Annotated in this window: 115 protein-coding genes, 1 tRNA gene, 1 other RNA gene and 3 pseudogenes (1 of these 120 running past the window's edge); 43 read left to right on the top strand and 77 right to left on the bottom strand. The window is 29.8% G+C overall.

The window, feature by feature from the left end; genetic code table 11:
• From CSPT_RS00595 to CSPT_RS00525, 15 genes are all read left to right on the top strand, one after another.
• On the top strand, positions 1 to 327 hold the end of the coding sequence (locus CSPT_RS00595) for a sulfite exporter TauE/SafE family protein (protein ID WP_089181825.1). Its footprint begins 345 nt before the window's first position; 327 of the gene's 672 nt are visible here — the last part of the coding sequence; its start codon lies beyond the left edge, outside the window; it ends in the stop codon at positions 325 to 327.
• Entirely contained in the window at positions 320 to 1,537 is a 1,218-nt protein-coding gene (locus CSPT_RS00590) for a PAS domain-containing sensor histidine kinase (protein ID WP_089181824.1), read from the top strand. The genes CSPT_RS00595 and CSPT_RS00590 overlap by 8 nt, the downstream gene beginning before the upstream one ends.
• A complete protein-coding gene (locus CSPT_RS00585; protein WP_089181823.1) occupies positions 1,534 to 2,214 on the top strand; it encodes a response regulator transcription factor in 681 nt (226 codons plus the stop codon). Before CSPT_RS00590 ends, CSPT_RS00585 begins: the two co-directional genes overlap by 4 nt.
• A 127-nt stretch (positions 2,215 to 2,341) precedes the next feature.
• The gene (ccoN, locus tag CSPT_RS00580; protein WP_089181822.1) at positions 2,342 to 3,808 is read left to right on the top strand and encodes a cytochrome-c oxidase, cbb3-type subunit I; all 1,467 of its coding nucleotides are present in this window, start codon (positions 2,342 to 2,344) and stop codon (positions 3,806 to 3,808) included.
• A gap of 10 nt (positions 3,809 to 3,818) precedes the next feature.
• A complete protein-coding gene (gene ccoO, locus CSPT_RS00575) occupies positions 3,819 to 4,484 on the top strand; it encodes a cytochrome-c oxidase, cbb3-type subunit II (protein WP_089181821.1) in 666 nt (221 codons plus the stop codon).
• A 9-nt stretch (positions 4,485 to 4,493) separates the two neighbouring features.
• Positions 4,494 to 4,718 carry a cytochrome c oxidase, cbb3-type, CcoQ subunit gene (locus tag CSPT_RS00570; RefSeq protein WP_089181820.1) on the top strand — a complete coding sequence of 75 codons (225 nt, stop codon included), beginning with the start codon at positions 4,494 to 4,496 and terminating at the stop codon, positions 4,716 to 4,718.
• A 2-nt stretch (positions 4,719 to 4,720) separates the two neighbouring features.
• Positions 4,721 to 5,581, top strand: coding sequence for a c-type cytochrome (locus CSPT_RS00565; RefSeq protein WP_089181819.1), 861 nt, complete (start codon positions 4,721 to 4,723; stop codon positions 5,579 to 5,581).
• A gap of 11 nt (positions 5,582 to 5,592) precedes the next feature.
• Complete coding sequence (locus tag CSPT_RS00560; protein WP_089181818.1) at positions 5,593 to 5,802, top strand: DUF4006 family protein; 210 nt, start codon at positions 5,593 to 5,595, stop codon at positions 5,800 to 5,802.
• 114 nt (positions 5,803 to 5,916) lie between these two features.
• Positions 5,917 to 6,528 (top strand): hypothetical protein, encoded by a 612-nt coding sequence (locus CSPT_RS00555; RefSeq protein WP_089181816.1) that lies wholly within the window; start codon positions 5,917 to 5,919, stop codon positions 6,526 to 6,528.
• Complete coding sequence (locus tag CSPT_RS00550) at positions 6,518 to 7,051, top strand: hypothetical protein (RefSeq protein ID WP_089181815.1); 534 nt, start codon at positions 6,518 to 6,520, stop codon at positions 7,049 to 7,051. Before CSPT_RS00555 ends, CSPT_RS00550 begins: the two co-directional genes overlap by 11 nt.
• Positions 7,041 to 9,371 carry a PD-(D/E)XK nuclease family protein gene (locus tag CSPT_RS00545; RefSeq protein ID WP_089181814.1) on the top strand — a complete coding sequence of 777 codons (2,331 nt, stop codon included), beginning with the start codon at positions 7,041 to 7,043 and terminating at the stop codon, positions 9,369 to 9,371. Before CSPT_RS00550 ends, CSPT_RS00545 begins: the two co-directional genes overlap by 11 nt.
• Entirely contained in the window at positions 9,368 to 12,100 is a 2,733-nt protein-coding gene (locus tag CSPT_RS00540; RefSeq protein WP_089181813.1) for a RecB-like helicase, read from the top strand. The genes CSPT_RS00545 and CSPT_RS00540 overlap by 4 nt, the downstream gene beginning before the upstream one ends.
• An 86-nt stretch (positions 12,101 to 12,186) precedes the next feature.
• Positions 12,187 to 12,612 (top strand): 50S ribosomal protein L13, encoded by a 426-nt coding sequence (gene rplM / locus CSPT_RS00535; protein ID WP_089181812.1) that lies wholly within the window; start codon positions 12,187 to 12,189, stop codon positions 12,610 to 12,612.
• 1 nt (position 12,613) lies between these two features.
• The gene (gene rpsI / locus CSPT_RS00530; RefSeq protein WP_089181811.1) at positions 12,614 to 13,003 is read left to right on the top strand and encodes a 30S ribosomal protein S9; all 390 of its coding nucleotides are present in this window, start codon (positions 12,614 to 12,616) and stop codon (positions 13,001 to 13,003) included.
• Between the two features lie 169 nt (positions 13,004 to 13,172).
• Positions 13,173 to 13,808: a superoxide dismutase gene (locus tag CSPT_RS00525; RefSeq protein WP_089181810.1), complete on the top strand. Its 636-nt coding sequence runs from the start codon at positions 13,173 to 13,175 to the stop codon at positions 13,806 to 13,808.
• Here the strand turns inward: CSPT_RS00525 and CSPT_RS00520 are convergent.
• The gene (locus tag CSPT_RS00520; protein WP_089181809.1) at positions 13,805 to 15,733 is read right to left on the bottom strand and encodes a tetratricopeptide repeat protein; all 1,929 of its coding nucleotides are present in this window, start codon (positions 15,731 to 15,733) and stop codon (positions 13,805 to 13,807) included. The genes CSPT_RS00525 and CSPT_RS00520 overlap by 4 nt on opposite strands.
• An 83-nt stretch (positions 15,734 to 15,816) precedes the next feature.
• On the opposite strand from CSPT_RS00520, the gene CSPT_RS00515 reads away from it, so the two are divergent.
• Positions 15,817 to 16,362, top strand: coding sequence for a gamma carbonic anhydrase family protein (locus CSPT_RS00515; RefSeq protein WP_089181808.1), 546 nt, complete (start codon positions 15,817 to 15,819; stop codon positions 16,360 to 16,362).
• Here the strand turns inward: CSPT_RS00515 and coaE are convergent.
• Complete coding sequence (gene coaE / locus CSPT_RS00510) at positions 16,344 to 16,946, bottom strand: dephospho-CoA kinase (RefSeq protein ID WP_089181807.1); 603 nt, start codon at positions 16,944 to 16,946, stop codon at positions 16,344 to 16,346. The two genes, CSPT_RS00515 and coaE, sit on opposite strands and share 19 nt — an antisense overlap.
• Positions 16,947 to 17,014: 68 nt before the next feature.
• Between coaE and purM the strand changes: the two genes are divergently transcribed.
• Positions 17,015 to 18,001 (top strand): phosphoribosylformylglycinamidine cyclo-ligase, encoded by a 987-nt coding sequence (gene purM, locus CSPT_RS00505; RefSeq protein ID WP_089181806.1) that lies wholly within the window; start codon positions 17,015 to 17,017, stop codon positions 17,999 to 18,001.
• A gap of 25 nt (positions 18,002 to 18,026) precedes the next feature.
• Here the strand turns inward: purM and CSPT_RS00500 are convergent, their stop codons facing one another.
• Positions 18,027 to 18,656 carry a TetR/AcrR family transcriptional regulator gene (locus CSPT_RS00500; protein ID WP_089181805.1) on the bottom strand — a complete coding sequence of 210 codons (630 nt, stop codon included), beginning with the start codon at positions 18,654 to 18,656 and terminating at the stop codon, positions 18,027 to 18,029.
• A 3-nt stretch (positions 18,657 to 18,659) separates the two neighbouring features.
• Positions 18,660 to 20,015 carry a cytochrome c oxidase accessory protein CcoG gene (gene ccoG, locus CSPT_RS00495; protein ID WP_089181804.1) on the bottom strand — a complete coding sequence of 452 codons (1,356 nt, stop codon included), beginning with the start codon at positions 20,013 to 20,015 and terminating at the stop codon, positions 18,660 to 18,662.
• A gap of 197 nt (positions 20,016 to 20,212) precedes the next feature.
• Between ccoG and CSPT_RS00490 the strand changes: the two genes are divergently transcribed.
• The 3 genes from CSPT_RS00490 to proB all read left to right on the top strand — a co-directional run bounded on the left by CSPT_RS00490 (position 20,213) and on the right by proB (position 23,647).
• Positions 20,213 to 21,718 (top strand): flagellin B, encoded by a 1,506-nt coding sequence (locus tag CSPT_RS00490; RefSeq protein ID WP_089181803.1) that lies wholly within the window; start codon positions 20,213 to 20,215, stop codon positions 21,716 to 21,718.
• 97 nt (positions 21,719 to 21,815) lie between these two features.
• Positions 21,816 to 22,847, top strand: coding sequence for a GTPase ObgE (gene obgE / locus CSPT_RS00485; RefSeq protein ID WP_089181802.1), 1,032 nt, complete (start codon positions 21,816 to 21,818; stop codon positions 22,845 to 22,847).
• Between the two features lie 32 nt (positions 22,848 to 22,879).
• A complete protein-coding gene (gene proB / locus CSPT_RS00480; protein ID WP_089181801.1) occupies positions 22,880 to 23,647 on the top strand; it encodes a glutamate 5-kinase in 768 nt (255 codons plus the stop codon).
• Between the two features lie 2 nt (positions 23,648 to 23,649).
• On the opposite strand, the gene ybaK is transcribed toward proB, so the two are convergent.
• From ybaK to CSPT_RS00435, 9 genes are read right to left on the bottom strand one after another with little or no spacing between them, the layout of a single operon-like run.
• Positions 23,650 to 24,117 carry a Cys-tRNA(Pro) deacylase gene (ybaK, locus tag CSPT_RS00475; RefSeq protein ID WP_089181800.1) on the bottom strand — a complete coding sequence of 156 codons (468 nt, stop codon included), beginning with the start codon at positions 24,115 to 24,117 and terminating at the stop codon, positions 23,650 to 23,652.
• Between the two features lie 10 nt (positions 24,118 to 24,127).
• Positions 24,128 to 24,814, bottom strand: a complete 687-nt coding sequence (locus CSPT_RS00470; protein ID WP_089181799.1) for a metallophosphoesterase family protein — start codon at positions 24,812 to 24,814, stop codon at positions 24,128 to 24,130.
• Positions 24,811 to 25,674 carry a restriction endonuclease gene (locus tag CSPT_RS00465; RefSeq protein ID WP_089181798.1) on the bottom strand — a complete coding sequence of 288 codons (864 nt, stop codon included), beginning with the start codon at positions 25,672 to 25,674 and terminating at the stop codon, positions 24,811 to 24,813. Before CSPT_RS00465 ends, CSPT_RS00470 begins: the two co-directional genes overlap by 4 nt.
• A 9-nt stretch (positions 25,675 to 25,683) precedes the next feature.
• Positions 25,684 to 26,454 carry a pseudouridine synthase gene (locus CSPT_RS00460; RefSeq protein WP_089181797.1) on the bottom strand — a complete coding sequence of 257 codons (771 nt, stop codon included), beginning with the start codon at positions 26,452 to 26,454 and terminating at the stop codon, positions 25,684 to 25,686.
• A gap of 2 nt (positions 26,455 to 26,456) precedes the next feature.
• Positions 26,457 to 27,419: a KpsF/GutQ family sugar-phosphate isomerase gene (locus tag CSPT_RS00455; RefSeq protein ID WP_089181796.1), complete on the bottom strand. Its 963-nt coding sequence runs from the start codon at positions 27,417 to 27,419 to the stop codon at positions 26,457 to 26,459.
• Positions 27,420 to 27,428: 9 nt separating this feature from the next.
• On the bottom strand, positions 27,429 to 29,420 hold the full coding sequence (locus CSPT_RS00450; protein WP_089181795.1) for a ribonuclease J: 1,992 nt from the start codon (positions 29,418 to 29,420) through the stop codon (positions 27,429 to 27,431).
• Positions 29,395 to 30,192, bottom strand: a complete 798-nt coding sequence (gene rsmA / locus CSPT_RS00445) for a 16S rRNA (adenine(1518)-N(6)/adenine(1519)-N(6))-dimethyltransferase RsmA (RefSeq protein ID WP_089183274.1) — start codon at positions 30,190 to 30,192, stop codon at positions 29,395 to 29,397. Before rsmA ends, CSPT_RS00450 begins: the two co-directional genes overlap by 26 nt.
• A 43-nt stretch (positions 30,193 to 30,235) precedes the next feature.
• A complete protein-coding gene (locus CSPT_RS00440) occupies positions 30,236 to 30,655 on the bottom strand; it encodes a GNAT family N-acetyltransferase (RefSeq protein WP_089181794.1) in 420 nt (139 codons plus the stop codon).
• The gene (locus CSPT_RS00435; RefSeq protein ID WP_089181793.1) at positions 30,652 to 31,641 is read right to left on the bottom strand and encodes a DUF2156 domain-containing protein; all 990 of its coding nucleotides are present in this window, start codon (positions 31,639 to 31,641) and stop codon (positions 30,652 to 30,654) included. The genes CSPT_RS00440 and CSPT_RS00435 overlap by 4 nt, the downstream gene beginning before the upstream one ends.
• Positions 31,642 to 31,775: 134 nt before the next feature.
• Between CSPT_RS00435 and yedF the strand changes: the two genes are divergently transcribed.
• Positions 31,776 to 32,369 (top strand): sulfurtransferase-like selenium metabolism protein YedF, encoded by a 594-nt coding sequence (gene yedF / locus CSPT_RS00430; RefSeq protein ID WP_089181792.1) that lies wholly within the window; start codon positions 31,776 to 31,778, stop codon positions 32,367 to 32,369.
• The gene (gene selD, locus CSPT_RS00425) at positions 32,366 to 33,394 is read left to right on the top strand and encodes a selenide, water dikinase SelD (RefSeq protein WP_089181791.1); all 1,029 of its coding nucleotides are present in this window, start codon (positions 32,366 to 32,368) and stop codon (positions 33,392 to 33,394) included. The genes yedF and selD overlap by 4 nt, the downstream gene beginning before the upstream one ends.
• 53 nt (positions 33,395 to 33,447) lie before the next feature.
• On the opposite strand, the gene CSPT_RS00420 is transcribed toward selD, so the two are convergent.
• The 16 genes from CSPT_RS00420 to der form a co-directional block, all read right to left on the bottom strand.
• Positions 33,448 to 34,119, bottom strand: a complete 672-nt coding sequence (locus tag CSPT_RS00420) for a DUF799 domain-containing protein (protein WP_089181790.1) — start codon at positions 34,117 to 34,119, stop codon at positions 33,448 to 33,450.
• Entirely contained in the window at positions 34,116 to 34,496 is a 381-nt protein-coding gene (locus tag CSPT_RS00415; protein ID WP_089181789.1) for a DUF4810 domain-containing protein, read from the bottom strand. Before CSPT_RS00415 ends, CSPT_RS00420 begins: the two co-directional genes overlap by 4 nt.
• Positions 34,493 to 35,149 (bottom strand): CsgG/HfaB family protein, encoded by a 657-nt coding sequence (locus CSPT_RS00410; protein ID WP_089181788.1) that lies wholly within the window; start codon positions 35,147 to 35,149, stop codon positions 34,493 to 34,495. The genes CSPT_RS00415 and CSPT_RS00410 overlap by 4 nt, the downstream gene beginning before the upstream one ends.
• 65 nt (positions 35,150 to 35,214) lie before the next feature.
• The gene (locus CSPT_RS00405; protein WP_089181787.1) at positions 35,215 to 35,973 is read right to left on the bottom strand and encodes an ABC transporter ATP-binding protein; all 759 of its coding nucleotides are present in this window, start codon (positions 35,971 to 35,973) and stop codon (positions 35,215 to 35,217) included.
• On the bottom strand, positions 35,974 to 36,726 hold the full coding sequence (locus CSPT_RS00400) for an ATP-binding cassette domain-containing protein (protein WP_089181786.1): 753 nt from the start codon (positions 36,724 to 36,726) through the stop codon (positions 35,974 to 35,976).
• A complete protein-coding gene (locus CSPT_RS00395) occupies positions 36,723 to 37,520 on the bottom strand; it encodes an ABC transporter permease (protein WP_089181785.1) in 798 nt (265 codons plus the stop codon). Before CSPT_RS00395 ends, CSPT_RS00400 begins: the two co-directional genes overlap by 4 nt.
• Entirely contained in the window at positions 37,517 to 38,467 is a 951-nt protein-coding gene (locus CSPT_RS00390) for an ABC transporter permease (RefSeq protein ID WP_089181784.1), read from the bottom strand. Before CSPT_RS00390 ends, CSPT_RS00395 begins: the two co-directional genes overlap by 4 nt.
• A gap of 8 nt (positions 38,468 to 38,475) precedes the next feature.
• A complete protein-coding gene (locus CSPT_RS00385) occupies positions 38,476 to 39,981 on the bottom strand; it encodes an ABC transporter substrate-binding protein (RefSeq protein WP_089183273.1) in 1,506 nt (501 codons plus the stop codon).
• Positions 39,982 to 40,260: 279 nt separating this feature from the next.
• Positions 40,261 to 40,890 carry a cytochrome c3 family protein gene (locus tag CSPT_RS00380; RefSeq protein ID WP_089181783.1) on the bottom strand — a complete coding sequence of 210 codons (630 nt, stop codon included), beginning with the start codon at positions 40,888 to 40,890 and terminating at the stop codon, positions 40,261 to 40,263.
• On the bottom strand, positions 40,869 to 41,300 hold the full coding sequence (locus CSPT_RS00375) for a cytochrome c3 family protein (RefSeq protein WP_374188427.1): 432 nt from the start codon (positions 41,298 to 41,300) through the stop codon (positions 40,869 to 40,871). Before CSPT_RS00375 ends, CSPT_RS00380 begins: the two co-directional genes overlap by 22 nt.
• Before the next feature lie 54 nt (positions 41,301 to 41,354).
• Positions 41,355 to 42,896, bottom strand: coding sequence for a flavocytochrome c (locus tag CSPT_RS00370; protein ID WP_089181781.1), 1,542 nt, complete (start codon positions 42,894 to 42,896; stop codon positions 41,355 to 41,357).
• Between the two features lie 179 nt (positions 42,897 to 43,075).
• Complete coding sequence (locus CSPT_RS00365) at positions 43,076 to 44,617, bottom strand: flavocytochrome c (RefSeq protein ID WP_089181780.1); 1,542 nt, start codon at positions 44,615 to 44,617, stop codon at positions 43,076 to 43,078.
• Positions 44,618 to 45,052: 435 nt separating this feature from the next.
• A tRNA-Ala gene (locus tag CSPT_RS00360) sits at positions 45,053 to 45,128 on the bottom strand.
• A gap of 69 nt (positions 45,129 to 45,197) precedes the next feature.
• Positions 45,198 to 46,169, bottom strand: coding sequence for a tryptophan--tRNA ligase (gene trpS, locus CSPT_RS00355; RefSeq protein WP_089181779.1), 972 nt, complete (start codon positions 46,167 to 46,169; stop codon positions 45,198 to 45,200).
• Entirely contained in the window at positions 46,166 to 46,690 is a 525-nt protein-coding gene (locus CSPT_RS00350; RefSeq protein ID WP_089181778.1) for a shikimate kinase, read from the bottom strand. Before CSPT_RS00350 ends, trpS begins: the two co-directional genes overlap by 4 nt.
• A complete protein-coding gene (gene der / locus CSPT_RS00345) occupies positions 46,674 to 48,062 on the bottom strand; it encodes a ribosome biogenesis GTPase Der (RefSeq protein ID WP_089181777.1) in 1,389 nt (462 codons plus the stop codon). Before der ends, CSPT_RS00350 begins: the two co-directional genes overlap by 17 nt.
• Positions 48,063 to 48,164: 102 nt before the next feature.
• On the opposite strand from der, the gene CSPT_RS00340 reads away from it, so the two are divergent.
• From CSPT_RS00340 to pyrF, 7 genes are read left to right on the top strand one after another with little or no spacing between them, the layout of a single operon-like run.
• A complete protein-coding gene (locus CSPT_RS00340; RefSeq protein ID WP_089181776.1) occupies positions 48,165 to 49,058 on the top strand; it encodes a DMT family transporter in 894 nt (297 codons plus the stop codon).
• A gap of 8 nt (positions 49,059 to 49,066) precedes the next feature.
• Entirely contained in the window at positions 49,067 to 49,864 is a 798-nt protein-coding gene (gene kdsA / locus CSPT_RS00335) for a 3-deoxy-8-phosphooctulonate synthase (RefSeq protein ID WP_089181775.1), read from the top strand.
• Entirely contained in the window at positions 49,861 to 50,184 is a 324-nt protein-coding gene (locus CSPT_RS00330; RefSeq protein ID WP_235610070.1) for a DMT family transporter, read from the top strand. The genes kdsA and CSPT_RS00330 overlap by 4 nt, the downstream gene beginning before the upstream one ends.
• Before the next feature lie 10 nt (positions 50,185 to 50,194).
• On the top strand, positions 50,195 to 50,509 hold the full coding sequence (locus CSPT_RS00325) for a DMT family transporter (protein WP_089183271.1): 315 nt from the start codon (positions 50,195 to 50,197) through the stop codon (positions 50,507 to 50,509).
• 9 nt (positions 50,510 to 50,518) lie between these two features.
• Positions 50,519 to 50,989: a 6,7-dimethyl-8-ribityllumazine synthase gene (gene ribH, locus CSPT_RS00320; protein WP_089181774.1), complete on the top strand. Its 471-nt coding sequence runs from the start codon at positions 50,519 to 50,521 to the stop codon at positions 50,987 to 50,989.
• 1 nt (position 50,990) lies between these two features.
• Positions 50,991 to 51,380 carry a transcription antitermination factor NusB gene (gene nusB, locus CSPT_RS00315; RefSeq protein ID WP_089181773.1) on the top strand — a complete coding sequence of 130 codons (390 nt, stop codon included), beginning with the start codon at positions 50,991 to 50,993 and terminating at the stop codon, positions 51,378 to 51,380.
• Positions 51,377 to 52,057 (top strand): orotidine-5'-phosphate decarboxylase, encoded by a 681-nt coding sequence (gene pyrF, locus CSPT_RS00310; RefSeq protein WP_089181772.1) that lies wholly within the window; start codon positions 51,377 to 51,379, stop codon positions 52,055 to 52,057. Before nusB ends, pyrF begins: the two co-directional genes overlap by 4 nt.
• On the opposite strand, the gene CSPT_RS00305 is transcribed toward pyrF, so the two are convergent.
• The 4 genes from CSPT_RS00305 to sdhA all read right to left on the bottom strand — a co-directional run bounded on the left by CSPT_RS00305 (position 52,058) and on the right by sdhA (position 56,581).
• Complete coding sequence (locus tag CSPT_RS00305) at positions 52,058 to 52,852, bottom strand: hypothetical protein (protein ID WP_089181771.1); 795 nt, start codon at positions 52,850 to 52,852, stop codon at positions 52,058 to 52,060.
• A gap of 82 nt (positions 52,853 to 52,934) precedes the next feature.
• Positions 52,935 to 53,783, bottom strand: a complete 849-nt coding sequence (gene sdhE, locus CSPT_RS00300) for an 8-methylmenaquinol:fumarate reductase membrane anchor subunit (RefSeq protein WP_089181770.1) — start codon at positions 53,781 to 53,783, stop codon at positions 52,935 to 52,937.
• A gap of 3 nt (positions 53,784 to 53,786) precedes the next feature.
• Positions 53,787 to 54,746: an 8-methylmenaquinol:fumarate reductase iron-sulfur subunit gene (gene sdhB / locus CSPT_RS00295; RefSeq protein ID WP_089181769.1), complete on the bottom strand. Its 960-nt coding sequence runs from the start codon at positions 54,744 to 54,746 to the stop codon at positions 53,787 to 53,789.
• A 2-nt stretch (positions 54,747 to 54,748) separates the two neighbouring features.
• A complete protein-coding gene (gene sdhA, locus CSPT_RS00290; protein ID WP_089181768.1) occupies positions 54,749 to 56,581 on the bottom strand; it encodes an 8-methylmenaquinol:fumarate reductase flavoprotein subunit in 1,833 nt (610 codons plus the stop codon).
• A gap of 452 nt (positions 56,582 to 57,033) precedes the next feature.
• Here sdhA and CSPT_RS00285 point away from each other — a divergent pair, with 452 nt between their 5' ends.
• Positions 57,034 to 57,459 (top strand): ATP-binding protein, encoded by a 426-nt coding sequence (locus CSPT_RS00285; protein WP_089181767.1) that lies wholly within the window; start codon positions 57,034 to 57,036, stop codon positions 57,457 to 57,459.
• Here the strand turns inward: CSPT_RS00285 and CSPT_RS00280 are convergent.
• From CSPT_RS00280 to CSPT_RS00195, 18 genes and pseudogenes are all read right to left on the bottom strand, one after another.
• Complete coding sequence (locus tag CSPT_RS00280) at positions 57,415 to 58,095, bottom strand: response regulator (RefSeq protein ID WP_089181766.1); 681 nt, start codon at positions 58,093 to 58,095, stop codon at positions 57,415 to 57,417. The two genes, CSPT_RS00285 and CSPT_RS00280, sit on opposite strands and share 45 nt — an antisense overlap.
• Positions 58,092 to 59,723, bottom strand: a complete 1,632-nt coding sequence (locus CSPT_RS00275; protein WP_089181765.1) for an ATP-binding protein — start codon at positions 59,721 to 59,723, stop codon at positions 58,092 to 58,094. The genes CSPT_RS00280 and CSPT_RS00275 overlap by 4 nt, the downstream gene beginning before the upstream one ends.
• A gap of 183 nt (positions 59,724 to 59,906) precedes the next feature.
• Positions 59,907 to 61,760, bottom strand: a complete 1,854-nt coding sequence (locus tag CSPT_RS00270) for an aryl-sulfate sulfotransferase (RefSeq protein WP_089181764.1) — start codon at positions 61,758 to 61,760, stop codon at positions 59,907 to 59,909.
• 208 nt (positions 61,761 to 61,968) lie between these two features.
• Positions 61,969 to 63,798, bottom strand: a complete 1,830-nt coding sequence (locus CSPT_RS00265) for an aryl-sulfate sulfotransferase (protein WP_089181763.1) — start codon at positions 63,796 to 63,798, stop codon at positions 61,969 to 61,971.
• Positions 63,799 to 63,973: 175 nt separating this feature from the next.
• Positions 63,974 to 65,820, bottom strand: a pseudogene (locus CSPT_RS00260) (aryl-sulfate sulfotransferase).
• 21 nt (positions 65,821 to 65,841) lie between these two features.
• A complete protein-coding gene (locus tag CSPT_RS00255; protein WP_089181762.1) occupies positions 65,842 to 67,158 on the bottom strand; it encodes an OprD family outer membrane porin in 1,317 nt (438 codons plus the stop codon).
• Positions 67,159 to 67,390: 232 nt separating this feature from the next.
• Positions 67,391 to 67,921 (bottom strand): annotated as a pseudogene (locus tag CSPT_RS09435) (methyl-accepting chemotaxis protein); the annotation flags it as partial.
• Between the two features lie 1,500 nt (positions 67,922 to 69,421).
• On the bottom strand, positions 69,422 to 69,778 hold the full coding sequence (gene rplQ, locus CSPT_RS00245) for a 50S ribosomal protein L17 (RefSeq protein WP_089181761.1): 357 nt from the start codon (positions 69,776 to 69,778) through the stop codon (positions 69,422 to 69,424).
• A gap of 3 nt (positions 69,779 to 69,781) precedes the next feature.
• Entirely contained in the window at positions 69,782 to 70,789 is a 1,008-nt protein-coding gene (locus CSPT_RS00240) for a DNA-directed RNA polymerase subunit alpha (RefSeq protein WP_089181760.1), read from the bottom strand.
• Between the two features lie 15 nt (positions 70,790 to 70,804).
• Positions 70,805 to 71,431, bottom strand: a complete 627-nt coding sequence (rpsD, locus tag CSPT_RS00235; RefSeq protein ID WP_089181759.1) for a 30S ribosomal protein S4 — start codon at positions 71,429 to 71,431, stop codon at positions 70,805 to 70,807.
• Positions 71,432 to 71,453: 22 nt separating this feature from the next.
• Positions 71,454 to 71,846 carry a 30S ribosomal protein S11 gene (gene rpsK / locus CSPT_RS00230; protein WP_089181758.1) on the bottom strand — a complete coding sequence of 131 codons (393 nt, stop codon included), beginning with the start codon at positions 71,844 to 71,846 and terminating at the stop codon, positions 71,454 to 71,456.
• A 10-nt stretch (positions 71,847 to 71,856) separates the two neighbouring features.
• Positions 71,857 to 72,225, bottom strand: a complete 369-nt coding sequence (gene rpsM, locus CSPT_RS00225) for a 30S ribosomal protein S13 (protein ID WP_089181757.1) — start codon at positions 72,223 to 72,225, stop codon at positions 71,857 to 71,859.
• A 3-nt stretch (positions 72,226 to 72,228) separates the two neighbouring features.
• Positions 72,229 to 72,342, bottom strand: a complete 114-nt coding sequence (gene rpmJ, locus CSPT_RS00220; RefSeq protein WP_033917120.1) for a 50S ribosomal protein L36 — start codon at positions 72,340 to 72,342, stop codon at positions 72,229 to 72,231.
• A gap of 172 nt (positions 72,343 to 72,514) precedes the next feature.
• On the bottom strand, positions 72,515 to 72,733 hold the full coding sequence (gene infA / locus CSPT_RS00215) for a translation initiation factor IF-1 (protein ID WP_033917121.1): 219 nt from the start codon (positions 72,731 to 72,733) through the stop codon (positions 72,515 to 72,517).
• Positions 72,734 to 73,096: 363 nt separating this feature from the next.
• Positions 73,097 to 75,613, bottom strand: coding sequence for a molybdopterin guanine dinucleotide-containing S/N-oxide reductase (locus CSPT_RS00210; RefSeq protein WP_089181756.1), 2,517 nt, complete (start codon positions 75,611 to 75,613; stop codon positions 73,097 to 73,099).
• 9 nt (positions 75,614 to 75,622) lie between these two features.
• Positions 75,623 to 76,189, bottom strand: a complete 567-nt coding sequence (locus tag CSPT_RS00205) for a cytochrome C (protein ID WP_089181755.1) — start codon at positions 76,187 to 76,189, stop codon at positions 75,623 to 75,625.
• 90 nt (positions 76,190 to 76,279) lie between these two features.
• Positions 76,280 to 76,834, bottom strand: a complete 555-nt coding sequence (locus CSPT_RS00200; RefSeq protein WP_089181754.1) for a metallophosphoesterase family protein — start codon at positions 76,832 to 76,834, stop codon at positions 76,280 to 76,282.
• Positions 76,835 to 76,859: 25 nt separating this feature from the next.
• Positions 76,860 to 78,197 carry a class II 3-deoxy-7-phosphoheptulonate synthase gene (locus tag CSPT_RS00195; protein WP_089181753.1) on the bottom strand — a complete coding sequence of 446 codons (1,338 nt, stop codon included), beginning with the start codon at positions 78,195 to 78,197 and terminating at the stop codon, positions 76,860 to 76,862.
• 255 nt (positions 78,198 to 78,452) lie between these two features.
• Between CSPT_RS00195 and CSPT_RS00190 the strand changes: the two genes are divergently transcribed.
• From CSPT_RS00190 to CSPT_RS00180, 3 genes are read left to right on the top strand one after another with little or no spacing between them, the layout of a single operon-like run.
• Positions 78,453 to 79,445, top strand: a complete 993-nt coding sequence (locus CSPT_RS00190) for a GGDEF domain-containing protein (RefSeq protein WP_089181752.1) — start codon at positions 78,453 to 78,455, stop codon at positions 79,443 to 79,445.
• A 31-nt stretch (positions 79,446 to 79,476) separates the two neighbouring features.
• Entirely contained in the window at positions 79,477 to 80,355 is an 879-nt protein-coding gene (gene rarD, locus CSPT_RS00185; protein WP_089181751.1) for an EamA family transporter RarD, read from the top strand.
• On the top strand, positions 80,352 to 80,768 hold the full coding sequence (locus CSPT_RS00180) for a hypothetical protein (protein ID WP_089181750.1): 417 nt from the start codon (positions 80,352 to 80,354) through the stop codon (positions 80,766 to 80,768). Before rarD ends, CSPT_RS00180 begins: the two co-directional genes overlap by 4 nt.
• Before the next feature lie 13 nt (positions 80,769 to 80,781).
• On the opposite strand, the gene CSPT_RS00175 is transcribed toward CSPT_RS00180, so the two are convergent.
• From CSPT_RS00175 to CSPT_RS00090, 19 genes are all read right to left on the bottom strand, one after another.
• Positions 80,782 to 81,747 carry a glycoside hydrolase family 3 N-terminal domain-containing protein gene (locus CSPT_RS00175; protein ID WP_089181749.1) on the bottom strand — a complete coding sequence of 322 codons (966 nt, stop codon included), beginning with the start codon at positions 81,745 to 81,747 and terminating at the stop codon, positions 80,782 to 80,784.
• Positions 81,744 to 82,637, bottom strand: coding sequence for an NAD(P)H-dependent glycerol-3-phosphate dehydrogenase (locus tag CSPT_RS00170; protein WP_089181748.1), 894 nt, complete (start codon positions 82,635 to 82,637; stop codon positions 81,744 to 81,746). The genes CSPT_RS00175 and CSPT_RS00170 overlap by 4 nt, the downstream gene beginning before the upstream one ends.
• Positions 82,634 to 84,052, bottom strand: a complete 1,419-nt coding sequence (gatB, locus tag CSPT_RS00165; RefSeq protein WP_089181747.1) for an Asp-tRNA(Asn)/Glu-tRNA(Gln) amidotransferase subunit GatB — start codon at positions 84,050 to 84,052, stop codon at positions 82,634 to 82,636. Before gatB ends, CSPT_RS00170 begins: the two co-directional genes overlap by 4 nt.
• 96 nt (positions 84,053 to 84,148) lie before the next feature.
• Positions 84,149 to 84,826: a F0F1 ATP synthase subunit A gene (locus tag CSPT_RS00160; protein ID WP_089181746.1), complete on the bottom strand. Its 678-nt coding sequence runs from the start codon at positions 84,824 to 84,826 to the stop codon at positions 84,149 to 84,151.
• Positions 84,827 to 84,923: 97 nt separating this feature from the next.
• Positions 84,924 to 85,124 (bottom strand): hypothetical protein, encoded by a 201-nt coding sequence (locus CSPT_RS09125; protein ID WP_170246150.1) that lies wholly within the window; start codon positions 85,122 to 85,124, stop codon positions 84,924 to 84,926.
• Between the two features lie 353 nt (positions 85,125 to 85,477).
• Positions 85,478 to 86,746: a D-serine ammonia-lyase gene (gene dsdA / locus CSPT_RS00155; protein ID WP_089181745.1), complete on the bottom strand. Its 1,269-nt coding sequence runs from the start codon at positions 86,744 to 86,746 to the stop codon at positions 85,478 to 85,480.
• Positions 86,747 to 86,756: 10 nt separating this feature from the next.
• Complete coding sequence (locus CSPT_RS00150; RefSeq protein ID WP_089181744.1) at positions 86,757 to 88,076, bottom strand: GntT/GntP/DsdX family permease; 1,320 nt, start codon at positions 88,074 to 88,076, stop codon at positions 86,757 to 86,759.
• A 3-nt stretch (positions 88,077 to 88,079) separates the two neighbouring features.
• Positions 88,080 to 88,424, bottom strand: a complete 345-nt coding sequence (locus CSPT_RS00145) for a RidA family protein (protein ID WP_089181743.1) — start codon at positions 88,422 to 88,424, stop codon at positions 88,080 to 88,082.
• A 129-nt stretch (positions 88,425 to 88,553) separates the two neighbouring features.
• Entirely contained in the window at positions 88,554 to 89,204 is a 651-nt protein-coding gene (locus CSPT_RS00140; protein WP_089181742.1) for a helix-turn-helix transcriptional regulator, read from the bottom strand.
• Positions 89,205 to 89,287: 83 nt separating this feature from the next.
• The gene (locus tag CSPT_RS00135) at positions 89,288 to 90,727 is read right to left on the bottom strand and encodes a Mur ligase family protein (RefSeq protein ID WP_089181741.1); all 1,440 of its coding nucleotides are present in this window, start codon (positions 90,725 to 90,727) and stop codon (positions 89,288 to 89,290) included.
• Positions 90,728 to 90,736: 9 nt separating this feature from the next.
• On the bottom strand, positions 90,737 to 91,468 hold the full coding sequence (estV, locus tag CSPT_RS00130; protein ID WP_089181740.1) for an EstV family lipase: 732 nt from the start codon (positions 91,466 to 91,468) through the stop codon (positions 90,737 to 90,739).
• Positions 91,458 to 91,688, bottom strand: coding sequence for a type II toxin-antitoxin system Phd/YefM family antitoxin (locus CSPT_RS00125; RefSeq protein ID WP_089181739.1), 231 nt, complete (start codon positions 91,686 to 91,688; stop codon positions 91,458 to 91,460). Before CSPT_RS00125 ends, estV begins: the two co-directional genes overlap by 11 nt.
• A 60-nt stretch (positions 91,689 to 91,748) precedes the next feature.
• Positions 91,749 to 92,780, bottom strand: a complete 1,032-nt coding sequence (locus CSPT_RS00120) for a D-alanine--D-alanine ligase (RefSeq protein ID WP_089181738.1) — start codon at positions 92,778 to 92,780, stop codon at positions 91,749 to 91,751.
• Positions 92,777 to 93,349, bottom strand: a complete 573-nt coding sequence (gene ruvA / locus CSPT_RS00115) for a Holliday junction branch migration protein RuvA (protein WP_089181737.1) — start codon at positions 93,347 to 93,349, stop codon at positions 92,777 to 92,779. The genes CSPT_RS00120 and ruvA overlap by 4 nt, the downstream gene beginning before the upstream one ends.
• A complete protein-coding gene (locus tag CSPT_RS00110; protein WP_089181736.1) occupies positions 93,346 to 95,208 on the bottom strand; it encodes a flagellar assembly protein A in 1,863 nt (620 codons plus the stop codon). Before CSPT_RS00110 ends, ruvA begins: the two co-directional genes overlap by 4 nt.
• Positions 95,209 to 95,217: 9 nt before the next feature.
• Positions 95,218 to 95,775 (bottom strand): hypothetical protein, encoded by a 558-nt coding sequence (locus CSPT_RS00105; RefSeq protein WP_089181735.1) that lies wholly within the window; start codon positions 95,773 to 95,775, stop codon positions 95,218 to 95,220.
• Positions 95,776 to 95,787: 12 nt separating this feature from the next.
• The gene (locus CSPT_RS00100) at positions 95,788 to 96,717 is read right to left on the bottom strand and encodes an MlaD family protein (RefSeq protein ID WP_089181734.1); all 930 of its coding nucleotides are present in this window, start codon (positions 96,715 to 96,717) and stop codon (positions 95,788 to 95,790) included.
• Positions 96,707 to 97,405 (bottom strand): ABC transporter ATP-binding protein, encoded by a 699-nt coding sequence (locus CSPT_RS00095; RefSeq protein WP_089183269.1) that lies wholly within the window; start codon positions 97,403 to 97,405, stop codon positions 96,707 to 96,709. Before CSPT_RS00095 ends, CSPT_RS00100 begins: the two co-directional genes overlap by 11 nt.
• 53 nt (positions 97,406 to 97,458) lie before the next feature.
• Positions 97,459 to 98,565, bottom strand: coding sequence for an MlaE family ABC transporter permease (locus tag CSPT_RS00090; protein ID WP_089181733.1), 1,107 nt, complete (start codon positions 98,563 to 98,565; stop codon positions 97,459 to 97,461).
• A 152-nt stretch (positions 98,566 to 98,717) separates the two neighbouring features.
• Between CSPT_RS00090 and accD the strand changes: the two genes are divergently transcribed.
• From accD to CSPT_RS00045, 9 genes are read left to right on the top strand one after another with little or no spacing between them, the layout of a single operon-like run.
• The gene (gene accD, locus CSPT_RS00085; RefSeq protein WP_089181732.1) at positions 98,718 to 99,560 is read left to right on the top strand and encodes an acetyl-CoA carboxylase, carboxyltransferase subunit beta; all 843 of its coding nucleotides are present in this window, start codon (positions 98,718 to 98,720) and stop codon (positions 99,558 to 99,560) included.
• A 9-nt stretch (positions 99,561 to 99,569) separates the two neighbouring features.
• Complete coding sequence (locus CSPT_RS00080; protein ID WP_089181731.1) at positions 99,570 to 100,019, top strand: 23S rRNA (pseudouridine(1915)-N(3))-methyltransferase RlmH; 450 nt, start codon at positions 99,570 to 99,572, stop codon at positions 100,017 to 100,019.
• Between the two features lie 9 nt (positions 100,020 to 100,028).
• Complete coding sequence (dksA, locus tag CSPT_RS00075; protein WP_089181730.1) at positions 100,029 to 100,391, top strand: RNA polymerase-binding protein DksA; 363 nt, start codon at positions 100,029 to 100,031, stop codon at positions 100,389 to 100,391.
• Between the two features lie 2 nt (positions 100,392 to 100,393).
• Positions 100,394 to 101,413, top strand: coding sequence for a hypothetical protein (locus tag CSPT_RS00070; RefSeq protein WP_089181729.1), 1,020 nt, complete (start codon positions 100,394 to 100,396; stop codon positions 101,411 to 101,413).
• Entirely contained in the window at positions 101,400 to 102,317 is a 918-nt protein-coding gene (locus CSPT_RS00065) for a tRNA dihydrouridine synthase (RefSeq protein WP_089181728.1), read from the top strand. Before CSPT_RS00070 ends, CSPT_RS00065 begins: the two co-directional genes overlap by 14 nt.
• 4 nt (positions 102,318 to 102,321) lie before the next feature.
• Positions 102,322 to 102,936: a recombination protein RecO gene (recO, locus tag CSPT_RS00060; protein ID WP_089181727.1), complete on the top strand. Its 615-nt coding sequence runs from the start codon at positions 102,322 to 102,324 to the stop codon at positions 102,934 to 102,936.
• On the top strand, positions 102,937 to 103,656 hold the full coding sequence (locus CSPT_RS00055; protein WP_089181726.1) for a class I SAM-dependent methyltransferase: 720 nt from the start codon (positions 102,937 to 102,939) through the stop codon (positions 103,654 to 103,656). It abuts the gene before it with no gap.
• A 17-nt stretch (positions 103,657 to 103,673) separates the two neighbouring features.
• Positions 103,674 to 104,507 (top strand): cytochrome-c peroxidase, encoded by an 834-nt coding sequence (locus CSPT_RS00050; RefSeq protein ID WP_089181725.1) that lies wholly within the window; start codon positions 103,674 to 103,676, stop codon positions 104,505 to 104,507.
• A complete protein-coding gene (locus CSPT_RS00045; protein ID WP_089181724.1) occupies positions 104,497 to 106,908 on the top strand; it encodes a sensor domain-containing phosphodiesterase in 2,412 nt (803 codons plus the stop codon). The genes CSPT_RS00050 and CSPT_RS00045 overlap by 11 nt, the downstream gene beginning before the upstream one ends.
• Here the strand turns inward: CSPT_RS00045 and CSPT_RS00040 are convergent.
• Positions 106,905 to 107,324 (bottom strand): hypothetical protein, encoded by a 420-nt coding sequence (locus CSPT_RS00040; protein ID WP_089181723.1) that lies wholly within the window; start codon positions 107,322 to 107,324, stop codon positions 106,905 to 106,907. The genes CSPT_RS00045 and CSPT_RS00040 overlap by 4 nt on opposite strands.
• Positions 107,325 to 107,371: 47 nt before the next feature.
• On the opposite strand from CSPT_RS00040, the gene ffs reads away from it, so the two are divergent.
• An RNA gene (gene ffs, locus CSPT_RS00035) (signal recognition particle sRNA small type) lies at positions 107,372 to 107,469 on the top strand.
• A gap of 3 nt (positions 107,470 to 107,472) precedes the next feature.
• Here ffs and CSPT_RS00030 read toward each other — a convergent pair.
• From CSPT_RS00030 to dnaA, 6 genes and pseudogenes are all read right to left on the bottom strand, one after another.
• Positions 107,473 to 108,684 (bottom strand): annotated as a pseudogene (locus tag CSPT_RS00030) (HD domain-containing protein); the annotation flags it as partial.
• Positions 108,685 to 109,116, bottom strand: coding sequence for a preQ(1) synthase (queF, locus tag CSPT_RS00025; RefSeq protein WP_089181722.1), 432 nt, complete (start codon positions 109,114 to 109,116; stop codon positions 108,685 to 108,687). It lies immediately after the preceding pseudogene.
• A gap of 9 nt (positions 109,117 to 109,125) precedes the next feature.
• Positions 109,126 to 110,502 carry an EAL domain-containing protein gene (locus tag CSPT_RS00020; protein ID WP_089181721.1) on the bottom strand — a complete coding sequence of 459 codons (1,377 nt, stop codon included), beginning with the start codon at positions 110,500 to 110,502 and terminating at the stop codon, positions 109,126 to 109,128.
• Positions 110,502 to 112,805 (bottom strand): DNA topoisomerase (ATP-hydrolyzing) subunit B, encoded by a 2,304-nt coding sequence (gene gyrB / locus CSPT_RS00015; protein WP_089183268.1) that lies wholly within the window; start codon positions 112,803 to 112,805, stop codon positions 110,502 to 110,504. Before gyrB ends, CSPT_RS00020 begins: the two co-directional genes overlap by 1 nt.
• Positions 112,806 to 112,818: 13 nt before the next feature.
• On the bottom strand, positions 112,819 to 113,886 hold the full coding sequence (dnaN, locus tag CSPT_RS00010) for a DNA polymerase III subunit beta (protein WP_089181720.1): 1,068 nt from the start codon (positions 113,884 to 113,886) through the stop codon (positions 112,819 to 112,821).
• A 140-nt stretch (positions 113,887 to 114,026) separates the two neighbouring features.
• Positions 114,027 to 115,343: a chromosomal replication initiator protein DnaA gene (gene dnaA / locus CSPT_RS00005; RefSeq protein WP_089181719.1), complete on the bottom strand. Its 1,317-nt coding sequence runs from the start codon at positions 115,341 to 115,343 to the stop codon at positions 114,027 to 114,029.

The raw sequence follows: 115,343 nt of genomic DNA, 5'->3' as shown, positions 1-115,343 counted from the left end.
TCCCTGTTTAAAACTAAAATAAAAAAGTATATGGGTCTCTCATCACTAAAAGCATTTGGAGTGCTTGGATTTTTAAATGGGCTTATACCTTGTGGAATAGTGTATTTTTTTGCAGCAATGGCAATAAGTAGCGGAAATATCGTAAATTCAATTTTAATAATGCTTGTTTTTGGGATTTGCACATTGCCAGCACTATTTGGTTTTTCTTTTCTATCTAGAGTAATTAGTGATAATTTTAAAACAGCGATGCACTATGTTAGCTGCATTTTGATGATAATGTTTGGACTTTATCTATCTTATACTGGATTTATAGCTGTCAATGGTTAATGTAAATTTAAAACTTAAACAATACCAAGATGCCATAGATGAGAGCAATATAGTATCAAAAACGGATGTCAATGGCATTATAACTTTTGCTAATGATGAGTTTTGTAAGATAAGTGGATATAACAGAAATGAATTAATAGGTAAAAATCATAATATCATAAGACATCCTGATGTAGAAAAATCGGTATTTGAAAACCTTTGGCGAACTATTTTATCAAAAAAAGTATATAAAGGTATCATAAAAAATAGAGCAAAAAATGGACATGAGTTTTACCTAAACGCAACGATAATACCTATACTAGATACAAATGGAGATATAGAGGAATTTGTTGCTATTAGACATGATGTAACTGATGTTATACTTCTTAATCAAAAATTATTAGAAACTCAAACTCAGTTAAAAAACCTAAATGATAGCCTGGAACAAAGAGTGGCAGAGCAAACAAAAGAGCTTTTAAATATCAATAAAAACTTACACAATATCATAGATCAAGAAGTTAGAAAAAATGAAGAAAAAAGCAAATTTATATTTCAACAATCCCGCCTTGTATCAATGGGTGAAATGATAGGAAATATAGCTCATCAATGGCGACAACCCTTAAACGAATTAAGTATAAATTTATTTACTTTAAAAGAAAATGTATCAAATAGTAACAAATTTGAGCAAATTTATAATCATTCAAAAACTATAATAAAAAGTATGTCAAAAACTATAGATGATTTTATGAATTTTTTTAAAGCGGATAAAAAAAGAGAGGTATTTTTGTTAAAAGAATCTATAGATCACGCACTGTTTATAACAAAAAGAACTTTAACAAATGAAAATATTCAAATCAAAATATCAAATTTAGAAGATGTATATATATTAGGTTATAAAAGCGAACTTACACAAGTTATTTTAAATTTGATAAACAATTCAAAAGATGTTCTTAAAAATTTAAATAAGTCTGAAAAAATTATAGAAATAAAACTAAATACAGATGAAAATGATATAATACTTAAAATAATTGATAATAGCGACGGAATAAAAGAAGAGCTGCTAAGTAAAATTTTTGAACCATATTTTACAACAAAACATCCAAGTTCAGGGACTGGTCTTGGGCTTTATATGAGTAAAATGATTATAGATGGTATGGGCGGTAGTATAAAAGCTATAAATGTCGATAATGGTGCTTGTTTTGAAATAAAATTAAAAAAGGGAAATTTATGAACACAGAATTATTAAAAGATCTAACTTTACTATTTGTAGAAGATGAAGATGATATAAGAAAATCTATGCAATATGCCATTGGTGATAAATTTCGCGATATTATAATGGCTCAAAATGGCGATGAAGGACTTAAGAAATTCAAAAAATATAATCCAAATATAGTTGTTACTGATATAACAATGCCAATAATGGATGGTCTTAGTATGACTAAAGAGATAAAAAAAATATCAAAAGATATACCAGTAATTGTTCTTAGTGTGTATAGCGACAAAGAAAAGCTTATAAAAGCAATTGATTTTGGAGTAGATAAATATCTAATAAAACCTATCGATATGGAAGAATTTTTAAATGCAATCAATCATATAGCACTAGATAAAATAGAAGCTTTAAATATCATAGAAATTGGCAATGGATATAGTTTTCACAGCATAAAAAGAGTTTTGATAAAAGATGATGTTGAAATACCGTTAACAAAAAAAGAGCTTGCATTTATATCACTTCTAATCAAAAGACTTGGAACTGTGGTTTTACACGAGGATATAAAGAAAAATGTTTGGGCTAGCCAAAAAGTAAGCGATGCTGCAATTAGAACTTTTATCAAAAGAATTAGAGATAAAGTTGGAAATGACCTTATAAAAAATGTTTCTGGCTTTGGATATAAAATGGATTATAAATAAAAAGCTATATTTTGTTTCAACTATTTAACAAAATATAAATACTTTAAGTTTATTTGTATTTTTTTTAATATATAATTACCAAAATATGTTATAAAAATGTAACATAAAATCATATAGGAGGATTTTCATGCAGCCAAAATTTGCATTGAATTACGATTATACAGTCGCTAAAATGTTCCTAATTTCTACGATAGTATTTGGTATTATAGGTATGTTGATTGGTGTTATTATATCTTTTCAACTAGCTTATCCAGACCTTAACTATCTAGCAAGCGAATATGGAACATTTAGTCGTTTAAGACCACTTCACACAAATGGAGTTGTTTACGGATTTATGTTATCTGGTATCTTTTCTACCTGGTACTATTTAGGTCAAAGAGTTCTTAAGGTATCGATGAATGAGTCGCCGTTTTTGATGTTTATAGGAAAACTACATTTTATACTTTATGTAGTAGTTATACTTCTTGCCGTAGTTTCTCTTTTTGCTGGAGTTACAACATCAAAAGAGTATGCAGAACTTGAATGGCCAATAGATATATTAGTTGTTCTTGTTTGGGTATTGTGGGGTATAAGCATATTTGGACTTATTGGTATAAGAAGAGAAAAAACACTTTATATATCAATATGGTATTATATAGCTACTTTCCTTGGAGTTGCAATGCTTTATCTTTTTAACAATATGGAAATTCCTACAAGACTTCTTACAGGAATGGGAAGCTGGTTACATTCAGTTTCTATGTATGCCGGAACAAATGATGCATTGGTTCAATGGTGGTGGGGGCACAATGCTGTTGCATTTGTTTTTACTGTTGCCATAATTGCTCAAATTTACTATTTCTTACCAAAAGAAAGCGGTCAACCTATATTTAGCTATAAGCTTTCGCTATTTTCATTTTGGGGATTAATGTTTGTATATTTATGGGCAGGCGGACACCACCTTATATACTCAACCGTTCCAGATTGGATGCAAACAATGGGATCAATTTTTTCTGTTGTTCTTATACTTCCATCTTGGGGTTCAGCTATAAATATACTTCTTACAATGAAAGGTGAATGGAGTCAATTAAGACAAAATCCTTTAATCAAATTTATGATGCTTGCTGCAACATTTTATATGTTCTCAACTCTTGAAGGTCCAATCCTTTCTATAAAATCAGTAAATGCACTAGCTCACTTTACAGACTGGATTCCAGGGCATGTTCATGATGGAACACTTGGCTGGGTTGGATTTATGACAATGGCTGCACTTTATCATATGACTCCAAGAATATTTAAAAGAGAAATTTACTCAAAATCTTTAATGGAAGCACAATTTTGGATTCAAACAACAGGTATAGTTTTATGGTTCAGTTCAATGTGGATAGCAGGAATAACACAAGGTATGATGTGGAGAGCTACAGATGAGTTTGGAAATTTAGCATACTCATTTATAGACACAGTAACTGTTTTGGTACCATATTATTGGATAAGAGCTATTGGCGGACTTCTTTATTTTATAGGATTTTTCATGTTTACATACAACATCATAAAATCAGTTTCATCAGATAAAGAATTAACAAGCGAACCGCGCAATGCTTCGCCTATGGCTGCGTAAGGAGTTAAACATGTTTAATTGGTTAGAAAAACATCCATTTTTCTTTGCTGTTGCTGTTTTTGTAGTAATAGCTTATGCTGGTATAGTAGAAATTTTACCTGATTTTGCAGATAGAGCAAGACCGGTTGAAGGTAGAAAACCTTATACTGTTTTGCAACTTGCAGGAAGACATATTTATATAAAAGATAGCTGTAATGCTTGCCATTCACAACTTATTAGACCATTTAAGTCAGAAACTGATAGATATGGTGCTTACTCAAAAAGCGGTGAATACGCTTATGATAGACCATTTTTATGGGGATCAAAAAGAACTGGACCAGATCTTTTCAGAGTTGGAAATTATAGAACTACAGATTGGCACGAAAATCATATGAAAGATCCTACTTCAGTAGTTCCAGGCTCGTTAATGCCAGCTTATAAGCATATGTTTAGCAAAAATGCAGACATAGAAACTGCATATGCTGAAGCATTAACTGTTAAAAAAGCCTTTAATGTTCCTTATGATATGGAAGGAATGCCAAAACTTGGAACTTGGGACGAAGCTAAAGCACAAGTAAAAGCTGAGGCTGAAGCAATAGTAAATGATATGAAAGATCAAGATGTTAAAGATGCTTTTGAAAGAGGTGAGATAAGACAAATAGTAGCTCTTATTGCTTACCTTAATAGCTTAAAATAAGGTTTTGTTATGGAAATAGAGACTTTAAGAGAGTTACAAGCTTATGGATATTTCTTCTTTATAGTGTTTTTAGTTGTAGTTTTATATGGGTATTTTTACCATCTTATAAAATCTGAAAAAAAAGGAAGAAGAAATTATGAGAAATACTCTAAATTGGCACTTGATGATGAATTAAACGAAAGACCAATAGAGCCTATTTCCCAAAATCAAAACAATAACACAACAAGGAATTAAATATGAAATGGTTTAACTTAGAAGACAACATAAATTTGCTTTCTATAATTGGTGCCATAGCAATAATAATATTAACAGTATTTGTTGTTGGTTTATATATGAAGCAAATGAAAGAAAAAAGACCGGACTCTGAGCTTAGTGGTGATGAGTGGGATGGAATAGGCGAATATTTAAATCCACTTCCATTGGGATGGGCTGTTACTTTTTTTGCACTTATTGTATGGGCGATATGGTATTTTTTGATAGGGTATCCTCTAAACTCATACTCACAAATCGGTGAATATAACGAAGAAACATCTATAGCAAATGATAAATTTAAAGCTAAATTTGCAAATGCTGATGAAAAAACTTTACACGCTATGGGCGAGGGAATTTTTCTTGTTCAATGTTCAGCATGCCATGGAATTCTCGGGAATGGAATGGATGGCAAAGCTATGGATCTTACTATGTGGGGAAATGAAGAAGGTATAGTTCACAGCTTAATAAAAGGCTCTAAAGGTCTTAACTATCCTCTTGGCGAAATGCCTGCTGGTCTTGTAAGCGAAGCTGATGCAAAAGCTGTTGCTGCTTATGTAGCAAAAGAAATTTCACCTATAAAATCAACTTCAGCAAGTCCTGATATAATAGCGCAAGGAAAATCTATTTTTGATGCAACTTGTACAGCTTGTCATGGCGTTGATGGTAAAGGCATGGAAGGTTCTTCTCCAGATTTATCAAAATACGGCTCAAGCGAGTTTGTGATAGATGTATTACAAAGAGGTAAAAAAGGTATAATAGGAAATATGCCTCAATTTACAGATGGTAGATTAAACGAAGTGCAGAAAAAAGCTGTTGGCGAATATGTGCTTTCGCTTTCAAAATAAGGAGCTAAATAATGGAAAATCAAAATAGAAGTATTTTTTCAATTCACGGAATAACAGGAATGCTTATCGCAACTGTTTTGCTTCTTAGCATACTTGGTGTATTAACTTATCTTGGAATTGGTGAGCAACAAAGTGTTATGCAAAAACCATATAGTCTTGAAAAAGCTGAAAATATACAAAAATTCAGCAAAGACAGCGAAAAACATATGGTTATAAAATAAGGAGAAAAAATGTCAAGTGTATTTGAATATCTTATAGTTATAGGACTTATTGTATCAGCGGCAGTTTGTGCGTGGGCAGTTCTTACTCCAAATCACCTATTTGTTGGATAAATTGTGATTAAAATATTTATAAAGAGTAGCTTTATAGTTACTCTTTTTTTTTCTACTATCTTAAATGCAGATGATTTTGTCTTAGCTAATGATGAAATTTTAAAAGCACCTTTGGTTGAAAAAATATCGTCTATTGGTAATGAAATGCTTGCAAAAAGCGGAGTATTTGTTGGCATTGTAGCCATAGACAGCTTAAATGAAAAAAAATTAAAAGATATAACTCTTTCATATGCGTCAAATATAAAAAAACCTTATGTTATTTTATCATTAGTAAAAAAGGATCACTTAGTTGATATTTATGAAAGCAATAAAGAACTTTTAAAAGAATTTGACAAAGAGCAAATTTTAAGTGTAATTCCAGGAAGAGGAACGATAATACCAATCCTTGCAAATACAAAAAAAGATAGTGCTCCATCTTATGATGCAGCCTTACTTAATGGATATGCAGATATTGTAGAGCAAATCGCTCAATACAGAAAAATAGAACTTAAAAATGCTATTGGAAACTCAAATAAAAATACCATAAATGTATTTAGAGCTATATTTTACTGCGGAATTTTGGTTGTAGTTTTTGCATTTTTATACTATAAATTTAGGAAAAAATATGCAAAATAAAAAAACATTTTGGCCTTATGGTATAGCACTTTCACTTTGTGCTATCATAATTGCTTGTATTATAACCATCATAATTGGCACTAAAAACCCAGTTCATATGGATAATTTTTATTTTGAAAAATATCAAAATGTTGAAAACAACTTCTTTGATATACAGCAAAAAGATAAAAAATTTAAAAGTGAATTTGATTTCGAATTAAAAAATTTAAATTTAAGAACATATAAAAACCCAAATACAAATCAAACTTTTGAGGTTTTAGATATAAAAACAAACAAAGAAAATTTATTATCTTTTAAACTAACTCCAAAATCTAATAAATCTATAAATGATATAACCATAGAAGCTTTACTAACTAAGCCAGATACCAATGATTTTAATAAAAAATTAGATATAGCGACAAAAGAAGATGGATTTGATATATCTATAAATCCAGATAAAATAGGTCGTTGGCAACTTATGTTAAAGCTAACAAGCTCAAAAGATTCCATAAGTTTTTATAAATACGAGCTATATGCAAACTAATCTATATGTATTTTCTACAACTAGGGCTATAAGAGAATTTATAAAATCTCATCTAAAAACAAACTCACTACTTCCAAAAGCAATAACCATAGGCGAGTTTGAAAAAAATATAGTCTTAGTAAAAAATAGAAAAAAAGCAAGCGATATAGGCGCTTTGCTTTTAATGAGAAAAGCTTGCAAAAACACACAAAATTTACACGATAAACTTGGAATTCCAAAGGAATTTTTTGCATTTTTAAAAAATAGCGACTATATTTTTTCATTTTTTAAAGAACTTTCAAACGAAGGTGTGGAAATTTTGTCTCTACAAAATTACGATACATACGCAAATTTTGACGAGCATTTAAAAATACTAGATCAACTTTATAAAAACTATATAAATGAGCTTGAAAAAAACGAACTATACGATGATATTACACTACCAAATTTATATGAGATAAATGAAGCTTATGTAAAAAGATTTAGTCAAATTTTTATAAATATAGATGGTGTGCTAAGTAATTTTGAATGGGATTTGATTACAAAAATATCATCTTATTGCGAAATTATTATAAAACTAAAAGCAACAAATTTAAATCAAAAAACATATAAAAAAGTTGAAAAATTATACAACTTAAATTTAAAAGAAAATATGTTATATGAGATAAATTTAAAAGAAAATATGTTATATGAGATAAATTTAAACAAAAAATGTATCACAAATTCCCAAGCATTGCCAAATTTAAATCATATATATGTTAGTAAATTTGATTTATACTCTACTCAATGTGCTTTTGTTTTTGAGAGAATTTCGCATCTAGTAAATATTGGAATTAACCCGAGCAATATCGTAGTCATACTTCCAGATGAAAGTTTTAGTGAAGTTTTAAAAATTCACGATAGATTTAATATGCTAAATTTCGCTATGGGATCTAGCTTCAAACATACTCTTTTTTTTCAAAAATTATCTGTTTTTATGGATATTTTAGATAGTAAATTTGATGAAAATAACATAAAGTATTTTAAAGATAGTTTTAATATCAGTGATGACATTTTAAATTTAGGAAAGAAATATTTTTTAAATAGTTGCGATTATGATAATTTTACTGATATTTTAAATTTATTGTGCGAAAACTTGCAACTTGATTTTGAAAGTAAAAATTTTATAGAAAATGAGAAAATATATATAAACTCGCTACTTAAATTTGAAAATTTAAATTTAAAAGAGATATTAGAACTTTTAAAACTAAGATTAGCAAATAAATCTCTTAGTATAACAGGTGGCGGCGAAGTTACAGTTCAAGGGATATTAGAAAGCAGATCCTTGCAATACGAAGCTGTGATAGTAGTAAGTTTTAACGATCATTTGGTGCCAAAAAGAGATGTAGGAGAGCTATTTTTAAACTCTCAAATAAGGCAAAAAGCGGGTCTTGTTACATATTTTGATAGAGAAAATTTACAAAGATTTTATTATAAAGAGCTTTTTAGAAACGCAAAACATATTTATATTTCTTACATAGAAGACGAACAAAGTATGAAATCTAGGTTTTTAGATGAACTTTCGTATCAAAATTTAGAAGCTTATACGCAAAAATCTTATCTAAATTCTCTTTGTTTTTTTAAACCAAATACAATAAATTTAAAAAAAGATGAAATAGTATTAAAGCATGATTTTTTTAAAAACCCTCTATCTTTTAGCAGACTCGAATGCTTTTTAGAGTGCAAAAGAATGTATTTTTACAAATACATAAAAAATTTATATCCACCAAATACCAACGAAAAACCATTTGGAACCATACTTCATAATAGTTTAAAAAATTATTATGACACACATAAAATATTTGATAAAAATGAGTTTGAAAAGATATTTTTAAATGAATGTGAAAACAGATATAAAATACAAAAAGAGCTTATTTTACTATCTCTTGATACTTTTGAAAAAAATGAAAATCAAAGATTTAGTGATGGATGGGGCATATTTGCATTAGAAAAAGAATTAAACGCTAATATAAATGGAGTAAATTTAAAAGGAATTATCGATAGAATAGATGTAAAAAACGGCAATTACGCAGTTATAGACTATAAAAGTGGAAAAATAAAAGAAAACAGCTTTCAACTAGTTTTTTACGAGCTTTTAAGCGGTGCAAATGAGAGTTATTATTATGACTTAAAAGATACTTTTTCATTAATAAAACCTAAAAAAACAAAAAGTAAAGAAGAGCTAAAAGAGAAGCTAGATGAGTTAAAAACCGAATTTCAAAACCGTGTTAATTTCGAAAGAAATTTATCAAAATGCGAATATTGCCCATACACACTAATATGTAAAAAAGAGTTGATATGATAGATTTTTACGAAGCACTTGGAGCTAGTGCTGGAAGCGGAAAAACCTTTAAACTAAGTGTTAGATACATAGCTTTGGTGCTAATGGGTAGAGATATGCGAAAAATACTAGCCATAACATTTACAAAAAAAGCAACAAATGAGATGAAAACTCGCATATCGCAAACATTTTTAAATTTACATACCAAAAAAGCTGAACTAAATGAAATTTGCAAACTTCTAAATAAAAGTGAGCAAGAAATCATAAATTTGCGCGATAAAGCAAAAGAGAGATTTTTATCAAGTGAGCTAAGAATACAAACTTTTGATGCGTTTTTTAGCTCTATTTTAAGACTATTTTCTCTAAATTTAGGACTTATGCCGGATTTTGAAATTACAGACAACTTATATGATGAAACTATAAATATTTTAGTCCAAAACGCAAATGATAACCTCATAAAAAAAATAGCTTCATATATAAAATTTAGTGGAGATAATCAGCTAGAATTTTTTGAAACGATAAATGCAATATATGAAAATTTAAACGATATAAATTTTGTAAATAATGTAAATTTTCCAAACGATCAAAAAATATTGCAAAATTTTCAAGACCTAAAAACATACGCCATAACGCTTAGTAGCAACGCTCGCTATATAAATTTATTTGATAAAAATATAAAAGATTTTATACTAAATGTTGATTTAGAAAAAAACTACTTTAAAAATATAAAAGATAACAAAGAGTTTATTGCAAAATTTAACGCATTTATGGATAGTGCTGAGATTTATTTCAAAGAATTTGAAGCTTATAAGCTAAAAGAACTATTTGAAATTGTCAAAAGATATAAATTAGCAAGGTTTGAGCTAAATAAAAATAAAAATTTACTAAGTTTTACCGATATTTCAAAACTTACTTATGAGCTTACAAACACACAAAACTACCGCGAAATGCTGTATTTTAGGTTAGATTCTAAGATAACAGATATTTTGATAGATGAGTTTCAAGATACAAATGTGCTTCAATACAACATTATTAAGCCCTTGATAGAAGAGTGTATAAGCGGAATAGGACAAAATGGCATCGGAAGTTTCTTTTATGTTGGAGATATAAAGCAGAGTATTTACAGGTTTCGCGGCGGGAAAAAAGAGCTTTTTGATAAACTAAAAAGTGATTATAAACAGATAAAATTTAGCAACTTAGATACAAATTATAGAAGCGATAAATGTTTAGTTGAGTTTGTAAATGATACATTTAAAAATGTTATAAAAAACTATGCAATACAAAAACCAAATAATCAAGATGATGGATATATCGAAATTTGCTCATGTGAAAAAGAAAAAATTTATGAGAAAATTTTAGATAAAGTAAATTTCTTAAAATCACATAATATACCTGAAAATCAAATCGCTATATTATGCTGGAAAAACAATGATATAGAAAATATAAAAACTTACCTACAAAACAATGACATAAAAGCTGTATCGCAAAGTTCTGTTTTGATAATAAACTCAAAATATGTCAGGATTCTTATAGAATATGCCAAATTTTGTTATTTTAACGACAACTACTATTTATATAACTTACAGGCATTTTATGACGAAGCTCCAAGCAAAATTGAGATAAATTTTAATTTAAATTTAAAAGATACTTTATACAAAATGGCAAAAGAGTTAAAGCTAGATTTTAGCGATAAAAATATGCTTAGATTTTTTGAAATAGTCGGAAAATATGAAAATTTTATTCAATTTATTTTAAATATAGAAAATGAAAAAGAAAAAAGCATAAACGAAGCCATAGATGGCGTAAATTTACTGAGCGTTCATAGCTCAAAAGGACTTGAGTTTAAGCATGTTATAGTTGTTGATATGATTGGCAAAGAGAACAATCGCTCGCCTAAATTTTTGTTTGAATACGATATATCAAATAATAACTGGGAGATAAGGCTAAATGATAAAGTTTTTGAAAAATTAGATAGTAAATTTGTAAATTTAAAAACATTATCCAAAACACTTGATGATGAAGATAAAATAAATCAAATTTATGTAGCATTTACAAGAGCTAAAAATTCACTTATAATAATCGCAAAAAGCGATGCAAACGGCAACTCACCTTCGCTATTTAAAAAATACATATCAAACAAACAAGAAGTAAAAATTCTTGATTTAGAAGATAAAATCATAGGAAATATGAGGAAATTTGCAGATACAAAAGCAAATCAAACTCAAGAAGATGAAAAAATAAATTTTATAAACATAAATAGACAAAATCTCATAAATTTACAAGAAGAAAAAGAGTTAAATTTCAAATCAGCACTTTTTGGCACCGCACTTCATTTTATGATAGAAATGATGAATCAATTTGATGAAGAAAATTTACAAAATGCCTACATTATACTTGAAAACAGATATGGATCGCTTTTAGATGAAAATGAGATAAAAGATATAAAAAACAGAGTAAAAATGCTTATAAAAAATAAGAAATTTTTAAATTTATTGCAAGGTTTTACACTTTTAAAAGAGCAAGATTATACATTTGAATCTGTTTTAAAAAGAGTAGATTTACTTGCTATAAATGAAAATAGCAGGGAAATTTTAATATTTGATTATAAAAGTTCAAAAAATTTCTTTAATGAGAATGTATCTCAAGTTAAAGAGTATATTGCCAATTTAGAAAACATATATCCAAAGTATAAAATAAATGGATATCTTGTTTTTTTACTTCAAAATGGTTCTCAAATAGAACTTGTATAAAATTTCTTATAAATAACTTAATTTAAGCAAAGTATAAGTAATATTTAACTAAAATCACGGAATATTTTTAGGCAAAGGGTTAAATTATGACAAAGATAACTAAGCCAAGCGAAATCAAACGCGACTGGGTTGTGATTGACGCTAATGGCAAAATTTTTGGTAGATTACTTACAGAAGTAGCTACTTTATTACGCGGAAAACATAAACCATGCTATACTCCAAATGTTGATTGTGGAGATTATGTGGTTATCATAAATGCTTCAAAAGCTATAGTAACTGGTATAAATAAAGCTGAAGACAAACTATACCACAGACATTCAGGATATTTTGGAAGTGTTAAAAGCGAAAAATTTGGTGATTTACTTGAAAAAAATCCAGTAAAATTATATAAACTTGCAGTTCGCGGAATGCTTCCAAAAACAAAATTAGGCAAAGATATGATTAAAAAACTTAAAGTTTATGAAGGAAACGAACATCCTCATACCGCTCAAATAAAGAAAGAAGGAAAGTAATATGGCTATAGTTTATGCAACAGGAAAAAGAAAAACAGCCGTAGCTAAGGTTTGGGTAAAGCCAGGTAGCGGTAAAATATCAGTAAATGGAATGGATTTAAACACTTGGCTTGGCGGTCATGAGGCTATTAAACTTAAAGTTGTTCAACCGCTTCTTGTAACAAAACAAGAAACTTCTATGGATATCAAAGCACAAACACTTGGTGGTGGTTATAATGCACAAGCTGAAGCTTTAAGACACGGAATTTCAAGAGCTCTTGCTTCAATGGATGCTGATTTCAGAGCTTTATTAAAACCAAAAGGTTTATTAACTAGAGATAGTCGTGTTGTTGAGCGTAAAAAATATGGTAGAAGAAAGGCTAGAAGAAGCCCGCAATTCTCAAAAAGATAATATATTTGGGGAGTTTTTCTCCCCTACTCTACTTCTTATTTTTCATTTTCTCAAATTTAAAATTTCACAAATCAACTCATATAATAAAATTTATTAATTAGAAAAATTTTTATTTTTAGTTTACCATTATTATGTATAATAGTTTTAATATTTTTAATAAGGAGAAAAAATGTTTGAGTTAAGAAAATTGCCTTTTGAACCAAAAGATATTAGTGGAGTTGTAAGCGAAGAAACCTGTTCTTTCCATTATGGAAAACATCATCAAACTTATATAAATAATCTAAATAAACAACTAGAAAATAGTCCTTTAAAAGATGATCATTTACTAGACATCATAATGAAATCAGAAGGGGGACTTTTTAATAATGCCGCACAAGTTTATAATCATGATTTTTATTGGGATTGTATTGCTAAAAAATCATCTATGAGTAGTGAGCTAAAAGAGGTTCTAGAAAAAGACTTTACAGATTTTAAATCAGAATTTATAGCTGCTGCAACTGGACTTTTTGGCTCTGGTTGGCTCTGGTTAGTTCATAATCTAAAAAATAATAAGTTAGAAATAGTAGGCACAAGCAATGCTGCTACACCTATCACAGATGGCAAAGTTCCACTTCTTGTTGTAGATGTTTGGGAACATGCTTATTATATAGATTTTAGAAACGCAAGAGCAAAATATCTTGAAGAATTTTATAACCACATAAACTGGGAATTTGTTTCAAAAGCTTATGAATGGTCTAAAAAAGAAGCCTTAGAATCAGTTAGATTTTATATCAACGAAGTTCATCCAGAAGCCAAAAAAGCTTAGTCTTTATAAGCTCCAAAACGAGACAATACTATCTCGTTTTGGTCTTTATATACTACTTTTGCTAAAAAATGTCCATCTGTTTTATTTATCTCTAAAGATATAGGAAAATCTTCTTTTAATTCATATCCTTTATCATCTTTGCTAACTACTACAACTTCACCTTGAGTAGCATTTTTTAAACTAGAAAATATCGTTTTAATGCTGCCACTATTTATATAAATATTTTCAAATGATTCAATGCTGTTTTTTATGTTAAGTAATTTTTCTTTTATACTGTTTTCATATAAATTTTTTAGTGTTTCATCTTGTTTTTGCGAAATTTCTTTGATATTTTGTTTATAAATATCTTCAAGCTCATCTTGTGCATCTTGTCTATTTTGCGAATTTATGGATATCATTTTATCATATTTTTTATTTATTAAGCTACCACCTATGATAACAGCACCAAGTGCAATTACCGTAGTTATGATAAAAAACCCTATATGAAATCCACCATTTTTCTGCGACAAAAGAAAACACAAAGCAAGCATTATTATAAAAATAAAACCTATTGTTATAAAAAAGCTTTTTAAACTCTGTTTTTTCTTATTTTTTAAAGACAATAGATTGTTATAAAATTTAAGATTAGAGCTTTCTAAATTTGATGAATGTTCTATTTTTACCGCTTTTTTCTTCTCTTCAAATTCTAAACTTTCTTTACTTTTATTTGATATAAATTTTATAAACTCATCTTTGTGTAATTTAGAATTTTCTTCATCAAACTCCATCTCATCTAAAGACTCTTTTATATAGCTTAATTGTTCAAATATGCTTTTTTTTGATTCATTTTCTATATTAAAATTTGGCTTTTCATCATCTTTTTTTATTTTCTTATCAACAAAATTAATTTTGTATTCATCCATGCTTGAAATAATGTCTTCTTTTTTTAACAAATCATCTCTTAACTCCGCATAATCATTAAAAAATGGGTCTTTTTTTATTAGTTTAAGAGTATCTACATTAAATCTAAATGCATTTTCTAGTTCATTTTTAGCTTCATCAAATCTCTTTTTTAACACTAAAAATTTAGCCATCTCATATCTTATAAAAGCTAAGTTTTCATCGCTATTTTTTGCATCGCTAAGTATGCTTATACACTCATTTTGTTTCCCTGCCATTAAATAAGCTCTAGCTAAAAATGCCGCACATAATGCATAAGAGCTAATGTCGTTGGATTTTTTTGCGATTGATATAGAATTTATCAGAGCTTCTTTTATTTTTATAAAAAATTTCTTTGAGTTTTTTGTCATCAAAACATACGCAAAATAAAAATTTGAAGCAAAATCAAGAGGTTTTAATTCTAAGGCATTTTTTAAATGTTTTAAACAAGCTTCTATATTCCAAATTTCAAGTGCATTATTTGCTTCCATTTTCTGTTCATTTAACGCCATTGCATTTGGATAATTCGTATTTTCATCATTTGTTAAAACAAATTTGTCATTATTTAAAAACAGAGATTTGTCTAAAAGTTCATTTAGTTCAAATTTAGCAATCTCAAATTCGCTAATCACTCCTTTTGATATATTTTCTTGGTTATAAAGATACATAACTTTAAAATTTTCTTTAGCATATTTTTGAAACTCTGGCTCTTGTTCATCCAAAAGATACTCATTTCCTAAAAATATTATAACTATTTTTGAATTATAAAATTCCGCCAACAAAAGCTTGAGTATGTTTTTAGCTTCATTTAATTCTTTTGATAAATCCAACAAAAAAACACTAAGATTTCCATTTTTTAATTCATAAAAAAGTTCATCGTCAAATTCGCCATTTTGCAAAATATAAGTAGAGAAGAATAAATTTTTAATACCGTCAAATTTACTTTCAAGATAACTCACATCAAAAAATACATTACTATATAAGCAAAGTCTAAAACTATTTTCCATAAAACATCCAAGTAAAAAATTCTACGAAGTATACCAAAATTTGGTAAAATATTGTAAATTTTTTATATAAAAAGGAAAAACAAATGAATATATGCTTTAATGGTAATTTACCTAAAATTCATAAAAATGTTTTCATAGCAAGTGGGGCTAAAATTATCGGGGATGTCCATATAGATGATGATAGCAGTGTTTGGTTTAACTGCGTTTTAAGAGGCGATGTAAATTTCATAAAAATTGGTAAAAAAACAAATATACAAGATCTTACCACAATTCATGTTTGGCATAGAGAATTTGATAAAAATGGCAACTTGATAGACGAAGGCTCTCCTGTTATTATCGGAAATGAAGTAACCATAGGGCATAATTGCGTGATACATGGGTGTAAAATACAAGATAGAGTATTAATTGGAATGAACTCTACTATAATGGATGGAGTGGTTATAGGAGAAGATTGTATAGTTGGGGCTGGAAGCTTAATAACAAAAAATAAAAAATTTCCTCCTTACTCACTTATACTTGGAAATCCTGCAAAGCTTATAAGAAAACTAAGCGATGAAGAGATAAAATCTATAAAAGATTCGGCAATTTCTTATGTAAAATTTAAAAACAATTATAAAGAAAATGAGTAGATTTTTTTTAAATTTGATATAAATTTTTCTATTTGAGCATTTAAATGTTTTAAATCTCCGCTATTGTCTATAACAAAATCAGCCATTTTTCTTTTTTCTTCTATATCTATTTGTAAATTTAGTCTTTGAAGTGCAGTTTTTTCATCGATTTTATCTCTTTTTGTTAGTCTTTTAAGCACAGTTTGTTTTGGCGTATAAACAACTACAACTTTATTAAAATCATAATTTTTTTTCTCATAAAAAAGCGGTATATCTACAAAATATGGAAAATTTGTCTTTTCTAGCTCATCTGCTAACTTATAAATTCTCTCTTTTATCTTCGGATGCAGTAAATTTTCTAATTTAGTAAGTTCAAATTTATCCTTAAAAACATACTCGCCAAGTTTTTTACGATTTACTTTTTTACTATCGACAAACTCTTTTCCAAAAATTTGAGCTATTTCATTTGCCAACTCATCTAATACATTGTGACTTATCTCATCAGCATCAATTACTTTAAAACCATATAATTTTAAAATATTTGCAACACTACTTTTGCCGCTTGCAATACAGCCTGTTAAAACAATAGCATATTTGTATTTCATTCTTATCCTTTACTTGGATTTTATCAACTTTTGGCTAAAATTATGCAAATTTATTAAAAGGCAAATTTATGATAAGTTACAAAGAGGCAGGAGTTGATATAGATGCTGGAAATAGCTTTGTTAATGAGATAAAACCATTTGTAAAATCAACTTTTAGAGGAAATGAAATAGGTTCAATTGGCTCATTTTCTGGTGCGGTAAGATTACCAAGCGGATATAAAAATCCAGCAATTTTAGGAGCAACTGATGGTGTTGGAACAAAACTTCGCCTTGCCATAGATGCAAATATGCTTGATGGCGTTGGAATTGACCTTGTTGCAATGTGCGTAAATGATTTAATTTGCAACTTTGCTACACCGCTTTTTTTCTTAGATTACTATGCTACAGCAAAACTTGACATAGATAGTGCAAAAAGAGTTGTAAAAAGTATAAGCGAGGGATGCAAGATAGCAAAATGCTCATTAATCGGTGGTGAAACAGCAGAAATGCCATCAATGTATCAAGATGGTGATTTTGATTTAGCTGGATTTGCTACAGGTATAGCAGAAATTGATGAGATAGATAGAAGTAAATTTGTAAAAAAAGGCGATATATTAATAGCACTTCCAAGTAGCGGACTTCACTCAAATGGTTTTAGTTTAGCAAGAAAAGTTATAAGCGAACTTGGACTTAAATTTGATGAGAAAATAGGCTCTAAAACACTCATACAAACTCTACTTGAACCAACTAGAATTTATGTAGATGAGTTTTTAAATTTAAAAGACAAAATAAATGCAATGGCACATATAACAGGCGGTGGCTTAGTTGAAAATTTACCTAGAGTTTTTCCTGATGGTATTGGTGCTAAAATAGAAAAAAATGCCATAAAAACTCCTGAGATATTTAACATTATATCAAAATGCGTTGATGAAAAAGAGATGCAAAGAACTTTCAATAACGGCGTTGGAATGGTGTTATGTGTTGATAAAAATAATGTTGATTTTATCCTTAATCAAACAGACGGATATGTTATCGGGGAGCTTTGTAGTGATACAAGCGGAGTAAAACTTATATAAAATTATCCCTTATTTTATAAGGGATTTATCTTAAATTTCCGTGTAAAAATATATTTATTTTCTTGCGAATATGTGCGTCTTTTTCACTTTTTTTTAACTTTATATTTTGATTAAAAAGAAGTCTTCTATATAAAAATGGCTCCCTTACACTAAACCAAAACGACATAACAACGGATTCTAGGTCTTTATCTATAAATTTATTGGCATGTTCTTCTTTTTTTAAAAAACCAACTAAAATTTTATTTATTAATGTTAGCTCATACTCATACATAATCTTTTTTAAATTTATATCTTTTGTAGCAGCTTCGCTAAAAACTAATCTATAAAACATAACCGATTTATCGTTTAAAACAGTATCAAGATAAACATCAGAAAATCTATATAAAAATTCTTCTATGCTAAGATTTTCTTTTAAATCTATTTTTTTATCAATCTCTTTATAAAATTTCTTGATACCATTTTCTAAAATAGCCTTAAAAAGCCCTTCTTTGTTTTTGAAATACTTATAAATAGTAGAAAGTGAACCTCCGCTTTGTGAAACTATATCGCTTAAGCTTGTGTTTGCATACCCTTTTTGTAAAAAAATATCAAAAGAAACTTTTAAAATTTTTCCAAGTCTATTTTGTGTTTTTATAGAAATTTCATCTTGTTTCATAATCTACTTTTTCATTTTATCAAGTATAACTTCTTGTTTTGGATATACAAAAATTGTTTTTCTATCCACACTTATATTTCTATCATCAATAGCATAAGCATTTATTAGTATATCAAAAGGAGTATCAGATCTATGGTCATTGCTTAGTTTTTGATCTGTACTTAAAACTACTATAATTTTTCTCTTAGAACCTGCTTTTATATCTATACTCTCCCTTGGTCTAGATATGGAAATTCTACTATCATTTACATCAAAATAATACTCATGATTTTTATTGCTAGTATTTTGTATAAAAAATGTATAGGCATTATCAACTCGCACATTTTCATCATTTAAATGTATATTGTAAAGCTCAGTGGTTCTATTTATATTTAAAAGCATATTTTCTTTTTTGGTACTCATAAAAGCTAAAACACACAAAACAATTGATATAACAACGATATATCCAATAGTTCTAAACCTTAAATATTTTACTTTATTGCCACTTTCAATAGCATTTTTGCTTGTCCAGTTTATCAAGCTTTTTTTACCAAATTTATCCATGATTTTAGCACAAGCATCGCTACATTCAAGGCAGTTTATGCACTCAAGCTGCATACCTTTTCTTATATCAATGTGTGTTGGACATATATGCACACAAGCATTACAGCCTATACATTCAGCCCCTTCTTCGAGTGGTTTATTTGATATTTTTTCCTTTCCTTTATAAACAACGCCACCTCTTTTTTCATCATAAATAACTTGTATGGTATCATTATCAAACATTACAGATTGTATCCTTGCATAAGGGCAAACATACACACAAAATCTCTCTTGTAAAAATACAATATCAAATATCAAAAATAGCGTTAGAAAAAATATTATCCCAAAAAGTATAGCATGTTCGCTAGGATTTTTTATATAAATAAAAAAATCCTCAGGCGGTATAAAATATAGCATAAAATTTGATGCAATAATTAAAGCACAGCAAGCAAATATAAATATAGCGATAATTTGTTTTACTAAATTTAACTTAGGCTTACTTTGTTTATTTGCAGTGCTTTTTCGTATTTTTAATAATTTTGTTTGTATCACATCTCTAAAAACAACCCTAAATATAGTTTGCGGACAGCTCCAACCACACCAAACTCTACCAGCTAATGTTGTTATGAAAAATATGCTTAAAAAAAGAGTTATCAAAATAAAAGGCATAAGATACATCTCTTGCATATCAAATCTCGTAAACAACAAATGTAGTTCTTTTCTATCAAAGCTTAATAGAAAAAAATGATTACCATCTATGTGTAAAAATGGTAAAGAAAAAAACAAAATAGCCATTAAAACATACACGATATAGCGTTTTTTAGTATAGTAAATCACTGCCAATCCTTATAAATTAATATCTATAAATTTAATATACAAATATATTTTTATTATATCTAGTTTATCTTTTTTAAATATAAATTTGAAATATAAATGTATTTTATTGCTATTTTAAAAAATGGAACATATTTTGCTTTATTAATTCAAACAAAAGTTTACATTAACATTTTGTAAAAACAGTAAAAGGATTTAAAATGGGATTTCGCATTAACACGAATATAGCAGCAATGAATGCACACACTAACAGCGTTGTAAACAATAGAAGTTTAGACAACTCTTTAGGTAGATTAAGTTCTGGTCTTAGAATTCAAACCGCAGCAGATGATGCTTCTGGTCTTGCAATAGCAGATAGTTTACGCTCACAAGCAAGTTCACTTGGTCAAGCTATCGCAAACTCAAACGATGCAATAGGTATCATAAAAGTTGCCGATAAAGCTATGGATGAGCAACTTAAAATTTTAGATACTATCAAAGCTAAAGCAGTTCAAGCAGCACAAGATGGTCAAACAACTGAGTCTCGTCGTGCCATACAAAACGATATTGTTCGCCTTATGGAATCGCTTGATAACATAGGAAATACAACAAGCTTTAACGGACAAAAGTTACTTTCTGGAACATTTATCAATAAAGAGTTTCAAATTGGTGCTTTCTCAAACGAAACCGTAAAAGCAACTATCGGGGCTACAACATCAAATAAGATAGGTTTAACTAGATTTGAAACAGGTGCTGTTATAACAGCTTCTAGTGAAGTAAAATTAAAATTTACAAACGCAGATGGCGTAAATGACTATGAGATAGAAAGTGCTGTTATCTCAACAAGTGTTGGAACAGGTATAGGTGTATTAGCTGAAAATATCAACAAAGCTAGTGATAAAACAGGAATTCGTGCAACTTATAATGTTCAAACAACTGGTAAATCTGCAATCAAAGAAGGAGCAACAACTTCAGCTTTTAAAATAAATGGTGTTACAATTGGTAAAGTAGATTATAAAGCAAACGACTCAACAGGAGCTTTAGTTGCTGCGATAAATGCTGTTAAAGATACAACTGGTGTTGAAGCAAGCGTTGATAGTAGAGGTCACTTAAATTTAACCTCAAGAGATGGCAGGGGTATAAAAATAGAAGGTCTTGCAGGAGATGATGCCAAAACAACAGGTATTAGTGGTCAAACTGAAAATTATGGTCGCTTAAGCCTTATTAGGCTTTCAGGAAATGATATTATAGTTTCTGGTGGAAATATGGGTGGAAAAGCTGGAATAATCGGCTTTGAAAAAGCAAGTGCAACAGCACAAAAAACTGTATCTTTAAGAGAGATTAAAGGTGTTATACAAAAAGATATAGCTTCGGCAATGGGCTTTAATGCAAACTTAAATGTTGAGTTTGTATCTTCGGATAAAACAGCGGGTGTTACAACCTTAAAAGGTGCAATGGCTGTTATGAGTATAGCTGAAACTGCAACTAAAAACCTTGATGCAATTAGGGCTGATATGGGTTCTGTTCAAAATCAAATAACATCAACATTAAATAACATTTCAGTAACTCAAGTAAATGTTAAATCAGCTGAATCTCAAATCAGAGATGTTGACTTTGCTAGTGAGAGTGCAAATTTCTCTAAATTTAACATTCTCGCACAATCAGGAAGTTATGCAATGAGTCAAGCAAATGCTGTTCAACAAAATGTTTTAAAACTTTTACAATAATAATGCAAAATAAAGCCGCTTTAAGTGGCTTTATTTCTTCTAAATTTAATATTCAAATACTTTTGCTATAATCCAACAAATTTATTTAAGGTAAAAAATGTTTGTTGATAGCGTTAAATTTAAAATCAAATCCGGCAATGGCGGTTCTGGGGCATCAAGTTTTAGAAGAGAAAAATTTATTGAGCTTGGCGGTCCAGATGGTGGCGATGGTGGCGATGGTGGCGATGTATATTTTTTAGTTGATAATAACACACATACTCTTGCAAAATATAAAGGAAAAAAACTTCTAAAAGCTTCAAATGGCAAAGGCGGTGAGGGTAAAAAAAGAACAGGAAAAAGAGGAGAGGATTTAATCTTAATAGTTCCGCCAGGAACCATTGTATATGATGACAATAGCGGTGAAATACTACTTGATATGCTAAATGAGGGAGAGAAAAAACTTATACTTAAAGGTGGCAAAGGCGGACTTGGCAATGTGCATTTTAAAAACTCTATAAACCAAGCCCCAACTTATGCACAACCAGGAATTCCTGGCGAAGAGCTAAATATAAGACTTGAGCTAAAATTAATTGCCGATGTAGGTTTGCTTGGCTTTCCAAATGTTGGCAAATCTACGCTAATTTCTACCATATCAAACGCAAAGCCACAAATCGCAGATTATGAATTTACCACACTAACACCAAAGCTTGGTATGGTTGAAGTTGATGAGTATTCTAAATTTATAATGGCAGATATACCAGGTATAATAGACGGAGCAAGTGAGGGAAAAGGTCTTGGACTTAAGTTTTTAAAACATGTTCAAAGAACTCAAATACTGCTTTATATGATAGATAGTGCCAATTATAGAACACTAAGTGAACAATACAATGCTTTAAAATATGAATTAAAAAAATTTTCAAAAGAACTTTATGAAAAAAAATTTGCAATTGCAATAACAAGAATCGATGCTTGTGAGAATTTTGAGCAAAAATACAGAGATTTTTTAAAAGAATTTAATTTTACCCAAAAACAAAATTTTGAGGAATTAGACAGCTCAAAACCGTGTTTTGTAATGCCCATATCAAGTGCCACGAATTTTAATATCAATGAGCTTAAATGGGCTATAATTGAAATTTTAAAAAATAAATAATTTTATAGTTTTTATAAATTTAAAGGTAAAAAATGAAAAAAATTGTAATCAAAGTAGGTTCTCATATCATTAGCGAAGTTGATCACATTAGCGAAGAAAGAGTTGAAAATTTATGCGAATTTTTAATACAATTAAGGCAAAAATATGAAGTTATTTTGGTTAGCTCTGGTGCTGCAAGTGCGGGTAGAGTTAAATTACACATATCAAAAGATGGGGTTGTAGCAAAGCAAATTCTCGCAGCCATCGGGCAGCCATATTTAATGGAAATTTATAGTAAATTTCTTTCTAAACATAAAGTTTTAGCATCGCAAATTTTATTAACAGGAATGGATTTTGATTCTAGAAAAAGAACTCTTCATGCAAAAAATGCCATAGATGGACTTCTTAAAAATAATGTTTTACCTATCATAAACGAAAATGACGCAACAGCCATAGAAGAGATAGTTTATGGAGATAACGACAGGCTTAGTGCAAGTGTAGCAAATTACTTTGATGCCGATTTGCTCGTAATTTTAAGCGATATAGATGGATATTATGATGATGATCCAAGAAAAAATCCAAACGCAAAAATTCACCCCCTAGTAAAAGAGATAAACGAAGATGAATTAAACCAAAAACCACTTCCAGGAAGCCAAATGGGGACTGGCGGAATCACAACAAAACTAAAAGCTGCTGATTTTTTACTCAAAAATAACAAGGAAATGTTTTTGGCAAGTGGATTTGATTTAAGTGTAGCAAAAGACTTTTTACTACACAACAAACAAAGTGGTGGAACGCTATTTAGCAAAAAAGATTTTTAAATTTAATCTTGCGTAATATCACAAAGTGTGGCATTTGTTGCTTTTATAAGATCATTTGGTTTAAGATAAATTTGCTTGCCACGAATGCCAGCACTTACACAAATTTGCTCTTGAGATAAAATTTTTTCATCTATAAAAGTTCTAAAATGTTTTTTCATACCAAGTGGCGAACAACCACCCCTTACATATCCTGTTATTTTTGTTATGTCTTTTAAATTTATAAGCTCACATCTCTTTGCCCCAGCAATTTTTGCCAATGCTTTTAAATTTAAACTCAAATCGCCTTGCAAACAAGCAACTATATACTCATTGTCTGCTTTGCAAACTATGGTTTTATATACTTTTTCTATGCTAATGCCGGTTTTACTAGCCGTATGCACTGCATCTAAATAATCTTTATCAACTTCGTACTCTTTTATCTCATATAATATTTTCAAACCATCTAGTATCCTAGCAGCATTTGTTTTCATTTTAACCCCATTAAGCTTGAACTATATCGTGGAAAACACAGCGAAAGCGAGAATTTACAATCATATCGTCGTGAAAATGACCGAAATACCACTTTTTAAAGTTAATTTTGGCATAAATTTTTTCAAGTTGCAAATTTGCCTCATCATAAAATTGCGACAAATTAAACTCCATAATATCACTAAGTAAATGATTTGGAGCAGTGTGAGTTATGACAAGATCCACGCTAAAATCAAATTTAGCTAGATTTTCCCATGCATTTAGCATATCATTTTCACTTATTTGCTCCTCTTCCCACCACGAAATTCCTGGTGTTCTATAATCTTTATCTATACTTAAAGCTCCACCCATTGTGAAAATTTTCCGTTTATTTAGCGTAAAAATTTCGCCACGCATTAAGTGATAGATATTTTTACTGATTTTGTGTGCTTTTCCACCATTAAAATCGCAAATTTCATAAGAATTAAGACGCGTGAAATTTTCGTGATTTCCATCAATAAAGCAAACAGTGCATTTGAATGTATCAAAATATTTCAGCCATTTTTTCTCTTTATAGTCGCTTACAGATTCCCAAATAAAGCCAAAATCACCTGCAATTATCAAAAAATCATCTTTGCTTAATTTACTATCATCAAAGCGGTCAAATTTCGCACAATCCCTTGGATATCCGCCATGCGTGTCACCTGTTATGAAAATCATTCGTCGCCTTCGAAAAAATCATTATCAATTTGACAAATTTCTTTTATCTCTTTGATTTGCACACCGACTTTATATTTTATCATCAAATCTGCCAAAATATTTTTATCAACAAGCACGAGAGAGGTTGCTACTTGATTATTTGCGTATTTTATCGCATCATCCGAAAAGGTAGAGGTTGTGATAAATAGCCCCTTTTTAGTCTGCTTATCTACCAATGTGCCGACAAATTGTTTTATATCATTAATGCCAACTTTATTGTCCCTATAACGCTTAGCTTGAAAGTATATTTTAGAAAAGCCCAAAATATCCTCATTTACAACGCCGTCAATTCCGCCATCCCTTGTTTTTTGTGTAGTTTCGCCAAGTTTGTAACCATATCCCATTTTATTTAGAAGTTTTGTTACAAATTGCTCGAAAAATTCAGGCTCTTTTTCTAAAATTTTCTCTATCAATTCGCTTTTTAAATCGTCATTTAGGTCGTCAATACCCTTATCAATCTGCTCGTTTGGAGTTTGAATTTCATTTATTTGATGACTTTTATTATAAATTTTATTAAACCACTCACTGAATTTAGTTTCATTTTTTGAAATTTCAAGCCCAAGCGACGTAATTTTATAAGTCGCTCTTGAAACCCGCACTAAAAGGCGGTTTTTATCATCTAAATTTTTAGTGTATGAAAGATAGCTAATAGCCCAACCTATACGATCTACATAAAGTTTTTTACCGCCTTTTAAGAGTAAATTTCTATCATTTTCAGTTAAATTTGCACCTAAAATTTCGCAAATTTCACCTTTTTTACGCTCTTTTTTATCGCTCATAAGTTTCAAAACTGGATAACAAAATTTATCAAAACTCTTCATTTTAAACCCTTAATATCTTACCCCATTTTCTTTCAAAAACCCACGAAGTTCTTCATATTCGCTATTGGTAAAATATCTCCATTTACCCTCTTTTAGCATTCCAAGCTCGATTATGCCATAGCTTACGCGTTTTAAATCCATTACTTCAAGATCAAAATAGCCAAAAAAGCGGCGTAATTCTCTATTTTGACCCTCATTTATCATAACTCTAAGTTTCGTGTATCCGCCGCTTGAACCAAAGATATCGTATGCAACAAATGGCTTAAACTCCATCGATTTTATCGTAGTTTTCGCATGAGCTCCCTTTGTTGCATCTTTTGCAAAAAAGCCCTCTTTCATCGCGGTTTTAACCTCATCTGTAATCTCACCTTTGATTTTAAGATAATACTCTCGTTCTAAATCGCTGTTTGTTAATGCAGTTGCGATAGCTGGTGCGTCTGTTAGCAGCAAGAGTCCCTCACTTGCAAAGTCCAAACGCCCAACGCTAACAAATTTACTAAAACCGCTTGGTAGGCTATCATAAATCGTGCGACGACCACGATCGTCTTTTTTTGTTACTAACTCGCCTTTTTGCTTGTTATAAACAATCATCGTAAAATCTTTTTTAAGCTTTACCAATCGCCCATTTATGCGTATTTTTTCTTCGCCGCTAACTTCTATAAAATCATTGATAATTCTACCATTTACGCTAACTTTTGAGTTTTTTATAAGCTCGTCTGCTTCTCTTCTTGAATAACTTGTATTGTGAGATATAAATTTATTTAACCTCATTTTTTGCATTTTTATAATCCTAATTTTGTTAGTTCGTGAATGTGTAAAACCCCAAGTGGATTATTTGCAATATCCACCACAACTAAAAGCTGAATTTTATACTCTTCTATGATTTTTAATGCATCATAAGCAAGCATATCCGCATTTGTTATAACTTTTGGATTTTTGGTAGCGTAATTTATGGCTTTATCGTTGATATCAAAATTTTCTTTCATCAAAGCTCTACGCAAATCACCATCACTTAAAATAGCTTCTAAATTTCCATTTTTATCTGTCAGCAAAACAGAGCCGAGTTTACCATGCGTCATTGTATCTATGGCTAACTTTAAACTAATATCACTTTGTGCGATAGGTAAAGGTGCTTTTTGCATTACATCTTTTACTTTTAAAAATAGCCTTTTACCCAAACTTCCACCAGGATGAAAATTTGCAAAATCTTCTTTTTTAAAACTATTTTTTCTCATTAAACACACGGCTAACGCATCGCCAAGTGCAAGTGTTAATGTCGTAGAAACCGTAGGAGCTGCTACTATTGAGCACGCTTCTTTTAATATATCAATTTTGATAAATGCATCACTAAATTTACCAAGTGAGCTATTTTTATCTTTTGCCATAGCAATGATTTTATTGCCATATCTTTTTATGTGCGGCATTATGTCTATAAGCTCATCGCTTTCGCCGCTAAATGATATGGCAAGTATGATATCTTCGCTTTGCAGCATACCAAGATCTCCGTGCATAGCCTCAGTTGGGTGCAAAAAAAAGCTAGGTGTTCCCGTGCTTGCCAAAGTTGCAGCTATTTTGGCTCCTATATGCCCGCTTTTTCCAACACCAGTAACTACAACTTTGCCCTTACAATCATTTATCAAATTTATAGCATCTTCTATATCATTTCCGATAATATCAGCATTGCGTAAAAGTTCGTTTCCTTCAAGCCTTAAAACTTCTCTTGCTATTTCTAAAATTTCACTCATTTTATGCCTTTACATTAGATAAATAACTGGAACAATGATAGGATATTTTTTAGTTTTTCTAAATATATGTTTTCTTACAACTTGGCGAATCTGGTTTTCTAACATTTTTTGATCAGACATGGCTTCATCTTTGACATTGCTTAAAAATTGAATTAGCGTCTCTTCCATCTCTTTTGTTAAATTTGAGTTTTGCTTATCGTTTGTAAGACCATAGTTCATAACGCGAGTTTTTATAAGCTTTCTCTGAGATTTATCAATCTGAGCTATGATAATAACAACGCCTGCATCTGCTAAATTTTGCCTATCCATAACGACATTATCGCTAATTTGTTTATTTATCTGATTATCTATAAAAACTTTACCAGTTTTTACGGTTTTAACACGCTTTAAGTATTTTCCACACACTTCCATTTGATCGCCATCATTCATAAGGTAAATATTTGCTTCATTTATACCACAAGAAATTGCTGTTTCTTTATGTTTTACAATGTGATTATATTCACCATGAACCGGTAAGAAAAACTTAGGCTTTATAAGCCTTATCATAAGTTTTTGCTCTTCTTTTGCGGCGTGTCCTGAGACATGAATTTCACTAAAGTCTTGATAAGCAACGCTTGCTCCACTTTTTAAAAGATAGTTTAACACAGTTGAAACACTACTTTCATTTCCAGGAATTGCTTTGGCTGATATGATGATTTGATCGCTTGGTTTTATCTTTATGTATTTATGCTCATCAGTTGCCATTCTATAAAGTGCACTCATTGTCTCTCCTTGAGAGCCAGTTGTTACTATCAAAACTTCATTATCTGGATACTTAACAACCTCATCAGCATCTATAAAATACTTTTTATCTACTTTTATGTAGTTAAGTTGCATTGCAGTAAATAAATTTCTTTCCATTGAGCGACCTATAACACAAATTTTGCGATTATATTTTAACCCTCTTTCTATGGCTTGATAAACCCTATGTATATTTGAGCTAAATGTGCTCATTATAACTCTACCTTTTGACTTACTAAAAATATCATCAAAGGTATTTCCTACACTGCTTTCGCTTTTTGTAAAACCTTCTTTGTGAGAATTTGTGCTATCACTCATCAAAAGTAAAACACCCTTTTCACCATAATAAGCAAGACGATTTAAATCCGTTGGATAGCCGTCTATTGGCGTATGATCTATTTTAAAATCGCCAGTATGTATGATAGTTCCAGCTTTTGTAGTAATTGCAAGAGCTGAAGCGTCTATGATAGAGTGTGTTATATGGATAAACTCTATACTAAAATCCCCTATCTCATAAATTTTACGCTTCTCAACCGGTCTAAAGTAAGATTTTTCAGCCTTTAATCCATGTTCGTCAAATTTATTTGATATCATTCCAAGTGGGAGAGGCGTAGCATATATAGGAAATTTAAATTCTTTAAAAAAGTAAGGCATCGCACCGATATGATCTTCGTGAGCGTGGGTTATAATGATACCTTTTATTTTATTTTTTATCTTTCTTATATAGTCAAAATCAGGTATCAAAATATCAACACCAAGCATATTTTCATCCGGAAAACTCATCCCAACATCAACTATAATCGCACTTGTATCTGTCTCAAAAACAGTCATATTTGCACCAATCTCGCCAAGTCCGCCAAGCGGAGTTATACGAATAGTGTTTTGAGTATTATTGTAGTATTTAAGCGGATTAAGGCGTAAATCATGCATAGCTAAGTTTGATTCTACTGCACTATTTATATTTACTTGCCACTCTTCATTGCCATTTAATTTTATATTAACGGTATTTTTTTTGCTGTGTCTTTTTTTCTTTTTTGCTGTGTCTATTGGCGCACTGTTTTTATCAGCATTTTCATTTGTTTTTTTTGTATTTTCATCGCTATTTTCACTATTTTTCAGCTGTCTTTGAAGATTTTTTTTATGTCTTTTGTATCTATTTTGTTTGTTAAATCTTCTCTCTTCTTGATTAGAATTACTATTTGTTACTTCCTTTTCTTCCATTTTCTGCCTTTAAATTTAAAAAAATTTTTGTATATACGGTGGCATCTATTTCGTGGGCTCTTGCTGTAGGTTGTATATCTAAATTTAAAAAAATTTCATTTAATTTATCTTTAGAAAAACTTGATGATAAATTCTTTATCAATGTTTTTCGCGGTGCTAAAAAACAAGTTTTTAAAAAATCTTTAAATTTAAGATAATCCGAACTATCCAAAATTTTTTCATCTTTTTTTATAAATTTTATGACAGATGAAGTAACCTTTGGCGGTGGAATAAATGAAGTCTTTAAAACATCAAATAAAAGCTGCATATCGCCATTTAAATTTGATATAATAGATAGTGAGCTAAATTCCTTATCGCCAACCCTAGCACAGAATTTCTCAGCAACTTCTTTTTGCACCATTACAACAAAGCCTCTGCATAAAGCATCATCTATAGCATTTAAAACCATTCTTGTAGCAACATAATATGGTAAATTTGCTACTAAAAAATAAGGTTTATCGCTAAGAGACGAGCTTTGCCAAACTTTCAATGCATCATTACAAACTAGCTTAATCTTGTTTCCGAATTTAGATTTCAAAATCTCATAAAGTTCGAAATCTATCTCATAACTTGTAACACTTCCAACTTTTATAAGCTCATTTGTCAAATCACCTAAGCCAGGCCCGATTTCAACTAAGTTTTTTTCATCATCGGGAATCGATTGGATGATTTTATTTAAAACAGTAGCATCTTTAAGAAAATTTTGTCCAAAATGTTTTTTTGCTTTAATCATTGCCAATTTTATCTTAATAATACTTACAAGCTAATTATATATGTTATTTTTTAATCATAAACAAACCATCACAGCCATCTGGGTAGTATGATGGTAAAATTTTTTCTACTACAAAACCAAATTTTTCATATAATGCTATGGAGTTTTTATTATCTTTTCTAACTTCTAATCTTAAATGGCTAAATTTAGTAAGCACAAAGTTTATAAGTGTCGTTCCTACGCCTTTTTGTCTTGCATTTTTACTAATAGCAATTGAGTAAATTCTAGGAATTTTAAGATAAGCAAAAACTAAAATATAACCTAAAATTTGCCCACTATCATCTTTTGCAACATAGAAAAAATTTTTTCTTATGTGGTAGTAAAAACTTGCTCTACTAAGCTCAAATCCACTACCACCAAAAGCCTCATTTTCTATATCTAAAAGTGCATTTATATCTTTTGAGTTTGCTTTTTTTATATTCATTTTTGATAAATTGAGTATTTTATATCAAGTTTAAAAGGTCTATAACTCATCTTAACTTTTTTAAGATTTTCAAAGCCCATATCATCGCCTACATTTATAAACTCACAATTATATTTTTGTTTTAAAATTTTACTAAATTCTCTAAATATAAACTGCGCACATCCAAGAGTTTGGAAATTTGTCTTTTCTATGATAACACTTGCTACGCCTTCATTGATTTTCTCTCCTACACTAAATCCGTGCATTTCATCATCTATATAGATGACTATACCGATAAGTTCAAGCTCTTTATAGAAATTTAGCATTCTTTTTATGGCAGTTTTTTCTTGATAAATTCCCTCCATAAAATCATCAATCTGCTCTTTTGGCATATATTTTATACGCTCTTGAACCCAAATATTGCTTAAAGATATAATGTCGTTTTTATGCTTTGCAACATCAAGTTCTTCTACTCTAAAATTTGGATATGTGTTTTTAAATTTATTTATTTCAGTGCGTTTTGTATGATACGAATTTCCTTTTAGCTCTATAAGATCATCTGTTTTGTAGATATAATCAGCTAATTTTTTTTCAAATACAAAATCCTCAAACACATCAAAAATTATAGCATTAGGATCAAGCGAAGTTGCAAATTTTTCCAAAATAACCTCAGCTACATAATCAATTCTTGCATAATGTTGAGAACTATTGTTCGCATTCATAAGTTCAAAGCAGTGTAAAATCGCATTTTTTAAATTTGAAAGCTTACCAAGTGGCGGTAAAAGCATACTAAGTTCACTTCCAGTCATTATAAAAAGACAAAAACAATCATCAATAATCGCATAAAATCCACTAGAATTTGAAAGCCAAATATAGTTTGATGCAAAAGTATAATCACTTATATCAACTTGCTGATCAAGCCCAAGCTCTGTTAAATACTTTTGCATAATATCTTTTGAGTGTATATCAAATTTATGTAACTCGTAACCATTTATATCAAATTTCATTTCTTATCCTAATATTTAAATTTTCGCAATTATACTCTTAAATTTACACTTTTTATTTAATTTTGAAAAAATAAAATTTAAGGTATAATATATCTAGCTTCAAGGTTTGAAAAAACTAAATTTAAAGGAATATTATGCAAATTGATTGTAGAAATATGGAGTGTCCAAAGCCAGTAATTGAGACAAAAAATGCTTTAGAAAAAATGCAAATAGGCGAAAGTTTGAGTATTTTAGTAAATGATACAACTCCGCTTAATAACATAAAAAAATTTCTAAGCAATTTTGGTATGAATCCAAGTGTAAAAAACTTTGAAAAATACGATGAAATTTGCGTTATAAAAACCAAAGATATAACTGAGATAAATGACAATGAATACAACTGCGAAATGCCATCTTCAAGATCAAAGCTTGTGTATTTTAAAGATGACAAAATAGGACCTATGCCTATTGGCGAAACTGTTTTAACTACATTTTTAACTTCACTTTTAAACTCGCCAGTAAAACCAAAATATATAATATGCGTAAATAATTCAGTTTTAATGACTGCTAATAGAGATCACTATGGATACAAACCACTTAAAGATTTAGAGGATGCTGGTGTTAAAATCATAAGTTGTGGAACTTGTTTAAAAGCACTAAATTTAGTTGATAATCTTAGCATTGGCGAACTTGGAAATGCTTATCAAATAGCAGTTTTACTTATGGAAAATGATGTAATTTCGCTATGATTTATAACAATAAAAAGCTAACAAAATTTGTAAAAGCTGCTGGTTGAGCTGCCAAAATAGACCCGTCGGGTTTAAACAAATACATTGGCACTTTACTAGAAAAAAATGCAAATTTACTATCATCGATTAATAGCAACGAAGATGCGGCAATCTTTAAAATAAACGAAGAATTAGCACTTGTTCAAACTCTTGATTTTATAACGCCTGTGGTAGATGATCCATTTATATATGGTCAAATCGCAGCTGCAAATTCTCTAAGCGATATTTTCGCAATGGGGGGAGAGGTTATAAACGCACTAAATATTATGGGTTTTGATAGCTGTAATTTCGAAAAATCCATAATGAGCGAAATTTTACAAGGCGGTAAAAGCAAAATCAATGAATGTGGCGGGGTTTTAGTAGGCGGACATAGTATAGAAACAAAAGAGATGTATTATGGATTAAGCGTTACTGGTAAAGTTAATCCAAAGCATTTTTGGAGCAATAATACGGCAAAAATTGGCGATATTTTGATTCTCACAAAACCGCTTGGTGTAGGCGTTTTAAGCACTTGCATAAAAGCCGATATGCTAAATTTAAAAGAAATACAAGAAGCCATATCTTATATGATTCAGCTAAATTTCTATGCCATAAGTGCATTAAAAGATATAAAAGTCAGTGCTTGCACCGATATAACTGGCTTTGGCTTACTTGGACATCTTTTTGAGATGAGTAGAGATGATATAAGTTTTGTTTTACAAAAAGATAATATCCCGCTTATGAAATCAGCTATAAAGTATGCAAATATGGGCTTGATACCAGCTGGAAGCTATAAAAATATGGAATTTGTTAAAACATATATTTATAGTAAAGATGAAGTTGATATTTTGTATTTTGACGCACAAACAAGCGGTGGCTTGCTTCTTAGTATTGAGCAAAAAGACGCAAATAAAGCACTTGTAAATTTAAAAAACGCAGGATATGAAAAAAGTGCAATCATAGGCGAAGTTTGCAAAGCAAAAGAGCATAAAATTATAATAAAATAACTATTTATCATAAAAAATTCTAAAGCTAAATTTGCTTTAGAATTTAATCTGAATTATTTATTAAGCTGTTTATCTTTGCCAAAATTTGGGGATCTATGCCCGTGCAAAATACATTTATAACAATCTGTGGAAAATGTTATATAATCAGTGGTTTTTGCAACATTATAAGAGTTATCTGTGATATTATTTACAACTTGTGCCACCATAGCAGTTATAAGCATTCCTATGATATTATTATTGCCATTACTTGCTGATTGAGTTATCTTTTCACTTCTATCCCAAAGCAAATTTCCATTTTTCAAATCTATTAATTTTACAGAAATTTCAATTGTAATTTGTGTATCAAGTAAAGCATACCTAGAACCATAATCTTTAACATCTATAAATAAAACACTATCAGCCGAGTAAATTTCTCTTAGTTTATTAAGCGGAATTTGAGCTATATCTTCGCCACTAAAAATTCCATTGCTCTTAAAAGTTTCATTAACTAAAGTTACTGGAAACACATAATAACCTGCTTCACTTAAAGGCAAAATGGCATTTGTTAAAATCGCCGTTGCCGCCTTTGGCTCTAACGAATCGTTTTTTGGCATAACCACCAAAATTGATTTTGGTCTTGATTGCAAAAAATTAGAATAATCATAAACATCTGGCTCTTTTGGTGCACAACCACTGAATAAAAACAATGTCAAAAACGATAAAAAAATTAAAAACTTAAATCTCATTTTTTATCCTTTTTAGTTTTTGTAATTGATTTGGTTTTACTGCTTTTTAGAAATTCCACATACTGCCTTGATTCTTCAAAAAGCTCCGCTTCTTTGTCTAAATAAGCAAAAAACTTCTCATCATTTCCATTTTTGTGATACATCAATCCCAGATGTGCATAAAGACCCGGTGGAACTTTTTCGTTTTTTTCATAAGCTTTTTGGATATATTTTTCTAAATTATCTATCTGTTCGTTTATATCGCCCTCTTCATTAAGATAGTTATAAACAGATTCCTCATAACTTGCATCCCAATAGTATATTGGCTTTTTAGAAGCGGCGCAACCTGATAAAAGCATCACAAATATACCTAAAAACAATATTTTATACGGTTTCATTTCCACTCTTTATTATCAAGTCCTAAACCTAGGTTATTAACAGCTTCATTTATTGAAAGGCTTAAAACCTTACCATTTAGCGTTGCGTCATATCCAGCAGTTCCGCCAAAACCTATAACTTCACGATTTGAAAGAGAGTATTCGCCAGCACCTTGCGTAGAATATACAATTTGAGAAGTCTTAACATCAACGATATTTAAATTTACTTTTGAATACGCAATTTGAGTTTTTCCGCGACCCAAAATACCAAATAATTGATGATCACCCACTGTTTTTCTACCAAATTCAACAACATCGCCAGTTATAACATATCTAGCACCTTTTATATCTTGTGTTGCTTTAGAAAAACCGCTTTCTTGAGCGATTGCTTTTAAATTTGTTCTATCTAAAACATCAAATCTTCCAGTTTGTTGCAAACTTGTTGCAAGTATGGTTTGAGCTTGATTTCCAAGTCTATCCTCACCATCTGAAAATATACCATTTTGATATGACGATTGGTTGTTAAATCTTCCTATGGATACTGGTATTTTTTCGCCTTTATATGCAACCTTTGATATCTCAACTTTTGGTACTTCAACCACTCTTGAGCTTTCACTAGCACAACCAACAAACAGCACAGCAGCACATATTGAGATTAAAATTTTTTGTTTCATTTTTATGCCTTATAATAAAATTTTGTAAATATACCTTAAATTTTATAAAAACGGTATAAATTTAGTTATTTTTTTATAGCTTTTTGAAATTTAGCATAGTATTTGTTTTGTTTTGCGTCTTCAAAAGTGCCATTATATACAACTTCACCATTTTCAAGGATAAGAGCGTTTTTACATAAAAATTTAGCTACTTCTAGGTTGTGAGTTATCAAAATATAAGAAATATTATAATTTTTTTTAAGTTCTTTTAGTAAGATAAGAAGCTTTTTTTGGTTTAAAAAATCAAGCCCACTTGTTATCTCATCAAGTATCAAAAACTTTGGTTTTACAATAAGCGCTCTTGCAAGTGCAATTCTTGCTGACATTCCGCCACTTATCTCATAAGGTTTTTTATCCAAAATATCTTCTTTTAATCCTAAATTTTCTAATATTTTCAAAAGATCTGATTTATCAAATTTGATATTAAAATTCAAATAAACATCTTTAAAAAGTTGCATTATGCTTCTTTTTGGATTAAGTGATAAATGCGTATTTTGAAAAACATATTGTATATGGCTTCTTAGTTTTCTTTGTTCGTTAAATTTAAGATTAGTTATGTTTATATCATCAAGATAAATTTCGCCTTTATCGCAAATTTCGAGCATACACAGCATTCTAGCAAGAGTGCTTTTTCCACTTCCGCTACTTCCTAAAATAGCCAAATCCTCGCCACTTTTAATTTCAAAATTTATATCTTTTAAAATCTCTAGCTTTTCATAATGTTCTAAAATATGCCTTTTTATGAGATAATTTTTATGTAAATTTACAACCTTTAATCTACTCATTTAGTTTAACTTTCCACACAAAATTTCTTTTGTCAGCTCTTCTTTAGGGTTTGTAAATATTTCAAATTTAGAATTTGTTTCTATTATACTGCCACTATCAAACACACAAATTTCATCCGCAAGCTCATAAACAACATGCGGATCGTGTGTTATGATGATGAAATTTATCTCATTTTTAAGCTCTTTTAATATATCTATGATATTTTGTGCATTAATGCTATCAAGCGAACTTGTTATTTCATCGCAAATAAGCAGTTTTTGTTTCATACATAAATTTAGAGCAATTTGCACTCTTGCTAACATTCCGCCACTTATTTGCATCGGAAAAGAATGCCATAAAAGCTCCACATCGTCAAAACCAAGACGAAAAAATGTTTCAAAAGCTATTTTTTTAATTTCCTTAACATCTTTGTAGTGATTTTTTAAAGTTGTGATAAAAATATCGCCTATATTATAAAGCGGATGAAAGCTCTCACCGGCATTTTGAAAAATAAGCCCTACATCAAATTTGCGGTAATTTACAAGTTCTTTTTTACTAAATGATAAAACTTTTTTGCCAAGAATTTCAAATTTGCTTGCATTTAAAACAAACTCGTTTCCTAAAAGATTTATTAAAGTTCTTGCAAACATAGACTTACCGCTACCACTTTGCCCGATAATACCAAGTGTTTTGCCATTTTTGATATTTAAGTTTATATTTTTTAAAATATGATGATTTTTATATATTAAATTTAAATTTTCTATATTTATCAAGCATAAATCCTATCTTTTTGCTCTATGAAATTTCCTATATAAAGCACACAAATAATAAGCAAAAACAGCACAATACCAGGATAAAATATAATCCACCAAGCTCCAACAAACATAGCATTAGTAGAATCATTTAGCATATTACCTAAACTTGCTTTGCCAACAGGAACACCTATACCAAAAAAACTGAGCACAGCTTCAGTTGCTATGGCATGAGCGAAATTTATACTAAAAAATACCATTAATATGCTAAATAAATTTGGTAAAATCTCTTTAAAAATAATATTAATTTTTGAACTTCCAAGAACAATTGCGGATTTTACAAACTCTTGGCTTGATATCTTTTCATACTCATTTCGCATAACTCTTGCTGTTTGCATCCATAAACTAAGCGAGATTACAACAATCATATTTATAATCCCAGCATCCAAAATAGCACTAAAAAACATTATAAAGAGCATCATAGGCATAGCCAAAAATCCATCTACAATTCTCATCATTATGTGATCTATGATTTTTGGAGAAATTGCAGCCAAAAAAGCATAAATTACCCCTATAAAACAGCTAAAAAATGCACTAAAAAAACCAACTATCAAAGAAATTCTAAGAGCATATAAAATTCTAGTTAAAATGTCCCTACCTAGCATATCTGTACCAAAAATATAAGTAGAATTTGGAGCAAGTCTGGCAGATTCAAGATTTACATAATCTGGATTAAAATGCGTAATAAACGGTGCAAATAAAGCTAAAATCGCTAATACAATAATAATCAAAAAAGCAAAAAGAAACTTTTTCATAAGCTTTTTTGCCCTCTATTTATAATAATGCAAAGTATTTTTGCAAACAAATTGCCAAATACGGCAAAAACAGCAGTTAGCAAAATAACAGCCAAAATTACAGAATAATCTTTACTAAGTATAGAAGTTATCGCTAGTTCACCAAGTCCAGGATACAAAAAAATGCTCTCTATAATGTAAGAACCAGTTATTAGTGCAGCAAAATTTGCTCCTATATAGCTAATTATAGGCACTAATGAATGCTTTAAAACGCCTTTATAAATTTCAAATTTACTAACACCTCTTGCAAACATAGCAAATACAAAAGGTTGTTTTAATGAGACCAAAAAACTGCTTCTTACCACTCTTATATAAAGCCCGATATGAGCCACAAAAAGCACAAGAAGTGGCAAAACTATATGATAAGCCCTACTTTTTAAACTATCATCGCCAAGTGCATGAAGACCTGAAGTTGGGAAAATTCCAAAATGCACCGAAAATACCATAATTGCTACTAACGCAATCCAAAAAGATGGCATACAAACAAAACCAAACGATACAAAAGTTATAGCATGATCTATAAATTTATTCTCATTTAATGCACTAATTATCCCAAAAATAAGCGAAAAAATGATAAGAAGTATTAAATTTAGACCATTTAAAATGATTGTATTTAAAAATCTCTCATTAAAAAGCTCATTAATACTTCTAAAATCTATTAAAGAATAACCAAAATTTCCGCATAATGCATTTTTTAACCACGAAAAATACTGCACTAAAAAAGGTCTATCAAGACCAAGTTTGTGAGAAATTTGCTCTTTTATAGCCTCGCTTACAACCTCTGGTCTTGAAAACATTGCATAAACAGCGTCAGTTGGCAGTAAATACGCAACCAAATATATGCAAAAACTAAGACAAAATAGTAGCAATATCGCCGAAAAAAGCTCTTTTGATATAAGACTTTTCAACTATTTAACTACTCTTTTATCCAATCTTTTACATTCCAAGCAAAACCGCCGCCATGATGACCCAATACATGTGGTTTTATACCTGAAATTTTAGCATTATAAACAAGTGGAAACTCAAGATACGCTATAAATATAAATGGCGGATTTTCATAAATAGCTTCTAAAAATTTACTATAATAAACTTTTCTATCTTCTATCTTGGCTAAACTTCTAGCCTTGAAAAGAGCTTCATCTACATTTTTATCATTATAATGGCTATAATTCCAACCATTTGGATCTACACTACTATCAGCAAAACTGCCAAAAATTCTATATGTATGAAAATCCGGATCAAATGGAGAACCCCAGCCTATTAAAAATGTATCAACATCTGAAATTTTAAATGAGCCTTGTGGTTTTGCATAAGCTGTAGCATTTATACCAATTTTTTGAAAATCGCTTGATAAAATATTTGCAAGACTTACACGCAAAGGATCCGTATTGTAAGCATATATGCCAAATTTAAGCTCTTTGCCATCTTTTTGAAAATATCCATTTTTATTTTTACTCCATCCATTATCTTGCAAAATTTTTATAGCTTTTTGTGGGTTGTATTCAAATTTAGCAACATTTTCATCATTTGCCCAGCTTTTTTCTATAGGATTATTTGCAACGCTTCCATAACCATGTAAAATATTTTTTACTATAGCTTCTTTATTTACTGCATAATTTAGAGCCTTGCGAACATTTTTATCTTTAAAAAGTTCATTTTGCATATTAAACATCAACGCTCTATAATCCGCACTATCTTCTTTTAAGATTTTCAAATTTGGATTTTTTGAAAGCTTTATAGCCATATTTGGCTCACTTAATGCCGCGTCTAACTCGCCTTTTTGTAGTTGCATAGCTGCGACATTAAAATCAGGTACAAATTTCATATAAACATTTTTTGTTTTTGCAACGCCGCCATAATATTTGTCAAAAGCTTCAAATTTAAGATATTTTCCTTTATTCCATTCTACTAATTTATAAGGTCCTGTACCAATAGGTGCATTGTTGTAGTTATCTACGCTTAAATCTTTGCCGTCTAAAATATGCTTTGGAAGCATACCTATGCTAAGAGCCGATAAAAGCGGTTCAAAAGGTGTTTTTAGCGTAATTTTTATCTTATACGGACTTAAAACCTCAACTTTGTCTATAGGTTCGTAATTTGCTTTTGCAGGAGAACTTAACTTCTCATCAAGTGCAGTTTGTATAGTAAATTTAACATCATCTGCACTAAATTTCTCTCCATCGTGCCAATACGCATCATCTCTTAATTCAAATGTATAAACTTTTCTATCTTTACTTATCTCCCAGCTTTTTGCAAGATCTGGAACTATTTTCATATTTTCATCATGAGTTGTAAGTCCTGAAAATATGAGATCTAACGCACTATCATGATCTTCATCAAAAAGTGGATTTATCTTAGGCGTTTCGTTTTCTACACCAATGATAATAGTATCACTTTTGGCAAAAGCTAAAGTATTTATCATAAATACTGATAGCAAAACAAACAATATTTTTTTCACATCTGCTCCTTATTAAAAAAATTACAATTATTGTAACATAAATTTTATGAAAATAATACTCTAAATAATATATTTTATATAAATTTATTACTAAAATTATAAAATGCAAAACTATGATTTTTATAGCGTAGTGTAACTAATCAAAATATTAAAATAATTCGTTTTTAAAAGTCAAATTTAAATATCTGTTTTTAAATTTTAGAGCCACTGCAGGGCATAGTGGCTCTATGAAAACTCTAAAATCTACAAAAACCCATCTTTTTTGAGTTTTTCTAAAACAATGTCTCTTGTCGCATTCATTTCTCTTTCGTAGATTTTATACTCTGGATTAAAGTAGTTTAGCATATTTTTAAGCCCGTTGTGTCCAGTTTCCACATGACAACTAGCACAACCAATTTTTTTGTCTGTATTTAACAAACTTGTGTAATGTTCGTGCATTTGCTTACCTTTTGGGCTAATTTCAGGCAAGTTTTGGAAATTTACGTGGCACTTCAAACAGCCATCGTCAAATACAAACTCATCTCGCCTTGCTCTATTAGAATGCCAGTCGATATTTTTAGGATCACCAAAGAAATGTATATAACCCTCTAAAACTCCATTTTTAGCCTTTGTAAAAATGTAGTTAAAAATATTATTATGCGGCATATGACAATCCACGCACTGAGCTTTTATCCCCATTTTTCCAGCACCGCCATGAACATCATTGTGATAAGAAGCTACCATCGGTGCCATTTCGTGGCAAACTATGCAAAATTTATCCCCACCAGTCCTTGTAACGCCCTCATATGTTGCGTAACAAACAACAACTCCGATTAAAAAACCAACACAAATAAATGATAAAATTTTCTTTTTCATGGCGTAGGCCTCATCCATTGTTTAACCTCAGCTTCGTGGCATTCATCACACATATTTATAGGTTTTGAATGCTCCATATGACACTCATCACAATACAAATTTGGTCCATCATGAACCGAATTATGCGGATTTGCTTTCAAAGTATCCATAAATCCTGTTCTTTTAGCCATATATTTTTTGCTTTTATGACACGATAAACAGCCCTCATCGCCGGGATTTTTAAATTTAGCAGGATCACTTCCTTGATTATCATGACAGTGAATACAATCAAAATGAAGCTTTGCGTGATGTGGTTTGATTTTGTGTTTTGCTCTAAGCTCATCACTAATTTCTAAAATAGAAACAATCGCACTTTTAGATGAATTTTCTTCGCCAAATAGTGTATTTGAAATACAACCAAAAAGTAAAAAACTAAACAAAAGTCGCATATATTTCATTGTTTTTCCTTAGAAAAGTTGCCCGAAAATTCGGGCAACCTAAAGTTATATATTTTCTCCAGCTATCATTCCAAAAGTTAAGCAATCAAGTATAGCAACGCTTCCTAAACGACTAGCTCCGTGTGTTCCGCCTGTAACCTCACCGGCTGCATAAAGTCTAGGGATTGGTTTATTTTGATAATTCAACACCTGAGCTTTAGTATTTATTTTTACTCCACCCATTGTATGATGAAGTTTTGGTGCACCTCTCATTGCATAAAATGGTGCTTTTGAAATTGTTATTCCATCTGTTAAATGCATTGGTTTTGCAAAATCCGGGTCTTTTCCAGCTTTGACATATGAGTTATATTGTTCAACTGTTTTTTTAAGCTCATCTGCTGGGATTTTATAGTATTTAGCTAGTTCATCAAGTGTATCAAATTTTTTAATAGCCCCAGTTTCTAACGGATTTTCGATATCTTTTGGGACAAGTTTTGAAACAGCAACACTATCTGATAAATTTATTGGATAAATATCTTTTTTAGTATCGATTATCTTAAACATAGCATCGGCTCTGACCTTTCTATCTGCAAGCTCATTCATATAGCGTTTTCCAGTCCTTGGATCAACAGAAATTCCATATCTAAAAGCAGCCTGTGAGGCAAATTTGCTGGTAATTCCATTACCTTTTTCATCAGGACATTTATAAGGAATGTATTGTATCCAACCAATTTGAACAGGCATTGCACCAATTCCAAAAGCTTCTATCATTGCACCAGCAGTTGCCCCAGAATGGTTTGTAGTGTCAAATTCTTCAACAGCCTTTGGATCTTGTAATTTTCTAAAATACTTATCGCTACAAAAACCACCACTTGCTAATACAACACCTCTTTTTGCTTTGATAAACTTTCTTTCCCCACTTGTATTTTCGTTATCATCACTAAATAATTTTGAATCAAATTTATAGTTTTCTCTTACAGAAATTCCAACTATTTCATCTTTATCATCTAAAATAAAATTATCAAATTTTACTCTAGTTTTTAAAGTAGCATTTGGTAGTTTTTGGTAACTTTCTGTTAATGGTTTAACAATTCCAGAGCCACTTGTATTTGAAACATAATAAGTTCTAGGCACTGAGTGTCCGCCCTCTAAAAGCAGTTTATCAAGATAGGTCGCTCCGTTTTCAAGAGTAAAATTAAAAGTTTCTACAGCCCTATCTGCTAAAATTTCAAGCAATTCCACATGATTAAGTCCAAGTCCTGCCTTAACACAATCATCAATAAATAATTTTTTTGAATCTTTTATATCATTTTTCTTTTGTAATTCGCTATTTGGCACTGCAAAAATTCCACCATTAATTGTAGAATTTCCGCCAATTCTTCCCATTTTTTCTACAATCAAAGTTTTAAATCCTCTTTTAGCCGCTGTAATACCAGCTGCAAGTCCTGCAAAACCTGATCCGATGATAACAACATCGTATTCTTCATCAAATTTCACATCTTTTGCATCAATTGATTTAGCCATTAAATTTGATGCACCAAGCACACCTGCACCCACTCCTAAAGCACCAAGTTTTAGTGCTTCGCGTCTTGAAATTTCTTTTTGCATTTTTGCTCCTTTTAAATAGAATTTATCACTTACGAAAGACCAACACAACAAATAAAACTAGACTCTAATTTTATAGCGTAGTGTAACTTAATAATTCGTTTTTAAAAATCAAATTTAAATATCTATTTTTAAATTTACTATATCAAAAAAGTTGCCCGAAAATTCGGGCAACCTAAAAGTTAGATATTTTCTCCAGCTATCATTCCAAAAGTTAAGCAATCAGTAATTGCCACGCTTCCAAGTCTGCTAGCCCCGTGTGTTCCACCTGTAACCTCACCGGCTGCATAAAGTCCGGGGATTGGTTTTTTTGTATTTATAGAGATAACTTGTGCTTTGGTGTTGATTTTTACGCCACCCATTGTATGATGAAGTTTTGGAACGCCACGCTCAGCATAAAATGGTGGTTTTGAAATATCAATTCCGCCTGTTGTTTCAACTGGTTTGCCAAACTCATCTTTTCCAGCCTTAACACCAGCGTTGTATTTTTCAACTGTTTTTTTAAGCTCATCTGCTGGAATTTTATAATGTGCCGCTAACTCATCAAGAGTTTTAAATTCCTTTAAAATTCCTGCTTTTAAAGGCTTTTCAAAATGCGATGATAATAAACTAGGAATGCATTGTGAATCGCAGAAATTTATAGGATAAATATCTTTTTTAGCATCAATTACCTTAAACATTGCATCGGCTCTTGTTTTTCTATCAGCAAGTTCGTTCATATAGCGTTTTCCAGTTCTTGGATCAACAGAAATTCCATATCTAAATGAACCATTTACATTAAACATTGACCCAACACCAAATCCGACCTCATCTGGGCAAGCCCAAGGACCATATTGTAGCCATGAAACTTGAACTGGGCAAGCGCCGATATTAAGTGCTGCTATCAAGCCACCTGCTGTTGCACCAGGATGATTTGTGGAATCAACATCTTTTCCAAGTCTAGGATCTTGAAGTTGTCTAAAAAATATATCGCGGCAAAATCCACCACTTGCGAGAACAACGCCTCTTTTTGCTTTAAAGAATTTTCTCTCTCCGCTTTTGTTTTCTCTATCATCATCTTTAAGCTTTGAGTCAAATTTATATCCTTCTCTTACCGAAATTCCTACAACTTTGCCATCATTATCTAGAACAAAATCATCAAATTTTGTTCTTTTTTTGATTACAACATTTGGATTTTTTTCAATGTATTCAATCATCGGTAAAACTATACCAGAGCCACTTCCATTTGCTGTTTGATATGTTCTAGGCACCGAATGCCCACCAGCATGAGATAGTTTTTCAACATATTTTGCACCGCATTTTACAGTAAGTGCAAACACATCTTTTGCTCTATTTGCAATTGTTTCAAGTAATTCTGTATGGTTGATTTGAAGTCCAGCTTTTAAGCAGTCTTTTAAAAACAACTCATTTGAATCTTTAATGCCCTCTTTCTTTTGAGCTTCGTTATTTGGCACTGCAAATATACCGCCATTTATAACGGAATTTCCACCAAGTCGCCCCATTTTTTCTACAAGCAAAACTTTTAGTCCTCTCTCAGCTGAAGTAATTCCAGCCGCAAGTGCTCCAAAACCTGATCCGATGATAACAACATCGTATTCTTCATCAAATTTCACATCTTTTGCATCAAGTGGCATAGCCATTAAATTTGATGCACCAAGCACACCTGCACCCACTCCTAAAGCACCAAGTTTTAGTGCTTCGCGTCTTGAAATTTCTTTTTGCATCTTTGCTCCTTTGAAATAAAATTAGACATATCTGCCAACAATACCAAATACTAAGCAACAATAACAATTTTTAATAATTTAATTGCATTTATAAATTTATTAATAAGTCTAATCACGTACCAAAAAATAAAGACAACAAATACAACTAAATTTATTTATTCTAGCATTAATTAAATAAATTATAAATTAATTATAAAAATTTTTAAGTAAAATAAAAAATATATAATATATTAAGTTTATTTTATGCAAAGATACAATAGAAAATATTGTTATTTTGTAATTTATTTTGTGATAAACGCATTAAAACTAGCCATACTTTTTTGCTTATTTGTATTTTTAAAACGATATTTAGAAACAAAATAATGGACTAATTATATTAAAGATTGTATTTTTGAGATTTTTGAAAGCTTAAGAAAACTTATGAAATAGGTTAAATGGTGGAGTTAAGCGGGATCGAACCGCCGACCTCTTGAATGCCATTCAAGCGCTCTCCCAGCTGAGCTATAACCCCAAATTCAAGTAATTAAGTCCTAAATTTTAGTCAATTTTATCCCAAAAGTCAAGACTTAATATGCAAATATCAGTGCGGTATACCGACACACTTTCTTATTTTTTCCATCGTTTCGATTGCTACTTCTTTTGCTTTATCGGCTCCTACGCTTAAATGATAATGAACTTCATCTGGATGAGTTAAAAAATGCTCGTATTTTTCTCTCGCTTCTTTGAAATATTCAAGAACTATATCATTTAAATACATCTTAAAATGCCCGTATCCTTCTCCGCCTTTTTCATATCTTGATTGAAGATCTTTTTGTGCATTTTCATCTAAAAACAGCTTAGCAATATTATAAACATTGCAGTTTTTCCAATCTTTTGCTTCTTCAAGCGAAGTGCTATCTGTGACTATGGAACTTATTTGTTTTTTTAATGTTTTGTCATCTGCAAATATGTCTATAGTATTGCCATAACTTTTACTCATTTTTGCACCATCAGTGCCTGGAACTGTGGCTACATTTTCATCAATCTTAGCTTCTGGGATTACAAAAATTTCGCCATGAGCGTTATTAAATTTAATTGCTATATCACGAGCTATTTCAACATGCTGAATTTGATCTTTGCCAACTGGAACAAAATTCGCACCATAAAGCAAAATATCAGCTGCCATCAGCACTGGATAACTAAACAATCCATGATGAGCATCGAGCCCTTTTGAAATTTTATCTTTGTATGCATGGGCTCTTTCTAAAAGTCCCATCGGCGTGTATTGACTTATAATCCAATAAAGCTCTAAAACATCTTTAACATCGCTTTGAAGCCAAAATGTGGATTTTTGCGGATCAATGCCAAGTGATAAAAAAGCACAAGCAGCTTCAAAAGCACTGGTTTTTAGCTTATTTCCGTCATTTACGCTAGTCATTGCATGATAATTTGCTATAAATATAAACATCTCATCATCGCTGTTGTTTTGCCTATCTATCATCGGTTTTATAGATGCAAAATAGTTCCCTAAATGAAGTTTTCCAGATGGTTGAAGTCCTGTAAATGTTCTCAAATTTTATCCTTTATCAGTGTTTTTATCTCTTTTACTATCTCTTTTGGTGTTTTATTTTCTACATTAACTACAAAATCAGCTTTTGCTTCATAAAGCGGATCTCGCTCTTGATGTATCTTTTTAGCATTTTGCAAATTTAGCAAAAGCGGTCGTTTTTTAAATTTAGCACTCGCATTTTTGCTATTTTCAAGACGCTTTATGATATAATCAAATCCTGCTTTTAAATACACAACAGTGCCAAGCTCATTTAAATTTTCAACCTTATAAAATCCTCCGCCAGTTGAGATTATAGCATTATCTACACCATTAAGCAAAAAATTTGCCAAATTTTTTTCAAGTTTTCTAAAATGCTCTTCGCCAAATTTTTCAAAAATCTTCTTTATTTTCATATTTGCAATGCTTTGTATCATATCATCACAATCAATTGCAAAAAGTCCAGTTTCTTCATACAAAGCTCTAGCCACGGTTCCTTTGCCAACACCCATAAATCCGATTAAAATTATATTATTTTTCTTCTTCATCTTTGTTTTTATTCTTTGGGATTAAAATCACTGGAACGCCAGTTAAATTAAAGCTTTCGCGTAGTTTATTTGCAAGATATCTTTTGTAACTAAAATGCAAAGACTTTGGTCTATTCATCACTAGAGCTATTTTTGGCGGAGCACTATCAAACTGAACTGCGTAGTAAATTTTCACCACTTTGCCTTTTTCCCTTGGGATTGGATGCTCTTTTATGGCACTAGTTATAGCTTCGTTTAACTTGGATGTTTGAATTTTTTGTGTAAAATTTTTATAAATTTCAAGTATTAAATCATAAAGCTTGTGAACTCTTTTTCCACCAAGTGCCGAAACGCTTATGATGGGTGCATAACTTAAAAATTTAAATTTATTCCTTATCTCAGAACTTATCTCATCAAATTCTTTCTCATTTTTATTTTCCCATTTATTTAAAACTATGATTATACCAAGCTCAAATTTAGAAGCAACACCGGCTATGCGTTCATCAAGCTCACTTAAAGGCTCACTACTATCAAGAACGAGAAGTGCGATATCTGTGTTTTCTAGTATTTTTTCAGTTCTATTTAACGCAAATTTCTCAATACCCTCTATCTTGCCACGCTTTCTAATGCCCGCAGTATCAACAAATTCAAAAACTCTATCATTATAAATATAAGTTTCATTTACAGGATCTATCGTAGTTCCAGCAACTGAGCTTACTACACTACGAGAATCTTTTACAAGAGCATTTAAAAGACTACTTTTGCCGACATTTACACGACCTATAATGCCTACTTTTATATTTTTTTGATTATAATCTTCATTTTTTTCTTTTAGTATTTCGCCATCATCCGTGCAGTAATTTTCCAAAAAGTCATCAAAACTCTCTTCGTCATCAATCTTTTGAGCTTTATCTAAAAGTTTGTAAAGCCACTCTTTTAACTCATCAACACCGGCATTATGGCTAACTGATATACAAAATGTATTTACACATCCAAATGAATTAAACTCCCAGCTACGCTCTTCGTCTTTTTTGCTATCAACTTTATTGACAACCAAACTTATAGGTTTATTTAGCTTACAAAGTGAGTAAAATAGCATTTTATCTTCATCTTGCGGCATAAGCTTTCCATCAACCATAAATACGATAATATCTGCATTTTTTGCTTCATCTAATGTTTTTTTTGCAACATTTTTAAAAAGCTCACTACTATCGTCTAATCCGCCAGAATCTATCAAAATACAATTTTTATCAAAAATTTCAATCTCAGTTTTATTTGTATCCCTAGTAGTTCCGCTAACATCGCTAGTTATAGCAATCCTTTTGGAAGCTAAACGATTAAAAAGTGAGCTTTTACCAACATTTGGTCTGCCTATTAGTATGACTTTTTGCACTAAATATCCTTAAATTTAAAACTACATTATACATAAATTTAGCTAAATTTGTAAATCTTAAGTAAATTTATAATACAATAATAGCTTTATAAAAGGAAATATATGCTACGCCGTTTTTTGATGCGAAACCTTGGTGCGTATTACATGGTTTTAGCTTCATTTTATTTTGCTTTGACAGGAGCTTTTGCAAAGCTTTTAAGCTCTTCAATGAGTTCTGTTGAAGTTTCATTTTTTAGAAATATTGTCGGTCTTACAATCATCGTTGTAACTATCTATAAATACGGAGCTCACAATAAAGGTGGAAAGCCCTTTATACTTTTTCTAAGGGGATTTTTAGGCACAATCTCAATGCTTGCTTTTTTTCACAATATCGCTCATATAGGACTTGCCGAGGCTTTTACATTTACAAAAATGTCGCCGATGTTTTTAGCAATATTTGGAGTAATTCTTTTTAAAGAAAGGTTAAATTTACTATCTTGGTTTGGCATTATTTTTGGATTTATTGGTATTTTACTCATAATGCAACCAAATTTAGGGTTTAAAATGGGGCACGCAATGGGGCTTATAAACGGACTTTTAGCGGCAGTTGCTTATCTTAGTGTGCATGAATTAAGAAAATACTATGATACAAAAACCATAGTTTTATCTTTTATGCTCTCTGGCACACTAATACCCATAGTTTGTATGCTAGTAGCTCAGTTTATACAAACTCCGCCATTTTTTAACTTTATGTTTGCTAAATTTATTATGCCAACGCCAAATATGTGGGTTTTCATTGTTTTAATGGGAGTTGGAGGCTTGCTTTTTCAAACCTATATGACAAAAGCATATGCTGCTTCAAGATACGCGGGAACAGTGGCTGCTATCGGGTATTGCGATGTTGTTTTTACAATGATAATAGGATTTATAATGGGAGATAGTTTGCCAAATTTAATGGCATTTTTTGGTATAATAATCGTTATCATCAGTGGAGTTATAGTAGCTACACAAAAGTAGGAGAATATATGATTTTAATAGCCGGACCATGCGTTATAGAAAGCAAAGAATTAGTTTTTGAAATAGCAAAAAGATTAGAGAGTTTTGCAAAAGATGATAGAATAGATTTTTATTTTAAATCAAGTTTTGATAAGGCAAATAGGACAAGTATTTCGAGTTTTCGCGGACCTGGGCTTGAAAAAGGTTGTGAGATTTTAGCCCAAGTCAAGGCAAAATTCGGATATAAAATTTTAACTGACATACACGAAGGTTATCAAGCAGAACCTGTTGCAAAAGTCGCTGATGTGCTTCAAATTCCTGCATTTTTATGCCGTCAAACTGATTTATTAATCGCTGCTGCAAAAACAAAAGCTGTGGTAAATATCAAAAAAGGGCAATTTTTAGCACCAGATCAGATGAAACACAGCGTAAAAAAAGTTTTAGAAACTCGCGGAATTAACGAATTTGGCTATGAAGTTGCTTTAAAAAATGGCGTTTGGCTAACTGAGAGAGGCTCGACTTTTGGATATGGAAATTTGGTTGTAGATATGAGAAGTTTACCGATAATGCGTAGTTTCGCACCAGTTATATTTGACGCAACTCACAGCGTTCAAATGCCAGGTGGTTTAGATGGAAAAAGTGGCGGGGATGCTAAATTTGTGCCGTATCTTGCAAGAGCTGCTGCTTCTGTGGGCGTGGATGGATTTTTTTACGAAACTCACATAAATCCGTGCGAGGCACTTTGTGATGGACCAAATATGCTAAATTTAGAAGAACTTAGTAAGATTGTAGAGCAAACTTTAAAAATACAAGAAATTTTAAAATGATAAAAAACAAAGGTTTGTTTTTTGTTATATTCGGTGCCATTTTAGAATGTGGTTGGGTTTATGGATTAAAATATGCTAACTCAAATTTAGCCTATCTTGGCACTGCTGCTATTCTTGTTGTTAGTTTTTTTACATTTGCACTATCTTTTAAATATCTTCCGCCAAGTGTTGCTTATACGCTATATATAGGACTTGGAACATTTTTTGTAATGCTTAGCGAAATAGCCATAGAAATAACAAATGGAGTAAGCATAGAAATTTTAAGAATATTTTTTGTTTTTACTCTTCTTTACGGTATTTTAGGGCTAAAAAGGTGCTAAGTTGAGTTATATGATACTTGTTTTAGCAGGAATTCTTGAAATGCCAAGTGTGTATTTTAATGTAAAATTTAACGAAGCAAAAAATATCTTACAAAAATTATTTGCAGTATTTATGATAATTCTAACATTTGGAAGCTCGGTATTGCTTTTACGCTACGCAATGCAAGAAATACCGATGAGTGTTGCTTATTCTATATGGACAGCAGTTGGCGTTCTAGGAGCTGTATTTGTAGGAGTTGTGTTTAGAGATGAAAAAATGAGTGTAAAAAAATCTTTTTTTATAATTATTATCATATTTAGTGCTATAATGCTTAAAATAATTTAAGGGGAATACATGAAAATCATTGAAGGAAAACTAAATTTAAATGGCGATGAAAAAATTGCGATAATTAACTCAAGATTTAATCACATAGTAACAGATAGATTGGTTGAGGGTGCAAAAGATGCGTTTTTAAGACACGGCGGTAATGAAGAAAATCTAAGTCTTGTCTTGGTTCCTGGTGCTTTTGAAATACCAATGGTTCTTGATAAGCTTCTTGGGAGTGGTAAATTTGATGGAATTTGTTGCGTTGGAGCTGTAATTCGCGGAAGTACGCCACATTTTGATTATGTGAGTGCTGAAACAACAAAAGGGATTGCAAATATCACCTTAAAATACTCAAAGCCTGTAACTTTTGGTGTTTTAACAACTGACACTATAGAACAAGCTATCGAGCGTGCTGGAAGCAAAGCTGGAAATAAAGGCTTTGAAGCAATGACTGGCGTAATAGAATTAATAAACCTTTATAAAAATTTTAAGGCATAAAATGGCTACAAGACATCAAGTTAGACAAGCCGTAGTTTCGCTACTTTACGCAAAAGAAATGGGTAGTGAAATGGAAGAGTTTTCAAAAGAGTTTTTAGAAGAAAAAAAGATAAGAAACGATCAAAAGAAATTTACACAAAGTCTGTTTTTTGGAATAAATGAAAATTTAGACGAAATTGATAAAAAACTAGATAATCTCTTAAAACAAAGAGATATTTCTCAAATAGGTATCGTTGAAAGGTCTATTTTAAGGCTTGGAGCTTATGAAATTTTATTTACAGATACAGATAATGCCGTTATCATAAATGAGGCCATAGAGCTCGCAAAAGAGCTTGGAAATGATTCTGCGCCTAAGTTTGTAAATGCTGTTTTAGATGGTATTAAAAAATGAAACTTTGCGTCGCCCTTGATATGGCAAATTTTGAAGATAATATAAATTTAGCAAAAGAGTTAAAAGGGCTTGATATTTGGCTTAAAGTTGGACTTAGAAGCTATCTAAGAGATGGCGTTAAAATAATAAATGAGATAAAAAATATCGGCGATTTTAAAGTGTTTTTAGATTTAAAACTCTACGATATACCAAATACAATGGCAGATGCAGCAGAAGTCATAGCAAAAAGTGGCGTGGATATGATAAACCTTCACGCAAGTGCGGGTTTAAGAGCGATGAAAATGGTTATGGATAGACTTTCAAATATTAAAAATCGCCCTCTTGTCTTAGCCGTATCTGCATTAACTAGTTTTAATCAAAATGAATTTATGGAAATTTATAATGACAACATACAAAACTCAGTTATAAAATTTTCACAAGCCGCATATAAAGCCGGGCTTGATGGAATGGTAAGCTCAGTTTTTGAAAGCAAAATCATAAAAGAAAATACAAGCAGAGATTTTATAACACTAACTCCAGGAATTCGCCCATTTGGCGAAAGTAGTAACGATCAACAAAGAGTTGCAAATATCCAAACCGCAAAAGAGATGAAAAGCGATTTTATAGTAGTTGGCAGACCTATTTATGAGGCAAAAAATCCTAGAGAAGTTGTTGAGAAAATTTTAAAAGAGATTTAATTAATTTATAAAACTAATAATTGCTATAATGAAACTAAATATAGTAGAAACGCCAACTATATATGTAAAAATATTTACTCTAGAGCTCATTTTTTTGTTTTCTTCTAAAGTTTTTATTTCAAATAATTCATTAAATGTTTTAGAAATTTGATTAAATGAATCTTTAAATTTAAAATTACAAAGCACCATATCATAAATTGCATAAAATTCTTCGCCAGTTGTATTTTTATATATATCTAAATTAATTTTGTATTGTAAATATTTTCTCCTTAAATCCAACACCAAATCAGTAGAAATATTGTTTATATTTTTAAGATCTAAACTATAGTTTTGTAGTAAACTTTTATACGATATGCAAATAATTTGCAAAAATAAAATTTTAAAAACATTTTGTGAATTTAAATTTGTATCTGTTGATATTTCACTAAAACAAATAAAAAAATTATTATTAAAGCCAACTTTGTAACCACATTTTGGATTTTTTCTATCATATATATTTTTATCAATTATTTTATTTTTACTTACAATATTATTAAAAATATTTATATCTTTAGTAAAATAAAATACATTTTTCCTATATTTTTCATCTTGAAAATCAATATTTTTTAAAGCAAAAATCTGCTCATTAAAAATAACAAATTTATCGTAGGCATCAATCTTTTTATCAATATAATAACAATTATAAGATTTATTTAGAGTTTTTTCTGATTTTTCTTTTTTTATTTGTTCTATAATGTTTTTATATTGCTCATTATCGAAATCAAGCAAAGATATTTCAAATTTAAATTCATTCATGGATTAAATCTTTTTTATATAAAATTATATTAAAAAAGAAAATTTAAATCAACCCACAAATTTTCTTTGTAGGTTGAGTAGATTAGCCTAACTTTGTAGCGTCTATTATGTTGTGTTCTAAACCAAGTTGCTCTTTTGAAAGTCCTAGAGCTAATCCAACAAGCTGTGAGAGATGTATAACTGGAACTCTTGCTTTTGAGTTTGTAAATTTTTGTGCACCATCTTGAAAAATATCAAGTTGCATTTGACAAAGCGGACAAGGAGTAACTATACAATCAGCTTTGTTTGTATCGGCATTATTTACAATTCCACTTGTCATTTTCTTAACTGAGTTTTCTGCTGGATAACACGCATGAAAACCGCAACAATCAAGTCTTTTTTCAAAAGGAACTATGGTTGCACCAAGTGCAGTTGCAACAGCTTCAAAGCTTTTTGGATTTACAGAACTTTCCTTGCCAAAGATTTTTTCAGGTCGCAAACTATGACATCCATAAAAAAGTGCTACTTTTAAATTTGAAAGAGGTTTAACTACTTTTGATTTTAATAAATCTAAATTTTCAGCCAAAACCCAAAGTAAGCTAGTAACTTCACTACTGCCTTTATAACTCATATTTCCAGCCGCTAAGTATTTATTGATTTCATCTTTTTTGCCACTATCTAGTTCTTTTTTTGCACGAGTTAAGACAAGAAAACAGGTGCTACAAGTTGTTAAAAGTGGCATATTCATCTTTTCTGCAAGAGCTAAATTTCTAGCATTTGCAACAAGAGTAGCTTTAGGATCAACATTTTGCGCTTGAGATGCCCCACAACAACTCCAGCCTTCTATCTCATTAAGTTTCATACCTAAAACTGGTGCTATTGCTTCTATTGACATTTTTGATTCTTTTGCAGCTTGAGAAAGCACACATCCTGGGAAAAATGCAAATTCCATTTTCTACTCCTTATTTGCAGCTTTTGCTGCTTTTATCATTTTTTGCAAATCTTCATGACCTTTTATTTCTTCTTCGCCAAATATAGCCATTGGATTCATTTTGCCAGAACGCATCAAATCTATTGCCATACCAGTTCTTGCAACCGAGCCAATTCCTTCTGTTCTAAGCCCTAAATATATCTCATTTAATCTTCCACTTCCCTCTACAAGATCGGTATAAAATGCTTTTGCATGGGCTGGACCTTCGCCAGAACTTAGACCACCATTTAAAGCCATAACGCTAAGATGAGATATATCATCAGCAGAGCTTATGCCCTTAGGACAGCGATCTGCACACTCTTGACAATGCACACAATTCCACAAGCCACCATTTACAGAAGGTTTAACATGTATCATAGGATCTTTGCTTCTTGAATCATTTGCAGCTCTATAAGCATGAGTAAATACAAATGGTTCCATATAATCGCTTCTATCTGCACTTAATTTATTGCATTCAGAAGCACAACATCCACATAAAATACAATCCCACTGCTTTAGTACTTTTTCATTATCTTCTTCGCTTTGGATACAGCCTTTTTCTTTAGAAAATTCACCTTTTGGCGTTATGGTTGGCTTTATTTTTCTTAAATTTTCTATAGATGGCTCCCAATCAACAACCAAATCGCTTATTACTTTAAAATTCGCAAGAGGAGAGATATGCAAAGTATCTGGATTATCATATGTTTGTAGTAAATCTTTCATCTTTGTATCACAAGCAAGCACTGCATGACCATTTACTCTAACGCCACAAGCTCCACATATAGCAGCACGACAAGTAGCGGTGAAATTTAATGTAATATCTTTTGTTTCTTTTATATGTATAAAAACAGAAAGCAAAGTCTTACCAGCCATCTCTTCGTTTGTTAACTCATAGATTTGAGCGTATGATTTTTTGCCATCGAAACGATCTATTATCATCTTCATAGTTATTTTCCTTCCTTGATTGGAAATTTGCTTATACTAACATCTCTCCAAGATAGTTTCATCTCATTATTTTCAAGCGTTACAAGACTATGTTTTAAGAAATTAGCGTCATCTCTTTTTGGATAATCTTCTCTTGTATGCGCGCCACGACTTTCTTTGCGATTTATTGCTGCAAAACACACAGCGCGAGAGAGCAAAAGCAAATTTCCAAGCTCTATATAATCAGTAATAGCTGTGTTGTAAATAGGGTTTGTATTTTGTATATGCAAAGTATCATATCGCTTTTGAAGCTCATAAATTTTCTTATACAAACTCTCAAGCTTATCGCCTGTTCTGTAAATTCCCATATTATCCCAGTTTTGCTTACCAAGCTCTTCTCTTATAGCGTATAAATCATTTGGTGTTCCTTCTCCATTAGCAACATTTTTTATTTTTTCACGCCATTTTTTAGCAATCTCTTCAAGCAAGCCACTATCTGTAAATTTAGCCTTGCTTGCGTATTTAGCTGCTCCAATGCCAGAAAGCTTACCAGTTACAACAGCATCAGCTAAAGAGTTTCCACCAAGGCGGTTTGCGCCGTGTATTGATATACAAGAAGCCTCGCCAGCACAAAATACGCCAGATGTATAAGTTGCCATATCATCCATACTTTTAACATCAATTCCACCCATAGAGTAATGAGCCGTAGGTCTAATGCCTATAGGACTATCTGTTAAATCTAAATTTTCAAACAAAAGTCCAGTATGTCTTATCTGAGGAAGTTTTTTGATGATTTTATCTTTTCCAAGATGTCTTACATCTAGTAACACATGTGCTTCTATACCCTCTCCGTAACCTCTTCCTTCTCTAATCTCAGTTTCTATGGCTCTTGCAACTATATCTCTAGGGGCTAACTCCATTTTTTCTTTTGCATATTTTGCCATAAAGCGTTCGCCTTGATTGTTGATAAGATAACCACCCTCACCTCTTGCGGCTTCTGTAATCAAAGTTCCACCATGCACAACACCAGTTGGGTGAAACTGAACCATTTCAGCATCTTTAAAAGCAATTCCAGCCCTAAGAGCCGCTGCTACGCCATCTCCTGTTGTTGAATATGGATTTGAAGTTCTATTCCAAAAAATACGAGCATAGCCACCTGTTGCTATGATTATAGATTTTGCTAAAATAGGCGTAATATCGCCTGTTCGTATATTTCTAACAACTACACCTTCTGCTTTTGCATCTTTTGTAGCGATATCTAAAAGCTCATAATCCATTAAAAACTTAACACCATTTGTTATCGCATCATCCAAACAGGTATGCATAACAATATGACCGGTTTTATCGGCAGAATAATTGCATCTTTTTTTAGATGCTCCACCCATCATTCTTCTAGTAACCTTGCCATCTTTTCCTCTTGAAAAAGGCATTCCAAGATAATCAAGCTCATGGATAGCTTTTCCTGCTAATTCACAAAATTTTATCACACTATCTTGATCTGATAAATATGCCCCTCCTTTTATCGTATCAAAAGAGTGAAGCTCATAAGAATCGCCATTGCTAGTATCAGTAACGCCGTTTATTCCGCCTTCTGCCATAGAAGTTGCGTTTCTTGATGGCATTGATTTGGTAACAACAATAACGCTTAAATTTGGATTTTCGGCCTTAGCTGCAACAGCTGCTCTAAGACCAGCACCGCCAGAACCAACAACAATCACATCACAAGATGGAAGTGAGCTATTTTTTTGATCCTCATTAGATCCAAAAACATTTGTAGGAACACTTGCAACACTAAGTGCACTTATGCCTATACAGGCTGTTTGCAAAAATTCCCTTCTTGTAAAATTTTCTTTCATCTAATTCTCCTAAATTTATAAGAAAATAAAATTTGGTGTATAAAACTACACAAAGCGGGTTTAATTTATAAATTTAAAAATAAATTTAAATTTATAAATTACTCTTACTTTTAAGAATATTATCATTATTTAATTAAAAAATATTTTAAAATTTTAAAACGTAAATATTTTGTAAAGATTTTACATTTATTTGGCTCAGTGGAACTTAAACTATAAATAAGTAGCTTTAAGTTACGATATTATCAATGAAAAATAAATACATGAGCACGAGCTTATAACGCCGATTTCAAAGTCTTTAATAACACTAAGTTTTATACAAAACTCAAAATATAAAGAAATTTTACAAAATGCTATCAAACATATGGATAGCTTAACAAATAAGCTTTTAAGTGTTGAAAAGCTAAACTCAAACCACAAAAATAGAATTAAAAAATAAGTTTATAGTTGAGTTTTTGCTTTTAGGAATGGAAAAATTAATAAATGATGAAAATAAATTTAATCTAGAAATAAAGCAAAATTTTAAAGTTCTAGGCGATGCAAACTATCTAAGTATAGCTATAAAAAATATACTAGAAAATGCGCTAAAATATAATGATTTTTCAAAACAAAGTAAAATTTTGATTAAAATTTATTATAACACTTTAGAAGTTATCACAAGTGGCGAAAAACTATCAAAAACGCTAAATTTTTACACCCAAAATTTCTCTCAAGAAGCAAATTCAAAAGGATATGGCAGAGGCTTAAATTTGGTAAAAAGAATTTTAGATATGTATAAATTTGAACTTTTTTATTCTTATTTAGATGAGAAAAATCATTTTATTATAAATTTTAATTTAAGCTTTTTTAAGAACATACCCGCTACCAGAAATATTGCTTAAATTTATATCATTTAACTGCTTTTTTATACGCATTATAACAGTATGGATTGTGCCTATTTTTACACTATTGCCATCATAAGCAAAATCTTCAATCATATCATAACTAACTAAATTTTCTATATTAAAACAAAGTAGCCAAAATATAGCATTTTCAAGTTTTGAAAGATATACTTCTTCGCCATTTTTATAAATTTTTTCCTTTGTAACATTCACTATAATACAATCATTTAGCTTTATAACCTTGTCTTCAATCTTAAAAAGTGCCATTACAACAGCATTTTGTAAATTTTCCATCATTATGGGTTTTTTTATAAAAGATATGGCGCCCTTTTTCATGCTTTCAAATAAATTTTCATCAGTATCAAATGAAGTTACTACTATAAAAGTTTGATCAGGTTTTAGCTTTAAAATCTCATTCATCATATCAAGACCATTAAAATTTGGCATATGTATGTCTGTTATTATGAGATCAATTCTATGTTTTTTAAATTTTTCAAGCCCATCCAAACCATCACTAGCCGTATAAAAATTCTCACAATACCTTTTTAACCCACCACTTACAGCCATCCTTGTAAGTTCATCATCATCTACAACCATAATACTACGATCTTTTAATACATCAAATTTATTGTTCATGCTATATCCAAATTTTGTTTTATACTAAGCTTAAAAATAGTAGGATTTTTTGGGCTAAATAGCTCTAAATCACCGCTGAGTTTATTTTGTGCTATAAGTTTTGATAAATATAAACCTATACCACTTCCATCTTTTTTAGTGCTTTTTTTGTATTTTAAAAATATATTTTTTGGGTATTTTACACCGCTTCCATTATCACAAATCATTATTTCAACATTATTATAAACAACATTGGCTTTTATCTCTATAAGCTTATCTGATTTTTTGGTTTTTAATGCATCTTTTGAGTTTTGAAGTAAAACAAGTAAAACTTGCTGCAAAAAACTCTCATTATTTCGCAACTCTATATCAAAATTATCCATTTTTAAATTTATATTATATCTACTAAAAGTTGTATGCAAAATATTGCTTAGACTAAGTATGCTAGTGCGAAGATCAAATGTTTTTATCTCATCATCAAATTTATAAAATTTTCTAAAACTCTCAACTGTCTTATCCATCATTTGATTTGATTTTATGCATAAATTTATACTCTCATAAAGCTCGTCATCACTAAGCTCTCCTGATTTTTTAAGATTTAATACATTGCTTAAAATAAGCATTGATGAGTTTATAGGCTGTTTTAGCTGATGTGCTATGACTGAGATTAGCTCGCCTGTTTCGGACATTTTAAGCTCATGAGATAAAATAAACTCATATTCTTTTTGTTTTTTTAATATTTTTTCATGGATAAATGTATGAAGTAAATTTGAAATTGCAATTAAAAACATAAAAGCTATAAGTAAAATAACTCCGTTTTTAAGCAAAATTTGCAAAGGCTTTAAAACGATCATTTTTTCATCAATGCTAACGCCTATGTATAAATTATCACTTTTTAATTTTATAAGCTCGATATGTTTTGAGTTATGTTTAAAAATATTTCCTTTAGGATTTTTTATAAAATTTAAGAAAGATTTTTTAAGTTCATTAGAATTTACTACATAATCTATACTAGAAATAACATCTCCATCTTGATCAAAAAGATAGATATTATCTACAAATGAGTGTATTTTTGGCCTAATCTTTTTAAAAAAATCTTTTGAAATTATAATGCCACAAAAAACAGATACATCTTTACTGCTATATATAGGCGAACAAATATGTATAGTTTTGTTTTTTAATACATGATGGGCATCAAAAACGCTTATTGTAGTTTTATTTGCATCAACCGTGTTTTTATACCAAGATCTGGTTTTAATCTCTTTTACAAAATCTTCATCAAGTTCTGTAATCTCATCATCAAAAATCATCTCTTTTGAGTTTAAAAACATCTGAGAATGATCAAATATACCATTTACTTTCATAAAATCTATATAATTAAGAGCAGTATTTTCACTATTGATATTAATATATTTATTTGTCAAAAAATTTATAAATTTTATCCTAAAATCCAGCCAATCATTGGCGCTAAAGGCTATTTCTTTTGATATAGATGTTCTAAAATCTCTACCAACTTTAGAAACTTCATTTTTAATCTGATAATAGCTCATAATCCCTATAACACATACAAGTATAGAAAATACAATGAGTATTATATAAATTCTGATATTGTCAAAATCTTTAAATATAGATGAGTATTTTTTTTTCAAACTTTGCTCCTTGAAAAATTGTAGCAAAAATTTTAAAATAGTTAATGGAATTTTAAAATATATAAAACTTAATCTAATATATTAAATTTTGAATAAATTTATAACTGCGTTAGTCAATAATATAAATAGAAAGTTGTTACAAAAGACAAAAAAATAATTTAGTGCCAAAAAGGCACTAAATTTCTATCTTTTAAAAGCTTTTTCTAGGCTAATTGGCATTGCTTGATAACCTATTCCTGTACCCGTAAATCTCATTTGCACACTAGGTTTATTTGAGCCCCATTTAAACTCTAAAAGTTCTGGTGCAGGATCTCCAACTGGCACACCTTTTGATAAGTCAAATTGCATTCCAGCAGTTGCTGAATAAACAAGGATAGAGTCTTTATCACCTTGATACTCAGTTAAACTTGTAACAGCACTAAACCAGTCTCCGCCACGCTCTTTTCCATACTCCCAAACTTGCTCTATTGTCATATTTTTTTGATCTATTTTATAAACAACAGCTCGGCTATATTTCATACTACTAAGTGCGGGTTGTTCTAAGCCTCTACCATCGCCATTATCAAAAGCTGCTAAATAAAGAATATCTTTATTTGTTTTACTATCTATGATAAATGCGGTGTGCTGTGTCCAAGTCCAATCAAAGCCACCTTTTTCATTTAAATATCCAGGACATTTTGAATAGCCATCTTCGCAAACTATTTTATTTCCTTTGCTATCAACTGGTTGAAGTAGTTTATCTTTAAATTTATCGCTCCAGCCTTTATGAGCTCCTGCTATCCATTTTACTTTTTTATCGCGACCAATTTTTATCATAGCACTTTGATGACGAGATGAAATTACGATACTATCGTCATTTGGATCATAATCAACTGAATTTACATGAGCCCAGTTTCTACCTGTTCCAGTTCCTGCTATATCGCCAAAAGCATCTGATGAATCAAGCTTAGCTAACTCTTCTTCGCTAATTGTTTGTCCTGCTTTACTAGCATCAATATTTAAGCAAACCGCACCTTGATCAAGCGATAAAATAACATCGTTTCTATATGGATCTAAAATTTCATAAAGTCTCCAGTCATCTACTACATTTCCGTTTTTATCCACTTCTACGATAGTATCTCTAACTGTTCTAACATTTTTGCCATCAGGGCGTTTTGTGTTTGATGAGCCAACACGAAGCAAATAGTTTCCATTTTGAGCGTTATTTAATGAGTGTGAAAAATCATTATATCCAAGTGGAAGTTGGCGATTAAAAATCTCTCTTCCCATTAAATCATACTTAACATATCTTTGACCAAAGCCCCACGCAAGAGCACCATCCACATCTTGTCTAAATCCCATTTGGATACCAGTTCTATAAATATTGCCTGGATCTAGGATTTTATCAGAATCAAAATACCATCTAACCTCACCTGTAGTATCTACGATAAAAGCATTTGATGAGTCATTCCATTCTAAAGCTCCACCAGATGGATTGTTCCAAACAGCTTGTGAACCTCTTCCTGGCATTTTCCCAGGTGCGTTATTGATAAGATAGAGTCTATTGGCAAACTCTTTATCAACTTTTGTAACTTTTACGCTTTCATATGGCATACCAGTTTGTGTCATAAGTCCAGATGGAGTTAAACCAACAGGACCTGTTGTGATTTGGTAAGTTTCTGTTATGGTTTCATTTTTAAAGCCAACAGCTGATTTAGTGTATTTTACTTCAACTTGGTTTTTATATGCCGGATAAAGCCCAAAAATAGGGATTCCGCCATAAGTTTTTAGGGTTTGATTATCAACTTTGTAGCTGATAGTTTGACCATTTTTTTTAGGTAAAATTTTAACACTAACATCACTTAAAACATAGCCATTGTTCATAATAATAGCTGTTAGTGGTGCAAGACCATAAGGGTTTAGCTTAACAGCTCCTAGTTTTCCTTGAACTTGCCAGTCAATTTTTGGACCACTTGGACCACCGATTGCTAAAGCTTGCGTAGCACCAACACTTAAAAGCATTCCAGCAACTAAAACTGAACTTAAAATTCTCTTCATATTTGCTCCTTTTAAAATAAAATTTAAAATAAAATTATTTTTTAAATTTAAATAATTTTATTTTGTTAATTATTATTCTATAAACAAATTCTTACAAAATTCTCATATTAAACTTAAAGTAAATATAATGCGTATTTTGATAACTGATATTAAATGAAAAATATATAAATTTATATGCCCCAAGGGAGAGCTCCCTTGGGATGAAAGCTTATTTACTTAAAGCTTTTTCTACGCTAAATGGCCATGCTTGATAACCCATAGCATTTGTCATTTTAATCTCTATGCTAGGCTCTTTTGCACCCCATTCAAATTCGTTGATATGTGGGCTTGGAAGTCCTGTTGGGTTTCCTGTAGCTATATCAAACTGCATACCAGCAACAGCTGAATAAGTCATAACTGAGTTTTTATCTGGTTGATACTCAACTAAACTTGTAACTGAGCTATACCAGTCAAATCCTCTATCTTTTCCATATTCCCAAACTTGCTCAACAGTCATTTTCTTTTGGTCTATTTTGTAAATTACAGCACGACTATATTTCATTGTTGGTATTGCAGGCTGATCCATACCACGACTATCGCCATTATCAAATGCACTTACATAGATGATATTGCCTTTACTTTTCTCATCTATTTTAAATGCAGTGTGTTGAGTCCATGTAAAGTCAAAATTTGTATTTTCGCAAACGCCTTTTTCATCACATTTTAATTTTTTACCTTTACTATCAACAGGTGTTAAAAGCTTATCTTTAAATTTATCTTTCCAACCTTCACTTGCACCTAAAATCCACTTAACTTTCTTATCTCTACCGATTTTAATGATAGCATTTTGGTGTCTTGAACTTATGATAATACTATCATCTTCTGCGTCGTGATCAACTGAGTTAACATGAGCCCAGTTTCTACCAGGTCCGCTACCTACGATATCACCAAACTGATCGTTTGTATCCATAGCCGCTAAATCATCTTCGCTTAAAGTTTGTCCACCAGCTTTTGCATCTATATTTAAGCAAACTGCACCTTGATCAAGCACTTTTAGGACATTATCTCTATATGGATCTAAAATTTCATAAAGTCTCCAATCATCTACAACTTGACCATTTTCATCAACTTCAACAATAACATCTCTAACGGTTCTTACATTTTTGCCATCAAGTCTTTTTAAGTTTGCATTACCAACTCTTAAGAAGTAGTGACCATTTGGACTATCATCCATTGAGTGTGAGAAATCAACATATCCAGCAGGAAGTTCTCTGTTCCAAATTTCTCTACCCATGATGTCATATTTAGCATATCTTTGACCATATCCCCAAGTAATATCGCCATCATCATTTTGTTTAAAGCCCATCATAACACCAGCATTAAATGCTGATTTAAGATTGTAAATTTTGCTTGGTTCTAAATACCATCTAACTTCGCCAGTTGTATCAAGTATAAAAATTTGTGGATTATAGTTCCACTCTAACGCACCACCCATAGGGTTATTCCATACTACTTTTGTACCTTTTCCTGTTTTTGGTTGGAAGTTATTTACAAAGTAAAGTCTATCTTTAAATTTTGCAGTTGGTGCTTTTACAACCTCTATTTTATCAAAAAGCACACCTTTTTGTCCGCGTGACCCAGACGCATCTAAGAAAACTGGAGCTGCGTAAATTTTATAGTCTTCTTTGATTTTTTCATCTTTGCCTTTATAAATTTTAGTATATTCAACTTCAACTGTATTTACATAATCAGGATAAAGACCAAAAACAGGTATTCCACCATGAGTATTAAGTTCGCCTGGAGCAACTTTATATTTTATCTCTTGACCGCCTTTTTTAGGCACAATTCTAACAGTTACATCTTTTAGATTATATCCGCCATTTTTAATAACAGCTGTAAGTGGTGCTACATCATATGGATTTACAACTACTTCGCCAATTTTTCCTTGAACAATATAGTCAGTCTTTGGACCACTTGCACCACCAATTGCTAAAGCAGAAGTAGCTCCAACACTAAGAAGCATACCAGCAACAAGTGCTGAACTTAAAATTTTTCTCATTTTTTCTCCTCTTTACAAAATATTTATATGTCCTTATATTATATCTATAAATCTCACAAAAATCTAACAAAAATATATAATCAAAAAAATATTTAAATTTTGTAAAGAAAATGAGTATTTTGGAAACAAAAATTATATAAAAGATAAATATTTAAGGTGGAAAACCACCTTAAATTTATTTACTAAATGCTTTTTCTACACTAATTGGGAATGCTTGATATCCCATTGTATCATGAAGTTGAATTTCAACTGATGGCTCTTTTGCACCCCATTTAAACTCAACTATCGAAGGATGTGGATTTGAAAGCAACAAACCTTTTGCAATATCAATTTTTAATCCACTTGTTGCAAAATATCCAACAATTGAGTTTTTATCTGCTTGATACTCTGTTAATGATGTAACAGGTGAATAAATATCGTGCCCTCTTTGTTTACCCCATTCCCAAACTTGCTCAACAGTCATTTTCTTTTGATCTATTTTATAGACAACCATACGGCTATATTTCATACTAGGAAGTGCTGGTTGCTCCATACCACGACTATCGCCGTTATCAAATGCACTTACATAGATGATATTACCTTTACTTTTCTCATCTATTTTAAATGCAGTGTGTTGAGTCCAAGTATAGTCAAATCCACCTTTTTCATTTTCATATCCAGGGCATTTTGCACCATCTTCACCGCAAGATATTTTTTTACCTTTGCTATCAACTGGAGTTAGAAGTTTGTCTTTAAATTTATCTTTCCAACCAACTGGATTTCCTATTATCCATTTTACTTGTTTATCTCTACCTATTTTAATGATAGCGTTTTGATGGCGACTTGAAATTATAATACTATCATCTTCTGGATCGTAATCAACACTATTAACATGAGCCCAGTTTCTACCAGCACCACTTCCTACAATGTCCCCAAATTGATCATTTTTATCAAGCTCTGCTAACTCTTCTGTACTCATTGTTTTTCCAGCTGAATTTGCATCGATATTTAGACAAACTGCACCTTGATCTAGCACTTTTAAACATCATCTCTATATGGATCTAAAATTTCATAAAGCCTCCAATCATCTACAACATTACCATTTGCATCAACTTCAACGATAACATCGCGAACAGTATGGACATTTTTTCCATCTGGTCTTTTTACATTAAAACTTGCAGCTCTTAAAAAGAAATTTCCATTTGGAGCATCATCCATCGAGTGTGAAAAATCGGCATATGAAGATGGAAGTCTTCTATCAAAAATCTCTCTTCCCATTAAATCATATTTAACATATCTTTGACCAAATCCCCAACTCATAGCACCATCATCATTTTGTTTAAAGCCCATCATTATTCCAGCTTTATAAGCTGAATCTATGTCATACAAATCTCTTATAGGAAGAAGATACCATCTAACTTCGCCTTTTGTATCAAGAATAAAATTTAGTGGAGTTTGATTCCATTCTAATGCTCCACCAGTTGGGTTATTCCAGATGGCTTTTGCTGATTTTGTAGATTTATTTCCTAGATTATTAAAAAAGTATAGTCTATCTTTAAATTCTCCATCAACTTTTTTAACATCAACTGAACTAAATAATCCACCTTTTTGCAAATATGTACCATCAGGATCTACAAAAACAGCAGGAGCATAAATGTCATACTGAGCTGTTTCTTTTATATTTTCACCTTTAAAAATTTTTGTATAGCTAACCTCAACTTTATTTACATAATCAGCATAAAGACCAAATACCGGAATACCTGCGTATTGTTTGAGTTTTTTGTCTGCTATCTTATAGCTTATAGTTTGTCCGCCCTTTTTTGGAACTATAGTAACACTAACATCTTTTAAAGTATAACCTCCATCTTTTATAATTGCAGTTAATGGAGCAATTTTATATGGATTTACTACAACTTCTCCAAGTTTATTTACAACTATATAGTCTGTTTTCGCTCCACTTGGTCCACCCATAGCAAAAGCAGAATTTACACCTACGCTTAACAACATTGCAGCAACAATAGCTGAACTAAAAACTTTTTTCATTTTTTCTCCTTAAAAATTTATTTAAAATTTATAACTAAGTTTTAACCAAAGCTCGTCAAAATCAGTATCTAATTTTTTACCATTAGCAAATGTTTTTTCATCTTCGATTGATGTCCAAACTACCTGAGTAGCAAAGCCTTTTGCTTGTTTAAGATTGTAATTTATCGTTACATTATATCCACTATATTCCCATTTCATATTTGCTGGTATAATTCCAGTATTTTTAACTGGTGCATCGTGATTGCTAAAAAAATATGAAGTATCTACATTTAGTCCATTTATACCTATGTTATCAAAATTATAATTTATACCAAATTTATATGTATCCATTCCTGCAATAAAACTAGCATATGGTCCTCTTATCAATACAGCCGTGTAAGTATTTGCACCAAGTCCTAAACCATAAAGCATAGAATCATTATCTGTCAAGACGCTATGAAAAGCAGAATACAAATCAAATCCTTTTAATTTATAAATTCCAGCCTTTGCACCAAACATCTTTCCATCTAAATTTCCATCATTTAAGCTGCCTTCTACTTCTGATCCAGCTATACTAATATCAACTTTGAAATCAAAATTATCAAAAGGTATTACATAGCTTGATTCACCAAAATACATATGTATATCGCCGTTTTTATTGCCTATGTTGGGAAGTGGAATTTTAACATTATTTGCAAATACATACTGGGTAGTTAGTGTTACATTATCTATTGATTTATTTGAAAATCCAACATATGCAGCACCATCAAATTCATATGATTTAGCAATCAAACCGCCTATTGTAACTCTTTTTCTAAAAATAGGCTCACTTCCAGAACTATCACCCATAACAGAGCTTGTTCTACCTTGAAATCTATCTATATAACCGGCAAATAAAGTAGTATCGCTTAAATCACTGCTTTTTATAGTAGCACCTTGAAAACTCTCTTTGAAAAACCTAGCGTAATTACCGGCAACAAGTGGCGTATTTATAAATTGCCTACCGATTTTTATATCAGTTTTTGAAAGATTATAACCAAGATAAAGCTCAGAAAAAACAACGCCTTTTGTATTTTGTTCGATATCAAACATATCTTTTGCATTTTTATCGCTAATTGGCGCAAAAGACATTTGTGCAGTAGTACCAAAATAAAAATCATAAAAAGAACCTGTTTTATAACCAAGTTCTAAACCAAAATTTGTGATATTTTCATTATTGTATGGATTTGCTTCTTGGGTTCTATCCCAATACCATGCCTTAATCTCGCCCCTAAAATTACCGTTAATCAAAGCATCGCTTAAATTTTCATTTGCGTTCACACAAACAATCAAAGCAACTATTAAACTTAGTTTTTTCATATATTTCCTTAAATGAAAATATGTTAATTAAATTTATATCTTAGTTATTTATGCTATATACTTATTTTGTTGTTTTAATATTTATATTGTATTAATAAATCTAACAAAATTCTCACAAAAAGCTGTATATATAAAAAAATTTATAAAAAATATAAGATTAAAAATATTTTAAGAATATAATTAAGAAAGTTATTTATATAAAGTAAGCTCTTGGGTAATTAACCCAAGAGTGTCATGTTCTAAATTCATAAAGTTTGTTATTTAAAGTTTCTGTCATTTTATTTAAGTGTTCGCAAGCGCTTGCTATCTCTTCTATACTTCTAGCATTTTTGTTTGATATCTCATTGATATTATCTATACTTTTAGTTATATCTTCGATATTTTCTCCATTAGATATATAACTAGCAACTGTTTTTTCGGATACTTTGATAGCCTTTTGCATTACCTCACTCATACTTACCATCTGTTCTCTTGCTTGATTTGCGATATTTGTAAGATTATCCATACTTTTTGCATTATCATTCATCTTTTCACTTGAATCTGTTATAGACTGAACAATGGTATTTATTGTGGCATTAATTTCTATTAAACTGCTTTGAGTTTTTTCAGCAAGTTTTCTAACTTCATCAGCAACAACTGCAAATCCTCTACCATGTTCACCTGCTCTAGCCGCCTCAATAGCTGCATTTAATGCAAGTAAATTTGTCTGATCGGCTATTTCATTTATTGTAGTTAAAATGATTTTAACTTGCTCTGCGTCTTTACACAATTGATCCATTCTTTGCGCAAGTTCTGTTTCTGTATTTGCACTTTGTTGAATTTTTTCAGTTAATGCCACAATAGAACTACTTGTTTCATTTATATATTCATTTGCTTTTGTTAAATCTTCTTTTCCGCCTCTAGCATCTTGCATTCCAGCAGTTACAGTTTTATGAATATTATCAACTTTTTGAGTAGTTTGAGACACAAAAGAAGCAGAATCTTCTATCCTTTTACCAGCTTGAAGCGATGTTGAAGATAACTCTTCTGAAATTGATGAGTTTTCAGATGATAGATGTTTTGCATCATCTATCAATTTTCTTAAATTTTCATTAGCTGTTTTTAAAAGTCCCATAGCACTATTTGGATTTTTTGTTTTCACTTCTTGGGCCAAATTTCCATTAGCAAGTTCGGAAACTGCTTTTTCAAGATCAGATGGTTTACCGCCTAAAATTCCATATGTTATCTTTGAACCAACAAAAACAAGAAGTCCTATACAAATAACTGTTATAACTAAAACGATGACAAATATAGCTTGCAACATTTTTAAAGTAGAATTTGCTTTACTAACTTCATCTTTTGTTCTATTTTCCATAAGCACAAAAAAATCATCAAGTGGCTTCATTATTTCTGCTTTAAAATTATGATAATCTTTACTATTTACTAAATTTGATGCTAGTTTATAATCAGGCTCGCCTTTAATGGTAAATTTACCACTAGAGTCTTCAAAAAGACCTTCGGCGGCATTCATTGCTTTTGTTTCTAAAACTACCAAACTATCGGATTTTGCATTTGATTGTTTTAGTTTTTCAAATTCTTGTGGAGTAAAACCATTTTGCTTCATCAAATCATTTAAAGAGATTGTTAAATCGCTATCCGCTCTAGGCTTAGAGTTGCCACCAGCTACAAAATCCCAATATGCTCTGTGATAATCTTGTGGTCTTGGTTTTTTACCATTTCTTATATCAAGCACTGCAAAATATTGATCTTTATATGACTTATCGCCAGTAACAGCATAAGTTCTTACTAATCTTGTTAAATCATCCGAACTTTGCCTTAACTCATCTGCTAATTTATACGATAAAAGCTGCATATCGCCAGAAGCTTTAAGTTCATTTGAAGCAACAACTAGACTATAAAATACATAGCCCAACACCAAAACCGAAACAATTGATAAAACAATTAATACTTTTTGAAAAAGTTTATAAAAAGAAAGCATTTAAAAATTCCTCTTAAATTTTTAATTTATAAAATTTAAACACATAATTAATAAAAATATACTTAATTATTTAATAAAAAATATTATCTTGCATGATTATCTCTGTGAAAACTTTTATAAAGTATCTATTAAATATTAAATTATTTCTTATGCCTATATATTATCTGCAATAATTTTAGTATTTAGTAAAGGTTAAAAAATAAATAAGAGTTTATATTGAAATATTAAAAATATAAATTTAAAAAAGAGTTTTAAGTAAAAAAGTGCCAAAAGGCACTTTATAGTTTATTCGCTGATTAATTCTATATAGGCAAGTTGTGCAGCATCGCCTCTTCTTAGACGAGTTTTTACAACTCTTGTATATCCGCCAGCTCTATTTACATATTTTGGGGCTATTTCGCTAACTAATTTTTTTGTAGCTACTTTATCTTGCAACAGAGCAAAAACAGCACGATCAGCATTAAAATCGCCTTTTCTAGCCCTTGTTATCATTTTTTCTATATAACTTTTTAGTTCCATAGCCTTAGGAAGCGTTGTCTCTATCTTTTCACAATTTATTATAGCTATTGCTAAATTTTTTAAAGTTGCTTTTCTGTGAGACGATGTTCTTCCAAGCTTTCTATAACCATGTTTATGTCTCATGTATTATCCTTCTTTTTTCTTTAAATCTTGAATTTTTTTCTTAAGCTGATCTTTGTTTCCATCAAGAGCATTGCTGCCTATTGCATAGCCTATTTCAGCCATTACGGCTTTTATTTCTTCAAGTGATTTTTTACCTAAATTTTTAAGATCTTTTAATTCATCTTCATTCATTAAAGCAAGTTCACCAATGAATTTTATCTCAGCTCTTTCCAAGCAATTAGAACTTCTTGCACTTAAATTTAAACTTTCTATACCTTCAAAAAGTTTTGAATGCTCTCCTCCATAAGGTGAACCAGCAGTTACATCTGATATATTTAAATCTAAAACTTTATTAAATATAGACATCTGTTTATACATAGATTCTAGTGAATTCTTAAATGCTTCTATCGGTGTTACTTGTCCATCTGTTGCTATAGTTAAGATAATCTTTTCAAAATCAGGATTATCTTCAACCAAAACATTTTCTATATCATAAACTGCTTTTTTTACAGGAGTAAAGAAAGCATCTATTGCTATGTAGTCAGATGGCATATCATCCCTTATAAGCTCACTTGGAACATATCCTATACCTTTTTCAACTATAACACTAAATTTTAATTCAGCATCTTCATTGATAGTAGCCAGATATTCATCTTGATTTACAATCTCAACTTCATCATTGCTCAAATCAGATCCAAGAATTTCTTTTGGACCATTAAAAGAATACTCAACAACGATTCTTTGAGCATCACTTTTAATCTTAAAGCGTAAATTTTTGAGATTTATAATAAAATGAGCAACATCCTCTAACATACCACGCATACTATCAAATTCGTGCGTTACACCTTCTATCTTTATGCCAGTTGGTGCATAACCAACTGTGCTTGTAAAAAGCAGTCTTCTTAATGGATGTGCCAAAGTTACAGCATAACCTTTTTCAAAAGGATAAGCAATAATTTTTGCAACATTTTCACTTACATTTACAACCTCTATCTCTGTTGGCATATAAGCTGTTGTGGTAATTTTTCTCATGAATTTACCTCACTATTATTTAGAGTAAAGCTCTACTATAAATCTTTCCTCAACAGGAATAACTATCTCTTCTCTTTCTGGAATTCTTGTAAAAATACCATATTTTTTATCTTTTTCAACATCAACCCAAGCAACAATGCCTGTTTGATTTGTAAGTTCAAGCGCTCTATTAACTTGTGCATTATCTTTAGTTTTTTCAGCAATCTCTATCTTTTCTCCAGGCATTACTCTATAAGATGGTATATCTAATTTTTTCCCATTAACCAATACATGTCCATGAGTTACAAGTTGTCTAGCAAATCTTCTAGTTGTTGCAAATCCCATTCTATAAACCACATTATCAAGTCTTTGCTCTAAAAGTTGAAGTAATAACGAACCGGTATTTCCTTCTCTTCTAGCTGCTTCTTTAAACAAACCTCTAAATTGTTTTTCGCTGATACCATACATAAATTTAGCTTTTTGTTTTTCTCTAAGCTGTGAACCATATTCACTAACTTTAGCTCTTCTTTGTCCATGTTGACCAGGAGCATATGGTCTTTTTTCTAAAGCACTTTTTCCAGCAAGTCTTCTCTCGCCTTTCATAGACAAACTTGCACCTAATCGTCTTTCAATTTTTTCAACAGGTCCTGTATATCTTGACATAATAATTCTCCTAGTTATTTAATTACACGCGGCGGCGTTTTGGTGGTCTACAACCATTATGTGCAAGTGGAGTAATATCTTTTAAAAATGTTACTTTTATTCCCTCTATAGCACCAACGCTCTTAACTGCTGTTTCTCTTCCGCTACCAGGTCCTTGAACTTTAATTCCAACTTCTTTGATACCGTGTTCTTTTGCCTTACTCATGGCATCTTCAACTGCTTGTTGTGCAGCATATGGAGTTGATTTTTTACTACCTTTAAAACCTAAACCGCCAGCACTACTCCATGCAATAGCATTTCCCATTTCATCAGTTACTGTTACCATTGTATTATTAAAAGTTGCAGAAATATAAACTATACCTTTAGCAATATTTTTCTTTGCAACTTTTTTCTTAGTTACTTTTTGTTTTGCCATATTTCAATCCTTATTTAGCTGCTGCACCGACAGTTTTACGCTTACCTTTTCTAGTTCTAGCGTTTGTCTTAGTTTTTTGACCACGAACAGGAAGACCTTTTCTATGTCTTAAACCTCTATAATTACCTAAATCCATCAAAGCTTTTATATCCATTGCTACGCTTTTTCTAAGATCACCCTCAACCATATAGTGCTCTTGAATCTCTTTTCTTATAGCAGCAGCTTCATCTTCGCTCAAATCAGCAACTCTTTTGTCATAAGAAATTCCAACTGCATCAAGAATTTTTCTTGATGAAAAAAGACCTATACCATAAATATAGGTAAGCCCATATTCAACCCTTTTTTTCTTTGGTAAATCTACACCTGCAATACGAGCCATCTTTTATCCTTGTCTTTGCTTATGTTTTGGATTTTCACAAATTACACGAATCACGCCTTTGCGTTTAATGATCTTGCATTTGTCACACATCTTCTTTACAGAAGGACGAACTTTCATTTTAGTCTCCTAAAAAATTATTCCACTTTGTTACGCAAACTGCACTTAGGTTTAATGAAATTTCTAAGAAAGTATCAAACCAACTGTTTTCAAAATAGTGGTGATTTTAAAAACACTTCTTCCTACAGCTTAGTTGCAAAAGCTATCATTTTACTAAAATAATGCTTTAAATTTACTTATATCTATAAGTTATGCGACCTTTATCAAGACTATAAGGCGTAAGTTCAACTTTTACACGATCGCCTGGCATAATCTTAATATAGTGCATTCTCATCTTGCCAGCAATATGACATAAAATTACATGCTTATTATCAAGCTCAACTTTAAATGTCGCATTTGGCAATGCTTCTACGATGTTTCCATCTATTTCTATTACATCATCTTTAGCCATTATTCCCCTTTCTATAAAATTTATTGAAAGTTTTTATTTTACAAAATTTAAGATTTAAATTTACTTAAATTAAATTTAAAATAAGCTATATTTTAGGTTAGAATTTAAAACGATTTATTTTTATATGTGCTAGTATTATTAAATTTATCATTATAATTTCGCCAAATTTTTATATAAATGCAAAATATATGAAAACAAAATTATTAATCTTTATAGAAATATTGCAAAATTAAATTTAACATACGCACGACATTCCAAAAGTAAATTTATGAAGTTATGACAAATTTGCGTAAAAGTAGTTTAAAAAAGATACAAAGAAATTTAATAAAATCTACCAAATTTTAATTTGGTAGATTTGTAGAATTACACACCTTTTGGAGCTTCAAATGCTGTAAGCTTAGGTGCTTTTTGTGTATATTTTTCTATATTTACAAGTGCGGTGTGTGAGATATTGCCATTTGCAAGTTTTGAGGTCGGTTTATCGATGGTTAAAACATTCGCACAACCATTTTTACAAATGCTTTTTTTAGTAGGATCAAGAGGATCATACCACGCACCCTCTCTTAAAACTATGACATTTTTTGCAAGATTATCATAAATTTTAACTCCGGCCAATACCTCGCCTCTCTCATTAAATACTCTAACCAAATCGCCATCTTTTACACCAATTTCTTTTGCATCATCGCTTCTTATTAAAAGCGGCTCTCTGTTAGCTATCGCGTATTTATCTCTAAGACTTGTCTGATTGAGCTGTGAGTGAAGTCTATCGTTTGGATGAACGCTCATCATATGAAATTTAGCAGGTTTTTTAGCCATTCCAAGCCATTCGGCAGGTTCAAACCAAGTTGGATGTGCTTTGCAATCATCATAAGCCATTTTTTCTATATCTTGAGAATAAATTTCTATAAGACCGCTTGGGGTTCCAAGAGCATTTAAGATAGGATCTTCCCTAAAATCAGCAAATCTAACCCAGCTATCACTTTCCATTGTAGAATTAAATTTAACCGGTTCATTGCTTTCCCACCACTCGTTAAATTCTTTCATTTCAACACCAAGATCGCTTATAGCAAGAACTTGTTTTCTAGCTCCATCATAATACTCTTTTATAAAATCAAACTCATCTTTACCGCCATCTGTATAAACCTCAGCTAAGCCATCAGCATAAGCCTTGCAAAGATCTGTGAAAATTTGATAATCATCTTTTGAGTCAGCTACTTTTTCAACAATTTGTTTCATAGGAGCTATATACATATTTGAATAATCTCCTACCATTGTGATATCATTTCTTTCATACTGAGTTGTAGCAGGGAAAACGATGTCTGCCATTTTTGCAGTTGGAGTCCAATATGATTCATTTACAACGATGGTTCTAGGCTTTCTAAACGCTTTTACCATTGTATTTGTATCTTGATGATGTACAAGAGGGTTTCCACCTACCCAATAAATAAAATCAATCTTTGGATATGTTATTTTTTCACCATTATGATCAATTACTTTTCCAGGATTTAATAGCGCATCAGCTATCCTAGCAAGAGGAAAAGAATAGTTTGTAGCTTTTTGCAACCAACTTTGACCGGTTCCTTTTGATTCAAAATCTGATTTTGCAAGTCCTAGAAATTTACCATTTTCATCATAATTTCCAATACTTCCAGCATTTATTCCACCTATTATACCGCCTTTTGCAGTAGGAGTACCGCCACCACTATAATGATAACTTAATCCAAAGCCACCACCTGGAAGTCCGATTTGTCCTATCATAGAAGCTAGCGTTACAAGAGTCCAGTGAGGTTGTTCGCCATGATCAGCCCTTTGCATACCCCATCCACTCATTAACATTGTTTTATGATCTTTAAAAGTTTTTGCCAAACTCTCTATGATTTTTGCATCAACTCCACATATCTTAGATGCCCATTTAGCATCTTTTACCACACCATCAACTTTACCTGTAAGATATGGAACAAATTTATCAAAACCATAAGTATAGTTTTCTATAAAATCTTTATCATAGTTATTTGTAGTATAAAGATAATAACACATTGCTAACATCATAGAAACATCAGTATTTGGACGAATTGGTATCCATTTTATTTTATCGCCAAAATAGCGTCCTGTTTCATTTAGATATGGATCTATCATATAAATTTGTTTGCCACTATTTTTAAGGCTTTCTAAATATTTTTGTGCTTCTTCTTCATTTGAAGTCCAAGAAATTTTAAGAGTTGAATATGGGTTTGCACCCCATAAAACTACGACTTCTGAATTTGCTAAAACATCATTCCAAGAACTTTGTTGCTCATAAACTTCTATACTTCCTACAACATGAGGCATTATGATTTGACTTGCTCCGGTTGAATAATCCCCAGTGCTTCCTACAAATCCTCCACTCATATTCATAAATCTATGAAGTAAAATTCTTGAATTATGCACATTTCCACTACTTTTCCAACCATAACTTCCAGCAAAAACACCTTGCGAGCCAAAAGCTTTTCTAGTTTTTTTAAGCTCTTTTGCAACTAGCTTAATAGCATCTTCGTATTTAACTTTTACAAACTCTTCTGTTCCCCTAAGTTCAGGTTTTGGACTATCTGGATTTGCTAGATAACTTTTTCTAACATAAACATGTTTTACGCGAGAATTTTCAACCAAATCTTTTGTATAGTTTTGAAGTGGATTTGGATATGGACTTACATTTAGAGCTGATTTTGAGCTTACAATTTTGCCATTTTTGGTTTCAACTTCTAATACGCCCCAGTGAGCAGCTGTTTTAACCTTGCCAGTTTTTACTAAGCTTTTATTTAAATCTTTTGCAAAAACAAAACTAGGCACCATACTTGCTCCACTAAGAGCTGCACTAAATTTTAAAAAACTTCTTCTTTCCATAACTTCTCCTTATTTCTTAGTGGTGTGTTTTTGTAAATACTCAATCACAAGCCAATGATCGCTTTTTTCTATAGGAGTTCTACTTACCATAGATCTAAATAGAGCTGGCCACTGATTTGCATTATACTGATTTACATCATGAAGCGAATGACACATAGAACAGTTACTTTTATAAAGATTAGATGCTTTTTCAAACATAGGTTTTAAATCTTTTTCGAAATCGCCTTTTGTAGTATAAGCAACAACTTTTACTTCATTCCAAGCACCATCTTTGCCTGTTTTTATGGTTTTAATATCAGGTTTTGATGTTTTAGAAAAAGCAAGGGCTAAAATTCTAACCCCATCGCTATGATAAATTATATTTGGACTAGTGGGATTTACAAAACCTTTAATCTCAAATTTAACTAACTTTTTGCCATCTTCTAAGATATTGATTGCATTTGTTGGAAGAAGTCTTCCTGCAACTTTTGTATCGTTTGGCGAAAGATAAACTGACTTAACTTTGTTTGAATACACCGTTTCACTAGCAAATAAACCACATGCCAGAAGTGTCAATACAAGTAAAACTTTTTTCACTATTCCTCCTTAATAAAAAATATTATGGTATTATGAAATAGAGTTTATTAAATTTTACTTAAATTTAATATATGATAAAATTTCTAAATTTTATACACAAATATCATAAACATTACACGATGAGTTTAAAATCTTAACACCAAGAAATTTCTCATATCTCTCTTTTGGATTATGGATATGCCCACAAAGTATAAATTTAGGTTTTACTATCCCTTCGCCCAATGCATTTGTTAGAAATTTATCTCCCAAATCTTTGCAATTATTCAAATCAAACGCACACGCCGAACCAAATGGTGGAACATGAGTTATCAAAATATCACATTTTTTATATTTAGCAAAATCTTTACATCCAAAAGGAACACAACCAAATTTAAGCTTTTTAACATCTTTGATATCATCACAATGGACTCTTTTTATGTCTTTTATCCATTTTGTATCCAAATCGTGATTACCGCTACAGATTAAAATCGGCTTTTTAAGCTCTTTGAAAAACTTTTTAAATGTTTTTATCTGCGTATCTATAGCCATTCTTGATGGTTCATCAAGTAAATCCCCGCTTATACACAAAGCATCGTATTTTAAATCAAGAATTTTTTCCATAAGAAATTTATCGCAATGGATATCACTTGCATGTATTATCAGCATGATTACCCCAACTATAAATTTATAACTATCCTTTTAACTCATCTGCTATCAAAAACGCGAGTTCTAGTGCCTGATTTGCATTTAATCTCGGATCACATTGAGTTTCGTATCTGTTAACAAGCTCATCTTGTGTTAGTTTAAATGCCCCACCTGTGCATTCTGTGACATCTTGCCCTGTCATTTCTAAATGAATTCCGCCTGGATTTATACCTTCGCTTTTTGCGATTTCAAAAAATGATTTTACTTCGCTTAAAATTTTATCAAATTCCCTAGTTTTATAATTGTTTGATGTTTTTACGGTATTTCCGTGCATTGGATCAATGCTAAAAATAATATTTCTTTTTTCTTTTGAAATATTTTTAAATATATTTGGAAGCTTATCTTTTATTTTATCAGCACCCATTCTAATAATAACATTAAATTTACCTGCTTCATTTTGCGGATTTAGAGCATCGCTTAACTTCAAAATATCATCACTACTTCCATCTGGTCCTATTTTTACACCAATTGGATTTTTAACACCGCTTAAAAAATGCACATGTGCATCATCAACTCCACGCGTTCTTTCGCCTATCCAAAGCATATGTGCAGAGCAGTCATAAATTTCCCCCGTTAAACTATCAACCCTAGTAAGTGCTTCTTCATAAGGCAGTAAAAGAGCTTCGTGTGAAGTATAGAGTATAGTTTCGTTTATAGACTGAGTATTTTTTGAGTTTATACCACAAGCTTCCATAAATTTAAGAGTTTGAGATAAATTTTCACATAAATCATGATATTTTTTATCAAGATCTGTTTTTGCTATAAAACCGACATTCCATTTTTGTATCTCGTGCAAATCTGCCAAACCACCGCGTGAAAATGCTCTAAGTAAGTTCAAAGTTGCTGCACTTTGATTATACGCATCTATCATTCTATTTGGATTTGCTATCCTTGAGCTTTCTTCAAACTCAAAACCATTTATGATATCACCTCTGTAACTTGGAAGTTTTATACCGTTTTGTTCTTCAAAATCGCTACTTCTTGGCTTTGCAAATTGTCCAGCAACTCTACCTATCTTAACAACTGGTTTACCGCCGCTATAAGTAAGAACTATCGCCATTTGCAAAATAACTTTAAACATATCTCTGATATTTACAGCACTGAAATTTGCGAAACTCTCAGCACAATCACCGCCTTGGAGCAAGAAAGCATTTCCATCATTCACATCTTTTAAACTATCTTTTAAATTTCTAACCTCTCCTGCAAAGATAAGTGGCGGAAGCAACCTTAACTTTTTTTCTGCGTATTTTAACTCATCAATATTGTCATATTGCGGTTGTTGAAGTGCTCTAAAATTTCTCCAACTATCCATAGTCCATTGCATGCGATTCCTTTTAAAAAATAATTTTATTATACACTACATATACTTAAATATGTTTCTATTTATATTACTAAAAAATAAATTATATCAACTACAAATTAATCATATATAAAGCGGTAATATGTAAAAATATATTATTAGTTGGTATATAATTTATCTATGATTTACAAAAAGAGGAGGACAAGTTGCAAACTCTAAAAAAATTTAAAACTATGGTGTCAAAAGATAGATAAACTAAATAGTATAAATTGGGATGATTTGGATAAAGATATTTTAGAAATTTTACAACCTATAAAAAATGAATTTGAGAAAATTTCACAAGATTTAATCAAAGCTAAAGAAGAATTGGAATTTTATCGACACGCAATTGATTATCTGCCAAATCCAATTTTTATTAAAGATAAAAATGCTAAATTTATGTTTTTCAACAAAGCGTATGAACAATTTTTTGGTATAAAAAAAGAAAATTTTATATCAAAAAGCGTTTTAGAACTTGATTATTTAGCACCTAGTGCAAAAGAAGCTTATCAAAAAGAAGATTTACAGCTTATAGAAAACGCAGATATTAATCACTACTGCTCAACATTTAAAATGAAAACAGGTGAGTCAAAAATTTCACTTTATTGGAGTAAGGGTTTTCATATAAATAATTCTTATCAAAAAGGATTGATAGGAGAAATTATGGATGTAACCAGAGAAAAACAAGTAGAAATAGAATTAATCCAAACCATAAAAAAGCTAGAAATCGCAAATAAAACGATAGAAGAAAACTCTAAACTAGGCGCTCTTACCGGACTTTATAATCGCTCGATATTAATTGACAGAATGCAATTATTTGCAAATCTTTTTGAAGAACAAAATATAGAATTTTGCGTATTGATGGCTGATTTAGACTTTTTTAAAAAAGTAAATGATACATATGGTCATAAAGTTGGCGATGAGATACTTATAAAATTTGCAAAAATTTTAAATGATTCTTGTCGTAAAAATGATATTTGTATAAGATACGGGGGAGAAGAATTTCTAATAATATTTCCTAAAATTACTTTAGAAAAAGCACAAAAAGTAGCAGATAGAATTCTTAAAAATACTGAAAAACAACTCCTTTTACCAGACAATAAACCAATAACTACTAGCATAGGATTAACAAGTTATAGAAAAAATGATAATATAGATCAATGTTTAATAAGGGTAGATGAATTGCTTTATGAGGCTAAAAATAAAGGTAGAAATAGAATTATAAGCAGATAAAATATTTATAAATTTAGTTTAAAATTCAAAAATGAAAATAAAAAAAGAAACTACAAAAGGTCTTATATACGGACTTTCCACATTTATAATGTGGGGAGTTTTTCCTATATATTTTAAACTACTTGAAAATGTCGGTGCTGTTGAAATTTTGGCTCATAGGATAATATGGTCTTTTATTATTTTAATAATTCTTCTTAGAGTAAAAAATAGACTTTCAAATTTAAAAATTATACTTCGTGATAAAAAAATAGTTTTAATGCTATTTTTGTGCGGATTACTAATAGCAACGAATTGGGGAACTTTTATCTATGCAATAGAAACGGATAGAATTTTACAAACAAGTTTAGGGTATTTTATAAATCCACTTTTGTCTATACTCCTTGGTGCTATTTTTTTAAAAGAAAAGTTCTCATTGGCTGCTAAATTTTCGGTATTTTTAGTATTTATTGCAATTTGCATACAAGTTATTTCCATGGGCGAATTGCCTTTGATTTCTATCATTTTACCGCTTTCATTTGCGATTTATGGTTTGCTTCACAAAAAAATAAATGTCCCGTCGTTAGAAGGACTTTTTGTAGAAACAATGCTTATATTTCCAATAGGACTTGCATATCTAACATATCTAGGGATAAAAGGCGATGGCTCTTTTGATTTAAATTTAAACGGAATTTTGTTAATAATATGCGGTTTAGTTACGATTGTGCCGCTTATTACATTTAACTCAGCCGCAATTAGACTAAAACTCTCAACAATTGGATATATGCAATACATTTCACCAACACTCAGTATGCTTATAGCAGTTTTTTTGTATAATGAGGAACTTGGAATTAGTAAAATCATAAGTTTTAGCCTTATTTGGCTTGGACTTTTCATAATAAGTTTTGATAGTATAAAAAGGAAAAAGCAGTGAATTTAGGTTTAATGATAACAATAGCGGCGATGGTTGCCATAGTTATGTATATACAAATAAATAAATTAACAAAAAAGATAGATGAAGATCCAAACGATACTAGCGTGTATAATAAATTCTGTGAAGCTATAAATAACGAGCTTATGGGTTTTAAAGAGCAGTTTTTAAATGACGAGAGTTTAAATTTGATAAGCAAAAGTGAATTTGATAGCAAAATAGATGATTTTATAAAAGAGCTAAAATTTATACAGACTATGAATGCAAATCGCAAAGATAGCAAAATTTGGGAAAACTCGCTTTTTACTTTTTTAGATAAGATTGATAAATTTATAAACACTAATACGAAAAATGGCGAAGAAAATGCCGATAGATTACGAAACAATCTAATGCTAACTTACAAAAAAGAGATGTAGAAAAGGATAAAATTTATCTCAATTTTTCTTTTAATTTTTTTATACGCAAATACGAACTTTCTATCTGTTTGCTTGAAATTTTGCCATCAATCACAGCTTTATTTATAGCATTTACCATCTCATTTGCTAAGCTTTTATTATTGTGTAAATTTGAGCTTACAAATACTATATCATTTCCGGCTATTATAGCTTTTATGGCATTTTGAATAATATTGCCAGTTTTTAGCAAATCATCACTCATTATAACGCCATTAAACCCAAGTTCCTTTCTTAAAATGCTATATAAAATGATATTTGAAAAATAAGCTTCATTATTTGGATCTAAATTTGAAAATTTAGCACTTGAACTCATTATGATGTCTATTTTGCCAATCATATCAAAATAGACTTTTAAATCACTATAATCATAAATTTTTGCACTATCATTGCTAGGAAAATATTTCATAACAGGAATTACATTTTTTTGAGTAAAAATATCTATAAACTCATTTGCATATGCACTAATTTGATTGTTTTTTAAAATTTTATTTTTTGTATTAACATTTGGTGCCAAATTTAAATTTATACTATAGCTTTTTATATCATCAGCAATATTTGTATATAGAGTTTTTACTGGTTTTGAGTTTATCGCCATATTTTCTAGCATATCATAATCAATATAGCTTGAATTTAGTTTATAAATAGTTTTTTCATCTATGCCTAAAAATGGCGGAAGAGTTGTTGAAATATGTCTAATTTTGTCTATTAAAGTTAATAACTGCTCTTTGTCTTGAAAATTTTTTTCAAGTAAAATTATCCCGCCAATTCGCCCATAAGATAAATCTTTTAAAAGCTGTTTAAACTCTTTGGAATCCACGCTTGTAGAGTCAAAACCTGCGACAATCATTTGTCCGATCATTCGTTTTAATGATGGTTTTGTATTATTTTGATCACAAAAAGCAACCGATAAAATAAGCAAAAATATAAAAACTATTCTCATTTTTTTCTTAACAAATCACAAAGACATTCTGTTGGACTTTTACCGTTTATCATTGAAACCACTTCGTTTACTATAGGTGTGTAAATACAATGTTTTTGAGCGATATTTTGTATAGCTTTAGCAGTTTCAACTCCTTCTGCAACTTCATTTATCTCATTTAAAATAGTTTTTATGTCTTTTTTACAAGCTAAACCCATACCTACTCTATAATTCCTTGAAAGCACACTTGAAGCAGTTAAAAACAGATCTCCAGCTCCGCTTAAACCCATAAATGTTTCATCTTTTGCACCAAAGAATTTGCCAAATCTTGACATTTCTATTAAACCCCTTGATATAAGACTAGCTCTTGCGTTATTACCAAGTTTTAAGCCATCACAAACCCCACTTGCTATAGCTAATACATTTTTATAGGCTCCGCAAATTTCAGCTCCTATTACATCATTTGATGAGTAAATTTTCATATATTTGCCTGGAAATAACTCGCCAAGTTCATCGCACAAACTTAAATTTTGCGAACTAATCACCAAAGCACAAGGAAGCTCAGCTAAAACCTCAGTAGCAAAACTAGGACCGGAAAGATATGCTAAATTTTTAGCATCCATAAAATTTTCAAAAATTTCATTTAAAAACATTCCACTAACTGCTTCTATGCCCTTTGAAGCTACTAAAATTTTTTGATTTTTATTTACAAAATGAGTTTGTAAAAATTCTCTTGTGTGTTGGCTAGAAAGTGCAAAAACAAGAATTTCAGCATTTAATGCCTCATCTATACTAACAAAATTTGCAATATCTCTAGTGGTTCTTGAAGTTATAACACAATCATTTTTCTTGCTAAGTGCGTTAAAAAGTGCACTTCCCCACTTTCCGGCACCAATAACTGCTATTTTCATAGTCTTTGTTTTAAAAGCTCATTTACTTTAGCTGGATTAAATGCACCTTTTCCAGCTTTCATAACTTGCCCTACAAAGAAGCCAAAAAGCTTATCTTTACCACTTTTATACTCATTAACTTTATCGCCATTTTGCGCCAAAACTTCATCTATAGCAGCTAAAATCGAACTATCATCACTAACTTGTTTTAATCCAAGTCTATCTATGATATCATCTACATTTCCGCCATTTTGCATAAGTTCATCTAGTATCTCTTTTGCGGCTTTTTGAGATATTGTGTTATCTTCTATTTTAGATAATAACTCACTCATTTTTGCACTATTAACCGGACTTGTAGCAATTGTAGCACCATTTTTAAGCCTACCAAGAAGTTCAACTGTAAGCCAAGTAACACATAATTTTGGTTCATGCCCTGCTCCGATAAGATCTTCAAAATAAAGAGCCATTTCATATTCACTTATAAGAACCTCGGCATCACTTTCTTTTATGCCAAGCTCATTAATATATCTTTGTTTTTTCTCATCAGGAAGCTCTGGTATTTTCTTACACTCTTCTAAAACTTCATCAGGTATTATAAGTGGTAGCAAGTCAGGATCTGGAAAATATCGATACTCTGCACTATCTTCTTTTGAACGCATTGATCTTGTAGTTAAATTTATGGTATCAAAAAGCCTAGTTTCTTGAACAACTTCTTTATCATAAACGCCATCTTCCCAAGCTGCTATCTGGCGTTCAACTTCAAATTCAATTGCTTTTTGTATAAATCTAAACGAATTTAAGTTTTTTATCTCAACTCTAGTGTAGAATTTTTCATCGCCTTTTGGTCTAATGCTAACATTTACATCGCACCTAAAACTACCTTCTTGCATATTTGCATCACTTATATTTAAAAACCTTAAAATAGAGTGCAGTTTTTTAAGATACGCAACAGCCTCATCACTACTTCTCATATCAGGCTCACTTACTATCTCAAGAAGTGGTGTTCCAGCTCTATTTAAATCAACCAAACTCCTAGAATCTTCGTGCGTATTTTTACCAGCGTCCTCTTCGAGATGTGCCCTTGTTATGCCTATTTTCTTTGTTTCGTTATTAACATTTATAAAAAGTTCTCCTTTTTCTACTATAGGAATGTTAAATTGTGAAATTTGATAAGCTTTTGGAAGATCTGGATAAAAATAGTTCTTTCTATCAAACATTGAACGCTTATTTATAGTTGCGTTTATAGCCGCACCAAAACTTATAGCTTTTTTTACAGCTTCTTTATTTAAAACAGGCAATGCACCAGGAAGCCCTAAACAAACTGGACAAACATGAGTATTTGCCTCATCTCCAAAACTCGTAGAGCATGAGCAGAAAATTTTTGTTTTTGTATTTAGCTGACAATGAACTTCTAGTCCAATAACTGTTTCAAACATAATGATAAACCTTTGTAAATTTATAAAGTAAGTGTGATTTTACCTAAAATTTCTTTTAAATTTTATAAACTACTAAAGGTTTTATGTAAAATTATATTAATGTTCGTCTATGATTACCGCACTTGCTAAATAAACATGAGTAAGCGTCATAAAAATGAATGTCTGCAAAGCACCCATAAGAAACAGAAGTGTATATGGAACAATAGGAATAATCCAAGGTGCAAGTGTTAACATAACAAGTAAAAACAAATCATCGCCTTTGATATTTCCAAAAAGACGGAAAGACAATGATATAACGCGTGAAATGTGAGAGATTATTTCTATAGGAAACATAAGCGGTGCAAGATATTTTGAAGGACCGGCAAAATGCCCAAAATATTTAAAAAATCCATTTGCCTTTATACCCTCATAATGATAGTAAACAAACACACATAAAGCAAGAGTTAAAGTTAGATTAAGACTTGCTGTAGGGGACTCAAATCCTGGAATTATACCAATCATATTACTAAAAAATACAACCAAGCCTATCGTTGCTACAAGAGGTAGATACTTTCTTGATAACTCTTCACTTCCAAGAGTTTCTTTTCCCATTGTGATAACAAAACCAAGGTAAGTTTCCATTAAATTTTGAAATCCTCTAGGAACTAAATGCATAGATTTTGTCGACATTCTTGCAAGAAAAACTATAATCAAAGCTACTAAACATAAATGAAATATATAAATAAAATTGTGATCGTGCGATATAGTCCCAGCAAATAAAAACAAATCTCTCATAAAAAACCTCTTAATAAAAATAATAAATTTGGGCTAATTGTAGCTAAAAATTTGTTAAATTTGTTTTAAATATTATTTGATATTTTAAATTAATAATTTATAAATTAAAATACATAAATAAAAAAACCACACTTAGCCATAATATCAAAATATAATATAAAGAATTCAAAAGCTCCATAGGTATTATTTTCGACATTCTTATATTAAAAGTAATAGCAGCTATGATATTTGCTACTGTCATAATTACAAAGCCGATAATTGCATAATAAAAGTTAAATTCTTGTTGTTTTACTGGCAAGACTTTATTAGCTTTTATACCTAGTATTATGGATACAACTAATAAAACTGATAAATATCTGAATAAATTTTCAGCTCCGTGTCTTTAACTATTTTGCAAGCAGAGCAAAAGTGTAAATGATGTTACCACACTTAACACAAAAAATAATAACCATTGAAGTAGCTAGTGCATTAAATTAATATAAACACTGATGAAGTGTATAATAATTTTGGTAACAGCAGTAAAAAAGAAGCGTCGTTTGAACATTTTTGGCTTTACACCAAAAAAACTTAGTGGCATTTATAAAATCAAAAATTAACTTTATAAAACTCTGTTAGAGCGAGTTTAAACTCTAACAGAGAAAAATTAGGATGTTATATTAACTTTTTTGCAGTGTTTATGTATTTTAGCATTTCATCATCAGGAACCATAGAACCACCAGTAATCCAAGCTATATGTGTAGCATTTTTTAACTTTTCTTTATCATATAATTTATTTATGTGATAAATTCCTTTTACACCAGCGAGTGCTGATGGCTCTAGCTTTAAATCCTCTTTTTCATAAGATAGATACAAAAGTTTATACATTTCATCATCGCTTATCGTATAAATACCCTCTAACATGGTATCCATTATTTTTCCAACTAGCGATGAAGCCCTACCAACGGCAAGCCCATCTGCTGCTGTTTTGTTATCAAGCCCTATATCAAAGACACTTATTTCATTGTGTTTTTGAGTGTGCATACCAAGAAGCATACAAGGGCTGTGCGTTGGCTCTGCAAAAAAGCAGTGAGCATATTTGCCAAATTCCTTTTTTATACCATAAGCAACACCGCCTGGTCCACCACCAACACCACAAGGCAGATAGACAAAAAGCGGATGATTTTCATCTACTTTTATATCCAGTGATTTTAGTTGCCCAGCAAGTCTTTTGGCAGCTACTGAATACCCAAGAAACAGACTTTTTGAGTTTTCATCATCTACAAAATAACTCTGTGGATCACCTTGTGCTTCTTTTCTACCGTTTGCTACTGCTATTGAGTAATCACTTTCGTACTCAACCACATTAACCCCATAACTTCTTAACATCTCCTTTTTCCATTCTCTTGCATCACTTGACATATGAACACTAGCCTTAAATCCTAGCTTTGCACTCATTATACCTATGCTAAGACCCAAATTTCCAGTTGAACCAACAGCGACTTTGAATTTAGATAAAAAGTTTTTTATATCATCATTTGCTATCTTTGAATAATCATCATCAATTTTTAAAAGTCCTTCTTTTAAAAGTAAATTTTCGCAGTGTTGTAAGACCTCATAAATTCCACCCCTAGCTTTTATAGATCCACTAATTGGCAAATGACTATCTAATTTAAAATATAGTTTTCCATAAAGTTTTGTACCATATCTTTTTTCTAACTCATCTTGCAAATCCTTAACCGCAACAAAAGGACTTTCTAAAATGCCTCTAGTTTTTTTACTTTGTGCATAAAGCTTTTCTAAAAGCGGTGCAAATCTATCAAGCCTAGCCCTTGCATCCTCTATATCGCTTATACTAAATTTACTATTGTCTTGGTCTGAATTTTTTGGATTTATCCACAAAAACTCTGTTTTATTTTTTAAATTTTGCATAACATCTTGCATCGTATCCTCCTTAAAATACAAAAGATAAAATAAAGCTAACCGCTAAACCTGTAATGGATGCTATCGTAGTAGCTGTCGTAAAATACCTTAACATTTGCGACACACTTATACCAAGATATTCTTTTACTAACCAAAACAAGCTATCTGTAACAATTGTAGCACCTATTGCACCACTACCTACTGCTATACACATTATCTCAGGACTTATAGTGCTACTTCCAAGAAGCGGTAAGACAATGCCAGCCGCACTTAACATAGCAACAGTTGCTGAACCTATAGCCAAGTGAAGTATCAAAGCTATAAGCCAAGCTAAAAATATAGGACTTATAGGTAAAGTAGAAAGTGTGTTTTTTAGTGCTTCTCCTATACCACTGATAACTAAAATCTCATTAAAAGCTCCACCTGCACCTATAATAAGCAATACACCCGCAATTGGCGAAAAAGAACTTGATGTGATATCAAATATATTATCCATATTTAAATTTCTTTTTATACCCAAAGTATAATAAGCCACAAAAACAGATATCAAAAGTGCTATTATCGGGTCGCCTATAAATTTTATAATCATTGATAAACTTGAACTTTGTTCCACTAATGGTAAAAAAATAGTTTTAGAAAGCATCAAAATAAGTGGCAACAATATAGTAAATAGCGAAATACCAAAACTTGGCATATCTTTTATGTCATCGGTTTTAACCAACTTAATATCAGCATTTAAAGGGAGTTTTACAAATTTCATAAAAACTACACCGCCTACAAAAGCACAAATTAAACCAGTGAAAAGTCCTAACATAATTACCATACCCATATCAGCTTTAAGCGTAGAAACTATCGCAGTAGCAGCAGGATGTGGTGGAACTATACAATGAACTGTCATCAATGAAGTAGCAAGTGAGATACCTATGGTTGCAGGATTTATTTTTAATTCTTTTGCTACAACTAAAACTAACGGAACTAAAAGCACGAAGCCAACTTCAACAAACACTGGAATACCGGCTATAAAACCAACTAAAACCATTACTAAATTCACTCTTTGTTTTCCAAGTTTATTTAGCAAAAAATCCGCTATTACTCTAGCACCGCCTGAAATTTCTAGCATTTTACCCAAAATAGTTCCACAACCTATAATAATAGCTAAAAAACCTAACGTAGAGCCGATACCTTTTTCTAAACTAGCTGTTATTATATCTAGTTTTACACCAGTAACTATGGCAACAAATACACTTGCCAAACTAAGTGTTAAAAATGCATGAATTTTTAACTTACTTATCATAAACACAATCAACAATATCGCCACAATAAGTGTCAAAATCAGTCCAAAATCACTCATCTCTCATCCTTTGTATACAATAGCTTCTATTTCAACTAATGCGTTTTTTGGAAGTTCTTTTACCACAAAAGCACTTCTGGCAGGATATGGATTAGCAAAAAAATCAGCATATACTTCGTTCATTGCATCAAAATTTTTCATATCTTGCAAAAACACAGTTGTTTTAACAACACTGCCTATATCTAAATTTAGAGAAGATAGTATTTTTTTGATATTAAGAAGAGAATTTCTAGTTTGGGTTTTAATATCACCGCATATATCTCCACTCTCTAAATCAACCGGAAGTTGTCCTGAGATAAAAATAAACTCACCGCAAGTTCTGTAAGAGCTGTAAGGCAACTTATGCATTTTTTTCTCCTTTCTAATAAAAAATTATTATATTTGAGAAAATATAGCATAAAAAATATAAATTTTTATTGAATTTTTAGAAAAATAATAAAATATTTTTTAAATTTTGTATTTTTTAATATTATTTTATTATAAATTCTTTGAAGTTTGTATTTTTTGCAAATATCTATAAACACTTGGTTCTGATAAATTTAAATATTTTGCAACCGCAGGAATAGCGTTTTTAATATTAAATATACCTTTTTCATAAAGCTTGCTAATACATTGTGATTTTTGCTTTGGTTTTAAATCTTTAGTATCGCTAGATTTGATTGACAAAATATTTTCTATAATCTCATCAATACTATCACTTAACTGCTCTACGGCATCTTCCATAAACATTTTTGGATCTAAAAATGGATTTATATTTCCAAGAGATAAAATTTCATTTACTATTTTTGCATATTTACTACCATCATAATTAATGCAAAGCATACCTTCTAATTTATCGCCATTTTTTATAAAAAATGTAGAACCACTAATTCCTAAATTTAATCTAGTGGTAGCTTTATAATTAGTTAAATAATCACATTCTAAATATCTTTTTGATTGTATTAATTCTAAAGCAAAACCTGTCATAGGAGAATTAATGTTTCTTCCGCTTATATGAGAATTTTTAATAGCTACAATCTTTGAGCCTTCCTCGCTTATATCGTGAAGAACAATTTCATAATTTTCGCCTAAAATTTCAGCTAAAAAATTTACAAATTTGATATAAATATTTTTTAAATTTTTATCCATAATTAACCTTTCTTTTTAATAAAATTATATATAAACCAGTTTTAATTTAAAAAAATCAAGGTAAAATATATTTCCATACATTTTCATATAAAACTCGGTGCGTCGTTTGAAAAAAGTATCAAATCCCCTGCTTTGGTTTTTTCGCCTAAAATTTGGGTTAAATCTCTTTTATCTTTTACTAAAATAAACTTGTTTTCATCTATAATTCTTTTAAAAATTTCAGCATTTAACTCGCCTGTTATGATAACTAAATCAAAAATTTCATCTATTTTTTTGGCTAAGCTTTCATTTATCTCTTTAGTAGCTTCCACGATACCTGGCGTTATGACAACCTTTCTGCCATCAAAGCTTTTTACCAAATCATAGCTTTTGCTCATTCCTTCAAAATTTCCATTAAAACTATCATCAATGATAAATTTGCCCCCAGCTTCGATTTTTTCCAACCTATGCTCTACGCTTTTTAAATTTAAAACCCTATTTTGTATAGTTTTAATATCAACTTTAAGATAATTAGCCACATTTATACAAGCTGATAAATTTGAAGCGTTAAACTCGCCTAAAAGCTTCGTTTCAAACTCATAATCCCCAGAATTTAACTTCATCTCAAATTTAATCCCATCTAAATTTGAAGTAATATTACTCAAATTTTCATCATAAATTTGAGTTTTTTCATCCGATATTTTTTTCGTAGAACTATGCACAAAAGCAGCTTTTAAATTTGGCGAATTCAAAGCTTCAAGCTTAGTTTTTCTTATATTTTCTAAACTTTTAAAATACTCAATATGTTGCTCTCCTATCTCTCCAACTATAACGATACTAGGTTTTAAAAACTGCGTGATTTCAGCGATATCGCCATTTTTCCTTGCTCCTGCTTCGGCTATGTAAATTTGAGTTTGCGTGTTTAAATTTTCATTTATATCTTTTACCAAACCCATCAAAGTATTTACGCTTCTTGGCGTTTTATAGCACTTAAACTCGCTCTCTAAAATTTGATACAAGAAATTTTTAATGCTAGTTTTACCATAACTTGCAGTAATTTCTATGATAATTAAATTTGGCATACTAGCTAGTTTTTTAGAAGCAGATTTTATAAAAAGCTTTGAGTTAAAACTTTCAAAAATAAAACTTATCAAAAAAGATATTATTAGTGGCAAAAATATCGGTAAAATCTCGACTTTTTTAATAAGTAAAATATCTATAAAAAGCGTTACTAAACCTAAAATAACAAAAAATCTTTTAACTCTAGCTGTAAAAACAAGCTTTTTATCTAGTTTTTTGTGCCAAAAATACAAAGTAGGAACAAAAATTATGTAAAAATACACGGCAAAATATATAAAATTTACATAATTTAAAGCATAATAAAGCAAAATGGGAACTACCAAAAAGAAAAGGTGCCAAAGTGGTTTTGTAAAGTGAAAAATTACTCTTTCAAATTTATAAGAAAACCATTGAAGTGCTGTAATAAGATAAAATCCAAGCAAAAGCGTAAAAAGAAAATTTGTTATAAATATAAAAACATCCATACTTTAACCCTAAAAATGACTCTGTGTGCAATCACTCAAAACTACATTATTTATAAACTCGCCATGAAGCAAAAAGAAAAAATGATCCCCGCTTAACGCAAAAAGTTCGCTATTTTTAATCAAAGAATTTATCCTTTCGCCGCATTTTAAGGGCGTAGTTCTATCTTCTTTTCCCCAAAATATAAACGCCCTACCCTTATAAGCACCAAAATAAGGGCTATAATCCTCATCAACAACTTTTTTTAGTGTCTCATACATCTCTTTACTCATACCAGCAACATCCTTTGTGGCAAAAAGTTTGTATAAAAATCCAAATCCTAACATCTTAAAAAACTTAAAAATAGCTATTTTTAGTCTTACGATTATTCTTTTTTTAACCACAATACCAGCACTGCTTAATAAAACTAAAGTATTTGGGTTTAGCAAAACGCCGACTTTTCCACCAAAAGAATGCCCTACGACTATATCTTTGGTTGAGTTTATCTCTTTTAAAAATCTAGATATGATTTTTGCATAATCTTTGGTATTTATAGCACCATTCATAGAGCTTTTTCCAAATCCAGGCAAATCTATATAAATATGTCTAAATTCGCTAAATTTAGAGCCAAAGGCTTTTTTCATTATATCTTTATTAGCACCCCAGCCGTGTAAAAAAACTATATCTTTTTGATTATTTTGATTTAAAATTTCATAGCTTATGTTATATTTTTTAAAACCAAATTTTATCTCTTTAACTGCCAATTTCGTCCCTTTTTCTATTAGAGTAAATTTGTTCTAGCAAAGTAACAGCATTTTGCAGTCTTTCATACTCTTTCATACTAAGAAGTACGGCTTCAAATTTGCTATTTTTTACGATGATTACTCGCCCTAATTCCCCAGTATCAACTTTTTTCATAACTGATGCAAAATTCCTCACAACCTCTGTTGCTGTGTAAATTTCATCTTTATTAAACGATGGCATAAATCAAACCTTTACATAAAATAATATGTAAAATTTAGCAATAATTTAATTAATTTATCGTTAAAGTTTATCTTTTGCCGATGTTATAGAGTTTATAAATTTATAATCTATATCTATTTGCTTACTTTTTGGGGTATTTTTTGCCAATTTTAAAATAATATTTTCAAAATCATTAAAAAGATAGTTTGCCAAACTTCCGGGGTTTGGATTTATCTCATTGAGGTAAATTTTACCCTCGTGATAAAAAAAGTCACATCTTATGAGTGCACCATCAAAAGTTGTGTTATAAATCTTATCAAAAGTAGCTTTAAATTCATTTTCAAGCTCTAATGTTATATCTGCTTTTTTGCTTCTATTTTCATTTGAAAAACTCATATACTTTTGCTCAAAATCAAGCATTTTTTCTTTTTTAGGCTCTTCAACTATGGAATGAACGATTTTATCTTCTATTTTACAACCAGCTAGATTAAACTCTCTTACATTTTCTATAAGCGGCTCAACTAACACCTCATCATCAAACTCAAAAGCCACATCCAAAGCATACTCTAAATCGCTTTTATCATGCACCATACTTACACCTATTGAACTGCCTAGTCTAAGCGGTTTTAAGATAATAGGTAGCTCAAATGTCGGCATTTCGCCTCTTTTTATAACCTCATAAGGAAGCACATTTACACCAACTTTTTTAGCATAAAGTTTTGTTAGCTCTTTACTAAAACTAAGCACACTTGCTTCTAGCCTTGGCCCTATGTAATTTATATCAAAAAAGTCAAATAAAGCCGCTATTTTACCATCTTCTCCATCACATCCGTGAATTAAATTTATAACACAAGTTATATCAAGCTTTTTACTCATTATAGATTTTGTAAAAAATCCACCATTTTTCAACTCTAATTGTTTTGACTTTTGATACTTTTTAGAACTGAAGAAATTTGCTTTCATATCTTTTTTATCTATGAGATAAAAATTTCTAAATTTATCACAAAAAATAAAATCCAAATCTGTTTTCAATACATTTTTTAAAGCAATAGCTGAAACTATGCTTATTTCATGTTCGTAACTAACTCCGCCAAATATCACAGCTAATCTCATTTTACGCCTTTTCCAAGTATTTGTAGTGCTTCTTTTATAATCTCGCTTGTTTCCTCGCTTTTGCACTCACTTAACACTTTTGAAATTTTATCTCTTTTAAATCCAAGTGATTCAAGAGCTTGCATAGCTTCGTTTCTTGAATTACTACTATCTTGCTCACTATCTAAAATTATTTTTGCATCGCTTAGCTCAGCGATAATTCTTCTTGCCGTCTTTGGACCAATGCCAGGAACAGATCTAAATGCCTCGGCATTTCCACTAATTATCGCATTAGAAAAATCATTAACATTAAGACTAGAACAAACCGCCATAGCAGTTGCGGCACCTATGCCATTTAGTTTAACTAGCATTTCAAACATTTTTTGTTCGCTTATATCCAAAAATCCATATAGCAAATTTGCATCTTCTCTAATGATTTGCGTGATTAAAAGTTCTATTTTTTGATTTTTTTCCAATTTTGCGTAAGTAAATAGCGAAACAAAAATACCATAACTAACTCCACTTCCAGTTTTTAAAACTAAAAAAGTTGGTTCTTTTTTCGTTATCATACCTTCTATGGCTTTTATCATTTTTCAAAACCTTTATAAATATAATATTCTTCATTAATCCTCTCTTCAACCTTAAAAAGCTTAATAAAGTCATTTTTTATAGTGACATAATTTAACTTTTTAGGAGGATCTATCAAAACGAATATTATATCATTCATATCTTCCCAAGTTCCTTTAATTTTTATCTGTGCATCAAAAATTTTATTTTGAATATTTTTTAAATTTGAATGAATCGTTTCTAAAGTATAGTTTTTATCTTTATACTCTGAAATCATATCATTATAATTTTTAATCAAAGTTTTGTATTCTTTTAACTTTATCATGAAAGCTGAAGGAATTTTTATTTTTTTCTCCATCATTTTTTTGATTTGATCTTTTATTGTATTAATAGATTCTTTTGAATCATCTATAGTTATTTTAGTCTTTTTTATCTCTTTTAGAAGTTTTTCTATATCTAAATTTAGAGCTTTAATTTCTGATTGATAGTTAGAAATTTGATCTAAATAAGCATGAATGGCAGTTGGGTCTATTATGAGTTTGTTTGAACTTCCTATATTTTGATTAATTTCTATAAGCTTTGAAGCGGTTATGGTTACATTTGAAACAAGATTATCTATATAAATTTCCTCTCCGCTTATTTCTCCGCCAAGTGCTGAACCTATATGGATGATTTTGCCAAAAACTTTACCTTTTTCAAGGCGATTTATATCACACTCATCACACTCTAAAGTTCCTATATGAGTTGCAATTTTTGCTTTTTTTGTCTGTATAAAAGAAGTAGAGTGTGTAACTCCGCCAACTTCTACAATATTTGCCTTTATTTTTGCTTCTTGTCCAACACTACCAGAAATGATAATTTCGCTTGTTTCTATACTTATATTTGCACCAATCGCATCTTTATTTATATCTTTTTGAGTTACATTTAATTTTACATTATTTTCAGTTCCAACACTAACTGATCCAGTATCTTTAAAGCTTAAATTTGAAACCTCTAAATCTTCTTTTATATCAAATTTACTATCTTCTTCAACGACATATCCAGACTTTTTTGCGATAAATTTTATAGAGTTATCATCTTCTTGTTTTTGTATATTTTCACTAATAGATAAATTTGGATCAAATGTGCTATTTGGTGTTTTTACTTCTATTGTTTTACCAAATACATCTCTCCCGCAAATACCCATTCGCGGCTTAATATACTCTATAATTACCTCATCTTTTGAAACACCATATAAAAATCCACGCTCAGAATAATCAATATTTCCATCTTCTTTTGTATTTACAATTTTATTTTTATAATGAAAAATAAGATCATCATCTACACTTAAAACTGGTAAAACGCCTGTAGTTATAGTAAAATTATAATCTTTATCAAGAGCATTATTTTGTCTTAAATCATCGCTTATATCTTTTAGGCTTTGAGTAAGTTCTTCTTTTCTAATGCCTATTAAAATTCTACTAGTTAGTAGCTTTTTATTTATAAATTTAAGCATTTCATCGCCAAATTCATCATAATACATAAAATCAGGCATAGCCTTAACTATACATATAACTTTAGTAAAGTTTTTATTTACAGCAAGCTTTATATCTGGAAGTTTTGGATAAATATGATTTCTTTTATCATAAAAAGCGACTCTATAGGATTGATTTAATATCAAATTTTTGTCACTAAAAAATTTATTATCATCAAAAATACCAAATTTATCAGCAGTTATAGTTTTTTGCTCTAAAGTACCAAGCTTATAAACACATACAACAGAAATCAAATCATAGTCTATATTTTTTATATCAATTTCATAATTAGAACTAAGTTTTTCTAACTCTTTTTTTATATTGTTTGTCTCTATTGTAATAGGATCTAAGAATTTATCGCTTGGCAAAATAACCTCCTATAGTTTATTTTCTATATCATGCAAAATAGCATCTAAAGCTAAACTCATAGCTTCATTTATAGCAGTTATCTCGTCTTTTTTTACACTAACCTCGACTCTTTTTATATCAGAAACCAAACTTTTTGTCTCTTTATCTACAGAATATATCATTTCAAAAATAGCAACATTTCTACTTTTGTCTATTTGAAGTACCGAAATTTCTGATTTAAATATATAAGAATCATCTTTCATAACAATTTTTGGTTCTATTTTACAACTAGAATAAAATGATTTAAATACAGCTTTTCTAACCATCTCAGTAGGTAAAGCCGCAAATTTAGCACCATCAAGTTTATCAAATTTATAACCATTTTTTACATTTATAAATCTAGTATCTACATCTAAAGAAGCTTTAACTAAATCTATAAAAAGCAAATGCTTATCACTACTATTTTGACACTTTTCTTTACCGCTATACTCTAATATATAATACTGCTCTTTTAGTGCATTTTCACTTAGTTTTAAACTACATCCATTTAATAAAAAAAATAAAATAGCTAAAATAATATATCTCATAATGCGTCCTTTTTAGTCTTCTTTTTGAGTATTTTTAAAGAAAAATTTATATGGATCATCTTCTAATCTAAACAACATACTTTTTATCTCTTTTAATACATCTTGAAATTCTATCATAGTATTTGTGGTTTGGTTTAAAGTTGGAAATGCTATGGCTCTAAGATTATAATCATCACTTTCTATACGCTGCCTAATCAAAATTTGGTTTGTATTAAACTGTGCTAGAGTGTGATTTATATTGTAAATCAGTCTATCAATACTATCAACGGTTTTTGTAGCTCTTGTAAAAAATCCATTCATAGCAGAGCTTTCATTTTCAAAATTATTTGCAATCATATTTAAGGAATTTATAATAGAATTAAGTTTTTCTATGTTCTCTTTACTTCCTAAATTTGATATAGAGCTATTTAAAGTTGTCAAAATAGAGTTTATTTTTTTAGCATTATCATCATTTAAAACCAAAGATATGCTATTAAATGCGTTAATTAAATTTTCATATAACATATCAGCTCTTGAAGTGATTTTATCGATAAGACCTGGTGTTAAAGCTATTACTGCTTTTTCATTTTCTTTAAAACTCTCAGCCTCATCACTGCCTTTACTTATATTTATGTATGAAATTCCAGTAATCCCTTGAGATTCCACGACTGCTGTGCTATCTTTTTTTATCGGCAATCCGTCATTTACCAAAACTTCTATTTCTATCGTTGCATTTTGTAAATTGCTAAAATATATTCTTTTTACAAATCCAGCAGGAACACCGATAAATTTAACCTCACTACCATCTTTTATACCATTTGGCAAAACTTGTGTTTGTATATAATATGATCTATAAACATCTTCATTTCCTCTTGCATTCATCCATAACAAAAACATAGATATGCAAAAAACACAAACAACAAAAAATACGCCCACTATTGTATAGGAATTTTTATTTTCCATAATTTTTATCCCTCATGCTAAATAAATCCTCAAGAGGATTGTTTTTTAAATCTTTAACTTCTTCTACATTACCTTCAAAAATTATTTTTTTATTTTCTATTATCAAAAAGCGATCTAATATACCAAAAATACTATCAATATCGTGTGTAACCATAACAACGGTAATACCAAGACTATCCCTAAGATCACATATCAATCTATCAAAACCTCTTGCGCTCATTGGATCAAGTCCGCTATTTGGCTCGTCTAAAAATAGTATTTGTGGGCTAAGAACCAAAGCTCTTGCAAGAGACGCTCTTTTTTTCATACCGCCACTTAACTGGCTTGGATAAAGAGTAGCTGTTTGTTTATCAAGTCCAACTTTTTGAAGCCAAAACATAGAAATTTCATCTATAATTTTATTTGGAATTTTACTATGTTCTCTAAGCAAAACACCGATATTATCTAGTATATTCATAGATGAATAAAGTGCACCAAACTGAAACATTACACCACATTTTAGTTTTAGCTCCATCCTATCATTATCATCTAACGCCCATATGTCTTTATCAAAAATCTTTACAACGCCACTTTTTGGCTCTTTTAAATAAAAAAGGGTTTTCATAAGAGTTGTTTTACCACTTCCACTTCCGCCTAAAAAACCATAAATTTCAGCTTTTTTTACACTGAAATTTACGCTATCTTGCATTATTCTTTCACCATAAGCAACGGTAAGATTTTTTGCTTCTATGATATTTTCACTCAAATTCCAAGCTCCATGAAAATAACGGCAAAAAGTGCATCTATGGCAATTACCCAAAATATAGCATTTACAACACTTATTGTTGTAAATTTACCTACACTTTCTGTGCTTCCACTTATTTCAAAACCCCTTAAACATCCTATTATGGATATAGCCGCACCAAAAAATGGTGCTTTTATCATACCTACTAGAAAATGTTTTATCTCAACCATTTCTTTAAATCTGTCTATATAACTTGCTATAGGTATATCTAACAAAATATTACAAACAAGCATTTGACCAAAAATACTAACAGCATCAGCAAGAAAAATAACAAGAGGCGTAGCTATTATCATTGCAATAACTCTTGGAAGTGTTAAAAAATAAAATGAATCAAAGCCCATCGTTTTCATAGCATCAATTTCTTCTGTTATTTTCATAACTCCAATTTGTGCTGTAAAGCTAGACGCACTACGACCAGCTATAACAATAGCAGCAATCATTGGACCGATTTCTCTTAAAGTAAGCATTCCCATAATTTCAACTATAAGTATAGTTGCACCAAAAGTTGAAAGCATAGTTGAGCCAAGATAAACCAAAACTATGCCTATTAAAAAGCTAGTAAGACAAACAATAAAAACCGAATTTATACCGGCTGTTTTGATATGATTTGAAATTTCTGCTGATCTAAAATTTTTTATACGAAAAAAAGCTTTTATAAATTTTATAAAAAATTCGCCTAAAAACGAACAAACCATCATAAAATCATAATAAAAATCTATAAGTTTTTTTCCAAGTTTTTCAAATACATTTTCTTTTATAACTCTTGGAATATACTTAAAATCTATCTTATCATCATTTGTAAGATTAAAAATTTTATTAAATTTATCATTTGAGTTTATAATCTTAAATTTTAATCCATTTTTTTCTTGAAAAGATTTTAAAAAAATTGCCATAGAATAATCTATATTTTGTAAATTCTGCAAATCTAGGATTATATTTTTACTTTTTTTTACAATATTTTCAAAAATCGAAAAAACTTTTTTATTTATATTGTAAGTCCAATTTCCATTTAAAAATATGATGGTGCCTTCACTACTTTTTTTATAAGATATAAAATCGTTCATTGTAAAAACAGATGCCTTATTTGAGGTTTACTAAGTGCCAATTTTATCATATTTTGACTTTAATAATATTAAAAACTATAATATATCTTTATAACTTGATATAAGAATTTTTTTGATATAATGAAAAAATTTAAAAATTACTGGTGATAATTATGGATTTTATTGAAATATTTTCTAAGATAAGAAGAAAACAAGCAGCTCCAAGTGATGCTCCGAGCCATTGGGTAAAATGTGATAAATGCCACTCTTTGATGTATTACAAAGAGGTTGAAAACAAATTTAATGTTTGTCCAAAATGCGGACATCATATGAGATTAAAAGCAAAAGATCGCATAAAACTTATGTGCGATGAAGATAGTTTTGTGGAATATGACAAAGATCTCTCGCCAACTGATCCACTTAAATTTGTAGATAAAAAGTCATATAAAAAAAGAATTATAGAAAATAACGAAAAAACAGGTCTTAATAGTTCTGTTATAAGCGGAGAATGCAAGATTAATGATATAGCCGCACAAATAGTTGTTTTTGATTTTTCTTTTATGGGAGGATCTTTAGGATCAGTCGAAGGAGAAAAGATAACAAGGGCTATAAAACGCTGTATAGATAAAAGGCAACCACTTATCATAATCTCAGCAAGTGGTGGAGCAAGAATGCAAGAAAGCACATTTGCCCTTATGCAAATGAGTAAAACAAGTGCAGCATTAAAACTACTTGATAAAGAGAAGTTGCCATACATTTCAATACTTACAGATCCAACTATGGGCGGAGTTAGTGCATCATTTGCTTGGCTTGGCGATATTATAATTGCTGAACCAGAAGCACTTATAGGTTTTGCTGGTGGAAGAGTTATAAAACAAACTATAGGTACTGATTTACCGGAGGGTTTTCAAACAGCTGAGTTTTTACTAGAACATGGTCTTATAGATGCTATAGTTCAAAGAAATGACCATAAAAAATTTGTAAGTGATATGTTAAAAATATTAATGAATAATTAAGAGTTAAAAGTGGAAATTTTAGTTAATTGTATTTCTAAAAGTAACGATTTTGAAGATAATATAAAAAGATATATAAAAATGTCATCAAAATATGCAAAAATTTCCCAAAATAATATTTTTAATGATAAAATCTCAAAAGCACAATCAGATGGTGTTAAAAAAGCTAGGATTGCCTATGATGAAGCTTATCAGCCATATGTGTCAAATTTCAATGTCGTTTTAGATGAAAATGGCAAAATGTTAGATAGTTTAGAATTTGCTCAAATGATAAAAAATTGTACCAAAGTATCTTTTTTTATAGGTGGAGCTTATGGATTTAGCGATGAATTTAAGAAAAAAGCGCAAAAACTAATTAGTTTAAGCAGATTAACTACATCGCATGGCATTGCAAAACTTATGTTATTTGAACAAATTTTTAGAGCTCTTTGCATAAATGCAGGGCATCCATATCATAAATAAAGGTAAAAAATGAACAAAAAAGATTTAGCTACTTTTAAAAAAATGCTTACCGATGAGAAAGAAAAAATCATAGAAAGCATAAACAAATCAACTGAAGAGTTAAGCGGACTTAGAGATAGCGGTGCCAGTGATGAGTTAGATGTAGCATCTATAAATACAGATCAAATAATATCTCAAGCCATCAATGAACAACAAGCTAAAAATTTAGGCGAGATAAACTGGGCTCTTAGCAAAATAGATAATGGAAAATACGGAATTTGTGAAATGTGCGATGATGAGATAAGTATTGAGAGATTAAAGATTAAGCCACATGCTAGATTTTGTATAGTATGTAGTGAAATGCTAGAAAAAATGCCAAAACGAAAAGGATAAAAATGAAAGCGAGAAAATATATAATATATTCTATTTTATACGCAACCATTGTTTTTGTATTAGTTTATACGCTTAACAACGGCGAATACACATTAAGCTTGATGGGCTTTAATATAAATTTATTAATAGCTACATGGTTTGTCGTGCCTTTAGCATTTTTTATACTTTTATCAATATTTCACATGGCTTACCAAAACTTTGAAATTTACTTACAAAATAGGGCATTAAAACGAGATACAAAAATTTATGATGAGATGATTAGTGAAATTATGCTCGGATTTGATAGCAATAAGGAATTTAAAACAAAAGCTTTTGATAATGCAAGTGAGGTTTTAAAATCTTTATCTCCTTGGAAAAATATAGATCATATAAACTCTAAAAATGAGGATTTAAAAGAAATTTTCAATATAGTAAAAGACGCAAAAAATGGTATTCCTGTTGATATAAAAAAATACAAATTACCAAAAGAAAATCCACTTTATATACAAAATGAATTAAACAAAATAGCCACTTTAGCAGATTATTATTTAGATATTTTAAAATCAAATAGTGAAAATATAAATCCGCTTTTCATCACAAAAGCAAAAGAAAAACTTATTTCTACTGGAAATTATGAAAATATTATGAAATTTAATGATAGCTTTACAGAAGCACAAACTCTAATTTTGATAAACAGACACATAAATAAAGATGATAAATTTGAAATAAAACAAGGTGAGCTTTTAAATTTACTTAAAAAATGTGATTTAAGTGAAAACGGATTTATCATAATTGCACAAACTTTTCAAAACAAAATACCACCAGAAGCTATCATGCAAACATTTAAAAATCTATCTTCATATAATCAAAAAGCACAAAAAGCTTATCTATATATATTATATGACTTGCAAATGCTTGATGAGATTAGAGAAATTGTATCAAGCTCAGAGGATGATGATTACTTAGAGTTTAAAACTATGCTCTTTTTAAGAGATAATGGACAAAAAGCACCATTAAAACTATTTTTTAATGATAGATTTTAATAAATTACCGCTTTTCTTAGCTCCTCTTGCCGGTTATTCAGATCCGCCTTTAAGAAACGTTGTAAAACGTTTCGGGTGTGATGTAACAGTTAGTGAGATGATAAGTGCAAATGCGTTAGCTTATGAAAATGAAAAAACTCTTAAAATGCTGACACATTCGCATTTAGAAAAGCCTTTCATAGTCCAAATAGAAGCATCAAATGTTGATAGTGTAAAAAATGCTGTTTGTGTTTTAAATAAATTTGATGATATTGATGGAATTGATTTAAATTGCGGTTGTCCTGCACCAAAAGTTGTAAAGCAAAATGCTGGTTCTGCTCTTTTAAAAGATATATCTTTAATGCAAAGCTTAATACAAACAATAAAAAAATTATCAAACAAAACATATCTAAGTGTAAAAGTAAGAATCGGTTTTGATGAGAAAATTCCAGTAATCATAGCAAAAGCTTGCGAGGAAGCAGGGGCTGATTTTATAACAATGCATGGTAGAACAAAAACTGGCGGATTTTCATCTAGAGTTGATTATGAAGCCATAAAAGAAGCAAAAAATAGCATAAAAATACCACTAGTTGCAAACGGAAATATAGATGAAAATAACGCTAATGAAATACTAAAAACCACACAATGCGACGCACTTATGATAGGAAGAGCAAGCATAGGAAAGCCTTGGATATTTCACGAGATAAAAACCGGAAAAAATATAGACAATAAACTTAAAAAAGAGATTATCTTATATCATTTTGAGCAGATGTTAGAGCACTTTAGTGAGCGTGGAGTAGGGCTTTTTAGAAAACATTTACACGAATACTCAAAAGGATTAGATGGTGCATCAAATTTTAGAAATGATGTAAATTTTACTAATAATTCAAAAGATATGCAAAAACTAATAATGGAATTTTTCTAATAACATGCAAGGCTACATAATTCATACGCAAAAATTACGCGATGAAGATTTGATAGTTGATATTTTAACCAAAGACTTACTAGTTAAATCATATCGTTTTTATGGTGCAAGACACTCAAATATCATGCTTGGATATAAAATAGATTTTGAACTTATATCAAATATCAAATTTTTGCCGCAACTTAGAAGCGTTATGCACCTTGGATTTAAATGGCTTTATGATAGAAATAGGCTCATAATCTGGCAGCAATTTATAAATTTACTCTACAAACATTTAAAAGATACTGAGGATTTAGATGAAATTTATTTTCAAACATTAGAAAATATGGCACTTAAATTTGATAAAACAAATCCAAAACGCATAGTAATAGAAGCTTATTTAGAAATTTTAGCTAACGAAGGAAGGTTACATAATGATATGATTTGTTTTATTTGTGATGAAAAAATAGAAGAAAATGTGGCTTTGGTTAGAGGATTTTTACCATCTCACAAAATGTGCTCACACGCTGATGATTTTAATGCAAATTACATAAAAAGGCTCTTTGATACAAAAAATTCATCATTTATAGATGATAATGACATAAATAGACTTTATGATATAATTTTACAAGGATTATAAATGCAAAATTTATGGGACAAAAAAGCAAAAACTTATAATAGATTTGATGGAAAATTAAGCAAATTTGGAAAAGTGTTATTTGATAAACTTGATGAGTTTAAAATAAATTTTAACGACAAAAATATTTTAGATATTGGATGTGGAACTGGTGTGTATTCGCTGTATTTAGGCGGTATTTGTAAATTTGTAACTTGTCTTGATAGCTCTAATGAGATGTTAAAATGTCTTAAAGATGATGCAAATAAATTTAATATCAAAAACATAAAAATCATAAATTTACCTTTTGATGAGTTTTATAATGATAAAAAATTTGATATAGCATTTTTGACAATGAGTCCATCTCTAAAAAATGAAAAAGATTTTGATAAATTTATAAGCCTAGGAAAAGAAAAAATATATCTAAACTGGCAAATACCAAGATACTCATCTTTGATAGAACCATTTTTAAAAGATAGAAAAATTCCTAACTACGCAACAACGGCAAATGAACTTGAAGCTTATCTAAAAAATAAAAATATTAGTTATAAAACACACATTTTTGATGAAAAAAGAGAAGTTAAAAGAGATTTTAATGATGCTTATGAAAATATTTTATGGCATTTGCAAATAAATAAAATTAATATTGATGAACTTACAATAAAACAAAATCTACAAAAAACTTATAAAGATGATATAATTATAGAAACAATTATCTCTAAAATGAAGCTATTAGTTTTTTAATCAAAAAAGGGGATGTAGTGGCAAAACTTTTTTTATTTTTAACCATATTTTTAAATTTTATTTTTGCTAACTCATCTTTAAATATAATAACACCACAAGAGTATGATAGGCAAAAAGCTGAGCTTGGAAAAATGCTATTTTTTGATAAAACGCTAAGTAAGGATAAAAATATATCTTGCGAAACTTGTCATAATTTATATTGGAATTTTAGCGGAACAAATACAGATTTAACAAAAATGGACACTCCAACCATTTTAAACTCAGCACTTAACTTTCTGTTTTTCAAAGATGGAAAAGTTGATAATATATATAAACAAGTAGAAATATCTTTAACTAGCAAAAAAGAGTTAAATACACAAAAAGATATTTTAGTTAACAAAATACTTAGCAATCCAAAATATAACGCTCTATTTCATAAAATTTATCAAAAATTAGACTATGAAACCATAGTTGATGCTCTTGTAAATTTTGAAAAAAGTTTAATAACTCCAAATAGCAAATATGATAATTATATTAGTGGAAGTAGTGAAATTTTCAGTGCAAGTGAAAAAAAAGGTTATGAAATATTTAGTTTAGTTGGATGTATTTCATGTCATGATGGTATAAATTTAGGCGGAAATTTGATAGTTCAAAGCCCAGATGGATTTAAAAAAGTTCCAATGCTTAGAAATATATCAAAAACTTCACCATATTTTTATGATAAAAGAACAAGTGATTTAAAAGAAGTTTTGCGTATAAAAAATGACAAACTAATAAGTGATCTTAGTGACGAAGAATTAGATAATTTATACGATTTTTTACTAACTTTAGATGGGCAAACAACATATATAAAGAGTGATAATGCAGAATAATAGAGTAAAATTACAATATCTAATAATGTTTTTATTTATACTAGCTATCACTTTTTTAGCTTCAAATACTATAAAAGAATACAAAAAACTAAAATCCATAAATGATTTTTTATCTAATATACAAAATTTAGTATACACAAATCAAAATATAGATATAACAGTAAAAACTATAAATTTTCATAAGAAATATGATGATATAGAAAGACTGATTTTTAATTTCGATACTAATTTATTAGTAATTAAAAATATAGTAGAAAACAAAAATACTCAAACAGATAAACAAGTAGAAATTTATAATAAAATCAAGGAAAATTTTTTAGATAAAAAAGAGACAATTAGATATTACAACGGCAAAATGGCTCTTATTTACTCAGTAATACAAGATATGCAAAACTACACACAAAAAAATACTCTATCGCCTGATTTAAATTCCATATATTCAAGATTTTTAAACTTAAATTTTGACTCATATGCAGATATTGATACTTTTTTAGACTATTTAGTTAGCATAAACAAACAAAATCTTGATAAAAAAGAACTAAAATTTATAAATAGAATGGATGATTCTATTTATAACCTAATAGAAGCAAACGACTATAAATTTTTCATTTTAAATAGTGATTTAGAAAAAAATTTACTAAATTTTCTCGACTATATAACACAACAACATAAAGATATAGTAGATAATCTAGTAAAAATATTTATTACAATGATTATAATGTCCTTAATGTTTATTTTTTGGAATATAAAACTACTAAATAATATAAAAAATAAAAACAAAGATATAAGTTTTCTTAAACTTGCTGCTGATAATTCGTTTAATTCCATTATGTTTACAAACAATAACTTAGATATAACTTATGCAAATGCAGCTTTTGAGCAAATAAGCGGTTACAAATTAAAAGATATCATCGGTAAAAATCCATCTTTCTTAAAATATTACACTCAAAATAAGGATTATTACAAGAATTTTAAAAATGCAATCGATAAAAAAATTCCATGGAAAAAAGATAACTTTATAAGCAAAAGATCAGATAATACAATAATAATAGAAGATGTAATCATAATACCAAATATAAATAAAGATAACTTAGAGGGTTTTGTTGGTATAAAACTTGATAAAACAAAAGAACTAAATATCAAAAACGAAGCATTAAAAAGACAAATTTATAAAGATCATCTTACTGGCATAGGAAGTTATGTAGCATTAAGAGACAAATTAGAAAACAATGAGCAAGGCGTAATTATATATATGCGTATAAATAATTTTTTAAATTTAAGCTATTTTTATAAACCAAAATTTATAGATGATTTTATAATATTTTTTGTAGATACTATAAAACTTTGTATAAAAACTTATAATATTGATTGTGAACTATTTAGATTTCAGTTTGATGAGTTTTGTATTATTTATCATGGAAACGACTTATCTACAGACATACTTCGCATAAAAAGTTATTTTAAAACAAGTAATATAAATATACAAAGTAATGAAGGCACAAAAATAAATATAGAGCTTATATTTGGTGTTAGTTCAAATATAGACTCAAATATAAACAGACTTACTCAAGCTATATGGTCATATAAAGAAGCTAAAAAAATAGATGAAAAAATCTATTTTTATAAAGATAATGATCCTATAGAACAACAATATTTTAAAAATTTAGATGTTATAAAACTTATACAAAATGCACTAAAAAACGATAAAGTTATAGTTGAATGTCAGCCTATATTTAATATAAAAACAAATAGCAAAATAGCAAATAAATATGAAATTTTAATAAGAATATTAGATGATGAAGGTAAAATTCATTATCCTGGTGAATTTTTAAATGTTGCAAAACAAATTTTACTTTATAATGCACTAACAAGCAAAGTCATAGATATAGCATTTAATCTTTTAGACAAATACCCAAATAAGCAGTTTTCTATAAATCTTTCTAGTTCTGATATGGTTAATTTAAGCATTCGTCAAATATTCATAAAAAATCTTAAAATTTGTAAAAATCCATCAAATTTATTTGTTGAGATACTTGAAAGCGAAAGTATTGATAATTATGATGTTATAAATCCTTTTATAAAACACATAAAAGAACTCGGATGTAAGCTTTCTATTGATGATTTTGGAAGTGGATATTCAAACTATTATAGAATGCTTGAGTTTGATATTGATGTTTTAAAAATAGATGGCTCTATAGTCAAAAGACTTCCTTTTGATAAAAACTCAAGAATAGTTATGGAAACAATAGTAAGCTTTGCTAAAAAAATGAACTATGAAATAGTAGCTGAGTTTGTAAGTGATGAAAATATACTAAATGAAGTTAAAAAATACGATGTTGATTATGCTCAAGGATTTTATCTTGGTAAGCCAATTTCCCCTGATTTTATACTATTTAACTAGATATAAATTTTAACCTCACTTAACAAAAATTCATACACTCTTTGTTGTAGTAAAGCTTCATCTTCATCCATACTTATAAGCATTCTAAGATGTGAAAAATCTATCTTTTTTGCATATCTTTTATGATTTTTCAGCTCTTTGTCTATATCCAAAAGCAAACTGTCTATAACAAAAGATTTATCGTTTTTTATTTTTGTTAAATACTCTTTTATAACATTTTTCAATATCTCTATCCTGGGATTTTTTTCACTATAAATTTGAGTAGCTATATCATTTAATGTATGCATATCATTTTGAGTTATCTCTTTTTTAAAATATAACATAGCCGTAAAAATTTTTGCACGAAATTCCAAAGAGTGTGGATGATATACTAAGAGATTACGAAAAAATGTTATAAATTTAAATTTTAAAAACATTATTAATCCTATTTAAAGAAATTTTTGATATAATGACCATTCGCCTTTCCTTAGACCTGTGCAATGTTATTTTTGGAAACCGCTTCAGGGTAGGAATACAGCAGAGCAGCTAAACTTAATATGTGCCGCAGCCATCTGAGGGAAGGTCTAATTTAAAATATCTACAAAAATTATCACAAAGTTCTAAGAAATTTACACCTTCTATCTTTGGTTTTTCTTTAAAATACTTATACATATTATAAAATCCATCTACAAGTTCTTTGCTTTTTACACCATAACTTATAGAAATTCCAGCTTCCATAAATGCTGAAAATTTATCACAATATTTTAAAGCTTTTCCATCGATTGCACTAAATTTATCTTCATTGACATTATCCATAGTTCCATCAAAATGTGTTGGATATTTTTCATTTATTCTATTTTCAAATTCATTTTTTATCTGCTTAGAATTTTCATTTCTAAGACCTAAAATATAAGAAAATTCATCTTTACAAATTTGTGGAACAAATGGCAAAATTTGTTCATCAATAAGCCTTATTTCATACTCGCAAATTATATCATTTAGCCCTTCAACGCCGTATTTAACAGGACTTATAATATCTCTTGTAAGACTTTCTGGCAAATCATGAAATAAAGCACAATAAAAGTTATTTTCAAGTCTTTTTCTACAAGCTCCAACTTTAAGTGAATAAAAATAACTTAAAATTGCAACTATAAGCATATGCCCAAGAACAGCAGTTTCTGGGATACGCGGTGTTTGTGCCCAACGCTTTTGAAAACGAAGCCTACCGCTTAAATCTATAATTTTGGCTAATTTTTGATTCATTGCAATTTTTTGGACACCTATAAATTCATAATAATAATCCTCAAGTTCTTCATCAATTTTTCTTTTAACTTCATCAATACCGCTTAAAAACTGACTTGTTTGATAAACTATGCCAAACTCCCACCTTGTTGCTATGTATGATGCAGCCCTTAATATAAGCATTTCTTTCGTATTTGAGTGTTTTGTGTATTCTTTAAATCTTTGAAAAAATTTACCATTGTCTATATCGCCTATAAGCGGTTCAAGTTTTTTTAGTATCCAACTATTGACTTCATCTTTTTTAGAACGCCAAATTTGATGGAAAACATCAGGGCGTATATCAGTAACTACAACTCGTGAAAAAAACTCGAAAATACCTGCTTCTATGATATAATTCATATCAACATTTTTTTCCATTTTTGCTATAAAATAAGCTATTATAAATTTATGAGCCTGTTTATCAAGTTCAACTAAATTTGTCATTCTTGGATAATCATTCCATCTTGATATAGATGCAGCCTTAAAAATGTGTTCTATTAACTCAATTTTTAACATCTAAAACTCTCTTAATTCTTCTTTTGAAATAGCAGATATATCAAATTTCTCTTTTCTAACTAAATTTGAATCAAGTTCTATAACAGTATGAACATTTCCTCTTGGATTAAAATCCCCAACAACTCTTATATATTTTGGCTCTAATAATTTATCAAGAGTGTGATAAATCTCATTTATACTATCTTCATGGCTCATATTTTTATTCATAAAACTATTTATATAAAGTTTTATCGCTTTTAGTTCGATAACTTTTTTATCTGGAACATAAATAAGAAAAATCTTAGCAAAATCAGGATAACCAGAACGAGGACAAAGACAAACAAACTCAGGTAAAGTTATCCTTATAACATAGTCATTTTCCCATTTATTTGGCCAAATTTCCATATCTTTATCTATATCAAATTCTTTTATAATTTTCTCACCATATCTCATTTTTTACCTCTATTTTAAATTTTCAATCATTTGTGGTTTTTTTATATAAAAACCTTGTAAATAATCAATATTTTGATTTATAAGTATATCAAAACTCTCTTTTTTATCTATAAATTTAAATATAGTTTTTATATCTAAACTTTTTGCCATATTTATATAATTTTCTAAAATTACCAGATATTTTTTATCATTTAAATTTTTTAAAAACTCAATATCAAATATCAAAAAATCTATATTCAAATATTTTAGATAAAAATAACTTGCATTATCGCCGCCAAAATGGCTTAAACAAAATCTAATACCCATTTTTCTATAATCATTTATAATCTCATTAAAACGATTTTTTTCACTATAAAAATTATCTTCAAAAAACTCAAAAATTATATTTTTGGGATTTATAATTTTTTGATTTACAAGTTCAAAAATATAATTTTTAAACTCTAAATTTCTTATACTCATTACTGAAATTTCAACTATATAATCAAAATCTAAATCATAATTTATACAATCTGATAAAGCTTTTATCATATTTTTATCATAATTTATCTCATAATTATATTTATTTAACAAATTTGAAATTTTATTTTTAGAATACATTCCATAATTTTCAACAAAAAGTCTTGGTATGATTGTTACTACATCTTTTAAATTTTTATCATTGTTTTTAGTTTCTTGAAATTTGAAATTAAATTTCAAATTATTAATACTTTGAATTATAACATTGATATTTTCATCATATACGATTAAATTTTCTTCTTTGTTATTATTTAAATCATAACTAAGATGATTTATCACACTTTTTAGATTATTAAAATTTAATAAATTTAATACCGAAAATTCAAATTTTATCTCAATATTTTCTATACCATAGTTTGTGATTTTTTTTTCAAAAATTCTTAGATTATGTGCCAATATAGTATCTTTTTCATTTATTATCATTAAAAAATATGAAAAATTATAAGCCCCAATAACTACATTTTTATATCCATTTTTTTCAAGAAAAATATTTAATTTTATAATAAATTTATTTGCTATTTTTTCATAATTTTCTATACCATAAGTTTGAGTTATATAACTATAATTTTTGATATCAAACATTACAACTTTCATATCTTTATTCAAATTTTTAGATATAAGCTCATAAATTTTTTTTCTATTAAAAACATTTGTTATGGGATCTAAAAGTGTTGTTTTTAGACTTAAATATATTAAATATGCAGAATAATAAACATAAAAAAAAGTCAAAATGGTAAGTAAAAATATATCGCTTTGTTCAGCATTTGATATAAATTTAATCCAAAATATAATAAGAATTATAAATGGAAGGGCAATTTTTAATGCTGAAAAAAATAAATTTGCCCTTTCTTTTTTTTGGCTATAAAGCATTAAATATCCAGTTGTTTAACATCTTTTGCGTGTTCTTCTATATAATTCCTTCTTGGCTCAACTTCATCACCCATAAAAAGATTAAAAGTTTCACTGGCACTTTGTGCATCATCAACACTTATTTTAATAAGTCTTCTATTTTCAGGATCCATTGTTGTTTCCCAAAGTTGTTCAGGATTCATCTCACCTAAACCTTTATAGCGTTGTATATAAGCACCTTTTTTGGCATTTTTTTCTACATCATCTAAAATTTCTAATATATCTTTACCTAAATTTATATCATAATCTTTAATTTTTTTATAAATTTCAATAGAGCTTGAAAATAGTGGATTTGAAAAAAGTTTATCATTTATAACAAGCTCTTGCAAACCATCTGTAGTTTGTGCATAAATCCTTATCTCATCATCTTTTATATTTGAGTTTAAAATATTATGACCATTTTTAGTAATTTCTTCACTAATAAGTTTGAAAATTTCATTATAACTTTTACCTATAATTCCATCATTTTCTATCAAAAATCTTAAAGCTTTTAAAATGTTAAATCTTTTTTCTAGCTCTTTTAAATAGCTTCTATAAACTGCAACAATCTTTAAAAATTCTATCAAATCATTGTTTCCAACGCCTTCAAAACTTATATTTTCTATACCATTTTCTATCAAAAATTCATTTAGTGCTTTTTCATCTTTTAAATAAATTTCTTTTTTACCTTTTTTATATCTATAAAGTGGCGGTTGGGCAAGATAAATATAGCCATTTTTTATAACCGGATTTAAAAATCTAAAGAAAAATGTTAAAAGCAAAGTTTGTATATGACTTCCATCAACATCGGCATCTGTCATAATTATAATTTTATGATATCTTAGTTTTTCTTCATCAAATTCATTTCCTATACCACAACCTAAGGCTGTGATCATATTTTTTATCTCTTCACTTTTTAAAATTTTTTCAAGACCTGCTTTTTCAACATTTAAAATTTTACCTCTTAGAGGCAAGATTGCTTGAAAAACTCTATTTCTACCTTGTTTTGCAGATCCTCCAGCACTATCTCCCTCAACTAAATAAAGCTCACAAATTTCAGCTTCTTTACTTTGACAATCAGCAAGTTTTCCAGGAAGAGTTCCAACAGAAAAATTCTCTTTTTTTCTAGTTAAATCTCTTGCCCTTTTTGCAGCTTCTCTTCCTCTTGCAGCAAGTAAAGCTTTATTCATTATAGCTTTTGCTTCTATAGGATTTTCTTCAAAAAATTTACAAAGTGTATCAAAAGTTATTTTTTGAACTATTGGTTTTACATAACTAGATCCTAGTTTTCCTTTAGTTTGACCTTCAAATTGTGGTTCAGGAACTTTTACACTAACAATAGCTATAAGACCTTCTCTAACATCTTCACCACTTATTTTTGTATCTTTTTCTCTTGCTGATGCATTTGATGAAATATAATTTGTAATAGCCCTTGTAAGACCTGCTCTAAATCCAGCCTCATGAGTTCCACCATCTGGGGTATGGATATTATTTACAAAGCTAAGAACATTTTCTGAATAACTTTCATTATACATAAGTGCTACATCAACAACTACATCTTCTGAAAAATCACTAAAAGATAGGGCTTTACAAACTGGATTTGCTTTATTTAAATCATTTACAAAACTTTCTAATCCACCCTCAAAATGATAACTTTCATGTTTTCCAACTCTATTATCTTTAAAATTTATAGTTATTTTTGAATTTAAATATGCAAGTTCTTTAAATCTAGTTGATAAAGTATCAAAATTAAAATCAGTTGTTTCAAATATTTCACTATCTGGTATAAACTCAACTGTTGTTCCTGTTTTTTTAGTTTCTCCTATGATCTCTAAATCAGTTGTAGGAACACCTTTTGAAAACTCTTGTCTATGAATTTTTCCATTTTTATAAATTGTAACTATAAATTTAATAGAAAGTGCATTTACAACGCTAACTCCAACTCCGTGCAATCCACCACTAACTTTATATGTATTTTTATCAAATTTACCACCAGCATGAAGAACTGTTAAAACAACAGTTGCAGCTGGTATTTTTTCAGTTGGATGAATATCAACTGGAATTCCACGCCCATTATCAGATATTATAGCGTGTCCGTCTGTTGTAATTTCTACATCTATTTGATCACAATAACCAGCCATTGATTCATCTATAGAGTTATCAACAACTTCGTATATAAGGTGATGAAGACCATTTATATTTGTATCACCGATATACATTCCAGGTCGTTTTCTAACTGCTTCTAAACCTTTTAAAACTTTTATATTTTCCGCACTATATTCCATATTTTCTCCGTTTTTATGATACAATTGGCATAATTACTGTTTTTAAATTTCCACAAACTACTAAAAATGCTGTCTCTTGCGAATTTAATTCTATATCAAATTCACTTTCTTCTATACTTCCTAAAAAATCTAATAAATATCTATTTTTCAAACAAATACTTATATTTTCACTAACCCCTGTTTGAAATTCTATCGAAGTTCTAGCTTCACTATTATCTTCTATGATACTTTCAAATACTATTTCATTTGGTGCAAAAGTAAGTTTCATTTGCTCACTAAGAATTGAAATGGTTTTCATTCCTTCTATCATCATATCACGATTTAATCTAATTCTGGTTTTTATCTCTTTTGGAATAACTCTTGCATAATCAGGAAATTTTCCATTTATAAGTTTTGTAAAAAATTCAAAATTATCAGAAACTGCTATTAATGTATTTTCATCATAATAAATTTCTATTTTATCATAAAATAGCTTTTGAATTTCTAGTATTGCTTTTTTAGGTATTATTATAGAAAATTCTTTGTCTGTTTGTGTATCAATTCTATAAATTCCAAGTCTTCTAGTGTCAGTTCCAACTAAATTTATATAATCATTTTTTATATCTACTAATGCACCATTTAGTTCAAATTTATGATTATTTGTATCTACACAAGGAACTATTTTTTTAAGACTTCTACTTAGTATTGATGAGTCTATTTCAAATTTGTTTTTATTTTGGATATCGGGGAATTTAGGAAAGTCTTCAGCTTTAAACATAGGAAGTTTATATTTTGAATTATTTTGTTTAATATACAAATAATTTTGAACTGTTTCAAGTGTAACATCTCCATCTTTTAAACTACTAATAATACTTAGTAGTTTTCTACCATTTGCAGTTGCTTCACCTTCATCAATTATAGTTAGATTTTTTTGTTTATATGTTAATCCTATTTCATAATCAGTTGCTTTAACATTTAAAACACCATTATTTGCTGATAAAAAGATATGTGAAGTTATTGAACTTGTATCTTTTTTTTCAAGGTATGTTTTAGTATTTGTAACTATTGATTCAAGAGAATTTTTATTTATTTTTACTCTCATCTTTTCCCCTTTTTTATATGTTTATTAGTATTAGTATTAGTATTGTTGAAAAAGTGAATAGTTAAAAAACTATCCAAATTTACGTTGTTTTTTTGTTGAATTAAAAATATTTTATTTTCACATCTTTTCACAAATTTCATTTAGTTTTCTTTAGTTAGTAGTCTATTTTCTAGTTCATTTAGTATTATTTTAAAATACTCATCATTTTGTATTATCTCATTTATCTTTTTAATGTTATGACTAACTGCACTGTGATCTTTCATTCCAAAAAAACTTGCAAGTTGTGGCATAGAATTTTGTGTATGTTTTTTTGCTAGATATATGCCTATTCTTCTTGCTTCGACTATATTTTTTTGTCTGCTTTTGCTTTTAATATCGCTTGGTTTTATGTTTAATTCTTTTGATATTAAATTTATAATATTTTCAAGAGTTATGTTTTCTTGTTTTTCTTTTATTTGATCACGCATAAGGTTTTTTGCAAACTCTAAATTTATATCTTGATGAAGCATTTTTGCATATGCGTTTAAATTTATTATAGCACTTTCTATCTCTCTTATATTATCACCCATATTTGTTGCGATATAATTTATTACATCATTGTTTAAAGAAATTCCATCAAATTCACATTTTTTCTTTATTATGGCGATTTTTGTATCAAGTTCGGGCGGTGTAATATCTGCTATTAAACGAGATTCAAATCTTGATTTTAATCTATCAGTAAAATTTTTAAGCATTTTTGGTGGTCTATCTGAAGTCATTGCGATTTGACCATTTTTAGAGTGAAGTTCGTTAAAAGTGTGAAAAAATTCATCTTGAATTTGATCTGTTCTTCCTAAAAATTGAACATCATCTATGAGTAAAACATTGCAATTTCTATATTTATCGCGAAATTTATTCATAGTTTTGTTATGAAGGTTATAAACAAAATCTGTTATAAAATTTTCACTTGTTACATATATCACTATTTTATTATTTTTTAAACAATGATTACCGATGGATTGTAAAAGATGAGTTTTACCAAGTCCAGTTGGACCATAAATAAACAAAGGATTGCAGTTTGAATCTCCAGGATTTTTAGAAGCTGCAATTGCACTAAAATATGCATATTGATTTGAATTGCCGATGATGAAGTTATCAAATGTAAAGTTTGGATTTAGCGGTGAGCTCTGTTTTTTTACATTTTTAATTTCAACTCTTTGGGTTTTTGTTACTAAATTTTTATTTGGTGTTGAGATGATAATTTTAGGTTTTTTACCTGTTTTTAACTCAAAAAGATAAGAAATTTTATCTGTATATTTTGTCTGTATATATTTTGAAACTAATGCATTTGGTGCCAAATAAACAACATTGCCATCTACTGATAGTTTTTCACTAAATTTAAGTTGTTTTATGTATGATTCATATTCTGATGGTAGAATTTCTTTACCTAGTAATTCAAGAATTTCATTTTCTAACAA

This window comes from Campylobacter sputorum subsp. sputorum, from assembly GCF_008245005.1.
Classification (GTDB): Bacteria; Campylobacterota; Campylobacteria; order Campylobacterales; family Campylobacteraceae; genus Campylobacter_F; species Campylobacter_F sputorum.
Note: the sequence above shows the minus strand (reverse complement) of the source record. Positions and strands in the feature narration are given on the sequence as shown.

What these genes read in the sequence shown, in the direction of transcription:
- CSPT_RS00455 (WP_089181796.1), bottom strand. Translation starts at nt 27,419, where the DNA reads ATGAGTGAAATTTTAGAAATAGCAAGAGAAGTTTTAAGGCTTGAAGGA.
- rpsD (WP_089181759.1), bottom strand. Translation starts at nt 71,431, where the DNA reads ATGTCAAGATATACAGGACCTGTTGAAAAAATTGAAAGACGATTAGGT.
- rpmJ (WP_033917120.1), bottom strand. Translation starts at nt 72,342, where the DNA reads ATGAAAGTTCGTCCTTCTGTAAAGAAGATGTGTGACAAATGCAAGATC.
- CSPT_RS00540 (WP_089181813.1), top strand. Translation starts at nt 9,368, where the DNA reads ATGATAGATTTTTACGAAGCACTTGGAGCTAGTGCTGGAAGCGGAAAA.
- CSPT_RS00240 (WP_089181760.1), bottom strand. Translation starts at nt 70,789, where the DNA reads ATGAGAAAAATTACCACAACAGCTTATATGCCAACAGAGATAGAGGTT.
- CSPT_RS00375 (WP_374188427.1), bottom strand. Translation starts at nt 41,300, where the DNA reads ATGCGACTTTTGTTTAGTTTTTTACTTTTTGGTTGTATTTCAAATACA.
- rpsM (WP_089181757.1), bottom strand. Translation starts at nt 72,225, where the DNA reads ATGGCTCGTATTGCAGGTGTAGATTTACCAAAGAAAAAAAGGGTTGAA.
- CSPT_RS00125 (WP_089181739.1), bottom strand. Translation starts at nt 91,688, where the DNA reads ATGCCATCGTTTAATAAAGATGAAATTTACACAGCAACAGAGGTTGTG.
- obgE (WP_089181802.1), top strand. Translation starts at nt 21,816, where the DNA reads ATGTTTGTTGATAGCGTTAAATTTAAAATCAAATCCGGCAATGGCGGT.
- dksA (WP_089181730.1), top strand. Translation starts at nt 100,029, where the DNA reads ATGAACAAAAAAGATTTAGCTACTTTTAAAAAAATGCTTACCGATGAG.
- queF (WP_089181722.1), bottom strand. Translation starts at nt 109,116, where the DNA reads ATGAGATATGGTGAGAAAATTATAAAAGAATTTGATATAGATAAAGAT.
- CSPT_RS00270 (WP_089181764.1), bottom strand. Translation starts at nt 61,760, where the DNA reads ATGAAGAGAATTTTAAGTTCAGTTTTAGTTGCTGGAATGCTTTTAAGT.
- CSPT_RS00450 (WP_089181795.1), bottom strand. Translation starts at nt 29,420, where the DNA reads ATGGAAGAAAAGGAAGTAACAAATAGTAATTCTAATCAAGAAGAGAGA.
- rpsI (WP_089181811.1), top strand. Translation starts at nt 12,614, where the DNA reads ATGGCTATAGTTTATGCAACAGGAAAAAGAAAAACAGCCGTAGCTAAG.
- CSPT_RS00500 (WP_089181805.1), bottom strand. Translation starts at nt 18,656, where the DNA reads ATGAAACAAGATGAAATTTCTATAAAAACACAAAATAGACTTGGAAAA.
- CSPT_RS00470 (WP_089181799.1), bottom strand. Translation starts at nt 24,814, where the DNA reads ATGATTTTCATAACAGGTGACACGCATGGCGGATATCCAAGGGATTGT.
- sdhE (WP_089181770.1), bottom strand. Translation starts at nt 53,783, where the DNA reads ATGGAATTTGCATTTTTCCCAGGATGTGTGCTTTCTCAAGCTGCAAAA.
- CSPT_RS00550 (WP_089181815.1), top strand. Translation starts at nt 6,518, where the DNA reads ATGCAAAATAAAAAAACATTTTGGCCTTATGGTATAGCACTTTCACTT.
- ybaK (WP_089181800.1), bottom strand. Translation starts at nt 24,117, where the DNA reads ATGAAAACAAATGCTGCTAGGATACTAGATGGTTTGAAAATATTATAT.
- rarD (WP_089181751.1), top strand. Translation starts at nt 79,477, where the DNA reads ATGAAAATAAAAAAAGAAACTACAAAAGGTCTTATATACGGACTTTCC.
- recO (WP_089181727.1), top strand. Translation starts at nt 102,322, where the DNA reads ATGCAAGGCTACATAATTCATACGCAAAAATTACGCGATGAAGATTTG.
- CSPT_RS00545 (WP_089181814.1), top strand. Translation starts at nt 7,041, where the DNA reads ATGCAAACTAATCTATATGTATTTTCTACAACTAGGGCTATAAGAGAA.
- CSPT_RS00435 (WP_089181793.1), bottom strand. Translation starts at nt 31,641, where the DNA reads ATGAAATTTGATATAAATGGTTACGAGTTACATAAATTTGATATACAC.
- CSPT_RS00255 (WP_089181762.1), bottom strand. Translation starts at nt 67,158, where the DNA reads ATGAAAAAACTAAGTTTAATAGTTGCTTTGATTGTTTGTGTGAACGCA.
- dnaN (WP_089181720.1), bottom strand. Translation starts at nt 113,886, where the DNA reads ATGAGAGTAAAAATAAATAAAAATTCTCTTGAATCAATAGTTACAAAT.
- CSPT_RS00105 (WP_089181735.1), bottom strand. Translation starts at nt 95,775, where the DNA reads ATGAGATATATTATTTTAGCTATTTTATTTTTTTTATTAAATGGATGT.
- CSPT_RS00145 (WP_089181743.1), bottom strand. Translation starts at nt 88,424, where the DNA reads ATGCATAAGTTGCCTTACAGCTCTTACAGAACTTGCGGTGAGTTTATT.
- CSPT_RS00385 (WP_089183273.1), bottom strand. Translation starts at nt 39,981, where the DNA reads ATGATAAATACTTTAGCTTTTGCCAAAAGTGATACTATTATCATTGGT.
- gyrB (WP_089183268.1), bottom strand. Translation starts at nt 112,805, where the DNA reads ATGGAATATAGTGCGGAAAATATAAAAGTTTTAAAAGGTTTAGAAGCA.
- CSPT_RS00370 (WP_089181781.1), bottom strand. Translation starts at nt 42,896, where the DNA reads ATGCAAAAAGAAATTTCAAGACGCGAAGCACTAAAACTTGGTGCTTTA.
- CSPT_RS00195 (WP_089181753.1), bottom strand. Translation starts at nt 78,197, where the DNA reads ATGCAATGGACTATGGATAGTTGGAGAAATTTTAGAGCACTTCAACAA.
- CSPT_RS00055 (WP_089181726.1), top strand. Translation starts at nt 102,937, where the DNA reads ATGCAAAATTTATGGGACAAAAAAGCAAAAACTTATAATAGATTTGAT.
- yedF (WP_089181792.1), top strand. Translation starts at nt 31,776, where the DNA reads ATGCAAATTGATTGTAGAAATATGGAGTGTCCAAAGCCAGTAATTGAG.
- CSPT_RS00140 (WP_089181742.1), bottom strand. Translation starts at nt 89,204, where the DNA reads ATGGATAAAAATTTAAAAAATATTTATATCAAATTTGTAAATTTTTTA.
- CSPT_RS00565 (WP_089181819.1), top strand. Translation starts at nt 4,721, where the DNA reads ATGAAATGGTTTAACTTAGAAGACAACATAAATTTGCTTTCTATAATT.
- CSPT_RS00405 (WP_089181787.1), bottom strand. Translation starts at nt 35,973, where the DNA reads ATGAGTAGATTAAAGGTTGTAAATTTACATAAAAATTATCTCATAAAA.
- CSPT_RS00490 (WP_089181803.1), top strand. Translation starts at nt 20,213, where the DNA reads ATGGGATTTCGCATTAACACGAATATAGCAGCAATGAATGCACACACT.
- rpsK (WP_089181758.1), bottom strand. Translation starts at nt 71,846, where the DNA reads ATGGCAAAACAAAAAGTAACTAAGAAAAAAGTTGCAAAGAAAAATATT.
- CSPT_RS00210 (WP_089181756.1), bottom strand. Translation starts at nt 75,613, where the DNA reads ATGGAAAGAAGAAGTTTTTTAAAATTTAGTGCAGCTCTTAGTGGAGCA.
- CSPT_RS00380 (WP_089181783.1), bottom strand. Translation starts at nt 40,890, where the DNA reads ATGGATGAGGCCTACGCCATGAAAAAGAAAATTTTATCATTTATTTGT.
- CSPT_RS00045 (WP_089181724.1), top strand. Translation starts at nt 104,497, where the DNA reads ATGCAGAATAATAGAGTAAAATTACAATATCTAATAATGTTTTTATTT.
- CSPT_RS00560 (WP_089181818.1), top strand. Translation starts at nt 5,593, where the DNA reads ATGGAAAATCAAAATAGAAGTATTTTTTCAATTCACGGAATAACAGGA.
- CSPT_RS00280 (WP_089181766.1), bottom strand. Translation starts at nt 58,095, where the DNA reads ATGAACAATAAATTTGATGTATTAAAAGATCGTAGTATTATGGTTGTA.
- ribH (WP_089181774.1), top strand. Translation starts at nt 50,519, where the DNA reads ATGAAAATCATTGAAGGAAAACTAAATTTAAATGGCGATGAAAAAATT.
- CSPT_RS00410 (WP_089181788.1), bottom strand. Translation starts at nt 35,149, where the DNA reads ATGAAACAAAAAATTTTAATCTCAATATGTGCTGCTGTGCTGTTTGTT.
- purM (WP_089181806.1), top strand. Translation starts at nt 17,015, where the DNA reads ATGATAAGTTACAAAGAGGCAGGAGTTGATATAGATGCTGGAAATAGC.
- CSPT_RS00325 (WP_089183271.1), top strand. Translation starts at nt 50,195, where the DNA reads ATGATACTTGTTTTAGCAGGAATTCTTGAAATGCCAAGTGTGTATTTT.
- infA (WP_033917121.1), bottom strand. Translation starts at nt 72,733, where the DNA reads ATGGCTAAAGATGATGTAATAGAAATAGATGGAAACATCGTAGAAGCA.
- coaE (WP_089181807.1), bottom strand. Translation starts at nt 16,946, where the DNA reads ATGAAATACAAATATGCTATTGTTTTAACAGGCTGTATTGCAAGCGGC.
- sdhB (WP_089181769.1), bottom strand. Translation starts at nt 54,746, where the DNA reads ATGAAGATGATAATAGATCGTTTCGATGGCAAAAAATCATACGCTCAA.
- rplM (WP_089181812.1), top strand. Translation starts at nt 12,187, where the DNA reads ATGACAAAGATAACTAAGCCAAGCGAAATCAAACGCGACTGGGTTGTG.
- ccoO (WP_089181821.1), top strand. Translation starts at nt 3,819, where the DNA reads ATGTTTAATTGGTTAGAAAAACATCCATTTTTCTTTGCTGTTGCTGTT.
- CSPT_RS00440 (WP_089181794.1), bottom strand. Translation starts at nt 30,655, where the DNA reads ATGAATATAAAAAAAGCAAACTCAAAAGATATAAATGCACTTTTAGAT.
- CSPT_RS00585 (WP_089181823.1), top strand. Translation starts at nt 1,534, where the DNA reads ATGAACACAGAATTATTAAAAGATCTAACTTTACTATTTGTAGAAGAT.
- CSPT_RS00020 (WP_089181721.1), bottom strand. Translation starts at nt 110,502, where the DNA reads ATGCTTTATAGCCAAAAAAAAGAAAGGGCAAATTTATTTTTTTCAGCA.
- CSPT_RS00305 (WP_089181771.1), bottom strand. Translation starts at nt 52,852, where the DNA reads ATGAATGAATTTAAATTTGAAATATCTTTGCTTGATTTCGATAATGAG.
- CSPT_RS00520 (WP_089181809.1), bottom strand. Translation starts at nt 15,733, where the DNA reads ATGGAAAATAGTTTTAGACTTTGCTTATATAGTAATGTATTTTTTGAT.
- ruvA (WP_089181737.1), bottom strand. Translation starts at nt 93,349, where the DNA reads ATGATAAAAGCCATAGAAGGTATGATAACGAAAAAAGAACCAACTTTT.
- kdsA (WP_089181775.1), top strand. Translation starts at nt 49,067, where the DNA reads ATGATTTTAATAGCCGGACCATGCGTTATAGAAAGCAAAGAATTAGTT.
- CSPT_RS00120 (WP_089181738.1), bottom strand. Translation starts at nt 92,780, where the DNA reads ATGAGATTAGCTGTGATATTTGGCGGAGTTAGTTACGAACATGAAATA.
- CSPT_RS00065 (WP_089181728.1), top strand. Translation starts at nt 101,400, where the DNA reads ATGATAGATTTTAATAAATTACCGCTTTTCTTAGCTCCTCTTGCCGGT.
- CSPT_RS00590 (WP_089181824.1), top strand. Translation starts at nt 320, where the DNA reads ATGGTTAATGTAAATTTAAAACTTAAACAATACCAAGATGCCATAGAT.
- CSPT_RS00525 (WP_089181810.1), top strand. Translation starts at nt 13,173, where the DNA reads ATGTTTGAGTTAAGAAAATTGCCTTTTGAACCAAAAGATATTAGTGGA.
- rsmA (WP_089183274.1), bottom strand. Translation starts at nt 30,192, where the DNA reads ATGATTAAAGCAAAAAAACATTTTGGACAAAATTTTCTTAAAGATGCT.
- CSPT_RS00570 (WP_089181820.1), top strand. Translation starts at nt 4,494, where the DNA reads ATGGAAATAGAGACTTTAAGAGAGTTACAAGCTTATGGATATTTCTTC.
- dsdA (WP_089181745.1), bottom strand. Translation starts at nt 86,746, where the DNA reads ATGCAAGATGTTATGCAAAATTTAAAAAATAAAACAGAGTTTTTGTGG.
- nusB (WP_089181773.1), top strand. Translation starts at nt 50,991, where the DNA reads ATGGCTACAAGACATCAAGTTAGACAAGCCGTAGTTTCGCTACTTTAC.
- CSPT_RS00465 (WP_089181798.1), bottom strand. Translation starts at nt 25,674, where the DNA reads ATGAAGAGTTTTGATAAATTTTGTTATCCAGTTTTGAAACTTATGAGC.
- CSPT_RS00340 (WP_089181776.1), top strand. Translation starts at nt 48,165, where the DNA reads ATGCTACGCCGTTTTTTGATGCGAAACCTTGGTGCGTATTACATGGTT.
- CSPT_RS00070 (WP_089181729.1), top strand. Translation starts at nt 100,394, where the DNA reads ATGAAAGCGAGAAAATATATAATATATTCTATTTTATACGCAACCATT.
- CSPT_RS00460 (WP_089181797.1), bottom strand. Translation starts at nt 26,454, where the DNA reads ATGCAAAAAATGAGGTTAAATAAATTTATATCTCACAATACAAGTTAT.
- ccoN (WP_089181822.1), top strand. Translation starts at nt 2,342, where the DNA reads ATGCAGCCAAAATTTGCATTGAATTACGATTATACAGTCGCTAAAATG.
- CSPT_RS00515 (WP_089181808.1), top strand. Translation starts at nt 15,817, where the DNA reads ATGAATATATGCTTTAATGGTAATTTACCTAAAATTCATAAAAATGTT.
- CSPT_RS00365 (WP_089181780.1), bottom strand. Translation starts at nt 44,617, where the DNA reads ATGCAAAAAGAAATTTCAAGACGCGAAGCACTAAAACTTGGTGCTTTA.
- CSPT_RS00395 (WP_089181785.1), bottom strand. Translation starts at nt 37,520, where the DNA reads ATGAAAAAGTTTCTTTTTGCTTTTTTGATTATTATTGTATTAGCGATT.
- CSPT_RS00330 (WP_235610070.1), top strand. Translation starts at nt 49,861, where the DNA reads ATGATAAAAAACAAAGGTTTGTTTTTTGTTATATTCGGTGCCATTTTA.
- CSPT_RS00135 (WP_089181741.1), bottom strand. Translation starts at nt 90,727, where the DNA reads ATGGATGTTTTTATATTTATAACAAATTTTCTTTTTACGCTTTTGCTT.
- proB (WP_089181801.1), top strand. Translation starts at nt 22,880, where the DNA reads ATGAAAAAAATTGTAATCAAAGTAGGTTCTCATATCATTAGCGAAGTT.
- CSPT_RS00150 (WP_089181744.1), bottom strand. Translation starts at nt 88,076, where the DNA reads ATGAGTGATTTTGGACTGATTTTGACACTTATTGTGGCGATATTGTTG.
- CSPT_RS00265 (WP_089181763.1), bottom strand. Translation starts at nt 63,798, where the DNA reads ATGAGAAAAATTTTAAGTTCAGCACTTGTTGCTGGTATGCTTCTTAGT.
- CSPT_RS00095 (WP_089183269.1), bottom strand. Translation starts at nt 97,405, where the DNA reads ATGCAAGATAGCGTAAATTTCAGTGTAAAAAAAGCTGAAATTTATGGT.
- CSPT_RS00170 (WP_089181748.1), bottom strand. Translation starts at nt 82,637, where the DNA reads ATGAAAATAGCAGTTATTGGTGCCGGAAAGTGGGGAAGTGCACTTTTT.
- CSPT_RS00090 (WP_089181733.1), bottom strand. Translation starts at nt 98,565, where the DNA reads ATGAACGATTTTATATCTTATAAAAAAAGTAGTGAAGGCACCATCATA.
- rplQ (WP_089181761.1), bottom strand. Translation starts at nt 69,778, where the DNA reads ATGAGACATAAACATGGTTATAGAAAGCTTGGAAGAACATCGTCTCAC.
- CSPT_RS00415 (WP_089181789.1), bottom strand. Translation starts at nt 34,496, where the DNA reads ATGAAACCGTATAAAATATTGTTTTTAGGTATATTTGTGATGCTTTTA.
- CSPT_RS00160 (WP_089181746.1), bottom strand. Translation starts at nt 84,826, where the DNA reads ATGAGAGATTTGTTTTTATTTGCTGGGACTATATCGCACGATCACAAT.
- CSPT_RS00175 (WP_089181749.1), bottom strand. Translation starts at nt 81,747, where the DNA reads ATGAGAATAGTTTTTATATTTTTGCTTATTTTATCGGTTGCTTTTTGT.
- CSPT_RS00420 (WP_089181790.1), bottom strand. Translation starts at nt 34,119, where the DNA reads ATGAGATTTAAGTTTTTAATTTTTTTATCGTTTTTGACATTGTTTTTA.
- CSPT_RS00200 (WP_089181754.1), bottom strand. Translation starts at nt 76,834, where the DNA reads ATGCTGATAATACATGCAAGTGATATCCATTGCGATAAATTTCTTATG.
- CSPT_RS00350 (WP_089181778.1), bottom strand. Translation starts at nt 46,690, where the DNA reads ATGAAGAAGAAAAATAATATAATTTTAATCGGATTTATGGGTGTTGGC.
- accD (WP_089181732.1), top strand. Translation starts at nt 98,718, where the DNA reads ATGGATTTTATTGAAATATTTTCTAAGATAAGAAGAAAACAAGCAGCT.
- pyrF (WP_089181772.1), top strand. Translation starts at nt 51,377, where the DNA reads ATGAAACTTTGCGTCGCCCTTGATATGGCAAATTTTGAAGATAATATA.
- CSPT_RS00100 (WP_089181734.1), bottom strand. Translation starts at nt 96,717, where the DNA reads ATGGAAAATAAAAATTCCTATACAATAGTGGGCGTATTTTTTGTTGTT.
- sdhA (WP_089181768.1), bottom strand. Translation starts at nt 56,581, where the DNA reads ATGAAAGAAAATTTTACAAGAAGGGAATTTTTGCAAACAGCCTGTATA.
- gatB (WP_089181747.1), bottom strand. Translation starts at nt 84,052, where the DNA reads ATGTTTGAAACAGTTATTGGACTAGAAGTTCATTGTCAGCTAAATACA.
- CSPT_RS00040 (WP_089181723.1), bottom strand. Translation starts at nt 107,324, where the DNA reads ATGTTTTTAAAATTTAAATTTATAACATTTTTTCGTAATCTCTTAGTA.